Here is an 87,088-nt window from a genome sequence, read left to right as displayed (position 1 = left end):
ATCGCAAAATCTGCATGCACCGCAGATCCACTGTAGGAGCGAGCCTGCTCGCGAAGAGCCTGAGGGCGCCGCGCGCATTCAGGCAGTACGCGTCATCGTTCACGACCATCGCGAGCAGGCTCGCTCCTACAGTAGAACTGCGGGCAACCTGCCAGATCAGGCCGCCTCGGCGGCTTTTGATTTTGATTCACCGGCCCCATTACCGACGGCTGAGTGGAGGCATTCATCCAAGGGGAGCGCGTAGCGCGCTGCGGCGAAGCCGCAGACATCGAGAGGAGGTGCAGCGAAGCCAACCGGAGGTGATGACCCTGGGATGGATGCCGGAGCGAAGGTACCCCGAGCCTAAGCGAGGGGGCCGGACACTGAGGGGCTTGTAAAAAAGGGAGGCGCCGTAAGGGCGCAACCATAAGCGGCCGTTACCGCAGGAATGGATATGTACTCCGTTATGACGTCATCGCTGGCAAGCCAGCCCACAGTGAAGTATGTACACCGACAGGCGACCGCCACCCCCTTACAACTTCCCCGCACCATGTTTCTGCGCCCGCCACGTCGCCGGCGGCATCCCAAACTGAGTAATAAACCACCGCGTAAACGAACTCGCCATCGAATACCCCAGCATGTCGGCAATCCGCCCCAGCGAGTAATTCGGATTGTCCAGATACCGCAGCACCAGATCCCGGCGCACGTCATTGATCACGTCGTTGAACGCGCATCCATCATCCTTGAGGCGACGCTGCAAGGTGCGCACGTTCATGCCCTGACTCTGGGCGACCTGTTCGATGGTGGCGCGGCCCATGGGCAGCAGCAGATAGATGGCCTTGCGCACTTCGAACAGCATCGAAGCGCCTTCGTTGCTCTGCAACGAGTCGAGGTAGCTTTGGGCGTAGCGGGCCATGGCCGGGTCGGCGTTGGGGTTGGTCATGTCGAGGCTGGCGTCGGAGCAGACGATGCCGTTGAACTCGCTGCCGAACTCCAGGTTGCAGCCGAACAGGCGTCGGTGCAGTTGTAGATTGTCCGGTGCCTGGTGCATGAAATTGACGCTGTAGGGGTGCCAGTGCGCACCGAGCAGGGCAGAGCAGAGGCGGAACATTACCCCGATCGCCAGCTCCATGGCCTGGCGGCTGGGCATCGGCGACTCGGTGACCACCTCTTCACGAATGATCACCATCTTGCCGGCTTCTTCGATGAAAATCGCCAAAGAGTCATTCATCAGGTGACGGTAATGCACCACCACCTGCAGCGCGTCGCGCAGGGTTCGTTGATGGCTGAGCAGCAGGCTGACCACGCCAAAGTCCGAGAGCTGGCGCGACTCGGCCATGCTCAGGCCGAAGGTCTGGCAGCCGCTGGCGGCAGCGGAATCTTCCAGCAGGCGCACGGCGGCATCGATCGGGATGCGATGCTCCGGGGTTTGCAATTGAGCCCTGCTCAAGCCGACACCGGCCAACACATCGCGCGGATTGAATCCCAGGTACTGAGTGACCTCCAGGTAGTTGGTCAACACGGCGGCGCGGACAAGCTTGGGCATGCGTAATTTCTTCTTATTGGCCGATGGCAGATGGCAAGTGCGAGGCGACTATATCCAGCGTTTCGAGCGTTGAACAGTTGTCTGTTGGTCGATGAATGGCGTCGTCAGCAACGCTCGCTCATCCGGCCATTTCGCGTCATGCGTTGATTACAGTGAGCTCGCGGCGAGTCGTATGGATTCTAGACCAGCGGTCGGCCCTTGGCCTTGTCGGACAATTTGTCATCAAAAGAAAAGTGCCTGACGTCCAATGTAAAGCACCCCTGGCCGCCGCTCTTTAATGTCGACACAACAAAAAGAGTCTGGCGAAAGAGCCAGTCGAGTCATCGAGAAAGTGAAGGTGTTGACGTGGATAAACTGCAAACAGCCGCCACCGTGCTGATCGTCCCAGGCCTGCGCGAGCACGTTGCCGAACATTGGCAGACATTACTTGAAGCCAGGCTGGCCAAGGTCCGCAGCGTCCCACCGCTGGAAACCGACAAGCTCGACTGCAACGCCAGGGTCCGCGCCATCCAGCACCAGCTGGAACAGATCGACGGCCCGGTAATCCTCGTCGCCCACAGTGCCGGCGTGCTGATGGTCGCCCATTGGGCGGCGCAGCACAGCGCGCAGATCAAGGGCGCCCTGCTGGCCGCGCCGCCGGACCTCGACGCCGAATGGCCACCGGCCTATCCGTCTTCCACAACCCTTGCCAGCCACGGCTGGACACCACTGCCGCAAACAGCGCTGCCATTTCGCAGCATCGTCGCCGGCAGCCGCAACGATCACCTTGCCAGTTTTACTGCCGTGACCCGCATGGCCGAAAACTGGGGCGCCGAATTGCTCGATCTGGGCGATGTCGGCCATCTCAATCCGGCCGCAGGATTTGGCCATTGGCAGCAAGCCGAGGCACTCATCCTGCAGCTGGACAGCTAGTACAGGAGCCGGCCTGACAGCTCGTCAGCCGGTATTTGCCCTCACTCCTGAAACCGCAGCCCCGAAGAGGTCTGCGCGAGGGCGGCTGCGCTTAAAACAACTACAAAAAGGCGGAGAAACAACGCAATGCACAACAACAAAAGTCACGGGTTCACCACCTTCCACTACAGCCTGCTGGCCTCGGCCATCCTCGCGGCCACGGCGCCGATGGCCCATGGGGTCGAGATAGATACGGGCAACCCGGACTGGAACGTCCGCCTGGACAACACCGTCAAGTACAACTACGGCGTGCGCACCGAAAGTGCCGACACGCGCATGTTGGCGACGCCGAACAACAACGACGGCGACTACAACTTCCGCAAGGCCGGGACCAACATCACCAACCGCATCGACCTGTTGACCGAAATGGATGTGGTTTACAAGAACAACATGGGCTTTCGCGTCAGCGCCGCCAGTTGGTACGACAAGGCCTACGAGAACGCCGGCTCCAACTCCAACCCGTTCGTCAACGGCAACGATGCGCGCTCCGGGCTGGTGGCCAACGACCCACGCCTGGCCGGCGTCACCGGCGACAACGTTGGCAATGGCAGCCCGCACCTGAGCAACTATGCCCAGCGTTACTACACCGGTCCGTCCGGGGAAATCCTCGATGCTTTCGTGTTCTACAGCACCGAAGTCGGCGACGAGTCGATCCTCAGCCTCAAGGCCGGCCAGCACAACGTGTTCTGGGGCGAGACCATTCTCAACCCGGTGCACTCGATCAGCTACGGCCAGTCGGGCCTGGACCTGGCGAAGCTGGCGGCATCTCCTGGCACCGAGGCCAAGGAGCTGTTCGTCCCGCGTAACCAGCTGTCGATGACCTTCACCGTCAACCCGGAGCTGACCGTCGGCGCCCAGTACTTTCTCGACTGGAATGCTGCTCGCCTGCCTGAGGCCGGCACCTATTACGGCGGCTCCGACCTGGTCGGTTTCGGTGCGCAATCGTTCCTCCTTGGCAATACCAACGCTGTTGTGCCTGGCAGCCCTCTGGGTTGCGGCCTGGCACCGTGCAATGCACTGACCAACGTGCGTCGCGGGCATGACCTGACGCCGGACAAAAGCGGTGACTGGGGCGTCATGGCCAAGTGGTCGCCGGCGTGGCTGGACGGCACCCTTGGCGTCTACTACCGCGAAACCTCGGAAATCCTCCCGCAGGCGTACCTCGATGCGCGCGGCTTGACCTCGGCCAACCCCAACGGCACCCGTCCGGCCGGGCAAGTGCCGGCGGTGATCAACACCCTCAACTCCCTGAGCACCGCCACCTACCAGATGGCCTACGCGGACAACATCAAGATCGTCGGCCTGAGCCTGTCCAAGGAGATCGGCGGGGTCAGCGTCGGTTCCGATTTGAACGTGCGCCACAACATGCCGCTGGCGAGTATTCCGGCGATTGTCAGCACCAACAGCCCGCTGGGTCTGGGCCAGGGCCTAGGCCTGTTGCCAGCGCGCAGCGCGGCCTCCGGGGTGGTCTATGACACCCCGCAGAAGGGCGACAGCATGGCCGCCACCGGCGACACCCTGCACTGGACCCTCAACGGCCTGATGACCCTGGCCAAGACCCCGGTGTTCGACTCGGCGACCCTGCTCGGCGAGCTGTACTACAGCAACCTGCTCAAACTCGATAGCCATAACGAGGCGCTGTACAAGGGCAAGTCGACCTATCACGGGATCGACGCGCCGACCCGCGACAACTGGGGCGTGGCGGTCAACTTCACGCCGACCTGGTACCAGGTATTCCCCGGCGTCGACCTCAATGCGCCGATGTCGGTCAACGTCGGCCTCGACGGTGTGTCGCCGGTCTCCGGTGGCGGTGCCAAGGACACCGGCAACTACGCGGTCGGCGTCGGTGCGGTGGTTTACAACAAATACTTTGTCGACCTGAAGTACGTCGACTCTTTCGGCCAGACCGACAAGTGCAATGTCAGCGGAGTGAGTACCGGTGCGACCGGTGGTGACGGATCCACGCCAAATGCCTTCAGCGGCAACGAAAACTACGCCTGTTATGGCGGCGGCTATTCGTCCTTCTCCGGTGGCGGAGCCACGACCGAGGACCGTGGCGCGCTGTACCTGACGATGAAAACCACTTTCTGATTCAAACACTGATTTGCTCAACGCAAGCAGGAGAATAACCCCATGACTTTCATTAAAACCGTGTTGGCCGCATCCCTGGCCATGGTCCTCGCCGCCCAGGCGCAGGCCGCCGTTTCCCCCCAGGAAGCGGCCAAGCTGGGCAGCAGCCTGACCCAGGTCGGCGCCGAAAAAGCCGGCAACGCCGACGGCTCGATCCCTGCCTACAGCGGCGGCTTGACCACCCCGCCTGCCAGCTACAAGGCCGGCGACAGCATGCGTCCTGACCCGTTCGCCAACGAGAAGCCGCTGCTGGTAATCGACGGCAAGAACGTCGACCAATACAAGAACCTGCTCAGCGCCACCACCGTCGAACTGGCCAAGCGGTTCCCCAGCTTCCGGGTTGACGTCTACCCGACGCACCGCACCGTTTCCCTGCCGCAAGCCGTGCTCGATAACGGCGTGAAAAATGCCAGCGGCGCCAAGTCCCTGGAAGGTGGCCTGGCCATCGACAACGTGCTGCCGGGCGTGCCGTTTCCGATTCCGCAGTCGGGCAACGAAGCCATGTGGAACTTCCTGCTGCGCTACCAGGGCGTCAGCATCAATTCCAAGTACGACTCGTGGAACGTCGACTCGGCCGGCGTGGCGAGCCTGGCAACCACCGGGCAGGCCTTCATCTCTTACCCGATCTACGAGAACCTCACACAGCCGATCAGCAGCGCCGACGTCTACTACCAGATGAAACTGGCCTACACCGGTCCTGCACGTCGCGCCGGCGAGGCGATCATGCTCAAGGACGCGGCCAACCCGCTGCAGCAACCACGCCGCGCCTGGCAGTACCTGCCAGGTCAACGTCGAGTGAAACTGGCGCCGAGCCTGGCCTACGACACGCCAAACCCGGGTACCGCCGGTGCGGGTACCTACGATGACGTGTTCGTCTTCAACGGTGCGCTGGACCGCTACGACTGGAAGCTGGTGGGCAAGCAGGAAATGATCGTGCCCTACAACACCTACAAGCTGACCTACGTGCAGGATCCGAAGTCGATCACCACGCCTAACCACTTGGCTCCGGACTTCGTGCGCTGGGAAAAACACCGCGTGTGGGTCGTCGAAGGCACGCTTAAGGCGGGCGCTCGTCACATCTACCAGAAGCGTCGCTTCTACCTCGATGAAGACAGCTGGACCGCTCTGGCATCCGACCAGTACGACGCCCGTGGCCAACTCTACCGTGGTTCGTTCGCCTTCCTCAGCCAGAGCTACGACAAGCAGGTGCCGGATTCCACGCCGTTCATGATCTACGACCTGGTGGGGGGTTCCTACAACATCAACGGCGTCGTCGGCCCGTACGGCGGCATCAAGTACATCGACCCGCTCTCCAAGGCCCAATGGTCCTCGGAATCCCTGGCTGGCAGCGGCATTCGCTAAACCCACCGCAAAAAATCGTGGGCAGAAGAAACCCTGTAGGAGCGAGCCTGCTCGCGAAAAACGTCAACGATAACGCAGGCTGTCTGGATGCCCGCGTCATCGTTCACGACCATCGCGAGCAGGCTCGCTCCTACAGTGTGTTGAGAGGACGCGGTATGGGTTCGAACAAAAAATATCTGAATCTGGCACTCGGTGTCGTGCTCGGTCTGTCGCAAGGCATCAGCCTTGCGGCCGATTACGTCGACGTGCTGGACCTGCCCGCCCGGGTCAGTGCCCTGGCGAGCAACAGCCCGTTGTCCGGCATGACCCGCGCCGGTGAGCGCGTGGTGACCGTTGGCCAGCGTGGCCATATTCTGTTTTCCGACGACAACGGCCAGCACTGGCAACAGGCGAGTGTGCCGGTCAGTGCCGACCTTACGGCGGTGAATTTCCCGACCATCACCCAGGGCTGGGCGGTGGGCAATGACGGCGTGGTGCTGCACAGCAGCGACGCCGGCGCGACCTGGAGCAAGCAGCTTGACGGTCGGCAGATCGGCGCCTTGCTGGTCGAGCATTACGCGGCGTTGGCCAAGGCCGAGCCGGACAACGAACAGTGGGCGTTGCTGGCCGAAGAGGGCCAGCGCCTGGTGGAGCAGGGCGCCGACAAGCCGCTGCTGGATGTGTGGTTTGCCAATGAGCAGACCGGCTACGTGGTTGGCGTGTTCAACCTGATCCTGCGCACCGACGACGGCGGCCAGAGCTGGACGCCCATGCAGGACCGCACCGACAACCCCCAGGGCTTCCACCTCAACGCCATCGCCTCTACCGGTGACGCGCTGTACATCGCCGGCGAGCAGGGCCTGTTGCGCAAGTGGGACACCGCCAGCCAGCGGTTTGCCGCGCTGCAAACACCCTATCAGGGCAGCTTTTTCGGCGTGCTCGGCAAGCCCGGCGAAGTGCTGGTCTACGGCCTGCGCGGCAACGTCCTGCGCAGTACCGATGGCGGGCAGAGCTGGACTGCACTGGACAGTGGCCTGCACATCAGCCTCACCGCTGGCCTGATCGATGCCCAGGGCAATTACCGATTGTTCACCCAAGGCGGACAGATGCTGGTCAGCCAGGGCAGCGGCGCGCAACTTAAGCTAATGACGCAACCGGCACCGATTCCGGTGGCCGGCGCGACGCAATCCGCCACGGGCGCGCTTGTGGTCGCGGGCAGCCGTGGCGCGCGCACGTTGGCGATCGATCCAGCCCTCGAACCCTAAGAGCGAGAACCCAGACATGGGCACTATCAAACAAGACGCCATGCCGGTCATTCGCGACCTGCGTGACTTCGATCGTAACTCCGGCAACCGCCTGGAACGCCTGGTGTTCAACTACCGGCCGTTGTTCATGCTGCTGATGGCCGTGGCCACGGTGGTGTTCGCGTTCATGGCGGTGACCCGCCTGGAGCTGCGCCCCAGCTTCGAAAAAATGATCCCGCAGAGCCAGCCGTACATCCAGAATTTCCTGGAAAATCGCGCCTCCCTGCGCGGCCTGGGCAACTCGGTGCGGGTGGTGGTGGAGAACACCCAGGGCGATATTTTCGACCCCGGTTACCTCAACGTGCTCAAGCAGGTCAACGACCAGCTGTTCCTCACCGAAGGCGTCGACCGCGCCTGGATGAAGTCGCTGTGGAGCCCGGCGGTACGCTGGACCGAAGTCACCGAAGAGGGCTTCCAGGGTGGCCCGGTGATGCCCGACACCTACGAGGGCAAGCCGGAACAGATCGAACAACTGCGGCAGAACATTGCCCGCGCCGGCATCGTCGGCAGCCTGGTGGCCAGCGACTTCAAATCGAGCATGTTGATCATCCCGCTACTCGACAAGGCCGCCGCCGGTGGCCAGCCGATCAACTACCACGCCTTCTCGCGGATGCTTGAAGAAGAGCTACGGGACAAGATCGAATTCGCCGGCGACAGCGCCGCGCGCAAGGCCGGGGAGGAGGGCAAGGGGCCGTACAAGGTGCGGGTGATCGGTTTCGCCAAACTGATGGGCGACCTGATCGACGGGCTGATCCAGGTGATGATGTTCTTCGCCCTGGCGGTGGTCACTTCGCTGGTGATCATTTATGCCTACACCCGTTGCGTGCGCAGCACTTTGCTGGTGGTCGGCTGCTCGCTGATCGCGGTGGTCTGGCAGCTGGGCATCGTCGCCTGGCTCGGCTACGTGATCGACCCGTACTCGGTGCTGGTGCCGTTCCTGATCTTCGCCATCGGCGTGTCCCACGCCGCGCAGAAGATGAACGGCATCATGCAGGACATCGCCCGTGGCACCCACAAACTGATCGCCGCGCGCTACACCTTTCGCCGCCTGTTCATCGCCGGGGTCACCGCGCTGCTGGCCGACGCCGTGGGGTTCGCGGTGCTGATGCTGATCGATATCCCGGTGATCCAGGACCTGGCAATCAGCGCCAGCATCGGTGTCGCGGTGCTGATCTTCACCTCGCTGCTGCTGATGCCGGTGGCGCTGTCCTATGTCGGCGTCGGCGCCAAGGCTGCCGAGCGCGCGCTGAAAATCGACAGCCGCGCCGACCACCACAAGGGCTTCGGCAAACTCTGGGACCTGCTCGACCGCTTCACCACCCGCAAGTGGGCCACCGGTGCGGTGCTGGTCGGGCTGTTGATGGGCATCGGCGGCTTCATGGTCAGCCTGCACCTGAAGGTCGGCGACCTGGAAAGCGGTGCTCCCGAGTTGCGCGCCGACTCCCGCTATAACCGCGACAACGCCTACATCACCCAGCACTACGCGCTGTCCAGCGACCTGTTCGCGGTGATGATCAAGACCCCGCCGGAAGGCTGCCTCAACTACCAGACCCTGGTCCTCGCCGACCGCCTGGCCTGGGAACTGCAGCAGTATCCGGGGGTGCAGGCCAGTGCTTCGCTGGTTAACGCGGTACGGCAGATCACCGCCGGCACCTACGAAGGTAACCCCAAACTCAACAGCATCCAGCGCAACCAGGACGTGTTGAACTACGCCGCGCAGCAGGCCTCGGTCAACTCGCCGGAGCTGTTCAACAACAACTGCTCGCTGATGCCGGTGATCACCTTCCTCAAGGACCACAAGGCCGAAACCCTCGACGCCGTGGTCGCCATCGCCGACAAGTTCGCCAAGGAGAACAGCAGCCCGGACCGCCAGTTCCTGCTGGCCGCCGGCAGCGCCGGGATCGAAGCGGCGACCAACATCGTCGTGCGCGAGGCCAACCGCAGCATGCTGTTGTACGTGTATGCGGCGGTGACCCTGTTCTGCCTGATCACCTTCCGCAGCTGGCGCGCGACCCTGGTGGCGCTGCTGCCGCTGGTGCTGACCTCGATCCTCTGCGAAGCGCTGATGGTCGCCATGGGCATCGGCGTCAAAGTCGCCACATTGCCGGTGATCGCCCTGGGCGTCGGCATTGGCGTCGACTACGCGCTGTACCTGCTCAGCGTGCAACTGCACTTCCAGCGCCAGGGCCTGCCGTTGTCCGAGGCCTACCGCAATGCGGTGTCGTTCACCGGGCGGGTGGTCGGGCTGGTGGGCATCACCCTGGCCGCTGGCGTGGTGTGCTGGGTGTGGTCGCCGATCAAGTTCCAGGCCGACATGGGCATCCTGCTGACCTTCATGTTCCTGTGGAACATGCTCGGCGCGCTGATCCTGATTCCGGCGCTGTCGTACTTCCTGTTGCGCGAGCGCGTGCCTGCCGTGGCCCCCGTCACGCCCGCCGTCACCACCGAAACCACTGAACGTCCTGGCGTGCCCCATGCCATGACCACTTCCGAGTAAGCCAACAATGTCTGACTACAAAGCTCCCCTGCGCGACATGCGCTTCGTACTCAACGAGGTTTTCCAGGTGTCCCGGCTGTGGGCCGGTTTGCCCGGGCTGGCCGAGGTGATTGATGAAGAAACCGCTGCGGCGATTCTCGAAGAGGCCGGCAAGCTCAGTGCCGAAGTCATCGCCCCGCTGAACCGCGCCGGCGACGAACAGGGTTGCACCTGGAACAACGGCCAGGTGACCACCGCCGACGGTTACGTGGCGGCCTACCAGGCGTTCGCCGAGGGCGGCTGGGGCGGTGTCGGCGGTGATCCGCAATACGGCGGCATGGGCATGCCCAAGGCGATTTCGGCCCAGGTCGAAGAGATGGTCAATGGTGCGAGCCTGGCCTTCGGCCTGTTCCCGATGCTCACCGCCGGGGCCTGCCTGTCGCTCACTGCCCACGCCAGCGAAGCGCTGAAAGCCAAGTACCTGCCGAACATGTACGCCGGCACCTGGAGTGGTTCCATGTGCCTGACCGAGGCCCACGCCGGCACCGACCTGGGCATGATCCGCACGCGCGCCGAACCCCAGGCCGATGGCAGCTACAAGGTCAGCGGCAGCAAGATCTTCATCACCGGCGGCGAACACGACCTCAGCGAAAACATCATTCACCTGGTGCTGGCGCGCCTGCCGGATGCGCCGGCGGGGCCCAAGGGCATCTCGCTGTTCCTGGTGCCCAAGGTGCTGGTCAACGATGACGGCTCGCTGGGCGAACGCAACGCGCTATCCTGCGGCTCCCTCGAGCACAAGATGGGGATCAAGGCATCGCCCACCTGCGTGATGAACTTCGACGGCGCCACCGGCTGGATCGTCGACGCGCCGAACAAGGGCCTGGCGGCCATGTTCACCATGATGAACTACGAACGCCTGGGCGTCGGCATCCAGGGCCTGGCCCAGGGCGAGCGCTCCTATCAGAGTGCCGTCGAATACGCTCGCGAGCGCCTGCAAAGCCGTGCACCGACCGGCGCGCAGAACAAGGACAAGGCGGCCGACCCGATCATCGTCCACCCGGATGTGCGGCGCATGTTGCTGACCATGAAGGCCTTGAACGAAGGCGGTCGCGCGTTCTCCAGCTATGTCGCCCTGCAACTGGACATCGCCAAATTCAGCGAGGAGGTCGATATCCGCAGTCGCGCTCAGGATCTGGTGGCGCTGCTGACTCCGGTGGCCAAGGCATTTCTCACCGACATGGGCCTGGAAACCACCCTGCACGGGCAGATGATTTTCGGCGGCCACGGCTACATCCGCGAGTGGGGTCAGGAGCAACTGGTGCGTGATGTGCGCATCACCCAGATCTACGAGGGCACCAACGGCATCCAGTCGCTGGATCTGGTCGGGCGCAAAATCGTCGGCAGCGGCGGGGTGCTCTATCGCCGTTTCGCTGCGGAAATTCGCCACTTCAGCGCCACCGCCTGCGCCGACCTCAAGGAATTTACCCAGCCGTTGAATGCCGCGGTCGATACCCTCGACGAACTGACCGACTGGCTGCTGGACCGGGCGCAAAACGACCCGAACGAAATCGGCGCGGCCTCGGTCGAGTACCTGCAGGTCTTCGGCTACACCGCCTATGCCTACATGTGGGCGCGCATGGCCAAGGCGGCCCTGGGTGGCCCGATCGAGGACGATTTCTACAGCGCCAAACTGGCCACTGCGCGCTTCTATTTCGCCCGTCTGCTGCCGCGCATCCATTCGTTGAGTGCCTCGGCCAAGGCCGGCAGCCAGTGCCTGTTCGGTCTGGACGCAGCGCAGTTTTGAGTGCCAGGACAAGGAACCCCCGCATGATCACCACCAAAATCATTCCGCCGGCCGAGGGCGCCTACGCCTACCCGTTGCTGATCAAGCAATTGCTGCTGTCCGGCGTGCGCTACGAGCCGGGCCGCGAGATCGTCTACGCCGACAAACTGCGCTACAGCTACCAGACCCTCAACCAGCGCATCCGCAAACTGGCCAACGCCCTGACCGCCGCCGGGGTCAAGGCCGGCGACACCGTGGCCATGCTCGACTGGGACAGCCATCGTTATCTGGAGTGCTTCTTCGCCGTGCCGATGATCGGCGCGGTGCTGCACACGGTGAACATTCGCCTGTCAGCGGAGCAGGTGCTCTACACCATGAACCACGCCGAGGACGACCTGGTGCTGGTGCATGATGACTTCCTGCCGCTGATGGAGCAGATCCAGGACCGCCTGACCACGGTCAAAGGCTTCGTGCAACTGAGCGACGACCCGCAGCCGACCCGCACGGCGCTGCCGGTGCTCGGTGAGTACGAGCAACGGCTGGACGCCGCGGTCGACCAGTACGACTTCCCCGACTTCGACGAAAATTCGGTGGCGACTCTGTTCTACACCACCGGCACTACTGGCGACCCGAAGGGCGTGTACTTCAGCCATCGGCAACTGGTGCTGCACACCCTGAACGCCGTCGGCACCCTGGGTGCCTATCAGGGCCAGCCGCTGCTGCGCTCCGACGACGTGTACATGCCGATCACCCCGATGTTCCATGTGCACGCCTGGGGCGTGCCCTACGTCGCCACGCTGATGGGGCTGAAACAGGTCTATCCGGGCCGCTACGAACCCAACCGCCTGGTGCAGTTGTACCGCGAGGAAAAGGTCAGCTTCTCCCACTGCGTGCCGACCATCCTGCAGATGATCCTGCACTGCGACGAGGGCAAGCAGGCCCGTTTCGACGGCTGGAAAATGCTCCTCGGCGGCAGCGCCTTGCCCTTGGGCATCGCCAGCGAAGCCAGCGCCAAGGGCATACGGGTGCACGCCGGCTACGGCATGTCGGAGACCTGTCCGCTGCTGTGCCTGACCCACCTGCGCGACGCCGACCGGGCGTTGTCCATGGAGGAGCAACTGCCGACGCGGATCAAGACCGGCACCACGGTGCCCATGGTCGACCTGAAAATCATCGACGCCAATGGCAACGATGTGGTCCACGACGGTGAGTCACTCGGAGAAATCGTCGTCCGTGCCCCCTGGTTGACCCAGGGCTATTTGAAGGCGCCGGACAAGGGCGCCGAACTCTGGCAGGGCGGCTGGCTGCACACCGGCGACATGGCCTCGATCGATGCCTTGGGCGGGGTGGAAATCAAGGACCGGATCAAGGACGTGATCAAGACCGGCGGCGAATGGATCAGCTCCCTGGAACTGGAAAGCCTGATCAGCGAGCACGCAGCGGTGCTGTCGGTGGCGGTGGTGGGGATTGCCGACGATCAGTGGGGCGAACGGCCGATGGCCATGGTGGTGTGTGAACCCGGCCAGTACCTCGACCGCAAGATCCTCGAAACCCACTTGCAGGGCTTCGTCGAATGCGGGCGAATCAACAAGTGGGCGATTCCCAAGCAGTTCAAGTTCGTTGCCGAGATCCCCAAGACCAGTGTTGGCAAGATCAACAAAAAGTTGATTCGCGAAAGCGTGCTGGATTGACAGACCGTGTGGCGAGGTCATCCTCGCCACACGCCAGGTTTAAAAAACTACCCCCAGTTTGCCGCCAATTTCATCACGCACCTGTTTGTCGTAGTCGCTGTGAGTGAACTGCCCGTCAAGGTCATAGTTGAAGCGGTTGTAATACACCATGGCAATGATCGGCAGGTCGCCCTGTTGATTGAACAGCAGGCTGAGTTCGATGTAAGGGTCGGTACTGTCTTTCAAATCCTCTCGTTCATTGTCGACGCCATGGATATTCAGTTGCGCATCACCCTGGATCGACTGGCGAACACCGACTTCCACCCGAAAGGTCGCATCGCTGAACAGGTGGTTGTAACCCGCCGCCGCTTTAACGAAGGGCGTCCGACTGGTGAGATCAACGTCGTATTTGTTATAGCCCGGATCGAAGCGGTTCCACTTGTAACCCGCCCCCAGCAAACCATCGACAAAGTTGCTTGAATCCAGCGCCATTCGCCAGCCCACATCGAGGTCGACCTGACTGTCCTCAACCTTCTGTCCCTGCTTTTCCGAGTACTGCCCGGTGATCTCGGCCAGATAAAACAGCCCGTCGTGGGCGGTCATCTTGTTGCCGTAATTCAGAAATAACCCGCCTTCTGGCATGCGCTCGGTTTGCGTGCTGCGTTGCCCTTTGAACTCGAGTTCGCTGTAGCTGCCCAAGACGCCAAAGGACACTATCGGGTCTGCAGAAACTGCAGCATGGGAAGTTGCCGGTGCACTGACAACACTACAAGTGCAGACAACAACAATGGGAATGGCCTTGTTCACAAGAACACCATTGATGTGCCGCGGGTCCGAGATGGATTCGCTCTTAAGTCGAATGTAGTTGGTTTCTGTAAGTTGTTTATTCAGGGTAAGTAAATGGCGACGAACGGTGATGGTGTTCTGGATCCAAGTTGGGCGGGGTGCCTGTTTTTGTTGGGTATGGGGCGTTTATTTATTTTTTTGTGGGTTGGGTTAGTTGAGGTGGTACTGGGGAGGGGGCGGTTTTTTATTGACGCCAAAATGGGAAAGCATCTTGTTTTATGTAACGTGGGTGAGCGTAAGCGCTCAGCGACCAGCCCCTATGTCTCAAGCTAGGGCTTTCGTCAGTCCGATCCTTAGCCAACGGGAGGGGATTGCAGAGTTATTTCAGTATTCCAGATTTTCTGAGAAAAAATAGTGTAAACATTGCAGTGACTAGCGTGATCCCTGCCCATTGGAGGATGACTAGTTTTCGTTTGAGGTGCGCAGGGAAACTCCTTATGTCATCTGCATTAATGCCGCCATGCTTCATATGAAAGTTTGGAAATGTAATTACCCCTGAGATGCTGACGACTAGGATGAGTTTCCCCCATGGACCGGTTTGATCGTAAAAAGAAAATGTCGTGATCAGAGGGCTGTTCTTCAAATGCCTGAGCATTTCGTCCATCTTTGTATATGCCATATGTAAATTAACGCCCATCCAGATGAAAATGCCTCCGAAGTCCAGTAGTCCGGCGGTGAGAAATATTTTGTCGGCAAGGCTTATGCTCATCTGAATATCTCGCGAATTACCATAAATGCCGCAAGCCAGCTTGCTTGTGAACTTCTGAGTCGATCCGAAATGGGTTTTTAGATTTCGAATGCTTCTATAATTTCTGCTAAAACCACAAAAATCGACGTGGAGGTCAGTAATACAATTACGCTCCAGTGTAGCGCTACAAGTTTTTTCGTCATCGACTGCGGAAGTTTTGATAGATCTTCGGTGCTGAGACTACCTTGCTTGAGAAAAAAACCAGGGAAGGTAACGATCCCGGAAACTCCCCCAATCAATAGCAATTTCCCCCACGGGCCGGAATAGTTGAGAAACGCACGCTCCTTGATTGCAGAGCTGTTTTTCAGAAGCTCCAGAATTAGTTCCATTTTTGTGTAGGCCATATGCAGTGCGACAGCTATCCAAATCCAAATGCCAAGGACACCCAGACCACAAAGCAGGCTGATGATGGTCATGGAGGTTGTCATTTTGTACGCTCATAGAGGTTGGCGCCCTACAGTACACAGCAGAGCGGATTGGTTTCTAGAAGGTATGCAGTTATTTCAATATCCCTGATTTCCTGAGAAAAACTAGTACGAACATACCAATTAGTAGTGTGATACACACCCAGTGGATGAAGACTAGTTTTCGTTTCAGTTTCACAGGGAAGTTTCTTATGTCATCAGCGTTGACGGTGCCGTGCTTAATGTACAGATTTGGGAATGTGAGAACTCCAGAGATGCCACCAACCAGCAGAAACTTTCCCCAAGGCCCTCTTTCATTTAGTGGAGTCAATGTTTTGCTCAGTGAGCAGTTTTTCAGGTGGTCCAGCATATCCTCCATTTTGGTGTATGCCAGGTGTAGGCTAATACCTATCATTATGAAAATTCCTCCGAAGTCCAGTAGTCCTAAGGTGACGAATATTTTGTCGGCTGTGCTTATGGCCATGTTTTAACCTTGTAGAGTGTGAAGTGTTTCTCCATTGAGTCCGCGAAAGTGTTGAAGGAATTGGAGGGTTTGTGTAATTTCTGCGGTAAGAGTCAGAGGGTATGTGTGGCTGTTTTTTTCTGGTTGGCTGTCAGAGTTCATAGACTTCTATTATTTCTGCTAAAACTACGAAGGTTGTCAAAGAGGTTAAAAGAGTTAAAGCGCTCCAGTGCAATGCGACGAGTTTTTTCTTTATAGGACGTGGAAGGCGCTCTAAATCTTCGGTACGGATACCTCCGCGCTTAAGGTAAAAGCCCGGGAAGGTCACGATTCCTGAAACTCCTCCGATCAGCAGCAATCTTCCCCATGGGCCGCCGGAGTTGAGAAATGCTCGGTCCCTGATTGCTGAACTATCACTCAGAAGCTCCAGCAACAAGTCCATCTTGGTGTAAGCCATGCGCAGCGCCACTGCAATCCAAATCCACATTCCAAGAATAGCTAGCCCGCAGAGCAAACTGACAACAGTCATGGCGGTGGTCATATGATATGCTCATGGATTAGTTCGATCATGTATTTTCATTAGTTTCACTGAGAGTCTCCCTGCAATACTAAGTTATTTTCTGCAAAGGGTTAGGTCGTTAATAGGAAATGGCAAGCATCCAGGCTGCACTTACCATTAGCATCGTTATTTCGATCTTAAGCAGGCGTTTCAAGTGAGGGGGGAAGTTGGATACATCATCGCGGTCAAAATCCCCTAGGCGAATATAAGACTTCGGAAACATAATCATTCCTGCGATTTTATTGATCAGAAGCATGCCTCCGAACCAGCCTTGTTTTCGTAGAGTCTTCCCCCAGATGTAAATGTAGCGGCTGTTGGGGAGGGCGTTCATCATGGCGTCGAGGTGGCGGCGGATCAGGTATAAATTGAATAAGATTTTCATGGAGAACAATATAAAAGGTCCGGCCAATAACCAAAAGTTGCACCATGACGCACAAAAAATCTCCTCGTTCAAGGCCTTGTTAGCTCGTACAGCGTTGCACCGAATTTTTCACCGCCTTCTGCAACTTCCGTTGTACCCAACCAAGCGCCAACGCCTACGAGGCTTGCAACGCAAACAACGCCTCCTACTCCAGTTGAAATTCCAAGTGCAAGGCAGATCGGACCGCTGGCACGAAGTCCCAGCTCTCCACCAACCCATCCCCCAAATGTTGACCCAAGAAACTTCCCCCCCTGTTCAAATGCAACCCTCTCACAAGCCGTCCCGGAGTCTGCCCTACACACCTCCAACACCGCCAGCCCTGAAGAAATCCCTCCAATACCAATGCCGATGACACCCCCGGTCTTCATGTATTGAACAGCACGGCTGGTCGAACTCACATGAGTCGCATATCCCGGTATCTGCCCCGGGCCACCGGCTTTATCCCAGTGATGCACCAGGCTACGACTGGAAATGCCAAGAGCGGTCTTCAACTTTGGGTGATCGCCCAAGGTTGTCTGGCCGCGCAGGCGTGTGGAGTTCAACAGATGAGCATCCAGTTGGGTCATCAGACGCTTGCGTTCGTCGAAGAACGATTGCGACCTCAGGTGTCCATGCCGACGATAGGACTCCTGGTGCAGGAGCTCCATGTCCTGGAGGGTGTTGCGCATTTTGGTCAGGTGTTTTTCCATCACCACTGCACTGACACCGAGCCAGGTTGAGGTCTCACCGGTGTAGCTGACGATTTCGGCCGCGTGGCGAAACATGAAATTGGCATCTTCGGCACTCAGCGGCGCAAGCGCGTCATGGGTCTCAGCCGCCGCCTGCATCAATACTGCCTCTTCCCGACTGCACTGAAAGTTCCGCGGATCACTCAGCACAATCATCGACCCCGCCTTCACCTCTCCACGATGAGGATTGAGCGCCTGGAATTTGCGCATCACCACCGGGTCGCGGGTGGGGAAGAGGGTGGCTTCGAGGGCTTCGCGGGTGGTGCTTTTGGGCACGATGTAGAAGCCGGGTTCGGCGCCGGCGAATCCGCTGATGGGCGCGGCGGCGGGTTGGCTCGACAGGGTGAAGCTGGACGGCTGCGGCGTCGGTCGCGGAGCGGATGTCGGGGTGGCTTCGGCGGTGCGGCGCATCGGTTGCGCGGCTGAGGGTTGTTTGACGTATCGCGCGGTGTAGACCGAGGGCGTCAGCGTGGCTTTGCAGGGGCAATTGCTGCGGCTGTCGAGGGTGCCGGCCATCAGCCTGCCGTGGCTCTCCATGTGGGAAATACCGCCGACGATGCGGTAGGTTTTGCCGTTTATCCCGCAGGTCACCCGATCGCCTTCGCAGGCATGCAGCAAGCCGTACAGGTTGATTCGCGGATCACCGTCCAGTACTTCGCCGCCGCAACTGGTTTTATCGCCCAGGCCAATGAAAAATCCTTCACTCATGGATGTTGCTCCCTGTTAAGTGACCGAGTTCAAATTGATTGCGGTCGTGCTTCAAGTTCTATGCAACAGGCATCGATCGACCATTGGCTAGTTCTTGTAGCTACAGGTCGTTGCTGTCGCGGCGTCGGCAAGCAGGGCGCTAACATGGCGATGAATGTATTCGAAGTAAATAGGACGTTTCCGAGACTAATGTAGTCCGCAGGAAATAACTTGCGTAGTGGTGCCTCGGCAATACTTGATTGCGATCTGTCAGTGAAACTATGAGTTATCTGTAAGTTAAATGACGTAATTACTAATCAGAGAGAAAATTCCCACATCAACTATCCGCCGCAAACAAACTACTGATCAAATTGAATGCATTAACTTTCACCGCACTCTCCAACCCCATCCACGCCAACCCGGTGGTCGCCCGATAGTCCCCCAACTCCAGTGGCCGCGAGATGACGTTGGCGGGGAGGGCGCGGCCGGCGTTGGCGGGGAGCAGGCCGACGCCGAGTCCGGCGGAGACCAGGGCGAGCATGGTGGTGAATTCGCCGAGTTCGGCGCCGATTTGCAGTTGTGTGCCCTGGGCGGCCAGGGCCTGCATCAGGCCGTCGTGGAAGCCGGGGGCGTAGCGGCGGGCGAGGATCAGTAGCGGGATGTCGGCCAGATCGCTCGGATGCAGGGTTTCACGGGTGGCCAGGGGATGATCGCTGGGGAAGGCGACGAGGAAGGTTTCCCGCAGGACTTCCAGGGTCTGAATGCCGGGGATCACGGCGGGCAGGCGCATCAGGCCGAAGTCCAGTTGGCCGCTTTTCAACGCTGCCGCTTGCTCGGGGCCGGACATGTCCTTGAGTTGCAGTTCGATGCGTGGAAAGCGCTCATGCAGGGTGCGGATCAGGGTCGGCAGCAGTTGCGGCAGGACTGAGGAGACGAAGCCCAGGCGCACCCGACCGATTTCGCCGCGCCCCGACGCCCGGGCGATATCTGCTGCGTGAGCCGCTTGATGCAAAGTCGCCTGGGCTTCGGGGAGGAAGATCGCGCCGACCTCGGTTAGCGCCACCGAGTGCCGATTGCGCTCGAACAGGCTGACGCCCAGTTCCTCCTCCAGCAGCTTGATCTGCATGCTCAGGGCCGGCTGCACGATGGACAGGCGGCGCGCGGCGCGACCGAAATGCAACTCTTCGGCGAGGGTCACGAAGGAGCGCAGGTGTTTGATTTCCATGGGGCGGCACCGGGTCGGCAAGGGCTAAAAAACGGTGATCATAGATTTTGATCAGCAGATCAGCAATGACGATTGGACGCTGCGCAGCCGCTGCGGTGAACTGGCGCACAAGGCCGCTAAATGTTCAAAGGCCATTTGTGGAGAGCAGTATGTCATTCGATAACAATAGCTTCCGCCTCGACGGACGCAGGGCATTGATCACCGGTTCCGCCAAGGGCATTGGCCTGGAACTGGCCCGAGGGCTGGCGGCAGCGGGCGCCACGGTGGTGATCAATGATCGCAATCCTGAAAAAGCCGCGCACATCGCCAGCCAGTTAAGGGATGAAGGACTGAGTGCCGAGTCGGCGGCCTTCGATGTCACTGATCGCCATGCCTTGGGCGAGGCAATCGAACAGATCGAACGCCGCAGTGGTGCCATCGACATCCTCATCAACAACGCCGGGATCCAGCGCCGCGCGCCGCTGGAAGACTTTGACGCCAATGACTGGCACGAGCTGATGCGGGTCAACCTCGACGGGGTGTTCCATGTGTCCCAGGCGGTGGCCCGGCACATGATCGGTCGCGGTCGCGGCAAGATCATCAACATCTGCTCGGTGCAGAGCGAGCTGGCGCGGCCGACCATCGCGCCCTACGCCGCGTCCAAGGGCGCGGTGAAGATGCTGACCAAGGGCATGTGCGCCGAATGGGCGCGCCACGGCATTCAGGCCAACGGTCTGGCGCCGGGCTACTTCGCCACCGAGATGAATCGCGCGCTGGTGGCCGACCAGAATTTCTCCGACTGGCTATGCAAACGCACGCCAGCCGGGCGCTGGGGACGGGTCGAGGAGTTGTGCGGTGCTGCGGTGTTTCTCGCCTCACCTGCGTCGGACTTCATCAATGGCCAGACCCTGTTCGTCGACGGAGGCCTGACCAGCGTGGTTTGACCGAACACCGGTAGTCAAAACAAAAACAACAGGGGACACCCATGAGCACACTCAAGCAGCAAGCACTGCCGCTGGCTGACGACAGCCGTCCACGCAGTACGGTCAAGGGCTTCGCCAGCAAGCGCTGGTGGTACCTGATACCGCTGATTTTCATCACTTACAGCCTGGCCTATCTGGACCGCGCCAACTACGGTTTCGCCAGTGCCGCCGGGATCGAGCAGGACCTGGGCATCACCAAGAGCACCTCGTCGCTGATCGGCGCCTTGTTCTTCCTCGGCTACTTTTTCTTCCAGGTGCCGGGGGCGATCTACGCGCAGAAATACAGCGTGCGCAAGCTGGTGTTCTGCAGCCTGATCCTCTGGGGCATCTGCGCCATGGCCACCGGGCTGGTGACCAATATACCGATGCTGATGGTGATCCGCGTGTCGCTGGGCATTGTCGAAGCCGCGGTGATGCCGGCCATGCTGATCTTCATCAGTAACTGGTTCACCCGCAAGGAACGCTCGCGGGCCAACACCTTCCTGGTGCTCGGCAACCCGGTGACGGTGCTGTGGATGTCGGTGCTTTCGGGCTACCTGATCCAGGCCTGGGGCTGGCGCGAAATGTTTGTCATCGAGGGCGCGCCGGCGGTGCTCTGGGCGTTTGTCTGGTGGCGCATAGCGCGGGACAAACCGGAGCAGGTCGACTGGCTGACCCGCCAGGAAAAAGACCAGTTGGCCGAGACTCTGGCGCAAGAGCAGAAGGGCATGCAGGTGGTGCGCAATTATCGCCAGGCCTTTACCCGCCCTGTGGTGTTGCAACTGTGCGCCGTGCATGCGCTGTGGAGCATCGGTGTCTATGGTTTCATCATGTGGTTGCCGACCATCATCAAGCAGGCGGCTGCCGCCGATATCGTCACTGTCGGCTGGTTGAGCGCCGTGCCTTACGTGGCTGCGGTCGCCGCCATGCTCGCGGTGTCCTGGGCGTCGGATAAAACCCAGCAGCGTAAACACTTTGTCTGGCCGCTGCTGGCCCTGGGGGCGCTGGCGTTTTTCTGCTCTTACCTGCTGGGTTCCAGTCACTTCTGGCTGTCGTTTGCCTTGCTGACCATCGCCGGTGCCGCGTTGTACGCACCCTATGGGCCGTTCTTTGCGCTGATTCCCGAGCTGCTGCCGGCCAATGTGTTCGGCGGCGCGATTGGCCTGATCAATGCCTGCGGTGCACTGGGCGCCTTCATCGGCTCGTGGATTGTCGGCTACCTGATCGGCCTGACCGGCAACCCCGGCGGCGCCTATATCTTCATGACCGCCGGTGTGCTGTCGTCGGCGCTGCTGATGGCCTGGGTCAAGGTCCGCCGCTAAATACCCAACGGGCACTCCCTGGAGTGCCCGTTGTGTTATTGCCCTTCGGTGTTTACGCGCTGGCAGGTGCCAGGCGCCCGAGGCGCAGCCAGCCGATGATCACCGCGGCAATCAGCAGGAAGCCCAGGTAGCCGAATTGGATGAACGTGGTGGTGCTGAGTGCTTCGCTGGCCAGCTCCTACGGGCACAACACAGCATTGCAGGAGCGAGCCTGCTCGCGATGAATACCCAGGCACCTGTTCATGGCCGTCAAGCTGTCAGAAACGCTCATCCAACAGTGCCGGAAGGGTGATCTCCCTGACGTAGCTGGCCGCGGACAGGCTCAGTACCGTGCGCACCACCTGCACCACATCGTGCAGCGGAATCAGTTGGCCGTCGCCGCGCTGCTCGGCGATTTCACGTGGAGTACTCAGCGGGTCTTCGGTGTTGAGGTAGCCGAGGTTCAGGCACGTCACCGCCAGGCGCTGCTGCCGGTAGCCTTCGCGCAAGGCGTCGGCCATGCCGTGCAGGGCGAACTTGGAGGCGCCGAAGGCCACTTCCGGTCGACCGCTTTGCGCCAGGCCGGAGGTCGAGCCGGTGAGGATGATTCGCGGGTTGGCGCTGCGCAGCAGTGTCGGCAGCAGGCGTTTGATCAGCAGCAGCGGGGCGGTGATGTTGCAGTTGACGATGGCTTGCAACTGGTCGTCCTGGTCGGCGAGGAAGTTGTAGGCCGGATCGAAGGCGCGTTCTTCCCAGATGCCGAGGTTGTAGATCAGGGTGTCCAGGCCTTCATCTGCCACGGCTTGTTCGATGATCTGCGCGGCGGCGGCCGGTTCGCTGAGATCGGCGGCTACCCAGCGCAGTTCGACCCCCGGGCGCGGGTGCAGGTTTTGCGGGCAGCCGCGTGACACGCCGATCAGGCTGTCACCGGCTTCACCCAGGCCCTCGATCAAAGCCCTGCCCAGGCCCTGGCTGGCACCGACCACCATGGTTTTCATTGTTTGTCTCCTTGACTGAATGAACATGCAGCGCGGATGCAAACAGAGCGGGTGAGGGATGGCAATGGGGAGGTGTTTCTGGATGTGTACCTATTGTCCAGTAAATACCGATCCCTGTAGGAGCGAGCTGGCTCCGGGCGGCGGCCCGACAAGCCAGCTCCTACAAGGGGTACACCGCAGGCCGGCTACGCCGGACTTCTCCCCGGCATTTCAATCCCATGCTGACGCACCCTGCGGTACAGGGTGGCGCGCGAGATGCCGAGGGCCTGGGCGGTGGCGCTGGGTTTCCAGCGGTGGCGGATCAGCGCATCGATCAGGGTCTGGCGTTCCGGGCTGCTGCCTTGCTCCGCAATGTCGTCGGCCGGTGGGGCGAGCAGGCCGGGGCTGCGCAAGGCTTCTGGCAAATCAGCCAATTGAATCACCGGGCCTTCGCACACCGCGCAGGCGTAGCGCAGGACATGGCGCAGTTGCCGCACATTGCCCGGCCAGCGATAACCGAGCAGGCATTCCAGGGCGGCGTCGCCCAGTTGCAGCGGCGCTGTGCTGTGTGCCGATTCTTCTTCGACGATGCGGTTGATCAACGCCAGTCGGTCGCTGCGTTCGCGCAGCGGTGGTAAGGGGAAGCGCGCACCAGCGAGGCGAAAGTACAGGTCCTCGCGAAATGCTCCGGCGCTGACCAAGGTTTCCAGGTCGCGGTGGCTGGCGCAGATCACCTGGATGTCCACTGCCTTGCGCCGCGATCCACCCAGCGGCGCCACTTCACCTTCGGCCAGCACCCGCAGCAGCCGTGTTTGCAAACTCAGCGGCATGTCACCAATTTCATCGAGGAACAGCGTGCCGCCATCGGCCTGTTGCAGCAGGCCTTGCATGCCTTTGCTGGCGGCGCCGGTAAAGGCCCCGGCGACGTAGCCGAACAGTTCGCTCTCGATCAGGCCTTCCGGAATCGCCGCGCAGTTGATCGCCACAAAGGGCTGCTCGCGGCGTTGGCTGGCCTGGTGCAACTGACGGGCGAAGACTTCCTTGCCACTGCCGGTTTCGCCCTGGATCAGTACCGGCAGGTTGCGGTCCTTGACCCGCACCGCCAGGCGCAGACTTTCTGCCAAACGTGGGTCAAGTTCGGCAGGGGACAGCGCCAGGCGCGGGCGATTGCGCGGCAGGCGACGCGGCGCGCTGAGGCGTCCGTGCAGGACCTGGCCGAGGCCCGGGCTGGGCAACAGGCACAGGGCTTCGTCGCGGGCGGCGTGCAGGCGCTGCTGATCGAAGACCTGGCTGATGTGTTCGGGCAAGCGGCCAAAACCCTGCAGCAGCAGATGCCGCGCCGCCGGGTTGAGGGCCTGCAGGCGGCCGTCGTCATCCCAGGCCAGCAGATAGTCCGGCTGGCTGTCGACATAGCCCGGGCTGCTGTGGGCTCGGAGGATCCAGTACCCCTCGGCGCTGTTCATGAAAAACGCCTGTTCGATCTGCCGTGCGCTCTGCACCACCATTTGCCGGATCAGGTGCTGTGAACGGCGTTCATCGGGCGAACGCACCGCCGACACATCGAGCACCCCGAGCAGTTCGCCACGGGGATCGAACACCGGCGCGGCGGAGCAGGTCAGGCCGATAAAGGCGGCGCGAAAGTGATCGCGCTTGTGCACCGTCACCGGCGCCCGGGCGCTCAGCACCGCCGCCACCCCGCAGGTGCCTTCCTCGCCCTCGGACCAGCAGGTGCCGAGGTACAGGCCGGCCTTCTGGCAATCGTTGCGAATGGTGCTTTCGACCCGGTAATCGATGGTCTGGCCCTGGGCATCGGTGAGCAGCACGCAGTAGTCGGCATCGCGCACGCGGCCGTGCAGACGCGCGACTTCTTCGCTGGCGATGCGCAAAAACAGTTCCGAGCGTTCGCGGCATTCCTGCAGCACGTGCTGGGAGAGGATGCGCGGCCCTTGCAGCGAACCGGGGTCCAGATGGTGTTGCTCCATGGAGCGGCGCCAGGAATCGAGTATCAGGTCGGGCACCGGCAGTTGTGGCAGGTGGTCGGCGTTCTTCAGGACACGGCTGACGCAATCCACGTGCGCCCTTGAGTGTGCGGAAAGCATTAAGGCCTCCGAGTGCAGCTTCTTGTCGTTGTGCGGTCATTAAGCGCCGTTCCCCGGCCGCCGACAAGCGCCAGGCGGCGTACGGCGGCGCGTGAGACGCGACGTCTCAAGGTCGCGCCGACCCACCGTGCAGCCTGACATCCGACGTCTCAGTCGCGGCCGTCGCGGGCATCTGTTGCGCACGACGAAAGCGCTCTAAAACAGGCTTTTCCAGTGGGTTTTTGCGAACTGGCACCGGCCTTGCTCAAGCCACGGCAAGACCAATAATAATTCGAGGTGCCTGTATGTCCTGTCCCTGTGAGTGGCTGCCCGTTGCCCGGCGGAGCGCCCCATGAAGCACGCACCGCTGACCGTCGGCATCATTGCCAACCCGGCATCGGGCCGAGATGTACGGCGCCTGACCGCCAACGCCGGATTGTTCTCCAGCACCGACAAGGTCTCGGTGATCCAGCGCCTGCTCGCTGCCTTTGGCGCCACCGGGATCGAGCGGGTGCTGCTGCCCACCGACATGATTGGCATGGCGGCGGCGATCCTTAAGAACAGCCACAGTCGCCAGGCCCGCGACAGTCACTGGCCGGCCCTGGAGTTCCTCGATTTCACCCTGCGCCAGAACGTCAGCGATACCCGTCAGGCCGCGCGCTTGATGGCCGAACGCGAGGTGGCGCTGATCGCGGTGCTTGGCGGCGACGGCACTCATAAGGCGGTGGCCGCGGAAGTCGGCGATATCCCGCTGCTGACCCTGTCCACCGGCACCAACAATGCCTTCCCGGAACTGCGCGAAGCCACCAGTGCCGGCCTCGCGGGCGGGTTGTACGCCAGCGGGCGGATTCCACCGGAGATTGCGCTGCGGCGCAACAAGCGCCTGCTGGTGCGCGAGGCCCGCCGTGGCCTGTGTGAACTGGCGCTGGTGGACGTCGCAGTGTCGTCGCTGGCCTTTGTCGGCGCGCGGGCGATCAGTCGCGCGGCGGACCTGGCGGAAGTCTTCGTGACCTTCGCCGAGCCGCAGTCGATTGGGCTCTCGGCACTTTGCGGGCTCTGGCTGCCGGTGCCGCGCCAGGCACCGCACGGGGCCTGGATGCGCCTCGATCCTCAGTCGCCCGAAGCCTTGCTGGTGCCGCTGGCCCCCGGCTTGCTGCAAGGCTGCGGGGTGGCGGCGGCTGGTCGCCTGGAGCCCGGCGTCGCCCATGGTCTGGCGCTGGCCAGCGGCACCCTGGCCCTGGATGGCGAGCGGGAAATCGAATTCAACGTGCATGACCGCCCCACGGTCACCCTCGATGCCGGCGGCCCGCTGAGCATTGATGTCGAGGCGACCCTGGCCTGTGCCGCGCAGCAACGCCTCCTGGCCATCGGCCGCGAGCATCCGCAACACCTCATGAACCTTCAGTCCCAAGACACTCCTGGAGAATAAAAATGTCGACACCGCTGACTGCTGAGCAATTGCTGCATGCCTATCAGGTGATGCGCACCATTCGCGCCTTTGAAGAGCGCCTGCACGTGGAGTTCGCCACCGGCGAGATTCCCGGATTCGTCCACTTGTATGCCGGCGAAGAGGCGTCGGCCGCCGGGGTCATGGCGCACCTGCGCGATGACGATTGTATCGCCTCCAACCACCGTGGCCACGGCCATTGCATCGCCAAGGGCGTGGATGTGTTCGGCATGATGGCCGAGATCTACGGAAAGAAAACCGGGGTCTGCCAGGGCAAGGGCGGCTCCATGCACATCGCCGATTTCGAGAAGGGCATGCTCGGCGCCAACGGCATCGTCGGCGCCGGTGCGCCGCTGGTGGTGGGCGCGGCGCTGGCAGCCCGGCTCAAGGGCACCGACGCGGTGGCGGTGGTGTTCTTCGGTGACGGCGGCTCCAACGAAGGCGCGGTGTTCGAGGCGATGAACATGGCCTCGGTGTGGAACCTGCCGTGCCTGTTTATCGCTGAAAACAACGGTTACGCCGAGGCCACGGCGTCCAACTGGTCGGTGGCCTGCGACCACATCGCCGACCGCGCCGCCGGCTTCGGCATGCCCGGGGTCACGGTGGACGGTTTCGACTTCTTCGCCGTCCACGAAGCCGCCGCTGCCGCCGTCGAGCGGGCACGGGCCGGGGAGGGACCGTCGCTGATCGAGGTCAAGTTGACCCGTTACTACGGCCACTTCGAAGGCGACGCCCAGACCTACCGCGCGCCTGACGAGGTGCGACATTTCCGCGAGCACAACGACTGCCTGATGCAGTTCCGCGAGCGCACCACCCGCGCCGGCCTGCTCGAGGCCAGCCAACTCGACCGCATCGACCAGGAGGTCGAGACGCTGATCGAGAATGCCGTGCGCAAGGCCAAGTCCGACCCCAAGCCGAGCGCCGCCGACCTGCTGACCGATGTCTACGTCGCTTATCCCTGAACGCCCCCTATAACAAGAATCGAGAACTCAATCATGGCGAGAAAAATCAGTTATCAGCAGGCAATCAACGAAGCCCTGGCCCAGGAAATGCGCCGCGATCCAAGCGTGTTCATCATGGGTGAAGACGTCGCCGGCGGCGCCGGTGCGCCCGGGGACAACGACGCCTGGGGCGGTGTGCTGGGGGTGACCAAGGGCCTCTATCACCAGTTTCCCGGACGGGTGCTCGACACGCCCTTGTCGGAGATCGGTTATGTCGGCGCGGCGGTGGGGGCGGCTAGCTGCGGCGTGCGCCCGGTGTGCGAGTTGATGTTCGTCGACTTCGCCGGCTGCTGCCTGGACCAGATCCTCAACCAGGCCGCCAAGTTTCGCTACATGTTCGGCGGCAAGGCGACCACGCCGCTGGTGATCCGCACCATGGTCGGTGCCGGCCTGCGCGCCGCCGCCCAGCACTCGCAGATGCTCACCTCATTGTGGACCCACATTCCCGGGCTCAAGGTGGTCTGCCCGTCGTCGCCCTATGACGCCAAGGGCCTGCTGATCCAGGCGATTCGCGACAACGATCCGGTGATTTTCTGCGAGCACAAGATGCTCTACAGCATGCAGGGCGAAGTGCCGGAAGAGCTCTACAGCATACCTTTCGGCGAGGCCAACTTCCTGCGCGACGGCAAGGACGTGACCCTGGTGTCCTACGGGCGCACGGTCAATACCGCGATGGACGCCGCCCGCAGCCTGGCCGGGCGCGGCATCGACTGCGAGGTAATCGACCTGCGCACCACCAGCCCGATGGACGAAGACAGCATCCTTGAAAGCGTCGAGAAAACCGGGCGTCTGGTGGTGATCGACGAGGCCAACCCGCGCTGCTCGATGGCCACCGACATCTCGGCGCTGGTCGCGCAAAAAGCCTTCGGTGCGCTCAAGGCACCGATCGAGATGGTCACCGCGCCGCACACCCCGGTGCCGTTCTCCGACGCCCTGGAAGACCTGTATATCCCTGACGCGGCGAAGATCGAGAGCGCCGTGCTCAAGCTGATCGAGTGGAGCAAGCGCTGATGAGCCAGATCCATACCCTGACCATGCCCAAGTGGGGCTTGTCGATGACCGAGGGCCGGGTAGATGCCTGGCTCAAGGAAGAAGGCCAGGCCATCAGCAAGGGCGACGAAGTCATGGACGTCGAAACCGACAAGATCTCCAGCAGCGTCGAAGCGCCGTTCAGCGGCATGCTGCGTCGGCAGATCGCCCGTCAGGATGAGACCCTGGCGGTCGGTGCGCTGCTCGGCATCGTCGTCGAAGGCGAAGCCAGCGAGGCGGAGATAGACGCCGTGGTCGAGCAGTTCCAGGCCTCGTTCGTGCCCGGTGACGGGGCCGAGGAAGACCTCGGTCCGAAGCCGCAGAAGGTCGAACTCGATGGCCGCACGATCCGCTATTTCGAGCGCGGCAGCGGCGGCATTCCGCTGTTGCTGGTGCACGGCTTCGGCGGCGACTTGAACAATTGGCTGTTCAACCACGAAGTGCTGGCGGCGGGGCGCCGGGTGATCGCCCTCGACCTGCCCGGGCATGGCGAGTCGAGCAAAGCCTTGCAGCGTGGCGATCTGGATGAGTTGAGCGCGGTGCTGCTGGACCTGCTCGATCACCTGGACATTCCGCTGGCGCACTTGGTGGGGCATTCCATGGGCGGCGCGGTGTCGCTCAACGCCGCACGCCTGGCCCCGCGCCGCGTGTGCTCGCTGACCCTGATCGGCAGTGCCGGCCTCGGCCAGGAGATCAATGGCGATTACCTGCGAGGCTTTGTCGAGGCGAGCAATCGCAATGCGCTCAAGGCGCCGCTGATGCAACTGTTCTCCGACGCCGAGCTGGTCAACCGGCAGATGCTCGAAGACATGCTCAAGTACAAGCGCCTCGAAGGCGTGGATGACGCGCTGCGGCAATTGTCAGTGAGCTTGTTTACCGATGGCCGCCAGCAGGCCGATCTGCGCGCCGTGGTGCAGCAGGGCGAGCGTCCGGTGCTGGTGATCTGGGGTGATGCCGACGCGATCATTCCGGCGCGTCACAGCCAGGGCCTCAACGCTCGTGTCGAGATCCTCCCGGGCCAGGCGCACATGGTGCAGATGGAGGCGGCCGAGCAGGTCAACCGGCTGATCCTGGACTTCGTGCAGACCCTTTGAACCGTTGCCCGGTGAGCGGCAACGGTGACCGGGCCGATCCGATTTCATGGAGATGTGAAGATGAGTGCAATCAATCCTGTGCAAAGCATGCGTGCCGCCGTCTGGCATGGTCGCAACGATATCCGCGTCGAAGACGTGCCGCTGCCGATCGCGCCGCCCGCCGGTTGGGTGCAGATCCGTGTCGAGTGGTGCGGCATCTGTGGCTCCGACCTGCATGAGTACGTGGCCGGGCCGGTGTTCATTCCGGTCGAGGCGCCGCACCCGCTCACCGGGATCAAGGGCCAGTGCATCCTCGGCCACGAGTTCTGTGGCGAGATCGTCGCGCTCGGTGCCGGGGTCGAGGGCTTCAGCGTTGGCGAAGCGGTGGCCGCCGATGCCTGCCAGCACTGCGGTACCTGCTATTACTGCACCCACGGCCTGTACAACATCTGCGAGAACCTGGCCTTTACCGGGCTGATGAATAACGGCGCGTTCGCCGAGTGGGTCAACGTGCCGGCCAATCTGCTGTACAAGCTGCCGGCCAACTTTCCCGCCGAGGCCGGGGCCTTGATCGAGCCGCTGGCGGTGGGCATGCATGCGGTGAAAAAGGCCGGCAGCCTGCTGGGGCAGAATGTGGTGGTGGTCGGTGCCGGGACCATCGGCCTGTGCACCATCATGTGCGCCAAGGCCGCCGGCGCGGCCCAGGTGATCGCCCTGGAAATGTCCGGCGCACGCAAGGCCAAGGCGCTTGAAGTCGGCGCCAGTCATGTGCTCGACCCCAAGGAGTGCGACGCCCTGGCCGAGGTCCGGCGCCTGACCGGCGGGCTAGGGGCCGATGTCAGCTTCGAGTGCATCGGCAACAAGCACACCGCCAAGCTGGCCATCGACCTGATCCGCAAGGCCGGCAAGTGCGTGTTGGTGGGAATCTTCGAAGAGCCCAGCGAGTTCAACTTCTTCGAACTGGTGGCCACCGAGAAACAGGTGCTCGGTGCCCTGGCCTACAACGGTGAATTCGCCGATGTGATCGCCTTCATTGCCGACGGCCGCCTGGACATCACGCCGCTGGTGACCGGGCGCATCCAGCTTGAGCAGATTGTCGGCCAGGGCTTCGAAGAGCTGGTCAACAACAAGGAACACAACGTCAAGATCATTGTTTCACCGAGCCGTACGTTCAGCGCCTGAAGCGGGCGACTTGGCGATGGCCGGCAGCGGCCATCGCATTTTTTATTGCTCAGCGCTGGCCTGGCTGCGCGTCGATCAGCCGGCACAGCGTCTGTACCGCGCCGCGCATCGACCCCGCCGGCGTGTTGCCAAAGCCCAGCAACAGTCCTTGTTGCACCCGGGAATGATGGCCGACGTATAACCTGGACAAGGCCCCGGCGCCGATCTGCCGGTGGCGTGCGGCGTGGGTCAGGGCCTGGTCGTCGCAGCTGTCCGCCAGGTGCCCGAGCAGATGCAAGCCGGTGCTGGCGTTGCTGACCGTCAGCAGGCCGTGAGCCTCGCTGGCCAGTGCCGCGAGCAAGGCGTCGCGACGTTCGCTGTAGAGGGCCTTGGCACGGCGGATGTGGCGGCCCAGATGACCCTGGCTGATGAACTCGGCGGCGGTGGCTTGCAGGGCTTTCGGCACGCGGTATCCACTGCCGTTGCGCACCCGCTGCAGCACGTCGATCCAGGCGTCCGGCGCCACCAGGAAGCCCAGGCGCAGGCCGGGTATCAGCAGCTTGCTCAGGGTGCCGATGTAGATCACCCGGCCATGATTAGCGTCCAGCGCCTTGAGCGCCGGGGTTGGGGCGCAGGCGTAGCGGAATTCGCTGTCGTAGTCGTCTTCGAGAATCATTGCGTCGGCCTGGTCCGCCCACTTCAGCAGGGCCAGGCGGCGTTCCAGGCTCATGGTCACGCCGCTCGGGTATTGGTGAGAAGGCGAGACCAGCGCCAGCCGGGCCTCGGGCGCCAGCCGGCGGCCGGCCTCGACGTCCAGGCCCTGGGCGTCCACCGGCACTCCCACACTGTCGAGCCCGGCCAACGCCAGGCTGCGGTGAGTGGCGTCATAGCCGGGGCTTTCGACCCAGGCCTGCTGCCCGTGATCGGCAATCGCCAACGCGGCGATCGACACCGCTGCCTGGGCACCGGGGGTAATGATGATGTTGTCGGCACGGCAGGCGATGGCCCGTGACGCGCCCAGGTAATCGGCCAGGGCCTCGCCCAGGGAGAGCAGGCCCTGGGGATCGCCGTAGGCGGAGTGGGCCGCTGCCTGGTTGCGCCAGAAACGTCCCTCGAGCTTGCCCCATACGGCATGGGGAAAGGCATCCAGCGCCGGCAGACCGGGGGTCAGCGGCCAGTCGGGAAGAGCCAGCGACATCGAGTCCAGTCCCGTCAGCAGGCGGCCGCGCTGAGAGCCGCGCAGGGCGGCGTGTGCGCTGGGCAGATCAGCAGGTACGGGAGCATCGATGCGTGCCGCGATATAGGTGCCAGCGCCTTGGCGCGCCTCGAGGAAGCCTTCGCCGATCAACTGCTCGTAGACCCCGGTCACGGTCATGCGCGACACGCCCAGTTCGTCCGCCAGCAGGCGCGAGGCGGGCAGGCGGACGCCGGCTGCCAGGCTGCCCTCGGCGACCCCCTTGCGCAGGAAGCGCAGCAGTTGTTCGCGCAATGGCAACGGGCTGTCGGGGGCGGGGAGAAAGGCGTTCCAGACCGGGTAGGCGGTGGCGCGGGTTTTCATAGGGGCCGTCCTGGCAATTGAAAGTGGTCTAATTCAATGAGCGAAAGTGGATATTTTAAGTAAGCCATTTTGACTCAATACTCGCGCCCTTGGTAACCCGTCATGCGCAACAGAAGGCCCTGCATTCATGAAAACCACCGCGCTCACCCTGCCCATCAAATCCAGCGACCTGCTGCACCCGATTGTCGCCGCGCTGATCTCGGTGATCGTCAACTACGGCGGCACTTTCATTCTGGTGTTCCAGGGCGCGAAAGCCGCCGGACTCAGTCCCGAACAGACGGCGTCGTGGATCTGGTCGATCTCGATTGGCGTGGGTGTGACCGGGGCGTGGCTGAGCTACCGCTATCGCGCGCCGATCATCACCGCCTGGTCGACACCCGGTGCGGCGTTCCTGATCACCGTGCTGCCGGATGTGCCCTATGGCGAAGTCATCGGCGCCTACCTGCTGTCGGCGCTGGGTTTTGTCCTGCTGGGGTTGTCGGGCTGCTTCGAGCGGGTGGTGCGCCTGATTCCGCCAGGCATCGCGGCGGGCTTGCTCGCGGGCATCCTGTTGCGTTTTGGTGTGGACGCCTTTGGCGGGGCGAGTGTCGATCCGCTGCTGGTCGGCGTGCTGGTGCTCGGCTATGGGCTGCTGCGCCGGTTCACCGCGCGCTACGCGATCGTCGGCGTGTTGCTGATGGGCATCCTGTTGCTGCTCGGGCTGGGGCAGGTGAGTTTTGCCGGCGTCGCGTTGAGCCTGGCCGAGCCGCTGTGGACCACCCCGCAGTTTTCCGTCAAGGCGCTGCTCAGCGTCGCCATCCCGTTGTTTGTGATCACCCTCACCGGGCAATACATGCCGGGCATGCTGGTGCTGCGCAACGACGGTTACGGCACCAGTGCCAATCCGATTCTCACCGCGACGGGGCTGGGCTCACTGCTGATGGCGCCATTCGGCTCCCATGCGTTTAACGTGGCGGCAATCACCGCTGCGATCTGCACCGGTCCGCAAGCCCATGAAGAACCAGGCAAGCGCTACATCGCGGGCCTGGCCTGTGGTGTGTTCTATGTGCTGGTGGGGATTTTTGGCAGCACCCTGGCGACCTTGTTTGTGATCTTGCCGGCGACCTTTATCAGCACCCTGGCTGGGTTGGCGTTGCTGGGGGCGATTGGCGGCAGTTTGGCGACGGCGTTGGGCGATGTGCGTGGACGTGAAACGGCGTTGATTACCTTTCTGGCGACCGCGGCGAATGTCACGCTGTGGGGATTGGGTGGGGCGTTTTGGGGGCTGGTGCTGGGGCTGCTGATGCATGGATTGATCCATGCTCGGCGCGGCAGTTCAGGGGGTTGAGACACCTCTGGGAGCGGGCTCGCTCGCGAATAACTAGAGCCCGCCGCGTGCATTACGGCAGTGCGCGTTATCGTTCACGCTCTTCGCTAGCAAGCTCGCTCCCACAGTGACCGATCAAGCCTCAGTGATGCTTGTGCTTGTTTTTATGTTTGTGCTTGCCGTTATGGCTGTTGTGGCTGGAGTGGTTGTCGTCATCGGCCAGGTTGTTGCCGACGGCGCCACCCGCTGCGCCGCCGAGGCCGGCGCCGATGGTCGAACCGGTCGAGCCACCCAGCGAATTACCGACCACCGAGCCACCCGCGGCACCCAGGCCACCGCCGATGGCGGCTTCGTTGCGGTTGCCTTTGGGCGCGGCGATCGCGCCACCCGCCGCACCGCCGACGCCGGCACCAATAGCCGCGCCGGTGCTGCCGCCGAGCTGGCCGCCCACCACGTTACCCAGCGCACCACCCAGCCCGCCGCCGACCGCCGCGCTACCGTCGCCGGCAGCCAGCGCGCCTTGGGAGATCAGGATGCCCATGACCAAAGCAGAGAATGTCAGACGCATGATGAGGTTTTCCGTGTGTGAGGGTGTTGCAGATGTAGAGTGTGGCGGCGTGGCAAAGTTCGATTCGAGGCTTGACGCCGATCACTGGATATCTCTAAACACCGCGCCCACTGTCGGAGCGAGCCTGCTCGCGATGAGGCCGTCAGTAACACCGCATCAGCCTCATCGCCGGCAAGTCGGCTCCCACAGGGACAAGTGGGAGCACGCTCAAGCGCGTATCAGCTGTCATACCCCAGGTTCGGCGCCAGCCAGCGTTCGGTCACGCTCAGTTCCTGGCCCTTGCGCGCGGTGTAGCTCTGCACTTGGTCCTTGTCGACCTTGCCGACGGCGAAGTACTGCGCTTGCGGGTGGGCGAAGTACCAGCCGCTGACGGCCGCCGCCGGGAACATTGCGTAGTGCTCGGTGAGGAACACGCCGCTGCGTCCAGCCTTGAGCTCGTGGGCCTCGGGGTCGAGCAGCTTGAACAGCGTGGCCTTTTCGGTGTGGTCTGGGCAGGCTGGGTAGCCGGGTGCCGGGCGAATGCCGCTGTACTGCTCCTTGATCAGCGCTTCGTTGTCCAGCGCCTCATCCTTGGCATAACCCCAATGCTCTTTACGCACCTGCTGGTGCAGCCATTCGGCACAGGCCTCGGCCAGGCGGTCGGCGAGGGCCTTGACCATGATCGAGTTGTAGTCGTCGCCCGCGTCCTGATAGGCCTTGGCCACTTCTTCGGCACCGATGCCGGCGGTGGTGATAAAACCGCCGACGTAGTCAGTCACCCCGCTGTCCTTGGGCGCGACGAAGTCGGCCAGGGAGAAGTTCGGCTTGCCGTCGGTCTTGATGATCTGCTGGCGCAGGTGATGCAGGCGGGCGAGGGGCTTGCCGTCGTCGCCATAAACTTCCAGATCGTCGTCATGCACCTGGTTGGCCGGCCAGAAACCGAACACCGCCCGAGCGCTGATCAGCTTTTCGTCGATCAGCTTGGCGAGCATCTCTTGGGCATCGGCATAGAGCGCAGTGGCAGCTTCACCGACCACCTCATCCTCGAGGATGCGCGGGAATTTGCCGGCCAAGTCCCAGGAAATAAAGAACGGCGTCCAGTCGATGTACTCGGCCAGGACCTTGAGGTCGATATTGTCCAGCACCTTGGCACCGGTAAAGGTCGGCACCACCGGCTGGTAGCTGTCCCAGTCGAACTGAGGTTTCTTGGCGATCGCCGCCGGGTAGCTCAGGCGTTCGGTACGGGCGCTGCGGTTGGCGGTGCGCTCACGGACCTCGATGTATTCCTGGCGGGTTTTCTCGACGAAACCGGCCTTCAGTTCCTTGGACAGCAACTGGGTGGCCACGCCGACGGCGCGCGAGGCGTCGGTGACGTAGACCACCGCGTCATTGCTGTACTTGGGCTCGATCTTCACCGCAGTGTGCGCCTTGGACGTGGTCGCGCCGCCGATCATCAACGGCAGGTGGAAATCCTGGCGTTGCATTTCGCGGGCGACGTGGACCATTTCGTCCAGCGACGGGGTGATCAGCCCGGACAGGCCAATGATGTCGCACTTCTGCTCCTTGGCCACCTGGAGGATCTTCTCCGCCGGGACCATCACCCCGAGGTCGACGATGTCATAGCCGTTACAGCCCAGCACCACGCCGACGATGTTCTTGCCGATGTCGTGCACGTCGCCCTTGACCGTGGCCATCAGGATCTTGCCCTTGGCCTCCGGCTTGTCGCCTTTTTCCAGCTCGATGAACGGGATCAAGTGGGCCACTGCCTGTTTCATCACACGGGCGGATTTCACCACTTGCGGCAGGAACATTTTGCCGGCGCCGAACAGGTCGCCGACGATGTTCATGCCCGACATCAGCGGGCCTTCAATAACCTCGATTGGCCGCGCGAACGACAGGCGCGACTCTTCGGTGTCTTCAACGATATGGGTGGTGATGCCCTTGACCAGCGCGTGTTCCAGGCGCTTGTTGACGTCCCAGTTGCGCCACTCTTCGGTCTCGGCTTCCTTGACGCTGCCGTCGCCCTTGTACTTGTCGGCGATGGCGAGGAGGGCGTCGGTGCCTTCCGGGGTGCGGTTGAGGATCACGTCCTCGACCGCGTCGCGCAACTCCAGCGGAATCTGGTCGTAGATTTCCAACTGGCCGGCGTTGACGATACCCATGCTCAGGCCGCTGCGGATCGCATACAGCAGGAACACCGAGTGGATCGCCTCGCGCACCGGGTTGTTGCCACGGAACGAGAAAGACACGTTGGACACGCCGCCGGAGGTCAGGGCGTACGGCAGCTCGTCACGGATGTAGGCGCAGGCGTTGATGAAGTCGACCGCGTAGTTATTGTGCTCCTCGATACCGGTGGCCACGGCAAAGATGTTCGGGTCGAAGATGATGTCTTCCGGCGGGAAGTCGACTTCGTTGACCAGGATGTCGTAGGAGCGTTTGCAGATTTCTTTCTTGCGCGCTTCGGTGTCGGCCTGGCCGGCTTCGTCGAAGGCCATCACCACCACCGCAGCGCCGTAGCGCTTGCACAGCTTGGCGTGGTGGATGAACTGCTCGACGCCTTCTTTCATGCTGATCGAGTTGACGATGCCCTTGCCCTGGATGCACTTGAGGCCGGCTTCGATCACGTCCCACTTCGAGGAGTCGATCATGATCGGCACGCGGGAGATGTCCGGCTCGCCGGCAATCAGATTGAGGAAGGTGACCATCGCCTTCTTCGAATCGAGCATGCCCTCGTCCATGTTGATGTCGATCACCTGGGCGCCGGCCTCGACCTGCTGCAGGGCAACTTCCAGGGCTTCGGTGTAGTTGTCCTCGCGGATCAGCCGGGCGAACTTGGCGGAACCGGTGATATTGGTGCGCTCGCCGACGTTGACGAACAGCGAGCTGCGGTCAATGGTGAACGGCTCGAGGCCGGACAGGCGGCAGGCCTTGGGAATGTCCGGAATCTGCCGTGGTGCGTAGCCGGCGACCGCCTTGGCGATGGCTTCGATGTGCCCCGGGGTGGTGCCGCAGCAACCGCCGACAATGTTCAGGAAACCGCTCTGGGCGAATTCTTCGATGACCCGCGCAGTTTCCGCCGGCAACTCGTCGTACTCGCCGAATTCGTTGGGCAGGCCGGCGTTAGGGTGCGCCGAAACGTGGGTGCTGGCCTTGTTCGACAGCTCTTCGAGGTACGGCCGCAGCTCGCTGGCGCCGAGGGCGCAGTTCAGGCCGACGGAAATCGGCTTGGCGTGGGCGATGGAGTTCCAGAACGCTTCGGTGGTCTGGCCCGACAGGGTGCGGCCGGAGGCGTCGGTGATGGTCCCGGAAATCATGATCGGCAGCTCGAAGCCGAGCTCCTCGAACACGCCCTGCACGGCGAAAATCGCTGCCTTGGCGTTGAGGGTGTCGAAAATGGTCTCGATCAGGATCAGGTCCGAGCCGCCTTCGATCAGGCCCTTGGCGGCCTCGGTGTAGTTTTCCACCAGTTCATCGAAGGTGACGTTGCGGTAGCCCGGGTTGTTGACGTCCGGCGACAGCGAGCAGGTGCGGCTGGTCGGACCGATAACGCCGGCGACGAAACGCGGCTTGTCCGGGGTTTCCAGAGTCTTGGCATCGGCCACTTTGCGCGCCAGGCGTGCGCCTTCTACGTTTAACTCGTACGCCAGGCCCTGCATGCCGTAGTCGGCCAGGGACACTTGGGTGGCGTTGAAGGTGTTGGTCTCGAGAATGTCGGCACCGGCGTCGAGGTAGGCTTTTTCAATCGAGCCGATCACGTCCGGGCGGGTCAGCACCAGCAGGTCGTTGTTGCCCTTGACGTCGCTCGGCCAATCGGCGAAGCGTTTGCCACGGTAGTCCTGTTCCTCCAGCTTGTAGCTCTGGATCATCGTGCCCATGCCGCCATCGAGAATCAGGATGCGCTCTTTGAGGGCTTGCTTGAGAACGTGGAGGCGAGCGCTGCGATCGGACATGAAGGACTACCTGGTAAGCCTATTACGAAGGGCGGGAATCATAGCAAACCTGTGCGCTATTGGAGCATAAGGCGCTTTTGCATGAATATCGCTCATGTTGGGCAGGGTGCTGGCCCGGTAGAATCGCGACGATTTTTCACGATCGGGACCCGGGACATGTCGTATCGCATTTTCACCAGCCTTTTTGCGCTGCTTATCAGCAGTTTCGCGGCAGCGCAGGACAGCGCCCCGGCGATCTCCTATACCCGCGATATCCAGCCGATCTTCACTGAAAAGTGCGTGGCCTGCCACGCCTGCAACGACGCCGCCTGTCAGCTCAACCTGGGCAGTGGCGAAGGCGCGGCGCGCGGGGCGAGCAAGGTCCCGGTTTATGACGGTGATCGCAGTACGGCGTCGAGCCCGACGCGGATTTTTTACGACGCCTTTGGCAAGCAAGCCTGGCAGAACAAGGGCTTCTACCCGGTGGTCGAGACCCAGGGCAGCCAGGCCGCGTTGATGGCGCGGATGCTCGAGCTGGGGCACCAGACCCCATTGCAACCCAATGCCAAGCTGCCGGACGAAATCGTCCTGGGGCTCAACCGCAATAACATGTGCCCGCAGCCGGCGGAATTCGACGGCTATGCCAGCCAGCACCCGAAAGAAGGCATGCCGCTGGCGGTCACCGGGCTGACCGACGCGCAATACCAGACCCTGCAACGCTGGCTCGCCTCGGGCGCGCCCATCGATGAACAGGCCCTCGCGCCGAGCGCGCAAGAAGCCGCGCAGGTGGTGCAATGGGAAAACCTGCTGAATGCCCCAGGCGCCCGGGAAAGCCTGGTGGCGCGCTGGCTGTACGAGCACTTGTTTCTCGCCCATGTCTACTTCAAGGGTGGCGAGCCCGGGCACTTCTTCCAGTGGGTGCGTTCGCGCACCCCGACCGGCCAGCCGATCGACCTGATCGCCAGTCGCCGCCCCAACGATGATCCGGGCACCCAGGTGTACTACCGGCTGTGGCCGGTGCAGGGGGTGATTGTGCACAAGACCCACATCAGTTATCCGCTGAGCCCGGCCAAGCTGGCCCGGGTCAAGAGTCTGTTCTACAGCGGCAACTGGCAAGTCGACGCCTTGCCCGGCTACGGCCCTGAGCGCCGCGCCAACCCGTTCGAGACCTTCCAGGCGATTCCGGCTCAGGCGCGTTACCAGTTCATGCTGGATAACGCCGAATACTTCGTGCGCACCTTTATTCGCGGTCCGGTGTGCCGTGGGCAGATCGCGACCGATGTGATCCGCGATAACTTTTGGGCGCTGTTCCAGGCGCCCGAGCATGACCTGTACATCGTCGACCCGAACTACCGGCGCCAGGCCACGCCGCTGCTGGCGATGCCTGGGCAGAACGATGATGTCGGCAGCGTTCTGAGCCTGTGGCACACCTACCGCGACAAACGTAACGATTACGAAGCCCTGCGCCGCGACAGCTACGCCGACGCGCCGGCGCCGAGTTGGTCGACCCTGTGGGCGGGCAACGACAACTCGTTGCTGAGCATTTTCCGCCACTTCGACAGTGCCTCGGTGACCAAGGGCCTGATCGGCGATGTGCCGCAGACCATGTGGCTGTTCGACTACCCGCTGCTGGAGCGCACCTACTACCAATTGGCGGTGAACTTCGACGTTTACGGCAACGTCTCGCACCAGGCGCAGACGCGGCTGTATTTCGACCTGATCCGCAACGGCGCCGAGCTGAACTTCCTGCGCCTGATGCCGGCCGACTCGCGGGATGCCTACCTCGACGACTGGTACCAGAACAGCGGCAAGCTGAAGATGTGGATGGACTATGAAAACATCGACGATGACACCCCGACCGCGCTGAGCCTGGATGCCAAGGACCCGATGCGCGACTTCACCCACCAGTTGCTGGCACGCTACGGCGACCTGAATGCCCGGCCGGATCCGATCAACCGCTGCGACGGCGCCTATTGCTCGCGGGCCAATATCGACCCGGCCCTGCAGGGCGCCGAGCAGGTCCTGAGTCGTCTGGTGTCGCGCCCGGCGGCAGGCTTGAAGGTGATTGACCAATTGCCGGAAGCGACCATGCTGCGCATCGAAATCCCTGGCGGCAAGCGCGAGATCTACAGCCTGCTGCGCAACCGCGCCCACAGTAACGTGGCGTTCATGCTCGGCGAATCGCTGCGCTATCAGCCGGGGCTCGACACCCTGACGCTGTATCCCGGCGTGCTCAGCAGCTACCCGAATTTCATGTTCAATATTCCGGTGGCCGATGTGCCGGAATTCGTCGAGGACATGGAAAACGCCAAGGACGCCAACCGTTTCGAGCGCATTGTCGAGCGTTGGGGCATTCGTCGCAGCCATCCGCTGTTCTGGGTGTATTTCCACGATTTGAGCCGCTATATCCACGAAACCGACCCGGTGGAAGAGGGCGTGCTGGACATGAATCGCTACGAGAACCTGTGATTGAGCGCGGATTAAGGTCCGCGCTTTAACCCGACAAAAATACTGGGACTTTGTCCGGCGCCACGTTTGGCGTAAACTGCGCCCAAGCCTGCGAGGAAATTCCATGACTGCTATTACCATCACCGACGCCGCCCACGATTACCTGGCTGATCTGCTGTCCAAGCAGAACACCCCGGGCATCGGCATCCGCGTTTTCATCACCCAGCCTGGCACCCAGTACGCCGAGACCTGCATTGCCTACTGCAAGCCGGGCGAGGAAAAGCCGGAAGACACCGCGCTGGGGCTGAAAAGCTTCACCGCCTACATCGATCACTTCAGCGAAGCTTTCCTGGACGATGCAGTCGTCGACTACGCCACCGACCGCATGGGCGGCCAGTTGACCATCAAGGCGCCGAACGCCAAAGTGCCGATGGTCAACGCCGACAGCCCGGTCAACGAGCGCATCAACTACTACCTGCAAACCGAAATTAACCCGGGGCTGGCCAGCCACGGCGGCCAGGTCAGCCTGATCGATGTGGTTGAAGACGGCATCGCCGTGTTGCAGTTCGGCGGCGGCTGCCAGGGCTGCGGCCAGGCGGACGTAACCCTGAAGGAAGGCATCGAGCGCACCCTGCTCGAGCGCATTCCGGAGCTCAAGGGCGTGCGCGACGTGACCGATCACACGCAGAAAGAAAACGCCTACTACTAAGGCGTTCGCTGCGACTAAAAAAACGGCGTCCGTGAGCGCCGTTTTTTTATGCCCTGTAGGAGCATCTGGCTTTACGCGTCATCGTTGACGATTTTCGCTGGCAAGCCAGCTCCGACAATGGCCGTGGTAGAGCAGAAACATTACGGCCTATACAAATGCGCATGCCCCGCCCGATACAGCGATGACTCGCTGAAACTGTCACTGGCCAACACCCGGCCCACCAGAATCAGTGCCGTACGCCGGAACCCCTTGGCCTGCACTTTCTCGGCGATATCGGCGAGGGTTCCCAGCACCCAGTCCTGATCCGGCCAACTGGCCCGGTGTACCACGGCGATCGGGCAATCCGCGCCGTAATGGGGCAGCAGTTCGGCGACGATTTTCTCCAGGTGATTGACCCCCAGATGAATGGCCATGGTGGTGCCGTGGGCGGCCAGGCTGCTGAACGACTCGCCGGCGGGCATGCTGGTCTTGTCGGCGTAGCGGGTGAGGATCACGCTCTGGGCGATGTCCGGCAGGGTCAGTTCAGCCTCCAGCAACGCCGCGCAGGCGGCGGTGGCGGTGACGCCGGGGATGATTTCGAAGGGGATGCCCAGCGCCCGCAAGTGGCGGATCTGCTCGCCGATGGCGCCGTACAGGCTCGGGTCGCCGGAATGCACGCGGGCCACATCCTGGCCCTGGACGTGAGCCACGCGGATCAGCTCGATGATCTGTTCCAGGTGCAGTTCGGCGCTGTTGATCACGTGTTCGGCCTGGTGGCCTTCAAGCGCGGCAGCCGGCACCAGCGAGCCGGCGTAGATGATCACCGGGCAACTGCGGATCAGCCGCTGGCCCTTGACGGTGATCAGTTCCGGATCGCCGGGGCCGGCGCCGATGAAGTAGACGGTCATGGCCGGCTCCTGAGGGTTCTAGGGAAGGGGCAGATGAGCGATGCTCATGATGAAAAGGGAATTATCGCAAGAATTGAAGGGGGCTAACGCAGGAACTCGCTCGCTCCTACAGGTGTGCGGGGTATTGCCCATTATCCGGCACACGCCAACGCAAAGGTCGCTTGCGCATACTTCTGTCGGGAAATCAGCAAGGTCGCTGGCGCCTGGGCCAGTGCTTCGGCAAGGGCGAGGGCAGCGCTTTCGGCGACGCCGTAACAACCCGTGCGCTCGAAAGCGATCTGGGACTGGTGGCTAAGCCGTGCTTCGTAAGCGGACAATTGCTCGCTGCTGAACACGGTCAGGGGCAAGCCCAGTTGCTCAGCCAGTTCGATAAGCCCGGGTTCATCACGTTTCAGGTCGATGCTCGCCAGCGCCGTGATCGATTGCAGATCGATCCGCTGTGCCTGCAAGGCCTGGTCGAGTAACGCGCGCAGCGTGCTGGCCGGGCAGCCGCGTTGGCAGCCCAGGCCGACCACCAGGGTCGGCGCTGCGCGCGTTTCACTCATGCCTGATAGTGGCCTGCGCTTTTGCGCCGGAACAACCAGGCACTGATCAGCCCAAGGGCCAGCCAGAACGCCACGTTGGTCAGCTGCGAAGCGATCTTGAACTGCGCTTCGAGGGCCTCGGGGGCGAGCATCGAATGCACTTCCGGTTGCGGCGCGCCGACGATGTGCGGCACCGCTAAGATGGCCACGCCGAGTGCCTTCAGCAGCCAGTTCTTGCCGAAGGCGATCAGGGCGATACCGGCAGCAGTAGACGCGGCAGTACCGATCCACCACATCTGCCGCTGCGCCAGATCCGCGGCGGCGGTGCCCGGCAACTCCGGCGGCAGGCCGAGGGTCGGCGCGAGGACGAAGGTGGCGTAACCGGCCAGGCCCCAGAGCAGGCCCTGGGACGTGCGGGTCGGGGTGCGCAGGGTGTAGAGTCCGGCGAGCATCAGCGCGAAACCGACCGCCACCACCAGGTTGCCGCCGGTGGTCGACAGCACGCGCTGCCAGCCGTCTTCCGGCTCCCAGGCCTCGGCGTCGTGGCTGTGGGCAGCCATCGCCGAGTCGGCATGTTCATGCACTTGCTCGACGGCGGGCTCGGATTTCTCGTAGGTCTCGGCCTGCAAAATCAGCGGCGAGACCCAGAAGCTTTGCAGCAGGGTCAGCAGAAGGGCGGCCAACAGCCCGCTGAAACCTGCGGTTTGAGCAATACGCTTGATCATCTGGGCAGGTCTCAGTGGCACGGGAAAGCGGCGCTGTGCCGGGTGTCGTGAGCGGCGTTGTGCACGGCTTCGATGTGCGAGAAGCCGGCGAAGTACACCAGGCACGCACCGAGGATCGAGGCGCTGAGGGCGGCGACCAGGCGTTGGCCCAGTGTGGTGGTGCCGGCGGCGGTGGCGTGGCGAGTGCTGCTGATGGTCGACATGGCGCTTACCTCTGGTCAGTCAGGGGTGATCCGTGCGCATGCAAGCCTCCGCGAGCAGGCCGCGGAAACTGAAACAGCGCCCGCCCACCGCGGGTTTGTTATTCAAGTATTGCGGGCCGGTCTCCGGGCTCACGAGGGGCTGGCGTTGGCCAAACCTTCAAGAATCGCCTTCCCATGCTGTACATCAGGCACAGTGGCTGTGATTCTTCACTCGCTTACCGTTGCGGGGGCAGCACCGGACTGACATGGGCTTGAAGTAAAGCTCATGATTCACCGGTTTCCCGTTTCACCCTGTGAAGGGCACCCGTAACAAGGTGTGTAGGAGAGCATGGGCGGGTGCTGGCGTCAATCTTGATACCGAGTTGACCCCTTCGCGAGCAGGCTCGCTCCCACAATGGATTTGCGGTCACCAGAACCATTGACCGAGCCCAGTACGATGCGTAGCCTTGCACCTTCGAGGTTCTTCGGCCCCTGCGCCGAAGCTAAGAAGGGAACGCGGTCGATGCCGCGGCTGCCCCCGCAACTGTGAACGGTGTCGTTGCTGCCAGGCCACTGCACGCTCTTCCGAGCGGCGGGAAGGCGCAGTAATCGCCAGTCGAAAGACCGGCCCACCGTCAGCCAGGAGACCTGCCTCGATCCAGATTCTCACTACAACCGGGCGGGGTGATCCGGTGGCGAACTGCTCCCGCGCGCGTCTGCGTCGCTGGTTCTCGTCCCGTATGCCCGCCACCTTGCCAAAGGGCATCCGATGAAAACACTGGCCAAACTCCCCGTCACCATCGTTACCGGCTTCCTTGGCTCGGGCAAAACCACCTTGCTGCGGCACATGCTCGACAACGCCCAGGGCCGGCGCATCGCGGTGATCGTCAACGAATTTGGCGAGCTGGGCATCGACGGCGAAATCCTCAAGCAGTGCTCCATCGGCTGCACCGAAGAAGAAGCCAGCGGCCGGGTCTACGAGTTGGCCAACGGTTGCCTGTGCTGCACCGTCCAGGAAGAATTCTTCCCGGTGATGCGCGAGCTGGTGGCGCGCCGTGGCGACCTCGACCACATCCTCATCGAAACCTCTGGCCTGGCCCTGCCCAAGCCGCTGGTCCAGGCTTTCCAGTGGCCGGAAATCCGCAGCGCCTGCACGGTTGACGCGGTTATTACCGTGGTCGACAGCCCGGCCGTCGCCGCCGGCACCTTCGCCGCCTTCCCTGACCAGGTTGACGCCCAGCGCAAGCTCGACCCGAACCTTGACCACGAGTCGCCGCTGCACGAACTGTTCGCTGACCAACTGGCCAGCGCCGACTTGGTGATCCTCAACAAGACCGACCTGATCAACCCCGAAGACCTGGCCCGAGTGCGCCTGGAAGTCGCCGAGGAACTGCCGCCGGCGGTGAAAATCATCGAGGCCAGCAGCGGTCGCGTGCCGCTGGACGTGCTGATCGGCCTGGGTGCCGGCTCCGAAGAACACATCGACAGCCGCCACAGCCACCACGATCACCACCATGACGGCGACGATCATGAAGACCACGATCACGACGCCTTCGATTCGATCTCCATCGAACTGCCGCAAGCCGATGAAAGCCTGCTGCTCGATGCCCTGACCCAACTGGTGGTGCAGCACGGCATCCTGCGGGTCAAGGGTTTCGCGGCGATCCCGAACAAACCGATGCGCCTGCTGATCCAGGGCGTGGGCACTCGTTTCGACAAGCACTTCGACCGTCAGTGGGGCGCCGAAGAAGCGCGCATCACGCGCCTGGTGCTGATCGGCCAGGAACTGGACGCGGCCTTGCTCGAAGCGCAACTGCGCGCCGCCCTCAGCGTCTGATCCATGCACCTGCTCAGGACCCAGCCCGGCGGATTCGTCTCCGAGGACAACATTGCCGATCTCGGGCAAACCCCCGCCGAGCTGGTGATCCTGTGCAGCGGTGACTCCAGCCTGGCGCTGCTGGCCGAGGCGGCGCAGCAACTGCCCGGGGACTACCCGAGCCTACGCCTGGCCAACCCGATGCAGGTGCAGAATCACGCCTCGGTCGACCTGTATGTCGATCAGGTGCTGCGCCACGCCAAGGTGATCCTGATCTCGCTGCATGGCGGGATCGCCTATTGGCGCTACGGCGTCGAGCGCCTGATCGAACTGGCGCAGCGCGGTGTGCAACTGATTCTGGTGCCGGGCGACGACCGTCCCGACCCGGAGCTCAGCGACTTGAGCACCGTGCCGGCGGAAGACCGCGAGCGGCTCTGGCACTTCCTGCGTCAGGGCGGCAAGCACAATGCTCTGGAGCTGTATCGCTGCCTGGCCAGTCGCTGGCTTGGCCGCGACTATGCCTGGGGCGAGCCGCAAGTGCTGCCACGCACGGCGATCTATCATCCGCATCACGCCCATCCTAACCTGACCGATTGGCAAGCCGACTGGCGGCCCGGTCAGCCAGTGGCGGCGCTGCTGTTCTACCGCTCGCACTTGCAGGCGGCCAACACCGCGTTCGTCGATGTGTTCTGCCAGCGCTTGCAGGTGGCCGGACTCAATCCCTTGCCAATCGCCGTCGCCAGCCTCAAGGAGCCCGGCTGCCTGACGGTCGTCGAAGACTGGCTGGACGAGGTGCAGGCCGCGCTGATTCTCAACACCACCGGCTTTGCCCAGTCCAGCCCCGAGGCGCCGCACCTGCGGCCGTTCCGCCGCGATATCCCGGTGATCCAGGCGATCTGTGCCCAAGACAACGAGCCGGGCTGGAGTGCCAGCGAACAGGGGCTCGGCCCGCGTGACCTGGCGATGCACATCGCCTTGCCGGAACTGGATGGGCGGATCATCAGTCGGCCCATCAGCTTCAAGGACCTGGCCTGGCGCAGCGAGCGCAGCCAGTGCGATGTGGTCTGTTACCGGGCGCACCCCGAACGCATGGATTTCGTCGCCGAACTGGCCCGGCGCTGGGCCGAGTTGGCGCGCGTGCCGAACGGCGAGAAACGGGTGGCGCTGATTCTTGCCAACTATCCGACTCGCGATGGACGCATTGGCAACGGTGTCGGCCTGGACACCCCGGCAGCGGCCTTGAATATTCTGCGAGCGCTGCAGGAGCAAGGCTATCCGCTGCCGGTCGAACTGCCCGTCAGCGGCACCGCGTTGATCCAGCAACTGCTCGGCGGGGTCAGTAACGATCTCGACAGCATCGACCTGCGCCCCTGCCAGCAAAGCCTGGCGCTGGAGGATTACCGGGCGATGTTCGAGGCCTTGCCGGAAGCTAACCGCAGCGCGGTGCTGCAACGCTGGGGCGAGCCGAGCGCGGACCCGATGTACCGCGACGGGCGGCTGATGATCGCCGGCCTGCGCTTCGGCCTGACCTTTGTCGGCATCCAGCCGGCGCGCGGTTATCAGGTCGATCCGAGCGCGGTCTACCACGACCCGGACCTGGTGCCGCCCCACGCCTACCTGGCGTTCTACTTCTGGCTGCGCAAGGTCTACGGCGCCCATGCGCTGATCCATGTCGGCAAACACGGCAACCTAGAATGGCTGCCGGGCAAGGGTGTTGGCCTGTCCGAGCAGTGCTGGCCGGATGCGCTGCTCGGGCCGCTGCCGAACATCTACCCGTTTATCGTCAACGACCCGGGCGAGGGCGCCCAGGCCAAACGCCGCACCCAAGCGGTGATCATCGACCACCTGATGCCACCCCTGACCCGCGCCGAAACCTACGGCCCGCTGCGCAATCTGGAGTTGCTGGCCGACGAATATTACGAAGCGCAACTGCTCGACCCACGGCGGGCTCGCGAACTGCAGCGCGACATTCTGGCGCTGGTGCGTGAGACCCACATTGACCGTGAGCTGCAACTCGATAGCGACGCCGACGCGGCGATCTGGCTGCCGCGCCTGGACACCTACCTCTGCGACCTCAAGGAATCGCAGATTCGCGATGGGCTGCATGTATTCGGCGAGTCGCCGAGTGGGCGTTTGCGCATCGACACCTTGCTCGCGTTGTTGCGCATTCCCCGGGGGGATGGTCGGGGGGCGCAATCGAGCTTGTTGCGGGCGTTGAGCAAAGCCTTTGCGCTGGGGTTTGATCCGCTGGATTGTGCCCTGGCCGAACCCTGGAGCGGACCGCGCCCGGAGGTGTTGGCCGCGATTACCGACGAGCCCTGGCGCACTGCGGGGGATAGCCGTGAGCGGTTGGAGTTGTTTGCCAGCCAACTCATCTCCCAGACATTGAGCCCTGATACCTGTAGGAGCGAGCCTGCTCGCGATGGTGTATCAGACACATCGCAGTCGCCTGACACTCCATCGCGAGCAGGCTCGCTCCTGCAATGGTCTGCATCGGTAGAAGTCGAAGCCATCCTCGACCACCTGCGCGAAGTCGTCGCCCCGCGCCTGGACGCCTGCGGCCCGGCGGAAATGCACGGTTTGCTCAGCGCCCTCGCCGGACGTTTCGTCCCCGCCGGCCCCAGTGGTGCGCCAAGTCGTGGGCGCCTCGATGTGTTGCCCACCGGGCGTAATTTCTACTCGGTGGACGTGCGCAACCTACCGACCACCACCGCCTGGCGCATCGGTTTTCAATCGGCCAACCTGATTCTCGAACGGCACCTGCAGGACCACGGCGATCACTTGCGCCAGCTCGGCCTGTCAGTGTGGGGCACGGCGACCATGCGCACCGGCGGCGACGACATTGCCCAGGCCATGGCGCTGATGGGCGTGCGTCCGGTGTGGGCCACGGGCAGCCAGCGGGTCGATGACTTCGAAATCCTGCCGCTGAGCCTGCTCGACCGGCCACGGGTCGACGTGACCTTGCGCGTGTCCGGATTCTTCCGCGATGCCTTCGCCAACCTGATCCGCCTGTTCGACGCCGCCGTGCAAGCGGTGGCCGCGCTGGACGAGCCGGATGACCTCAACCCGCTGGCGGCCAAGGTGCGTCAGGAGCGCGAGACGCTGCTGCAGTCCGGACTCGATGCCGATGCGGCGGCGCGCCAGGCCGGCTGGCGGATTTTCGGTGCCAAGCCCGGTGCCTACGGTGCTGGCGTGCAGGGCGCGATCGACGGGCGTCTGTGGCAAAGCCGCGACGACCTGGCCGAGGTCTACCTGAACTGGGGCGGCTACGCCTATGGCGGCGCCGACGAAGGTACGGCGGCGCGCACACAGTTTGCTCAGCGCCTGAGCCAGGTGCAGGCGGTGGTGCAGAACCAGGACAACCGCGAGCACGACCTGCTCGATTCCAACGACTACTACCAATTCCAGGGTGGCATGCTCGCCGCCGTGGAAAGCCTCAGCGGTGCAGCGGCGGCCAGTTATCACGGCGATCACAGCCAGCCGGACCTGCCGAAGATCCGCACCCTCAAGGAAGAACTGAACCGGGTGATTCGCTCGCGGGCTGCCAATCCGAAGTGGATTGAGGGGGTTAAGCGCCACGGCTATAAAGGTGCGTTCGAGCTGGCGGCGACCGTCGACAACCTGTTCGCCTTCGACGCCACCACGCAGCTGATCGACGATCACCAGTACGCCTTGCTGGCGGATGCCTACCTGCTCGATCCATCGACCCGAGCGTTCGTCCAGCAGCATAATCCCCATGCCCTGCGCGACATGACCGAGCGCCTGCTGGAAGCCCAGCAGCGCGGCTTGTGGCAGGAGCCAGGGGCCTACCGCGAAGCGCTGGAACACCTGCTGCTGGATATCGAGGAAGAGAGTTGAACCCAAGTACGAGAGCCGAGATGACTGACGTCCCGCATTTTCCGCTGTCCGCCGTGGTCGGCGCCGATGCCTTGAAACTGGCGCTGTGCCTGAGCGCAATCGACCCGAAAATCGGCGGTGTGCTGATCGAGGGACCGCGGGGCATGGCCAAGTCGACCCTGGCCCGGGGCCTGGCCGATCTGCTGGCCAGCGGGCAGTTCGTCACCTTGCCGTTGGGCGCTACCGAAGAGCGGCTGGTCGGCACCCTCGACCTCGACGCGGCGCTGGGCGAGGGTCGTGCGCAGTTTTCCCCGGGCGTCTTGGCCAAGGCTGACGGTGGCGTGCTGTACGTCGATGAAGTCAACCTGCTGCCCGATCACCTGGTGGACCTGCTGCTCGATGTCGCCGCCAGCGGTACCAACCTGGTGGAGCGCGACGGCATTTCCCATCGGCATCCAGCGCGCTTCGTGCTAATCGGCACCATGAACCCGGAGGAGGGCGAGTTGCGTCCGCAACTGCTCGACCGCTTCGGCCTCAACGTCGCCCTCGACGGTCACACTGAACCGCTGGAGCGTGGGCAGATTATCCGTCGCCGCCTGGACTTCGACAGCGATCCGCAAGGCTTCTGCGAACAATGGCAAGAAGCGCAACAGCAACTGCGCGAGCGCTGCCAGCGTGCCCGTGAGGGGCTGGCGGCGATACCCCTGGACGACACGGCCCTGGCGCAGATTACCGAACGCTGCTTTGCCGCCGGAGTCGATGGCCTGCGCGCCGACCTGGTCTGGCTGCGTGCCGCGCGCGCCCATGCCGCCTGGCGCCGTGCTGCAGCCATCAGCGAGGAAGATATCGACGCGGTGGCCGAGTTTGCCCTGCGTCATCGTCGACGCAACCCATCTGCGCAAAACCACAGCCAGCCACCGGCCACCCAAGCCTCGCCCAACCAATCATCACGGCCCGACGAAGGCCAGGGCCAGTGGGGCGAGTTGCCGGCCCAGGCACTGCCCACCGGCGCTCGCCGTGAGGTGCCGAGCTGGCCAAAAAAGCCCTAGGCATTCGCCCTCGTGCAACGGTGGGGGCGAATGCCAGGCCCCGCGCCGGGCACTTGAAACATGGCCGCCAGGGGCAACGTCAGGCCGCCAGCAGCGGCACGGTGAACTGGCCAGGGACCTTGCTCAATGGCCGTCCCCGGCAGCGCGACGACCTGTTGTTTCACCTGCGTACACGCAGTCCTCATGAGTTGTGGCTGGTGATTGTCGACGCCTCGGCCTCGACCCGCCGCCATCACGCTTTGAGCGATGCCAAAGGCTTGTTGGCGCAGTTGTTCGACGACGCCTACCGCCAGCGCGCGCGGCTGGCCTTGCTCACTGCCAGCGGCAGCGCACCGCGTTGGCAAGTGCAAGGCCTGAAAGCCTCGGCCAGCTTGCGCGAATGGCTCGATGCGCTGGGGGCGGCGGGCGGGACGCCGTTATCGGCGGCATTGGCTGAGGCCGAGACCTGGCTGGCGCGCCGGCAAAAGCGTTATCCGGCCGAACAGCAGCGCATCCTGCTCTTGACCGATGGCCGGCTGAAATCGATGCCCGAGGTGCCGGCCTTCGCCTGCCCGAGCCTGCTGGTGGACATCGAGCGCGGGCCGATCCGCCTCGGTCGGGCGCAAACTCTGGCTCGCGCGTTGAACGCCGAATATCGGCATATCGACGACTGATTCGGCCTCAACGGCTAGCTGCCCTGATCGATGCAACCATCGCCATAAGCCTGATAGCGCAGGGTGTGCACCACGCCCTGGGAGTCAGCGTACGTCAGTTCCCGCGTGCCGATCCCGCAGTACCCGTAGTCGGAGGTCGAGATCACCCGGGCGATATCCAGGTGCATCCCCCGGTGATAGTCCTCTGCAGCAGGTGCCGGGGCGGTGGCGGCTGAGACCAGGGGGCTCAGGCTGAGCAGGGCCAGGCCAAGCAAGGCGGTTTTCATGATGGGGTTCCTGTCTAGGCGTTTGAAGGATTTCAACGCCAGTACGACGTACCCCGAGGAGGTTTATTCCCGGATTGAGCAAGCAAATGCATCGGGATTTATGGCAGACTTTCTCGATTAATTCCGTTAACGCGAACACGATTCCGCTATAGCGGAATCTACAGCCAGGAGAAAGCCCCATGAGCATCACCCGATACGGTACCGGCAGCACCGCTGGTGGCGGCCAGCCACGTCCTTTCGCCCGCGCCGTCGAAGCCGACGGCTGGCTGCATGTGTCGGGCCAGGTGCCGGCGCTGGATGGCGAGATCATTGCCGGCGGCATCGTCGAGCAGACCCACCAGACCCTGCGCAATCTGATCGCGATCCTCGAAGAAGCCGGTTATGGCCTGGAAGACGTGGTGCGCACCGGCGTCTGGCTCGACGATCCGCGAGATTTCTGGAGTTTCAACAAGGTCTTCGCCGAGTACTTCAGCCCCGAGCACGCGCCGGCCCGCGCCTGTGTGCAGGCGAGCATGATGGTCGACTGCAAGGTCGAGATCGATTGCATCGCCTACAAGAAAAAGGCCTGAGCCGGCCATGAGCGAAGACCCGATCAAGCGCCGGGCCCGTGGCCTGGACCGGGCGTTCGATATCCTCGATTTCCTCAAGGAAATCGGCCAGCCGCTGCGGCCCAACGACATTGCCAACGCTATCGGCAGCCCCAAGTCCACGGTCTATGAGCTGGTGGCGTCACTGCTTGAGCGACGCATCCTCGAGCCGGTGGGCAAGGACGGTCACGTCTACCTCGGACGCCAGCTGTATTTCCTCGGCCAGGCGCACCTGCGTCATTTCGACCTCAGCCGCGAGGCGGACCAGGCCCTGCAGGAGATCGTCCGGCAGACCCGCGAAACTGCGCAGATGTGCCTGCTCAATGGCCGCAAGTACACCGTGGCGCTGATGAAAGAGGGCGAGCGGCATTTCCGCATCTCCTCGAATATCGGCGAGAGCGCGCCGATTCCCTGGACCGCCTCCGGTCGCCTGCTGCTGGCGCATCTGAGCGACCAGCAGATTGCCGAGCTGATCGACGACGAGGATTTCATTCTGCCCGACGGCCAGCGTCTGCCGCTGGAGCAGTTCCTTGCACAGATCCGCCAGGCCGGCGCCGAAGGATTTTTCTCCTTCGACAGTGTCGCTGACACCTTCACCCATTGTTTTGCCGCCCCGGTCAAAGATCCCGGCGGCGTGGCGATTGCCACGCTGTGCATCGTCGCCCCAAGGGCCGACGCCGAACGCAACCATGATGACTACCGCCGGGTGCTGATCGACAGCGCCAACCGCCTGGCACGTCGCATCAACGAATAACCCTGCCGAGCAAGGAGTTAACCCATGTCTTCAACAGTGAATACGGTCGTGGAAAAAGGCGCGGCACCAGCGGGTGCCCATTTGGTGCGCGACGTCAGTCTGCCGGCATTGGTGCTGCACCGCGAGGCGCTGGAGCACAACATTCGCTGGATGCAGCAATTCGTCACGGCCAGCGGCGCCGAGCTGGCGCCCCACGGCAAGACCAGCATGATCCCGGCTTTGTTCCGCCACCAACTCGACGCGGGCGCCTGGGGCATCACCCTTGCCACTGCCGTGCAGACCCGCGCCGCCTATGCCCATGGCGTGCGCCGGGTGTTGTTGGCTAATCAGTTGGTCGGCGCGCCGAACATGGCCTTGATCAGCGAGCTGTTGAGCGACCCAGACTTCGAGTTTCATTGCATGGTCGATCACCCGGACAACGTCGCCGAGCTCGGGGCGTTTTTCGCCGGGCGCGGTCAGCGCTTGAACGTAATGATTGAGTACGGCGTGGTCGGCGGGCGCTGCGGCTGCCGCACTGAGGCCGAGGTGCTGGCCCTGGTGGCGGCGATCAAGGCGCAACCGGCGCTGGCACTCACCGGCATCGAGGGCTATGAAGGGGTGATTCACGGCGAGCAGGCGGTCAGCGGGATTCGCCAGTTTGCCCATTCGCTGGTGCGCCTTGCGGTGCAACTGCAGGACAGCGGCGCCTTTGCCAGCGAGCGGCCGATCATCACCGCCTCGGGCTCGGCCTGGTATGACCTGATCGCCGAATCCTTCGCAGCGCAGAACGCCAGCGGGCGCTTCCTTAGCGTGTTGCGTCCCGGCAGTTACGTGGCCCACGACCACGGCATCTACAAGGAGGCGCAATGCTGCGTGCTGGATCGACGCAGCGATCTGCACGAAGGCCTGCGCCCGGCGCTGGAAGTCTGGGCCCATGTGCAGTCGCTGCCGGAGCCGGGCTTAGCCGTCGTCGCACTGGGCAAGCGCGACGTCGCGTATGACGCCGGGTTGCCGGTGCCGTTGCTGCGTTACAGGGCTGGTGTTTTACCGGCATCAGGGGATGACGTCAGCGCCTGTCAGGTCACCAAGGTGATGGACCAGCATGCGTTCATGACCGTTGCGCCGGGAGTCGAGTTGCGGATCGGCGACATCATCGCCTTCGGTGCTTCCCACCCCTGCCTGACCTTCGACAAATGGCGCAGCGTCTTGTTGGTGGATGAGCAGTTGCAGGTGATCGAGAGCCTGGACACCTGCTTCTAGTCGGCATGCTTCAGTCGCGGAAAAACACCTGCACCAGGTGGTAGCCGAACTTGCTCTTGATCGGCCCGTGCACCACCCGCAACGGCTTCTTGAAGATCACCGCATCGATGGCGCCGACCATCTGCCCCGGGCGCACTTCGCCGAGGTCGCCACCGCGCTTGCCGGAGGGGCAGATGGAGAACTTCTTGGCCAGCACGTCAAAGGCTTCGCCCTTGGCGATGCGCTGTTTGAGCTGTTCGGCCTCGTCAGAGGTCTTCACCAGAATGTGGCGGGCTTGGGCTTTCATGGGGCAAATACCTTGCAGCGGTGGTGACGGCGGGGCGCGATTATGCCTGATCTCAGTCGTTGTGGCTGATCATCTGACGAATCTTGCCGGCCAGTTGCTCAATGGTAAATGGCTTGACCAGCAGGTCCATGCCCTCCTCGAGAAAGCCCTGGCGCTCGGCGGCCTTTTCCGCGTAGCCGGTCATGAGCAGCACCTTGAGCCCGGGGCGATGCTGGCGGGCGATCTCGGCCAACTGCCGGCCATTCATGCCCGGCAGGCCAACATCGGTGACCAGCAAATCGATGCGCGTCGGCGATTCCAGCAGCGGCAGGGCACTGTTGGCGTTTTGCGCTTCATGGGTGGCGTAGCCCAGTTCGTGCAGTACATTGAGCACCAGCAGGCGCACCGCCGGGTCGTCCTCGACCAGCACCACGCATTCGCCGGCGGCGGCAAAATGGCTGTCGAGCTTCAGTGAGTCGTCCGAGATCGGCTGCGTCGGGTTGTGCAGGCGTGGCAGGTACAGGCGCACGCAGGTGCCCTTGCCGGGTTCGCTGTCGAGGGTCACGTGGCCGCCAGACTGCTGGGCAAAACCGTAGATCATCGACAGCCCGAGGCCGGTGCCCTGGCCAATGGGCTTGGTGGTGAAGAACGGATCGAAGGCCTTGGCCAGCACCCGCGCGGTCATGCCGGAGCCGTTGTCGCGCACGCCGAGCATCACATAGTCGCCGGCCTTGACCGGTTCCAGGGTGCTGATGTCGCTGCCGTCGAGGTAGCTGTTGGCGGTTTCGATCAGCAACTCGCCGCCGTCGGGCATGGCGTCGCGGGCGTTGATCACCAGGTTGAGCAGGGCGTTCTCCAGTTGCCCGGCGTCGGTGTTGACCGGCCACACGTCCGGCGCCAGTTCGAACGTGAGCTCGATGTGTTCGCCCTTGGTGCGGCGGATCAGTTCTTCCAGCGAGCGCACCAGGGTGTTCGGGTCCAGTGGCCGGCGGTCCAGCGACTGGCGCCGGGAGAACGCCAGCAGGCGGTGGGTCAGCGCCGCGGCACGGTTGGCCGAGGACACGGCTGCGTCGGCAAAGCGGCCGATGTCCTCGATGCGACCTTCGCCGATGTAGCGCTGGATCATGTCGAGGCTGCCGATGATCCCGGTGAGCATGTTGTTGAAGTCGTGGGCGATACCGCCGGTGAGTTGCCCCACAGCTTCCATTTTTTGCGCATGGCGCAGGGCGTCTTCGGCCCGTTCGCGCTCGAACATTTCGTTCTGCAGGCGATGGTTGAGCTCGGCCAACGCCTCGGTGCGGGTGGCGACCCGTTCTTCCAGGGTTTCATTGAGATTGCGCAGGGCTTCCTCGGTCTGTTTGCGCTCGGTCTCGTCGATCACGAAGATGTAGAAACCGTTGACCGCGCCGTCGGGACCGAAACGCGGCAAGTATTTCATCAGTGCATAGCGTGGCCGGCCATCGCGGTGCGGCGAGTAGGCTTCAAAGCTGCACGGCTTACCGGCCAGCGCGGCGCGTATGTGTTCGACGCGGGTGGCATAGATCTCCGGCCCGAGCACTTCGAGAATGGTCTTGCCGTACAGCTCCTGCGGGGTCTTGCCGTACCAGTCGAGGTAGGCACTGTTGTTCAGGCGAAAGCGTTGCTCGTGGTCGACATAGCTGATCAGCACCGGCATGGCGTTAATGATCAGTTGCAGTTCGGTCTGGCTCTGGCGCAGTGCCTGTTCGGTGTGCTTGCGTTCGGTGAGGTCGAGGGCCGCGCCAAGAAAGCGCATTGGCCGGCCATGGTGATCCTTGTAGCAACGGCCCCGAGCGAACACCCAACGGACCTCGCCATCGGCTTGTTGCAGGCGGTATTCCTCGGCGTATTCGGTGCCTTGGCTGATGCAGTGCTTGATGCTGCGCGCGACGATAGCGCGGTCTTCCGGGTGGACGCCGTGCAGGTACTCGCTGATCGGTAGTTGATTGGCCAGCGTCGGGTCGACGCCGTGCAGCTGGGCGAAGTGCGCGTCGGCGATGAAGCGGTCGCTGCCGATATCCCAGTCCCAGGTGCCCACCGCTTCGGTGGCGGCGAGGGCCAGTTGCAGGCGCTGCTCGCTGTCCTGCTGGGCGCGCAGGCTGGCTTCGGAACGCTGCTTGAGTTCGAGGGCGATGCGTCGGCGTTCGTTGGTCTCGATAGCGGTGACCAGGATCCCGGCGACCTCGCCGAGTTCGTCGCGGATCGGGCTGTAGGTCAGGTCGAGGAAGAATTCCTGCTCGTGCTGTTCGCGTTGCAGGACGAAGCGCTGCTCGCTAAAGAAACGCACCTGGCCTTGTAGTACGGCATCGTAGATCGGCGTGGTGAACTCGCGAAGCTCCGGCCAGGTGTCGTGGATCGGCTGACCGAAGGCATGCGGGTGCTTGTTGCCGGCCAGCAGGGCAAAGCCGTCGTTGTAGATCTGCGACAGCTGCGGGCCCCAGAGCAGAAGCATCGGCATCGGCGAGTGGATCACGATGTCGACGGCGGTGCGCAGGCTCTGCGGCCAGTGACTGGCGTCGCCCAACGGGCTGCGTGTGCCATCGAGTCGGGCAATCAGGGCCTGGGCGTCGCCGGTAGGGGATCGGTTCATCGAGGTTCCTGAGTCCTTCATCCAGTGCGTGTTGAGGATGTAGACGTCGGCGGGCGGGAAAAGTCTCGTTGGATGTGTATTTGAGTGTTGGGCGCGGCTCAGTTCCTTTGTAGGAGCCAGCCTGCTGGCGATGAAGTTGATGCGGTGTGGCTGATGGCCTCATCGCGAGCAGGCTCGCTCCTACAGGGGGGGTGTGTTCAATCCCGCAATTCCGGGCGATCGCGGTATTGCTCCAGCGCCTCGGGATTGGCCAGGGCGTCGGTGTTTTTTACCTGCCGGCCATGCACCACATTCTTCACCGCCAGCTCGACGACTTTGCCGCTGATGGTGCGCGGGATGTCGGAGACTGCGACTATCTTCGCTGGCACGTGGCGGGGGGTGGTGTTGGCGCGGATCACCTGGCGAATCTGCTGCTGCAACTCGTCGTCGAGCACCACGCCATCCTGTAAGCGCACGAACAGCACCACGCGTACGTCGTCCTGCCATTGCTGGCCGATGGCGACGCTGTCGAGCACCTGCGTGACTTTCTCGACCTGGCGATAGATCTCGGCCGTGCCGATTCTCACCCCACCCGGATTGAGCACCGCATCGGAGCGCCCGTGGATCATCCAGCCTCCGTGGGCCAATTCCTCGGCATAGTCGCCTTGGGCCCAGACTCCCGGGAACTGGCTGAAATACGAGGCGCGCAGCTTTTCCCCGTCCGGGTCATTCCACAAGCCAATCGGCATGGCCGGGAAGTGGCGGGTGCAGACCAGTTCGCCTTTCTCGCCGATCACCGGCTGCCCGGCGTCGTTCCACACTTCGATGGCCATGCCCAGGCTCTTGCCCTGCATCTCGCTGCGGCGCACCGAGGTCAGCGGGTTGCCGTTGACGAAGCAGGAGACAATGTCGGTGCCGCCGGACATAGAGGCCAGGCACAGGTCAGCCTTGATCTCGCGATAGACGTAGTCGTAGCTCTGCGGCGACAGCGCCGAGCCGGTGCAGAGCAGGGTTTTCAGGCTGCTCAGGTTGTGGCTCAGGCGTGGTTGCAGGCCCTGGCTTTCCAGGGTGGCGAGGTACTTGGGACTGGTGCCGAAGACGGTGATCGACTCGCGGTCGATGAGGTCGAGCAGGCGCTGCGGCCCGGGCTCGAACGGCGAGCCGTCATACAGCACGACGCTGCTGCCCACCGCCAGGGCCGAGACCAGCCAGTTCCACATCATCCAGCCACAGGTGGTGTAGTAGAACAGTCGATCGTCATGGCCGAGGTCGGTGTGCAGGCCGTGCTCCTTGACGTGTTGCAGGAGCACGCCACCGGTGCCGTGGATGATGCACTTCGGCACCCCGGTGGTGCCGCTGGAATAGAGGATGTACAGAGGATGGGCGAAGGGCACCGGGACAAATTCCGGTTCGCCGCCGGCCTCGTAGAACGCGTCCCACAACGCCACTTGGGCCTCGGTGTGATAGTCCGTTGGCTGCGCCTCGGGGCGGGCGTAAGGGACGATCAGCAGTTGCCGCAGCGACGGCAGGCGGGCAAGGATTTCGTTGACCTTGGCGGTCTGGTTGAGGGTCTTGCCGGCATAGCGATAACCGGCGCAGGTCATCAATACCTTGGGTTCGATCTGGCCGAAACGGTCGATCACCCCCTGGGTGCCAAAGTCCGGCGAGGAGCACGACCAGACGGCGCCGAGGCTGGTGGTCGCGAGCATGCCGACCAGGGTCTGCCAGGTGTTGGGCATGCACGCCGCGACCCGGTCGCCGACGCCAACACCGGCGGCTTGCAGGCTCTTTTGCAGACCGGCGACGTGGGATGCCAGTTCGGAAAAGGTCAGTTGTTCGCGCTGGCCGTCCTCACCGATTGCCACCACCGCCACGCCGTCGTCGCGGCGGCGCAGCAGGTGTTCGGCAAAGTTCAGGGTCGCTCCGGGAAACCACTCGGCGCTGGGCATCTGTGGGCCTTCGCGCAAGACCGTAGCGGGCGGTTCGACGAAGCGCACATCGAGGAAATCAACGATCGCCTGCCAGAAGTCTTCGCGATGCTCGATGCTCCATCGATGCAAGGCCGGATAGTCGTCGAGGTCCAGCCCGAGGCGCTGGTTGCACAGGCGCCGGAACCCATCCATGCGTGTGTTGGCGATGCGCTCGGCGCTGGGTTGCCACAAGATCTCTGACATTGGATTTCCCTGATTTTTATTGTTGTCGGGTGTCGCTGTTTACTGCGCCAACCAACCACCGTCGATGTTCCAGGCTGCGCCACGCACCTGGCTGCCGGCCTCGCTGCAAAGGAACAGTACCAGCTCGCCGAGTTGCGGCGGGGTGACGAATTCCAGTGACGGCTGCTTCTCGGCCAGCAGGTCGTGTTGTGCCTGTTGCGGGTCGATGCCACTGGCGATGCGGTCGTCGATCTGCTTCTGTACCAGCGGCGTCAGCACCCAGCCGGGGCAGATCGCATTGCAGGTGACATTGCTGGTGGCGGTCTCCAGGCCAACCACCTTGGTCAGGCCGATCACCCCGTGCTTGGCGGCGACGTACGCGGACTTGCCCAGCGAACCGACCTGGCCATGCACCGAGGCAATGTTGACGATCCGCCCCCAGCCCTTGGCGCGCATGCCCGGCAAGGCCAGACGAGTGCTGTGGAACACCGACGACAGGTTGATCGCGATGATCGAATCCCAGCGCTCCACCGGGAATTCTTCCACCGCCGCGACGTGCTGGATGCCGGCGTTGTTGACCAGAATGTCGACACCGCCGAACTCGCGTTCGGCGTAGGCGAGCATGTCGGCGATCTGAGTCGGGTCGCTGACGTCGGCCGGGTGATGGCCGACTTTTCCGCCAAATTGTGCGACCTCGGCAATCACCTTCGAGGCGTCGCCGAAGCCGTTGAGAATCAGGTTGGCGCCAGCCTTGGCCAGGCTCAGGGCGATGCCCAGGCCGATGCCGCTGGTGGAGCCGGTGACCAGTGCGGTCTTGCCATTCAGGGTGGTCATGGTTGCCTCACACAATGCCGGTGGCATAGAAGGTTGCGATTACGACGAAGACCGCCAGCGTCTTGATCAGCGTAATACAGAAAATGTCTTTATAGGCTTCGCGGTGGGTCAGCCCGGTGACCGCCAGCAGGGTGATCACCGCGCCGTTGTGCGGCAGGGTGTCCATGCCGCCGCTGGCCATGGCGGCGACCCGGTGCAGCACTTCCAGCGGAATGTTCGCGGCGTGGGCGGCGGCGATGAAGTCATTGGCCATGGCGGCCAGGGCGATGCTCATGCCGCCGGACGCGGAACCGGTGATACCGGCCAGCAGGGTCACGGTGATCGCTTCGTTGACCAGCGGGTTGGGGATGCTTTTCAGCCAGTCGGCCAGTACCAGGAAGCCTGGCAACGAAGCGATGACCGCGCCGAAACCGTATTCCGAGGCGGTATTCATCGCCGCCAGCAAGGCGCCGCTGACCGCGCTTTTGCTGCCTTCGGCGAGCTTGCTGCGAATCGCCTGGAAGCCAAACACCAAGACCATCAGGATGCCCACCAGCAACGCCGCCTGAACCGCCCAGATCGCGGTGAGCTTGGCGATTTCGGTGGTCACCGGTGCGCTCATGCCCGGCAGGCTGAGGCTGTGGGTCTTGCCATACCACTGGGGAATCCAGTGGGTGAACAGCAGGTTCATGACGCCCACCGCCAGCAGCGGCGAGATCGCCAGCCAGGGGTTCGGCAGTTTCAGGTCTTCAGCGGTTTCCGGCTCGTTGCGCAGTTCAGTGCCGTAGCCTTCGCCGTTGCGCAGCGCCTTGTTGCGCTGGCGCTGGAGGAACAGCATGCCGGCGCAGAACACGAAAATCGTGCCGATCAGGCCCAGCCACGGTGCGGCCCAGGCGGTGGTGTTGAAGAAGGTGCTGGGGATGATGTTCTGAATCTGCGGGGTGCCGGGCAGGGCGTCCATGGTGAACGAAAACGCACCGAGGGCGATGGTCGCCGGGATCAGCCGCTTGGGGATATTGCTCTGACGGAACATCTCGGCGGCAAACGGGTACACCGCGAACACCACCACGAACAGCGACACGCCGCCGTAGGTGAGCAGGGCGCAGACCAGCACGATCACCAGCATCGCCTGGCGGGTGCCGAGCACGCGGATGGCGGCGGCGACGATCGAGCGCGAGAAGCCGGACAGCTCAATCAGCTTGCCGAACACCGCACCGAGCAGGAATACCGGGAAATACAGTTTGATGAAGCCGACCATTTTCTCCATGAACACGCCGGTGAAGGCGGGCGCAACGGCGGAAGGGTCGGTGAGCAGGACGGCGCCAAGGGCGGCAATGGGGGCGAAGAGGATAACGCTGTAGCCACGGTAAGCGGCGAGCATCAACAGCGCGAGGGCTGCCAAAGCGATGATCACACTCATGGTGTGTCTCCTGGATTGTTATTTTTTTGAGGTGAAGCGTGTGGGAGAGTGCTATAGCGGGATTTGTGCCAGGTTTCTAAGCTGTTGATTTATAACAATTAGTTTCTATTTTTGTGATGTTTTCTCAAGATTTGTCTCTGTTTTGAGATGTTTGTTGGCTGTTCCGGCCCTTTCGCTGCGATGCGTCGACCCGACAAACCAGCCAAGGGCGCGCGCGGCCCCCTGTAGGAGCTGGCTTGCCAGTGAAACGCGTAAAGCGCATCTCTAAAGGAAGAATTGGGTCTCTCTATTGAGACTCGCCAATCCCCAACGCCACCATCTTCTTGTACAAGGTCGATCTGCCCAGCCCCAACCGCGCCGCCGCCTCGATCACCTTGCCGCCACATTGCGCCAAAGCCTGCTCAATCAACTGCCGGTCAAAACGCTCGCGGGCGGCGCTGAAGGTCTCGTTCGCCAGCGGTAGAATGGCGGTCGAGGCGCTGTGCGACACCGGGACCAGGCTGCCAATCGCCGCACGAATTTCCCCGGCGTCAAGCACCAGGTCATCACTCAGCAGCGCCGCCCGCTCCAGCACATTACGCAACTCACGAATATTCCCCGGCCAGGCATGCTGGCCCAGCAACGTCAGCGCTTCGCCATTGAGTTCATGTTGGCTGCGCAACTCTTCAAGAATCGCTTCACTGAGTGCGGGCAAATCATCGAGACGTTCGCGCAGCGGTGGCACCTGGATCGGCAGGACATTGAGCCGGTAGTAGAGGTCGGCGCGGAACTCGCCACGGCGGATCGCCGCTTCGAGGTCGATGGAGGTGGCGGCGATGATCCGCACATCGCTCTGCAGCATTTCATTGGAGCCCACCGGTTCGAATTCCTTCTCCTGCAACACCCGCAGCAACTTGCTTTGCAGTGGCAGGGGCATGTCGCCGATTTCATCGAGAAACAGCGTGCCGCCCTGGGCGATCTGCAGTTTTCCTGGGCGGCCCTTGCGGTCGGCGCCGGTAAAGGCGCCGGGGGCGGTGCCGAAGAACTCGGCTTCCAGCAAGGCCTCGGGGATCGCCGCGCTGTTGATGCTGACGAAGGCCTTGTGCGCCCGTGGCGACGCACCGTGGATCGCCTGGGCAAGCAATTCCTTGCCGGTGCCGGTTTCGCCCAGCAGCAACACCGGTGATTCGGTGCTGGCGCTACGTCGTGCGCGGCGCTTGACCTCGAGGCTGGCGGCACTGGTGCCGATGAAGTGGGCAAAGGTGTACTTGGCCTGGCGCGCCCGCAGCAGTGACCGGGTCGAGGCCAGTTCCTGTTGCATGCTCAGGTAGCGCTTGAGCATGGGCGACAGGCTGTGCAGCTCGTCGAACAAGGCAAAACCAATGGCGCCGATCACCGCGCCGGCGTCGTCGTGAATCGGCAGACGCATCACCACCAGCGGCTCTTTGGGGGTGTCCTGCATGTCCAGCAGGATCGGCCGTCCGGTGCGCACCACCTGGCGCAACAGGCTGCCGGGGATCACGCTTTCACAGGGCTTGCCGATCGCCACGTCGGCCGACTCGAGGCCAAAGCGCCGGGCGTAGCGCTCGTTGATCCAGACGATATTGGCGTCACGGTCGACCATCACCGTGCCCTCGCTGGACTGCTCGATGATCTCGAACAACGAGCGGATCGCCAGGCTGCGGACTCGTTCGTAGTCGGGGAGGGCGTCGGGGGTGGTCATGGGGGTGTCCAAAGGTTAATTGTGCTCAAGATCAGGCGCCAGGATGCGCCGCCGCCAGCAATTCCCGGGTGTACGGATGCTGGGGCTTTTCAAACACATCATGACTGGCACCGCTCTCCACCACTTTGCCATCCTTGATCACGATCATGTCATGGGCCAGGGCGCGGACGACCGAGAGGTCGTGGCTGATGAACAGGTAGGTCAGGCCGTGTTTGTCCTGGAGCTGGCGGAGCAGGGCGACCACCTGTTTCTGCACGGTGCGGTCGAGGGCCGAGGTCGGTTCGTCGAGCAGGATCAGTGCCGGCTTGAGCACCAGGGCGCGGGCGATGGCGATGCGTTGGCGCTGGCCACCGGAGAACTCGTGGGGGTAGCGGTGGCGGCTTTGCGGGTCGAGGCCGACTTCCTTGAGCGCCTGGATCACCTGCGCATCGCACTGCTCGGCGCTGGAGTGGCTATGCACTTCCAGGCCTTCGCTGATGATTTGCGCCACTGACATGCGCGGGCTGAGGCTGCCGAACGGGTCCTGGAAGACCACCTGCATTTTCTTGCGCCACGGCCGCAGTTGCTTCTGATTGAGGCGGTCGAGGGCCTCACCCTGGAAACGGATACTGCCCTCGGAGTCGAGCAGGCGCAGGATCGCCTGGCCGAGAGTGGATTTGCCCGATCCCGACTCGCCGACGATGCCCAGGGTCTTGCCGCGCTGCAGGCTCAGGCTGATGCCGTCCACCGCCTGCAGCCACTGCTTGCGCTGGAACAAGCCGCCACCCAGCGGGAAACGCACGCTGAGGTTGTCGACTTCCAGTACCACCTCGCGCTCGTCGCGGGCCAGGGCTTCACCTTCCGGCTCGGCGTTGAGCAGCACGCAGCTGTAAGGGTGCTGCGGCGTGCTGAACAAAGTCTCGCAGGGCGCTTGCTCGACGATCTCGCCGGCGCGCATCACGCAGACGCGCTGGGCGATGCTGCGCACCAGGTTGAGGTCGTGGCTGATCAACAGCAACGACATGCCCAGGCGCTGCTGCAGCGACTTGAGCAGCAGCAGGATCTTGCGCTGCACCGTAACGTCCAGCGCGGTGGTCGGCTCATCGGCAATCAACAACTCCGGCTCGCAAGCCAGGGCCATGGCGATCATCACCCGTTGCCGCTGGCCGCCGGACAGTTGGTGCGGGTAGGCCTTGAGGCGCTCAACAGGTTTCTTGATGCCCACCAACTCGAGCAGTTCGAGGATGCGTTGTTGCGCCGCCTTGCCGCCCAGGCCCTTGTGCACCAGCAGGGTTTCGCCGATCTGCTTTTCGATGCTGTGCAACGGATTGAGTGAGGTCATCGGCTCCTGGAAGATCATCGCAATACGATTGCCGCGCAACGAGCGCAGCACGCTCGGATCGGCGCCGAGCAATTGCTGGCCGCGATAGCGAATGCTGCCGGACGATTTGGTGCCGGTTTCGGGCAGCAGTTGCAGGATCGAGTGGGCCGTCACCGACTTGCCCGACCCCGATTCGCCCACCAGCGCCAGGCACTCGCCGGGACGGATATCCAGGCACAGGTTGCGCACCGCCACCTGGCCGTTGAAGGCGACGCTGAGGTCACGGATTTCGATCAGGTTGTCGCTCATGGCTAAAGTCCGCCTCAAGACCTGGGATCATAGGCGTCGCGCAAGGCTTCGCCGATAAACACCAATAAAGAAAGTATCAGCGCCAGGGTAAAAAACGCCGTCAGGCCGAGCCACGGCGCTTGCAGGTTCTGCTTGCCCTGGCCGATCAATTCGCCCAGCGACGCGCTGCCGGCGGGCATACCGAAGCCAAGGAAATCGAGGGCGGTGAGGGTGGAGATCGCCCCCGTGAGAATGAACGGCAGGTAGCTCAGGGTGGCGTTCATCGCGTTCGGCAGGATGTGCCGCACGATCACTTTGCGGTCGCTCAGGCCCAAGGCGCGGGCAGCCGTGACGTACTCCAGGTTGCGCCCACGGAGGAACTCGGCGCGCACCACGTCCACCAGCGCCAGCCAGGAAAACAGCGCCATGATCCCCAGTAGCCACCAGAAATTCGGTTCGACGAAACCCGACAGAATGATCAGCAGGTACAGCACCGGCAACCCCGACCAGACCTCAAGCAGACGCTGGCCGATCAGGTCGACCCAGCCGCCGTAATAACCCTGCAGGGCGCCGGCGGCGATGCCGATCAGGGCGCTGATTAAGGTCAGCGCCAGGGCAAACAAGATCGACACCCGCGCGCCAAAGATCACCCGCGCCAGCACGTCACGCGCCTGGTCGTCGGTGCCCAGCCAATTGACCTTGGACGGCGGACTCGGTGCGGGCTGGTTGAGGTCGTAGTTGGGTGTGTCGTCGCTGAACGGGATCGGCGGGAACAGCATCCAGCCGCCGTCCTGCTTGATCAGCTTCTGCACATATTCACTGCGGTAGTCGGCCTGGAACGGCAGTTGCCCACCAAACTCCTGCTCGGTGTAGCGCTTGAAGGCCGGGAAATACAGGCTGTTCTGGTAGCTCAGCACCAGGGGTTTGTCGTTGGCGATCATCTCGCCGCCGAGGGTCAGCAGGAACAGGCCGATAAACAGCCACAGCGACCACCAGCCACGGCGGTTTTTCTTGAAGCGTTCGAAGCGGCGGCGCGCCAGGGGCGAGAGCGTGAGCATCAGGCGTTCCTCGCGGCGAAGTCGATACGCGGGTCGACCAGGGTATAGCACAGGTCGCCCACCAGCTTTATCAGCAGGCCGAACAGGGTGAAGATGAACAGCGAACCGAACACCACCGGATAGTCCCGCGACACCGCCGCCTCATAGCTCATGCGCCCGAGGCCATCGAGGGAGAAGATCACCTCGATCAGCAGCGAGCCGGCAAAGAACACGCTGATGAATGCCTGGGGAATCCCCGAGACCACCAGCAGCATCGCATTGCGGAACACGTGGCCATACAGCACCCGGCGCTCGCTCAAACCCTTGGCGCGAGCGGTGACCACGTACTGGCGGGTGATTTCGTTGAGGAACGAGTTCTTGGTGAGGATGGTCAGGGTGGCGAAGCCGCCGACCACCAGCGCGGTCACCGGCAGCACCAGGTGCCAGAAGTAGTCGGTGATCTTGCCCAGGGTCGACAGCTGTTCGAAGTTTTCCGAGACCAGGCCGCGCACCGGGAACCAGTTGAGCGAGGTGCCGCCGGCGAACACCACGATCAGGAACATGGCGAACAGGAAAGCCGGCATCGCGTAGCCGAGAATGATCGCGGTGCTGCTCCAGACGTCGAACGAGCTGCCGTGATGCACCGCCTTGCGGATGCCCAGCGGGATCGACACCAGGTAGGTGATCAGGGTCGCCCATAAGCCGAGGGAAATGGTCACCGGCATTTTTTCGAGGATCAGATCGGTGACCGTGGCGCCGCGAAAGAAGCTCTTGCCGAAGTCCAGTTGCGCGTAGCTCTTGAGCATCAGCCACAGGCGTTCGTGGGCTGGCTTGTCGAAGCCGTACTGTTTCTCGATGTCCTTGATCAGTTGCGGGTCGAGGCCACGACTGGCCCGCGACCCTCGGCTCAGGCCATCCCCGGAACTGCCGACGACACTGGCGCCGCTTCCGATCCCCTGAAGGTGGGCGATGGCTTGTTCCACCGGGCCGCCGGGTGCGGCCTGGACGATGATGAAGTTGACCAGCAGGATGATCACCAGCGTTGGAATGATCAGCAGCAGGCGCCGCAGGACGTAGGCCAGCATCAGTGAGGTCCTCCGGGTTGGCCGCGCTTGATGCGCTCGGCGGCCATCTGCTCATTGGTCAGCGCGGTGCTGCTCATTTCCCACCAGGTCTCGATGGCTTCGTCGTTGCTCGCCGGAATCGCCGGCATGCCGAAGCGATTCCACCACACGGTGGAAGTGCCTGGCGGGTAGTAATTGGGGATCCAGTAGTAGTTCCATTGCAGCACCCGATCGAGGGCATGGGCATGGCGGAGCATGTCGGTCTGAGTGGTGGCCCGAACCAGGCCGCTGATCAATCGATCGACCGCAGGATTTTGCAGCGCCATGTAGTTGTTCGAGCCAGGGTCGTTGGCCGCCGCCGAACCAAAATAGTTGAATAGCTCGCCGCCCGGCGAGGTGGTGACCGGGTAGCCGGTGACGATCATGTCGTAGTCGCGGCTCATCAGGCGGTTGACGTATTGCGAGGCGTCGATCAGGCGAATGTTGAGGTTGATGCCGATCTGCGCCAGGTTGCGTTTCCACGGCAGCAGCAGGCGGTCCATGCCGTTCTGGCTGATCAGGAAAGTGAATGCCAGCGGCTCGCCCCGGGCATTTACCAGGCGATCGCCGTCGGGTTTCCAGCCGGCTTCCTCGAGCAGGGCCAGGGCTTGCAGTTGCTTGTCGCGGATCAGCCCGCTGCCATCGGTTTTCGGTGCTTCGAAGACCTGGCTGAAGACCTCGTCGGGAATCTGCCCGCGCAGCGGTTCGAGAATCGCCAGTTCGGCGGCATCCGGTAACTGGCGGGCGGCCAGTTCGGTGTTGGAGAAGAAGCTCTGCTGGCGGATGTACAGGTTGCGCATCATCTGCCGGTTGCTCCACTCGAAATCCCAGAGCATCGCCAGCGCCTGGCGCACGCGGCGGTCGTGGAAGATCGGATTCTGCAGGTTGAACACAAAACCCTGGGATGGCTGCGGACCCTGTTTGGCCAGATGGGCTTTCTGCAGGCGGCCATCGCTCAGGGCCGGGCTGTCGTAGCCGATGGAGTAGGCGGTAGCGGAGAACTCGCGGTTGTAGTCATAGGCACCGCCGCGCAGCACCTGGCGGGCGACGTCGGTGTCGCCGAAGTACTCGATGCTGAAGCGGTCAAAGTTGTACAGGCCGCGGCTCACTGGCAGGTCCTTGCCCCACCAGTCAGGGTTGCGCTGGAAGCTGATGCTGCGCCCCGAATCGACCTTGCTCACCCGATACGGACCGCTGCCCAGCGGGGCTTCGTAGCCGCCGCCGTTGGCGAAGTCGCGGGTCTTCCACCAATGCTCGGGAAACACCGGCAGGGTCGCAATGTCCAGCGCCAGGGTACGGTTTTCATTGTTCTTGAAATCAAAGCGAACGACGCGCGGCGATTCGACTTCGACGCCTTTGACGTCGGCGAATTGTGCCCGGTAGCGCAGGCTGCCCTGGGTCATCAGCAGGTCGAAGGTGTAACGCACATCCTCGGCGGTGATCGGGGTGCCATCGGCGAAGCGCGCCTTGGGATTGAGGTAGAAACGCAGCCACAAACCGTCTTCGGCGCGCTCCATTTTTTCCGCCACCAGGCCGTACACGGTGTAGGGCTCATCGAGGGAGCGCTGGGCCAGCGGCGAATAGACCATGCCGTCGAGCTGACTGACGCCGATGCCTTTGTCGATGTAGGGCGAGACATGGTCGAAACGACCGATTTCAATCGCCGAGCGACGCAGGCTGCCGCCCTTGGGTGCGAGGGGGTTGGCGTAGGCGAAGTGGCTGAAATTGGCGGGGTATTTGGCCGGTTCGCCGTACACGGTCAGGGCGTGCTGGGGACTTGCGTTCACGGCTGCGGCGTTCAGCAGCAAGGCCAGGGCGGTGAATATGAAGGAGGAGAAAGCCAGTCGCATTGTCAGCCTTAAGAGCCGGGTGATCGATGGTCCTATACAAACACAACGGCCCACCAAAAGGTGGGCCGTTGTTCAACTCAGGCGCGAGGGATCAATCCTGGCGGCTGGTCACTTCCAGCAGGTGGTAGCCGAACTGGGTCTTGACCGGGCCCTGTACGGTGTTGACCGGTGCGCTGAACACCACTGTGTCGAATTCCTTGACCATCTGGCCAGGACCGAACGAACCCAGGTCACCGCCCTGGCGGCTCGATGGGCAAGTGGAGTTGGCTTTGGCAACTTCGGCGAAATCAGCGCCGCCTTCGATCTGGGCCTTGAGTTCGTTGCACTTGGCTTCGCTGGCAACCAGGATGTGACGGGCAGTGGCTTTGGCCATGGGAAGAATCTCCTTTCAATGTTCGGTAAAGATGCTGAGCCTACCGGATTCAGTGGGCTATTTCTTGTCAATCTAACGCCTGATCCGCCAGCAACCGGCCGCTGGTCGAAAAAAAAACCGCAACAGGCGGATCAAAGCCCCTGCTTTATCAAGCGCTCGGCGTGTTCAAGGTACAGGTCGACGGGGTCGATGCCGCTGCGTACCAAGCCGGCCGTCTGGTTGATGCTGTCCATGTGGTCCATGGGGTAGTCGGAGCGCAGCACGGTGCCCAGGTGCGAGCTGAAGCGTCCGACCATGCCGTCGTTCTGCCCGGCTTCGCGATCGAAGAACTGCGAAAACCCACGACAGAATGTGTGAAGCGGGTCGAGGGCATTGAGGCCTTCCTTCCATATCGGTCCCTGCAGCGTTCCGCTCCAGGAATAGTAGTGAACCTCGTTGACGATTTGCGCGCCCTGGCCACCCCAGGTGCTCGGCAGCCCTTGGGGGTACTGTTCGTTGAACAGGGCAACGCCTTCGGTGGTCAGGGCGTTGAGGGCGGCGATGGCATTGTGCGGGATCTGTTGCCGGCCACTGAGGTAGCCGAGGAATTCGACAAACAGCGTCGAGGCGGCGACGGCGATGTACTCGGGCAGCTCCCCGGGCTTGAGTGCCTTGCGCAGACAATCGGCCAGTTCCGAGCCGTGGTTGGGACCGCTCACCGAAGTGACCGAAGCCACCTTGTCTGGCGCCACCGCCCCGGCATAACGCGCCGCGAGAGCGCCCTGGCTGTGGCCGATCAGGTTGACTTTGCGTGCTCCTGTACCGGCCAGGACCCGGTCGATCTGCTCGAGCAATTGTTGCCCGCGCATTTCATTGCTATGGGTGGCCGAAAGGAACGGGATGAACACCTGGGCGCCGGCATTTCTCAGGGCCTGGCGGATTCCATGGAAGAGATCGAATTTGCCGATGCTGTCGAAGCCGAAAAGGCCATGCACCAGCAGGATGGGATAGAGCGTGCTTGCATTCCGTTGCATAGGCGTGCCTGTTTGTGAGTGCTGAGGGGGTGTCACCGCCTAACTCTAATCCAGGCCCGCCAGGGGCGGCTGTGTGAAAAAGCCGCTGTCAATAGTCGAAGACGTAGCAGTGATAGTAGGAGCAATCGCCGAGGACGCCTGCCCAAGCCTGCTAACAGAGGCGAAAGCGGCATCCGTCGGTCGGCGTTGGACTCAGGCGTTCGCCACCCTGGCGCATGCCCGCAATTGCTCGCTTGCGCCCCGCAGCATACGCTCGGTCGCCTCCCAGCCCAGGCAGCCGTCGGTCACCGAGACGCCGTAGCGCAAGTGTGCGCCGAGCGGCTGGCAGCCTTCGAACAGGTGGCTCTCGATCATCATGCCGATCAGCGACCGATTGCCGCCCAAACGCTGGGCCAGCACGTTGGCGAAGACCTCGGGTTGGCGCAGCGGGTCTTTGCCGCTGTTGGCGTGGCTGCAATCGACCATGATCCGCGACGTGATGTTCAAGCGCTGCAGGTCGCCCTCGATCTGCGCCACGCTCTGCGCGTCGTAGTTGGGGCCGCGATGTCCGCCGCGCAGCACCAGATGGGTGTCGGGGTTGCCCGGGGTCTGGATGATTGCCGGGTGTCCCTGGCTGTCGACGCCGAAGTGGCGGTGCGGATGGGCGGCCGAGCGCATGGCATCGGTGGCCACGCCGACACCACCGTCGGTGCCGTTCTTGAAGCCCACGGGCATGCCCAGGCCGCTGGCCATTTCCCGGTGAATCTGTGACTCGGTGGTGCGCGCGCCAATCGCCACCCAGCTCAGCAGGTCGTCGAAGTAGCTGGCGGCCATCGGTTGCAGTAGTTCGGTGGCAATCGGCAGACCGAGCCGCAGCATTTCACGCATCAGTTCGCGGGACAGGGTCAGGCCGCCGACCATGTCGTCGCTACCATCCAGGTGCGGGTCGTAGGCCAGTCCTTTCCAGCCCACGGTGGTGCGTGGTTTTTCGACGTAGGCGCGCATCACGATCAGCATTTCATCGCTGACGTCGGTGGCCAGGCGAGCCAGGTTGGCGGCGTATTCGAGGGCTGATTGCGGATCGTGAATCGAGCAGGGACCGACTACGACCAGCAGGCGCGGGTCCGTGCCGTCGAGGATGGCGCGTACGGCCTGGCGATGGGCGGCGACCTGTTGGCTCAGGGCCAGGGTCAGGGGCAGTTGTTGCTTGAGCTGCAATGAGCTGGGCAGACGCTGGGTCAGGGCTTCATTTGCCGAATTCAGGGTGGTCAGTGGCAACGCGCAGATGGACGAGTTCATTTTCAGGCTTCCTCGGCTGGCGGCGGGTTCATGCCCGCGCGCTCGGCCCTACAGGGGTGTTCGACAATTGGCCGTATTGGCCGGATGTGAGTGCGTGCCACCGATAGGCGACCGATCGGAGGCGGCAGGCTGTCCCGAACGGAGCTTGCTAAATCGCCAGGCGCTGAAGTCGTAACGGTAATAAGTGGCGTAGTTCATGTCGTTGTTCCTTGAAGTCAGTGATGTCGCGAAAAGTTGAGGGGCTGAAAAAACAAAACCCCCGGTCGGGGAGCCGACCGGGGGTTGAGAATTCTCTGGCAGGCGACCCCTTGAGTAGTGGCCGCCGTGTGGGTATCAGGCGCGCCAGTGGCTAAACCAATACCCAAAATAAAACGCTGCCGGAGCGCAGATACCGTTCGCCCGCGCAGCCGCAACCGAGCGCAGGGCGCTGACGGTGGATAGCTGGGAAGGGCAATGCAACATGGGGTCTGTCTCCGTTCAATTCGTCGAGCTTACTAGAGGCAGGTGCAGGGTTTCAATGGGAAATTGCTATCGCGGTGAATGACTGAAGTCGAGCAGCGCTTTATGCCAGACTCGGCGATTGCTTCACGCACCCCATCAAGGAAAAGCACTGATGAGCACGTTGACGATCGCCGCGGCCCAATCGTTCTCCATCGCCGGCGACCTGCCGGCCAACATCCTCCGGCACCAGCGCTTCATCCAGGCCGCCGTGGAGCAGGGCGTGCAGTTGCTGGTGTTTCCCGAATTGTCGCTGACCGGTTACGAGCCTGACCTGGCCGCAGACCTGGCAATCGCCCCGGACGCCGCAGTGTTGCAGCCGTTGCGCGAACTGGCGCGGGAAATGGCTGTCACGGCGGTGGTTGGCATGCCGATTCGCCTCAACCCCGAGGGACCGGTGCTGATTGGCGCGCTGGTGCTGGCTGCAGATGGCTCATTGGCGGTCTACAGCAAACAGCATCTGCACCCGGGCGAGGAGCGGGCGTTTGCCGCGGGCAACGGTGGTGCGCCCTTGACCCTGGATGACACCCGGGTGGCGCTGGCGGTGTGCGCGGACTTCTGCCATGCCAGTCATCCCGCTGCGGCGGCGGCCGACGGCGCCCAGGTGTATGCCGCTGGCGTGCTGATCAGCCCTGCGGGCTACGGGGTGGACAGCGCACTTCTGCAAGGCTACGCCGCCACGCACTCGATGCTGGTGTTGATGGCCAACCACGGCGGTGCGACCGGTGGCTGGGAGTCGGCGGGACGCAGTGCGGTCTGGACGGCGGACGGCGCGTTGCTCGCTGCCGCTCCCAGCGTCGGCGATGGGCTGTTGATCGCCCGGCGTGAAGTGCAAGGCTGGGGCGCTGAGTGGCGCTCGTTGGCGGACGCTTGAAGATCGGTATCCAGGACTGTGACGAAACGTCTGTAAGGCGTTTGCCACAAGCGCTGCAAGTTGTGTCGAAAGCTTTTTTTATCGCGCCTGCCGCTAGGTCTGCCGGATGCTTTTTGCTAAGGTGTCCGGCAACCAACAAAAGACTATATCGCGGGGTGTCTGCTTGATTAGGGTGCTAGTAGTCGATGACCATGATCTCGTTCGTACAGGTATCACGCGAATGCTGGCGGACATCGATGGCCTGCAAGTAGTCGGCCAGGCCGAGTCAGGTGAAGAATCCCTGCTCAAGGCGCGCGAACTGAAACCCGATGTCGTGCTGATGGACGTCAAGATGCCTGGCATCGGCGGCCTCGAAGCCACCCGCAAACTGCTGCGCAGCCACCCGGACATTAAGGTCGTGGCGGTCACCGTCTGCGAAGAGGACCCATTCCCCACGCGCCTGCTGCAAGCAGGCGCCGCCGGCTATCTGACCAAGGGCGCCGGGCTCAACGAAATGGTCCAGGCGATCCGTCTGGTGTTTGCCGGCCAGCGCTACATCAGCCCGCAAATCGCCCAGCAACTGGCGATCAAGTCGGTGCAGCCGAGCAACGACTCGCCGTTCGACAGCCTCTCCGAGCGCGAGATCCAGATTGCCCTGATGATTGTCGGCTGCCAGAAGGTGCAGATCATTTCCGACAAACTCTGCCTGTCGCCAAAAACCGTTAACACCTACCGCTACCGCATTTTCGAAAAGCTTTCGATCAGCAGTGACGTCGAGTTGACGCTGTTGGCGGTGCGTCATGGCATGGTCGATGCCAGCCTCTGACAATGACTGATCCGTTCGATTCTGCTGCCTTCCTCTCGACCTGCAGTGGCCGCCCCGGTGTGTATCGCATGTTCGACAGCGATGCGCGCCTGCTCTACGTGGGCAAAGCCAAAAACCTGAAAAAACGCCTGGCGAGCTACTTTCGCAAGACCGGTCTCGCGCCGAAAACCGCCGCCCTGGTGGGGCGTATCGCCCAGGTCGAAACCACCATCACCGCCAACGAGACCGAGGCGCTGCTGCTCGAGCAGACGCTGATCAAGGAATGGCGGCCGCCCTACAACATCCTGCTGCGTGACGATAAGTCCTATCCGTACGTGTTCCTCTCGGATGGCGCGTTCCCGCGCCTGAGCATTCATCGCGGCGCGAAAAAGGCCAAGGGCAAATACTTCGGCCCGTACCCCAGCGCCGGTGCGATCCGCGAAAGCCTGAGCCTGCTGCAGAAGACCTTTTTCGTCCGCCAGTGCGAAGACAGTTACTACAAGAACCGTACCCGGCCGTGCCTGCAATACCAGATCAAGCGCTGCAAGGCTCCCTGTGTCGGCCTGGTGGAGCCCGAGGTGTATGCCGAGGATGTGCGGCACTCGGTGATGTTCCTCGAAGGCCGCAGCAATGCCCTGACCGACGAGCTGTCGGCGAGCATGGAGCAGGCGGCCAGCACCCTGGACTTCGAGCGCGCGGCGGAATTTCGCGACCAGATTTCCCTGCTGCGCCGGGTCCAGGACCAGCAGAGCATGGAAGGCGGCACTGGCGATGTCGACGTGGTCGCCGCGTTCGTCAATCCGGGTGGCGCCTGCGTACACCTGATCAGCGTGCGCGGTGGACGGGTGCTGGGCAGCAAGAACTTTTTCCCGCAGGTGGGTATCGAGGAGGAAGTCGCCGAGGTCATGGCGGCATTTCTCGGACAGTATTTCATCAGCAGTCCGGAACGCGACTTGCCCAGCGAGCTGATCGTCAACGTGGTCCACGAGGACTTCCCGGCACTGATCGAAGCCATTCACGAGTTGCGTGGTCGCGAGTTGACCATCAGCCACAGGGTGCGCGGCACGCGGGCGCGCTGGCAGCAGCTGGCGGTGACCAATGCCGAACAGGCGCTCAGCGCGCGCCTGGCCAATCGTCAGCACGTCGCCGCACGCTTCGACGCCCTGGCCGAAGTGCTCAAGCTGGATGAGCCACCGCAGCGCCTGGAGTGCTATGACATCAGTCACTCCAGCGGCGAAGCCACGGTGGCGTCCTGCGTGGTGTTCGGGCCGGAAGGGCCGCTGAAGTCCGACTACCGACGCTACAACATTGAAGGCGTGACCCCGGGCGATGACTACGCGGCGATGCACCAGGCCCTGACCCGGCGCTTCAGCAAACTCAAGGACGGCGAGGGCAAGTTGCCGGACATCCTGCTGGTGGACGGCGGCAAGGGCCAGTTGTCGATGGCCCGCGATGTGCTCAATGAATTGGCGGTGCCCGACCTGATTCTGTTGGGCGTGGCCAAGGGCGCGACGCGCAAGGCCGGCTTCGAAACCCTCTACCTGAATGACGCCGCCCACGAATTCACCCTGCGCGGCGACTCGCCGGCGCTGCACCTGATTCAGCAGATCCGTGATGAAGCCCACCGTTTTGCGATTACCGGTCACCGTGCCCGTCGTGGTAAAACCCGTCGCACCTCGACGCTCGAAGGCGTGGCTGGGGTAGGGCCGACCCGTCGTCGCGACCTGTTGAAACATTTTGGTGGATTGCAGGAGCTGTCTCGTGCAAGCATCGAAGAGATCGCCAAAGCACCAGGGATCAGTAAAAAGCTCGCAGAGTTGATTTATGCAAACCTGCACAGCGAGTAGAATGCCCCCTCACCTCGTAGCCAGTTGTGCCGATGAATATCCCTAATCTGATCACCGTTCTACGCGTCCTGCTTATCCCGATCTTTATTTTGCTGTTCTACATGCCATACCACTGGAGCTATATGGCTGCCAGTTCGGTCTTTGCCTTCGCCGCGGCGACGGACTGGCTGGATGGTTACCTGGCGCGCCGGCTGGAACAGAGCACACCGTTCGGGGCGTTTCTCGACCCGGTGGCCGACAAGCTGATGGTCGCCGTGGCCCTGGTGTTGCTGGTCCAGGAACACGCCAACCTGTGGCTGACTTTGCCAGCGGCGGTGATCATTGGTCGCGAAATCGTCATCTCCGCCTTGCGCGAGTGGATGGCCGAAATCGGCGCACGGGCCCAGGTGGCCGTGTCCAACCTCGGCAAATGGAAAACCGCTGCGCAAATGCTGGCGCTGGTGATCCTGCTGGCCAATCCGTCGGACTTCAGCTTTTGGGTGTTGGTGGGCTACGTCCTGCTGATGCTTTCCGCCGGCCTGACCCTGTGGTCGATGGTGCACTACCTGCGCGCCGCCTGGCCGCACCTGAAAACCGATCTGGACAAAAAATAAAACTATTTTGAATCAAGGGCTTGACGCGTATTCGAATTTCGCTAGAATACGCCCACCAAGACGCGGGAATAGCTCAGTTGGTAGAGCACGACCTTGCCAAGGTCGGGGTCGCGAGTTCGAGTCTCGTTTCCCGCTCCAAATATCGATCTACAGAGTTTCATTGAATTCTGTGAATCATTGAAAATAGACGCTTAGGCGTCTTTTTTCGTTCCAGTGCGATCCACCGAAATCCGCCTCCAGCCACGTTTTTTAAGTACATTTTTAAGTACAAAGAATCCGGGTGGCAGGCAAAGCGGTTTTTGAGTGGAGCGTCCCGGTCCGGCATCGATATACATCTCCTCGATCCTACGAGACGGGAGATGTACTCATGGCCTTGACCGATACCGCCGTTCGCCAGGCGAAGCCTTCCGGTAAAAACTACACCCTCAGAGACTCGGGCGGGCTTGCGCTGTTCGTGGGGCCCAAGGGTGCCAAGCAATGGCACTTCCGCTGCTATTGGCTGGGCAAGCAGGCGCGCATTTCACTGGGCGTTTACCCGGCAGTCAGCCTTAAATAGGCGCGCACGGCGCGGTGGAGTGATGGCGGTCGAGTTCGAAGTAGTTGAACCCGGCATGGAACGGCAGGTGCCGTGGCGCCACCGGCAAAGGCAGCAGCGGGATACCTGGCAATTGCAGGCTGGTCCAGCTTTCCTATGGCGTGGACTCCTCAATTTGACCCCATTGGAAAAAGGAAGGTGAGCGCCATCAGGGTGCCGTTTTGGATTCCAGGTCGATATCGGCGGGCCACTGAACTTTGGGTGCCAGGCGGCGGACGAGGTTGAAGGTCACGTCTTCGTTGTTCCAGTCGCGAGGTGGGCGCGGGAAGGTGGGCAGGGCGTGCGGGCCTTGTTGCATGAAGAGTTGGGCCATGGCCCAGAACATTTCGCCCTGTTGAATTTCGTGGGCGAAATGAAAGCGATCAATCACGTGGTGGGTACCGGGTTTCACCACGGCAAGGGTGACGGTTTCGATGAGGCCGCCGCTGCCCATGGGGCCGTACACGCTGCAGGCTTCGGCGCGCAGATCATCCCAGTCATAGACTTCAGCGCGTACGCCCCAGGCGGTGCGGCTGAAGGGTCTGAGGCCGTCGTGGTTGAAACGATAGACATAGACTTTGCGTCGCAACCGGTTGAAGCGGATGGGTTCGTCGCGGGGGGCTTCGACGTCCATTCGCCAGGCATGAATACCGAACCAAAACAGGACAATGGATAAACCGAGGCAGACAAGAATGAAGCCCCAATCAACAGATTCCAACGGCGCAGGAGGGAGGATTAGGGGAGCTGTAAGCAGGAGAAAGGACAAACCTAGAATAGCTATCGCCAACCAGGCGCCTAGCCCTCGTATTCTCAGTGCCGAGCGTGGTAGTTCCAGGTAAATGGTGTCCACATGATTAGGCGGACTTGGCAGCGCCGGCGGATAGGGGACGGTGCTGGGAGCTTGATCCGGCTTTGGCAGATCGCGTTTCCAGGCAGGCGCTGGTGGATCGAGTAACGGTTCGGTGAATACCATTAAGGCGCCGTCCTTGATTGCAGATCAATGTCTGCGGGCCATTGCACTTTCGGGGCGAGGCGGCGGGCAAGATTGAAGCGCACGTCTTCGTTGTTCCAGTCGCGTGGTGGTCTGGGGAAAGTGGGCAGGGCTTGCGGGCCTTGCTGCATGAACAGTTGGGCCATGGCCCAGTACATTTCGCCCTGCATGGTGCCGTGGGCGAAATGGAAGCGCTCGCGAACCTGACAGGTGCCGGGCTTTACCACGGCGATGCTGACCGATTCGATCAGCCCGCCAGTGCCCATGGGGCCATATACGCTGCTCACCTCGGCGCGCAGATCATCCCAATCGTAAACCTCCGTACGTACGCCCCATGCAGTTCGGCTAAGGGGGCGTAGCCCGTTGTGGTGGAAGCGATAGACGTAGACTTTACGGCGCAGGCGGTTGAAGCGGATGGGCTCGTCGCGGGGAGATTCTACGTCCATCCGCCAAGCGTACACACCACCCCATATTCCGATAATGAACAATATTAGGATGGTAAGAGTGACGATTAATGAGGAAGAATCCCATGTTTCAAGAGGCAGGATGATCGGGAACGGAGCAAAGGCCAGTGCGAAAAATAATGCTGCAAGCCATGGTCCGGCACCTCGTGTTCTGACTGTAGAGCGCCGCAACTCAAGGTAAGTTTCGTCAACATGATTGGGCGAATTTGACAGTACTGGTGGATAAGGCTCAATGCTCGGTACCTCGGTTGGTTTTGGCAGATCGCGCTTCCAGCCGGGGGCCGGTGGGTCGAGCAAAGGTTCTGTGAAGAACATGAGAGAACTCCGGAGGGAATAAAGATTGGAGTAGGCAGTCAGGGTTAGCGCTGCATACCCATCGGGTACGGTGCGATCGGGCCAGTAGGTGAGCGACAGAATGGCCCCTTCGATTTTCTGGTGGGGTCTTAGTCATCTTTCTCACTCCTGATCGCCCAGAACTGCAGCTCCAGCTCCGGGAATTCGTCGGCAATATGGAAACCGAATCCGCTGCCGCTGCTCAGGCTTTGCCAGGTGGGGTGATGGCGGTCGAGTTCGAAGTAGCTGAACCCGGCATGGAACGGCAGGTGCCGTGGCGCCACCGGCAACGGCAACAGAGGAATGCCCGGCAGTTGCAGGCTGACCAGTTGTTCCAAACCTTCGGTGGAGCTGATCTTGATCTGCTTGGGCAACTGCTGGCGCAGGGTCTCAGCGGGCAGTTCGGCGCGCACGGCGAGGATGAATTCGGCGTTGTCCAGCAGGCGTTTGTCGTTCAAGGCAGCGGTGCGTACGCCGTATTGCTGCACGACAATCGGCAGCGACACCGCACGCGGTTGCAGCACGGTGCCCAAGGCGCGGCGCAGGGTGTGTTCCAGGAGCTGGAAGGACTCGCGCAGGTTCTCGTGCTGGTAGGCCGGGTATTCCTGGGGCAGGTGACCTTCATCGGTAAAGGTCACCAGTTCGCCGCAGGCCTGAGCCAGTGCGATGTACAGCCGTTCCGGGTGGACCTGGCGCTGGCGAGCCAGGTGCTGGAACAACGGGAACAAGCGGTTGAGGGTTTGCAGCAGGTTGAAGTCGGTGACATCGGCCACGCCTGACTGCCCCGGCGAGCCAATGCGTTGGGCCAGGTTCTGAGCGCGTGCGCGCATCAACCCGGCCACTTCACCCAGGTAGCGGTGCAAAGCCGGCACGGCATGCACGGACAGGCTGGTGGGGTAGAAGTGCTCGTCCATCACCAGGCTGCCATCCGGACGCTTGTCTTTGATCCTGCCCCGGACGGTGTCGGTGGAGGCGTTGCGGTAATCATGTTTCAGTTGCGACGCACGCTTGAGATAAGAAAAATTCCAACAGGAACTATTGCTCCGCCTGTTGCGATGACCAGCATATAGTTGGCGTCAAAGATAATAGCTATGAGAAGTAAGCTGATATAGCCGGCGAGTAGTGCTCCTCCTAATAATTGTGCCTTGAATGAACCATAGAAATAGGTTTGCATGGGGGGGCTTCTTTAAGCTTTATCTGTTTTTGCTGCCATAGTTTCATGGCATATTCAAAGTCTTTATAAAATATCTTGTAGTGTTCGATGTTTTTTCTGTCTCCTTGTAAAAGTAAAGTGATACTTCCTGCTCTTCTTATTTTTATATAGTCGTCCAGGTTGAATTGTAGAATTTGTGAGAAGTATATGGTTTTGCATTTTGAGAATTGGATGTGGTCCTCGTGAACTATTCCATGTTCTTTTATAGGGGGGAATACAATCATTGAAAAAAATATTGGCAATGCTAGTACTGTCGTTGCACTTACTAGGGTTTCAGTTGTAGTCAAGTGCTCTCCTAGTGTGATGAGTATGATTAAAGGTCCGATGAGCGAAATTATGAGGCTCGCTTGGTGAAGGTGGGTGGCTATTGTAACGTTGGATTTCGTATTGTTTGTATTCGTGTGATGCATAAATTTCTCTTCTGGATGCTCCTGTATAGAGCGGCTTGTATTGCGCGCTATATTTTTTAGGAGGTTGGATGTTATTTTGGGGGGGTTACAGGTGCTATTTGTCTGTCATCTATTGTTTCGCTGAACCACCCGTCGGCGGTGAAAATCAGAGGGGCGGGGGCTGTCAGTACTAGCGTTGGTTGTTCAAGGGGGCTGGGCTGATATAGATACTCCAATGCAACGTGTGCGTCCTCATGCATTGAGAGTGACCATTCTCTTTCTGGCCCTAGTTCATGATCGTTTCTAATTAGGTACTGATGCTCATAGTTGAAGGGTTGGCTTCCGGTGGCGTATATGATAGGGGCTTTAATGTCGGTAAGCCTTCGCCCGTTTAGTGTCACATTTATATACCAGGCAAAGCGCTCCCCCCCCTTTGAACTAGGAAAGATACAACGGATCGTTAGGGTGCCAGTATTGCTCAGGCGATGCTGATCCCATTTTGCACTTAGGCGAGGGCGGTAGATTAGGCTGTGAAATGCTTCCAGTTCTTGATGTTGAGTAAAGTGTTTGGAGTGTGATCCCCAAGCGCTATGTTTGAGCCAAATATCAATTGGGCCGTGTTCAGCCTCTCCAGCTTTTAGAGAGAAATAGATTACCGCACCCAGAGATACCAATCCGATTACAGCCCACCCGAAAGGTCCTGCCCACCATACAGTTACGGTGGTGCCAGTTGCTACTGTAGCGGCTGTTGCAATACCCCCGGTGTATGTAGCGACTGTTAGAAAAATACCAGCGAGGGCTGCGTACAAATACGATTCAGCTTGCTCTGGATTCCGGTTACTTACAGAGTTTACAGCTTTGATCCCGTCTGATATGGCGAATAACGCAGCCGCACCGGCACCCAAAAGGGCTACCCCATATTTGGCGGATAGGTATCTTGCACCGGTAGCTAATTCTAGGTGTCCACTTTGGGTGGCTCTAAAGGCTACATACGCGGCAGTTACTTCTATTCCCGTTCCGATGAGTGTGCCTGCCCCTCCTAGTAAAGCCGCGAGACTTGCGCTGTCGAAATCGCTTTTCTTGGCAGCTTGTACGGTTTGCCACATTCCTACAATGGCCAATACTCCACCTATCCCTACAAATAAATGCCCCGTCGGTTCTTTCAGTCGTTTCAATCCGTTGATCAGCGGATTTCCTTCCGGCAGGACCGACTGCGTCGGTGGCAAAGCTGGACGTTCAATATGAGTTCCGTTTGCAACGTGATATTCAAACTCGCCGATTTTGACCCATTCATACAAGTTGACCCGCACTCCGATGGCGTTTGAAGTGACGGTGGTATCGAAGATCCCATTCCAACGCTTGAGCACGTCCGAGCCAAGTACCTGATAGTTTTGAAGTTCCTGGATGAACTGCAAGTATTGGGTGGCGCTGATCTCGTGTAGGATCAGCGTGGCATCAAACCGCATCTCCATCACATGGCGTAGCCGTCGGATCAAAATATCGCCTTTATTCGCCGAAGGAACTGCTTGTAGCAGACTAATCATCTCGTTAGTCGTTGAGGTGCCCTTATGGCGATCTAAATATGTATCCAGCACCTCGAAGAGACCCTTAGAAATTTTGGCGGGATTCACTAGTCGCGTCAAAAGGTCTGGATTTCCTTGCGTTATTGCCAGCCAGTAAAGGCTGTTCTTGATGGGTGTATTTATATGTACGCTCAGCTCAGCAACGCCTTCATCACTATGTACTAATGCTCCGAGGCACTGGAGTACGGTATATTCGAAGGCCTTAGCATTGGCTATGACACTCAAGTCAAAGAGTTCGAGAGCGAGCCGAAGTAAATGGTCTGGATGGGCAAGTTTTGCCCAAGATGTTACATCTTCAACGGCCCGTGTAATGGGCACCTCATAGGCAGCAATTTGTTTGGCATAGGTCACTGGAAAACACTGGGCTTCAGCTAAATTCACCAATTGCTTTTGCCGGTCGAATACGTCTTTCAATTCCGGAGGATGAGCTTGCTGAAAGTACCCGTTGATACATTTAGCACTACTGAGTTTATGGGAATTGTCACTAGCAAATTTTGTTTTCGCCTGCACGGCGCGGGCAGCGAGGTGATTGAGTTCACTGGCGATACCAATTGGGTCATGAAGAACCAAGGCCATCGGCTGGATGTCAATGCGGGCCATCAGCGCCTTGAGCATTTCGTCATTAATCCTGCTTCCGTTGATTGGCCTGGATTGAATCTCACTCCAGGGCATCGGATGGCCGCTGGCAATCGACGATAGGTTTTTCCATGCGAGCGCGGGTACAAGCTCTGGAACCAGTTCCTTGAGTTGGCTACTGGGAAATACATGGGACTGTTTTGCACCTTGGGCTGGTTTTACTTGGGTTGCAAGACGACTACGTAATTGATGTGTGTCCTGCTCAATCTTCCAAAGCGTGCAATGGCTAAGCATGATTTCACTGACCATTATCCAAACTGTATCGGCGGTGCGGGATTCTGGTGCGGGGATGTAGGCGGTAGCGCCAAATAGATCTGGACGGGCGTGGTTGCCAGGTATTGGGTCGTTTTGATCCTTTTCACTCCACCAAAGGGATGCAAAACGTCCGTCGTCGGTGACCAAGTAGTGTTGGGTCCACATACGCCCGTTCTCGAAATAGAAAAGGTAGGCATAGTTGCCGGGGCGTAGCACCCGCAAACCGTAATGCTTTCCTCCCTTAAGTTTTGGGTATCCAGCTGTACTCAGATTCCCGAATATTTTACCTAGAGGGGTATCGGAAATTGCATAGCGCAATGGATAGACCGGTATGCAGCGTTGGCAGGGCAGGTTATTGATGAATTTACCAACCACTGCTTCGCTGGGATGAGGAGGTTGCAGTGCTTTTTTATGAGATGTACACATAGTCCGTCCTTAAGCCGACTCGGATACTAGTTGTTTAAGGCGTGCTTCGCTTTCAGCCAGGCGCTGGCGAGCGTCGATAGCCCTGTTGCTAAGCACGGTTCTTAGCTGGCCATCGTTGAGAAAATACTGCTGTGGGTGGGTCAATCGGAGATATAAGTAGTGAAAAGCATCGCGCTCTCGAATCAGGCCTAGCCCGGTGGCTTCTTGGATAAATATATTCAGCCGTTGGGAAAGCTCATTTTTTCCCAGTGATTGAGCTAAATCTGGGTTTATCTGGTTGGCACGTTTGGCCGCAGAACGCATGAACCATTCATGGTTCGCTCGATTGAGAGCCGCTTCTTCATCGGGCGTCAGGATGAACTCACCCGACTCTTTAAGGGCAGGACCGGGGTAAGGATTTCGTGCTTGTAGCCATTCGTTATTTATGCCTTCAAGGCATGTCCAAATCAAAGAGTGGATAGGGCCAGAGAGTTGTGCCCAGCGAGAGGAGGACAAAGCTTCGGCCAGCTCCTCCAACTGTCGTGGCATTGCGATATTAAACAACAACTGATTTCCATCCGGTGCTGTCAATACTCGAAGGTTGCGTAAATGGCTGAGCAGTGTTTCTTCGTCTGCGTTGGTCACAATGATCAGTCCTCCTGAGTCTTGTGCCCATCTTTCTGAGAAGACCTGCAGGAGTTTATCGTCAAGTGGTACTAATAACGGTCCTTCACGGTACCCAGGGGCGTTGTACTCCCACTCTGTTCCGCGCCAAAGCCAATGGTGCTGTAATCGTCCTGAGATGGCCGCTACATCGCTATCAAGCGTTGGGCTATTAGTACCATTAAGCCAAAGCCAAGGATGGCCTTGCTGCATCAGTGTTGACAGGGTGGGTTTACTGACCGGTTGCAGAGTTTTCTGGGACCAAGGCTGCATTTCAATAACGGCCATTTATTGTGACCTCTCTGTGCAGTTGCAAGGGATGCGCAGGCATCTACCGTCGGCGCGGAGACCGCAAAATTGGTCTATGACCTTCCCGGTGTTGACGGAACTTGGTACAGTCAAAGTGTTGCCGCCCCCGGCCGCTACCAGCTCCGTTGGGCCTTTTATATGAATCATTACCCCATTTAGCGTGATGCCATTTGCATCTATACAGATGCTTCCTCCTGGGCCTTCTATAAAAAGACTTTGGCTGGCCTGCAAAATAAAACGGGTGGTCTTTTGTTCGATTGCTTTTCCTACCTCAAGTCGATGGTGTCCTTGGATCGTGTGCTCAACATTTCCTCCAGTTTCTATTGTGTGATTGACGGTCGTCTGGTCATAGCGGCTGTTGCCTACCTTTTCTTTGCGATCTTTTCCGATGTTTATCGTTTGGTTACGACCAATTGAGAAAAAACCATCCTGCGTGATTTTTACCTCCTCATCGTTACCAACTATCTCGGTTCGATCATTGCCGATCTCTATTTTCTCGTCGTGAACAATCTTTTCGTGGCGGTCATTGCCGACGAAGATGCCGTTGTTGTTTTTGATATGAACGTTCTTGTCTTTTTCGGCGTGGATAAAGACTTCCTGTTGCCCCAACTCATCCTCAAAACGCAGCTCATTGAAACCTTCACCCTTATGTGTTCGGCTTTTGATGGTCATCCGCGTCTTGTGCTTGGGCAGCTCATACGGCGGCAGGTTGGTCTCGCGGTAGGTGCGGCCCGTGGCGATGGGTTGGTCAGGATCGCCGTCGAGGTAGCCAATGATCAGCTCTTGGCCGATTCGCGGCACGGCCATGGCGCCCCAGGTTGCCCCGGCCCAGCCCTGCGCCACACGGATCCAGCACGAACTCTGATCGTTGTTTTTATCCGTGCGATCCCACGGAAATTGCACCTTGACCCGGCCCCATTCATCGCAATAGATCTCTTCACCTGGCGGGCCGACCACCGTGGCGATCTGCGGACCGTCGATGCAGGGCTTGTCACGCAGCGGGGCTTTCCAGTCGGAGGTCCAGCGGATGGCACTGGCGGTCATTTCATAGGATGTGCCGTGGTCGCTGCCGAACGCTTCTTCCTGCAGGCTGGTGTGCTGCTTGCCTTCGTGGATGAGGGCGATGGTGCGCCAGCGGTCGTTGAAGTCTTCGCGCGGGTGGTCGCTGAGGTCGAACGCCAACCCCGGTTGCAGGCGCGCATCGTCGCCTTTGAGGTGAGCGAGTTTGGCGTCGTTGCGCAACGCAGCCAAGCGTGTCTTGGTAAAGGGCTTGCCGGCGATGTCGCGCTTGTAGCGGCCGGGGTAGTCGTAGCGTTCGTAATCCTTGTGCTGGTTGTTCAGGTCCTGGTCGCCGCTGGCGGTGTGCTGCTGGTTGTAGCGCGGGTGGGTGAAGGTGTAGTCGCGCTGCACCTGCACGGCGGTGCGCACCTGTTCGGTGTAGTGGAAACGATTCAACGCCGGTTCTGTTGCATCGCCGCCAGCCATCGGCTGGTAGATCACCGGGCAGTCGGTGTGGGTGCCGATGGTGCCCAGGCCGCCGACGCGGTCGGTGAGGACGAGGGTATGGCCGTCGGCGCGGTGTTCGAAGGTGTAGAGCAGGCCTTCTTCGGCGGCCAGGCGCGCGATGAAGTCGAGGTCGGTTTCGCCGGCCTGTACGCAGTATTCGCGGGGTTGGTGCTCGAAGCAGATGTCGCTGCGCAGGTCGGTCAGATTTTGTTCGGCCAGCACGCTGGTGATGATGTCGGGCACGGTCTGGCCCTGGAAGATGCGCCAGTTGGAGCGCAGGCCGAAACGCGCCAGGGTCGGTTCGACTACGGCGGTGTAGCGGGTGCGGCGAAAGCCGGTGTCGCCTTGCTGGAACAGGCTGACCAGACCGTGCACGTAACGCACTGGAGTCTCGCCACGCCAGAGAGTGAACAGCCCCGCCAGATCGAGTACCCGATTGAAGTCGATGGCGGCGTTGTGACTGACCAGCTCCAGTTCAAGCTTGAAGGGCTGGGATAGGCCCTCTTCAAGGGTGAACGAGACCACTTCGAAGGGATCGCCCTTCAAGGGCTCAAAGGTGAAACGCAGATCGCTTTGGCCGGGCATGAGGCCTCCTTATCAAGGTATGGGGGTCAGTCGATCAACCAGCTGCCATCACCGTTTTCCAACTCGCCATCGTGGTCGGTGGTATCGCCGACTCGGGCTACTGGTTGTCCGTTGACGATCATCGAGGGCGAGCCGCTGGTGATCACGGCACCGCAGCCGAGGGTGTCGCCAACACGGGCGATGGCTCGCCCGTTGACTTTGAAACTCTCCGATCCACTCTCCACAGTGGTGGGTCCGCACAATGGGCAATCATGGTCGTGACCGACCAGAACGACGGCAGGCATAGGGCCTCCTTGTAAATATTGATTCAGCGAACATTCCGCCGCCTGGGCGGCGGAACGTACCGGTTGGCGGTTAAGCCGGCTTGCGCCAGTCATCCGAAGCTTCAGTACCCGCCACCACATGGCTCCAGCTGACCTTGCGGTAGGCCAGGCTGGTCTTGATTAGCTGGGTGTAGTTGGCGTTGTCGGTGTCCTGTGCGTGGGGCAGTACGGTGTGGATCTCGACGACGGTGGCGTCTTCCAGTTTGGTGGTGAAGAAGTGCTGTTGTTTGCCCTCAGAGCAGGTGCGGAACCACTTGACCTCAACGGTCGGCAGCATTTCGCCGGTGGCCAGTGCCTGGTAGAGCATGGGCGAGGCTTTGCTCAGGGCGCTGGTGAAGATCAGCGGTTTATGCACGCGCTGCCCGGCCGGCTGGCCACTTTGCGGGTCGGTAGGCGTGGTGATCTGATGGTCGATCTCCTGTGCAAGGATTTCGTCCTCGTGGCCTTCCACATAAACGTTGCCCACCGAATCAGCGGTGAAGGCACCCTTGGTGATATGGCCCTGATTTTTACCGTGGATACTGATGTACGCGGGTGTTGGCATGACATGCTCCTTGTCGCGATTAATGAACGACCGTGGGGTCGCGGGTATTGGCCGATGCGGCCATGGCTTTGCAGGCGCTCGACATGAGCGCGCTGAAAATTGGTTAAAGGGTGAGAATCCGTTCCAGGGAAACCAGCACTTGCTGACTGATTGTGTTCAGGCGGATCGAATAGATCGTGTAGGCGACGGTCAGCACGACGGTGGCCAAAGCCCACGGTGTCCACAGCGGCCACGCGCGCTTGATCCGATAGTTGCGCGGTGCGACGTTAGTCAGTGGGTCGGTCAGGCGTTTGGGTGTTTCTCCGCGCAGGGGGCGCAGCAGGCTGTGCAACTGGTTGATGATCTTCTGTATGTCGTCATCGCCCTTGGTATGGGCGCCGTATTTGCCTTTGAGGCCGGAGATCAGGCACTGGTACATGAACTCCAGCACATGCTGGTATCTCGCCGCTTCGGGGATCATGTTGTTCATGACGGTGAAGAATTTTTCGCCGCCTCGGGTTTCGCCGTGGAATTGGCTGAGCAACGAGCGTGCGCTCCAACTGGAGAGCCTGCCCCAGGTGGTGCTCATGACCACCTCGTCCAGCAACAGGCACAGGCTGTAGGAGTAGGCCTTGAGCGTGCCCGAGTCGTAGTCGAGCTGGCTGACCTCTTCCATGATCGTGGTGATCTGGTTGCTGACGCTTTGGTAGAGCGCGGGCACGTCATCGTGCTGGTCCAGACGGCGCAGGCGGATCACCAGGCCGATCAGCGGCGTGGCGGCATCGCATAGCGGGTTCCAGGCCAGGCCGCGCATGTCGAATTCAGGGTCAGCCAAGTGTGTTTGGCTGCTGACAGTAATCGTTTGGCCGTCAAAGTCGATGGCGCCGGAGACTTCCTCGTGATGCCATGAATCTGGTGTGGTCTTAGTCATCTTTCTCACTCCTGATCGCCCAGAACTGCAACTCCAACTCCGGGAATTCGCCGGCAATATGGAAACCGAATCCGCTGCCGCTGCTCAGGCCTTGCCAGGTGGGGTGATGGCGGTCGAGTTCGAAGTAGCTGAACCCGGCATGGAACGGCAGGTGACGTGGCGCCACCGGCAACGGCAACAGAGGAATGCCCGGCAGTTGCAGGCTGACCAGTTGTTCCAAACCTTCGGTGGAGCTGATCTTGACCTGCTTGGGCAACTGCTGGCGCAGGGTCTCAGCGGGCAGTTCGGCCCGCACAGCGAGGATGAATTCGGCGTTGTCCAGCAGGCGTTTTTCATTCA

69 protein-coding genes, 1 tRNA gene, 3 pseudogenes and 2 riboswitches are annotated in these 87,088 nt (G+C 61.7%); of the genes and pseudogenes, 30 read left to right on the top strand and 43 right to left on the bottom strand.

Annotation, left to right across the window (positions count from 1 at the left end; genetic code table 11):
* Positions 1–511 precede the first annotated feature (511 nt).
* Positions 512–1,525 carry an AraC family transcriptional regulator gene (locus NR126_RS25085; protein WP_027620379.1) on the bottom strand — a complete coding sequence of 338 codons (1,014 nt, stop codon included), beginning with the start codon at positions 1,523–1,525 and terminating at the stop codon, positions 512–514.
* A gap of 345 nt (positions 1,526–1,870) precedes the next feature.
* Between NR126_RS25085 and NR126_RS25080 the strand changes: the two genes are divergently transcribed.
* The 7 genes from NR126_RS25080 (at position 1,871) to NR126_RS25050 (ending at position 13,204) form a co-directional block, all read left to right on the top strand.
* The gene (locus NR126_RS25080; RefSeq protein ID WP_256832191.1) at positions 1,871–2,437 is read left to right on the top strand and encodes an alpha/beta hydrolase; all 567 of its coding nucleotides are present in this window, start codon (positions 1,871–1,873) and stop codon (positions 2,435–2,437) included.
* A 126-nt stretch (positions 2,438–2,563) separates the two neighbouring features.
* Positions 2,564–4,567 carry a DUF1302 domain-containing protein gene (locus NR126_RS25075; RefSeq protein WP_027620377.1) on the top strand — a complete coding sequence of 668 codons (2,004 nt, stop codon included), beginning with the start codon at positions 2,564–2,566 and terminating at the stop codon, positions 4,565–4,567.
* 42 nt (positions 4,568–4,609) lie between these two features.
* On the top strand, positions 4,610–5,968 hold the full coding sequence (locus NR126_RS25070; RefSeq protein WP_027620376.1) for a DUF1329 domain-containing protein: 1,359 nt from the start codon (positions 4,610–4,612) through the stop codon (positions 5,966–5,968).
* Between the two features lie 155 nt (positions 5,969–6,123).
* Entirely contained in the window at positions 6,124–7,212 is a 1,089-nt protein-coding gene (locus NR126_RS25065) for a YCF48-related protein (RefSeq protein WP_027620375.1), read from the top strand.
* Between the two features lie 16 nt (positions 7,213–7,228).
* The gene (locus NR126_RS25060; protein WP_256832190.1) at positions 7,229–9,748 is read left to right on the top strand and encodes an RND family transporter; all 2,520 of its coding nucleotides are present in this window, start codon (positions 7,229–7,231) and stop codon (positions 9,746–9,748) included.
* Between the two features lie 7 nt (positions 9,749–9,755).
* Positions 9,756–11,534, top strand: coding sequence for an acyl-CoA dehydrogenase C-terminal domain-containing protein (locus tag NR126_RS25055; protein WP_256832189.1), 1,779 nt, complete (start codon positions 9,756–9,758; stop codon positions 11,532–11,534).
* A 23-nt stretch (positions 11,535–11,557) separates the two neighbouring features.
* Positions 11,558–13,204, top strand: a complete 1,647-nt coding sequence (locus NR126_RS25050; protein WP_105755619.1) for a fatty acid--CoA ligase — start codon at positions 11,558–11,560, stop codon at positions 13,202–13,204.
* Between the two features lie 39 nt (positions 13,205–13,243).
* Here the strand turns inward: NR126_RS25050 and NR126_RS25045 are convergent, their stop codons facing one another.
* The 7 genes from NR126_RS25045 to NR126_RS25015 all read right to left on the bottom strand — a co-directional run bounded on the left by NR126_RS25045 (position 13,244) and on the right by NR126_RS25015 (position 19,264).
* Positions 13,244–13,897 carry a hypothetical protein gene (locus NR126_RS25045; RefSeq protein ID WP_256832188.1) on the bottom strand — a complete coding sequence of 218 codons (654 nt, stop codon included), beginning with the start codon at positions 13,895–13,897 and terminating at the stop codon, positions 13,244–13,246.
* Positions 13,898–14,348: 451 nt separating this feature from the next.
* A complete protein-coding gene (locus NR126_RS25040; RefSeq protein WP_256832187.1) occupies positions 14,349–14,738 on the bottom strand; it encodes a hypothetical protein in 390 nt (129 codons plus the stop codon).
* Between the two features lie 77 nt (positions 14,739–14,815).
* Positions 14,816–15,193 carry a hypothetical protein gene (locus NR126_RS25035; protein WP_256832186.1) on the bottom strand — a complete coding sequence of 126 codons (378 nt, stop codon included), beginning with the start codon at positions 15,191–15,193 and terminating at the stop codon, positions 14,816–14,818.
* 602 nt (positions 15,194–15,795) lie between these two features.
* A complete protein-coding gene (locus NR126_RS25030) occupies positions 15,796–16,185 on the bottom strand; it encodes a hypothetical protein (protein WP_256832185.1) in 390 nt (129 codons plus the stop codon).
* Between the two features lie 97 nt (positions 16,186–16,282).
* Positions 16,283–16,657, bottom strand: coding sequence for a hypothetical protein (locus NR126_RS25025; RefSeq protein ID WP_256832184.1), 375 nt, complete (start codon positions 16,655–16,657; stop codon positions 16,283–16,285).
* Positions 16,654–18,060 (bottom strand): PAAR domain-containing protein, encoded by a 1,407-nt coding sequence (locus NR126_RS25020; protein ID WP_256832183.1) that lies wholly within the window; start codon positions 18,058–18,060, stop codon positions 16,654–16,656. The genes NR126_RS25025 and NR126_RS25020 overlap by 4 nt, the downstream gene beginning before the upstream one ends.
* 316 nt (positions 18,061–18,376) lie before the next feature.
* A complete protein-coding gene (locus NR126_RS25015) occupies positions 18,377–19,264 on the bottom strand; it encodes a LysR family transcriptional regulator (RefSeq protein ID WP_027620365.1) in 888 nt (295 codons plus the stop codon).
* A 149-nt stretch (positions 19,265–19,413) separates the two neighbouring features.
* Between NR126_RS25015 and NR126_RS25010 the strand changes: the two genes are divergently transcribed.
* Positions 19,414–20,187, top strand: a complete 774-nt coding sequence (locus tag NR126_RS25010) for a glucose 1-dehydrogenase (protein WP_027620364.1) — start codon at positions 19,414–19,416, stop codon at positions 20,185–20,187.
* Between the two features lie 41 nt (positions 20,188–20,228).
* Positions 20,229–21,527 (top strand): MFS transporter, encoded by a 1,299-nt coding sequence (locus NR126_RS25005; RefSeq protein WP_256832182.1) that lies wholly within the window; start codon positions 20,229–20,231, stop codon positions 21,525–21,527.
* A gap of 257 nt (positions 21,528–21,784) precedes the next feature.
* On the opposite strand, the gene NR126_RS25000 is transcribed toward NR126_RS25005, so the two are convergent.
* On the bottom strand, positions 21,785–22,504 hold the full coding sequence (locus tag NR126_RS25000) for an SDR family oxidoreductase (RefSeq protein ID WP_256832181.1): 720 nt from the start codon (positions 22,502–22,504) through the stop codon (positions 21,785–21,787).
* A 185-nt stretch (positions 22,505–22,689) separates the two neighbouring features.
* Positions 22,690–24,582, bottom strand: a complete 1,893-nt coding sequence (locus tag NR126_RS24995) for a sigma-54-dependent Fis family transcriptional regulator (RefSeq protein ID WP_256832180.1) — start codon at positions 24,580–24,582, stop codon at positions 22,690–22,692.
* Positions 24,583–24,913: 331 nt separating this feature from the next.
* On the opposite strand from NR126_RS24995, the gene NR126_RS24990 reads away from it, so the two are divergent.
* From NR126_RS24990 to NR126_RS24970, 5 genes are all read left to right on the top strand, one after another.
* Complete coding sequence (locus NR126_RS24990) at positions 24,914–25,990, top strand: ATP-NAD kinase family protein (protein ID WP_256832179.1); 1,077 nt, start codon at positions 24,914–24,916, stop codon at positions 25,988–25,990.
* 2 nt (positions 25,991–25,992) lie between these two features.
* The gene (locus tag NR126_RS24985; RefSeq protein ID WP_027620359.1) at positions 25,993–26,970 is read left to right on the top strand and encodes a thiamine pyrophosphate-dependent dehydrogenase E1 component subunit alpha; all 978 of its coding nucleotides are present in this window, start codon (positions 25,993–25,995) and stop codon (positions 26,968–26,970) included.
* Between the two features lie 33 nt (positions 26,971–27,003).
* Positions 27,004–28,020, top strand: a complete 1,017-nt coding sequence (locus NR126_RS24980) for an alpha-ketoacid dehydrogenase subunit beta (protein WP_027620358.1) — start codon at positions 27,004–27,006, stop codon at positions 28,018–28,020.
* Positions 28,020–29,132 (top strand): acetoin dehydrogenase dihydrolipoyllysine-residue acetyltransferase subunit, encoded by a 1,113-nt coding sequence (locus tag NR126_RS24975; RefSeq protein ID WP_027620357.1) that lies wholly within the window; start codon positions 28,020–28,022, stop codon positions 29,130–29,132. Before NR126_RS24980 ends, NR126_RS24975 begins: the two co-directional genes overlap by 1 nt.
* An 87-nt stretch (positions 29,133–29,219) precedes the next feature.
* On the top strand, positions 29,220–30,293 hold the full coding sequence (locus NR126_RS24970; protein WP_256351120.1) for a 2,3-butanediol dehydrogenase: 1,074 nt from the start codon (positions 29,220–29,222) through the stop codon (positions 30,291–30,293).
* A 49-nt stretch (positions 30,294–30,342) separates the two neighbouring features.
* On the opposite strand, the gene NR126_RS24965 is transcribed toward NR126_RS24970, so the two are convergent.
* Positions 30,343–31,830, bottom strand: a complete 1,488-nt coding sequence (locus tag NR126_RS24965) for a PLP-dependent aminotransferase family protein (protein WP_256832178.1) — start codon at positions 31,828–31,830, stop codon at positions 30,343–30,345.
* A gap of 127 nt (positions 31,831–31,957) precedes the next feature.
* Here NR126_RS24965 and NR126_RS24960 point away from each other — a divergent pair, with 127 nt between their 5' ends.
* Complete coding sequence (locus NR126_RS24960) at positions 31,958–33,157, top strand: benzoate/H(+) symporter BenE family transporter (RefSeq protein WP_256832177.1); 1,200 nt, start codon at positions 31,958–31,960, stop codon at positions 33,155–33,157.
* Positions 33,158–33,278: 121 nt separating this feature from the next.
* On the opposite strand, the gene NR126_RS24955 is transcribed toward NR126_RS24960, so the two are convergent.
* Together NR126_RS24955 and metH are read right to left on the bottom strand one after the other, a co-directional pair.
* Positions 33,279–33,704, bottom strand: coding sequence for a glycine zipper domain-containing protein (locus NR126_RS24955; protein ID WP_027620353.1), 426 nt, complete (start codon positions 33,702–33,704; stop codon positions 33,279–33,281).
* A gap of 218 nt (positions 33,705–33,922) precedes the next feature.
* Positions 33,923–37,633, bottom strand: a complete 3,711-nt coding sequence (metH, locus tag NR126_RS24950) for a methionine synthase (RefSeq protein WP_105755720.1) — start codon at positions 37,631–37,633, stop codon at positions 33,923–33,925.
* Between the two features lie 156 nt (positions 37,634–37,789).
* On the opposite strand from metH, the gene NR126_RS24945 reads away from it, so the two are divergent.
* Positions 37,790–40,081, top strand: a complete 2,292-nt coding sequence (locus NR126_RS24945; protein WP_027620351.1) for a fatty acid cis/trans isomerase — start codon at positions 37,790–37,792, stop codon at positions 40,079–40,081.
* Between the two features lie 103 nt (positions 40,082–40,184).
* Positions 40,185–40,769: a Fe-S biogenesis protein NfuA gene (gene nfuA / locus NR126_RS24940; RefSeq protein ID WP_007912592.1), complete on the top strand. Its 585-nt coding sequence runs from the start codon at positions 40,185–40,187 to the stop codon at positions 40,767–40,769.
* Positions 40,770–40,909: 140 nt separating this feature from the next.
* Here nfuA and cobM read toward each other — a convergent pair whose 3' ends face one another.
* The 4 genes from cobM to NR126_RS24920 form a co-directional block, all read right to left on the bottom strand.
* A complete protein-coding gene (cobM, locus tag NR126_RS24935; RefSeq protein WP_027620350.1) occupies positions 40,910–41,656 on the bottom strand; it encodes a precorrin-4 C(11)-methyltransferase in 747 nt (248 codons plus the stop codon).
* 131 nt (positions 41,657–41,787) lie between these two features.
* Positions 41,788–42,201 carry a cobalamin biosynthesis protein gene (locus tag NR126_RS24930; protein ID WP_027620349.1) on the bottom strand — a complete coding sequence of 138 codons (414 nt, stop codon included), beginning with the start codon at positions 42,199–42,201 and terminating at the stop codon, positions 41,788–41,790.
* Positions 42,198–42,905: a CbtA family protein gene (locus tag NR126_RS24925; RefSeq protein ID WP_256832176.1), complete on the bottom strand. Its 708-nt coding sequence runs from the start codon at positions 42,903–42,905 to the stop codon at positions 42,198–42,200. The genes NR126_RS24930 and NR126_RS24925 overlap by 4 nt, the downstream gene beginning before the upstream one ends.
* Before the next feature lie 11 nt (positions 42,906–42,916).
* A complete protein-coding gene (locus NR126_RS24920; RefSeq protein WP_027620347.1) occupies positions 42,917–43,108 on the bottom strand; it encodes a CbtB-domain containing protein in 192 nt (63 codons plus the stop codon).
* A gap of 96 nt (positions 43,109–43,204) precedes the next feature.
* Positions 43,205–43,431, bottom strand: a riboswitch (cobalamin riboswitch).
* Between the two features lie 117 nt (positions 43,432–43,548).
* Positions 43,549–43,758, top strand: a riboswitch (cobalamin riboswitch).
* A gap of 98 nt (positions 43,759–43,856) precedes the next feature.
* Between NR126_RS24920 and cobW the strand changes: the two genes are divergently transcribed.
* Genes cobW through NR126_RS24900 form a run of 4 tightly spaced genes read left to right on the top strand, consistent with a single transcriptional unit; the run spans position 43,857 to position 50,442 of the window.
* Complete coding sequence (cobW, locus tag NR126_RS24915) at positions 43,857–44,924, top strand: cobalamin biosynthesis protein CobW (RefSeq protein ID WP_306219014.1); 1,068 nt, start codon at positions 43,857–43,859, stop codon at positions 44,922–44,924.
* 3 nt (positions 44,925–44,927) lie between these two features.
* On the top strand, positions 44,928–48,761 hold the full coding sequence (cobN, locus tag NR126_RS24910) for a cobaltochelatase subunit CobN (RefSeq protein WP_256832175.1): 3,834 nt from the start codon (positions 44,928–44,930) through the stop codon (positions 48,759–48,761).
* 20 nt (positions 48,762–48,781) lie between these two features.
* On the top strand, positions 48,782–49,789 hold the full coding sequence (locus NR126_RS24905; RefSeq protein WP_256832174.1) for an ATP-binding protein: 1,008 nt from the start codon (positions 48,782–48,784) through the stop codon (positions 49,787–49,789).
* A 53-nt stretch (positions 49,790–49,842) separates the two neighbouring features.
* Positions 49,843–50,442 (top strand): VWA domain-containing protein, encoded by a 600-nt coding sequence (locus NR126_RS24900; protein WP_256832173.1) that lies wholly within the window; start codon positions 49,843–49,845, stop codon positions 50,440–50,442.
* Positions 50,443–50,456: 14 nt separating this feature from the next.
* On the opposite strand, the gene NR126_RS24895 is transcribed toward NR126_RS24900, so the two are convergent.
* Positions 50,457–50,708 carry a DUF2790 domain-containing protein gene (locus NR126_RS24895; protein ID WP_256832172.1) on the bottom strand — a complete coding sequence of 84 codons (252 nt, stop codon included), beginning with the start codon at positions 50,706–50,708 and terminating at the stop codon, positions 50,457–50,459.
* Positions 50,709–50,887: 179 nt separating this feature from the next.
* Here NR126_RS24895 and NR126_RS24890 point away from each other — a divergent pair, with 179 nt between their 5' ends.
* The 3 genes from NR126_RS24890 to NR126_RS24880 are packed head-to-tail and all read left to right on the top strand — an operon-like array spanning position 50,888 to position 53,288.
* Positions 50,888–51,277: a RidA family protein gene (locus NR126_RS24890; protein WP_027620341.1), complete on the top strand. Its 390-nt coding sequence runs from the start codon at positions 50,888–50,890 to the stop codon at positions 51,275–51,277.
* Between the two features lie 7 nt (positions 51,278–51,284).
* The gene (locus NR126_RS24885) at positions 51,285–52,049 is read left to right on the top strand and encodes an IclR family transcriptional regulator (protein WP_027620340.1); all 765 of its coding nucleotides are present in this window, start codon (positions 51,285–51,287) and stop codon (positions 52,047–52,049) included.
* 24 nt (positions 52,050–52,073) lie between these two features.
* A complete protein-coding gene (locus tag NR126_RS24880; RefSeq protein WP_256832171.1) occupies positions 52,074–53,288 on the top strand; it encodes an amino acid deaminase in 1,215 nt (404 codons plus the stop codon).
* A 10-nt stretch (positions 53,289–53,298) separates the two neighbouring features.
* Here the strand turns inward: NR126_RS24880 and NR126_RS24875 are convergent, their stop codons facing one another.
* From NR126_RS24875 to NR126_RS24815, 13 genes are all read right to left on the bottom strand, one after another.
* Positions 53,299–53,574 (bottom strand): peptidylprolyl isomerase, encoded by a 276-nt coding sequence (locus tag NR126_RS24875; RefSeq protein WP_027620338.1) that lies wholly within the window; start codon positions 53,572–53,574, stop codon positions 53,299–53,301.
* Between the two features lie 52 nt (positions 53,575–53,626).
* Positions 53,627–56,161 carry a PAS domain-containing protein gene (locus NR126_RS24870; RefSeq protein ID WP_027620337.1) on the bottom strand — a complete coding sequence of 845 codons (2,535 nt, stop codon included), beginning with the start codon at positions 56,159–56,161 and terminating at the stop codon, positions 53,627–53,629.
* Between the two features lie 197 nt (positions 56,162–56,358).
* Positions 56,359–58,314 carry an acetoacetate--CoA ligase gene (locus NR126_RS24865; RefSeq protein WP_256832170.1) on the bottom strand — a complete coding sequence of 652 codons (1,956 nt, stop codon included), beginning with the start codon at positions 58,312–58,314 and terminating at the stop codon, positions 56,359–56,361.
* 39 nt (positions 58,315–58,353) lie between these two features.
* Complete coding sequence (gene hbdH, locus NR126_RS24860) at positions 58,354–59,127, bottom strand: 3-hydroxybutyrate dehydrogenase (protein ID WP_256832169.1); 774 nt, start codon at positions 59,125–59,127, stop codon at positions 58,354–58,356.
* Positions 59,128–59,134: 7 nt separating this feature from the next.
* A complete protein-coding gene (locus tag NR126_RS24855) occupies positions 59,135–60,526 on the bottom strand; it encodes a GntP family permease (RefSeq protein WP_027620334.1) in 1,392 nt (463 codons plus the stop codon).
* A gap of 286 nt (positions 60,527–60,812) precedes the next feature.
* On the bottom strand, positions 60,813–62,228 hold the full coding sequence (locus NR126_RS24850) for a sigma-54-dependent Fis family transcriptional regulator (RefSeq protein ID WP_105755728.1): 1,416 nt from the start codon (positions 62,226–62,228) through the stop codon (positions 60,813–60,815).
* Between the two features lie 31 nt (positions 62,229–62,259).
* The gene (locus tag NR126_RS24845; protein WP_256832168.1) at positions 62,260–63,837 is read right to left on the bottom strand and encodes an ABC transporter ATP-binding protein; all 1,578 of its coding nucleotides are present in this window, start codon (positions 63,835–63,837) and stop codon (positions 62,260–62,262) included.
* A gap of 14 nt (positions 63,838–63,851) precedes the next feature.
* Positions 63,852–64,874, bottom strand: coding sequence for an ABC transporter permease (locus NR126_RS24840; RefSeq protein WP_256832167.1), 1,023 nt, complete (start codon positions 64,872–64,874; stop codon positions 63,852–63,854).
* Positions 64,874–65,938 carry a microcin C ABC transporter permease YejB gene (locus NR126_RS24835; RefSeq protein ID WP_027620330.1) on the bottom strand — a complete coding sequence of 355 codons (1,065 nt, stop codon included), beginning with the start codon at positions 65,936–65,938 and terminating at the stop codon, positions 64,874–64,876. Before NR126_RS24835 ends, NR126_RS24840 begins: the two co-directional genes overlap by 1 nt.
* Positions 65,938–67,806 (bottom strand): extracellular solute-binding protein, encoded by a 1,869-nt coding sequence (locus tag NR126_RS24830; RefSeq protein WP_256832166.1) that lies wholly within the window; start codon positions 67,804–67,806, stop codon positions 65,938–65,940. Before NR126_RS24830 ends, NR126_RS24835 begins: the two co-directional genes overlap by 1 nt.
* Positions 67,807–67,897: 91 nt before the next feature.
* On the bottom strand, positions 67,898–68,179 hold the full coding sequence (locus tag NR126_RS24825; RefSeq protein ID WP_008369704.1) for a peptidylprolyl isomerase: 282 nt from the start codon (positions 68,177–68,179) through the stop codon (positions 67,898–67,900).
* A 131-nt stretch (positions 68,180–68,310) separates the two neighbouring features.
* The gene (locus NR126_RS24820) at positions 68,311–69,192 is read right to left on the bottom strand and encodes a triacylglycerol lipase (protein ID WP_256832165.1); all 882 of its coding nucleotides are present in this window, start codon (positions 69,190–69,192) and stop codon (positions 68,311–68,313) included.
* Between the two features lie 192 nt (positions 69,193–69,384).
* Positions 69,385–70,470 carry a 3-deoxy-7-phosphoheptulonate synthase gene (locus NR126_RS24815; protein ID WP_027620327.1) on the bottom strand — a complete coding sequence of 362 codons (1,086 nt, stop codon included), beginning with the start codon at positions 70,468–70,470 and terminating at the stop codon, positions 69,385–69,387.
* 613 nt (positions 70,471–71,083) lie between these two features.
* Here NR126_RS24815 and NR126_RS24810 point away from each other — a divergent pair.
* The 6 genes and pseudogenes from NR126_RS24810 to NR126_RS24785 all read left to right on the top strand — a co-directional run.
* Complete coding sequence (locus NR126_RS24810; RefSeq protein ID WP_256832164.1) at positions 71,084–71,842, top strand: carbon-nitrogen hydrolase family protein; 759 nt, start codon at positions 71,084–71,086, stop codon at positions 71,840–71,842.
* A 163-nt stretch (positions 71,843–72,005) separates the two neighbouring features.
* Positions 72,006–72,647, top strand: coding sequence for a UvrY/SirA/GacA family response regulator transcription factor (gene uvrY, locus NR126_RS24805; protein WP_027620325.1), 642 nt, complete (start codon positions 72,006–72,008; stop codon positions 72,645–72,647).
* 2 nt (positions 72,648–72,649) lie between these two features.
* Positions 72,650–74,473 (top strand): excinuclease ABC subunit UvrC, encoded by a 1,824-nt coding sequence (gene uvrC / locus NR126_RS24800; protein WP_027620324.1) that lies wholly within the window; start codon positions 72,650–72,652, stop codon positions 74,471–74,473.
* Positions 74,474–74,505: 32 nt separating this feature from the next.
* On the top strand, positions 74,506–75,066 hold the full coding sequence (gene pgsA, locus NR126_RS24795) for a CDP-diacylglycerol--glycerol-3-phosphate 3-phosphatidyltransferase (RefSeq protein WP_027620323.1): 561 nt from the start codon (positions 74,506–74,508) through the stop codon (positions 75,064–75,066).
* Positions 75,067–75,128: 62 nt separating this feature from the next.
* Positions 75,129–75,204 (top strand) — tRNA-Gly (locus tag NR126_RS24790).
* Positions 75,205–75,433: 229 nt separating this feature from the next.
* A pseudogene (locus NR126_RS24785) lies at positions 75,434–75,619 on the top strand (Arm DNA-binding domain-containing protein); the annotation flags it as partial.
* Between the two features lie 28 nt (positions 75,620–75,647).
* Here NR126_RS24785 and tssK (NR126_RS24780) read toward each other — a convergent pair.
* From tssK (NR126_RS24780) to tssK (NR126_RS24725), 12 genes and pseudogenes are all read right to left on the bottom strand, one after another.
* Positions 75,648–75,743 (bottom strand): annotated as a pseudogene (gene tssK, locus NR126_RS24780) (type VI secretion system baseplate subunit TssK); the annotation flags it as partial.
* 66 nt (positions 75,744–75,809) lie between these two features.
* Positions 75,810–76,613: a DUF6708 domain-containing protein gene (locus NR126_RS24775; RefSeq protein WP_256832163.1), complete on the bottom strand. Its 804-nt coding sequence runs from the start codon at positions 76,611–76,613 to the stop codon at positions 75,810–75,812.
* Complete coding sequence (locus NR126_RS24770) at positions 76,613–77,410, bottom strand: DUF6708 domain-containing protein (RefSeq protein ID WP_256832162.1); 798 nt, start codon at positions 77,408–77,410, stop codon at positions 76,613–76,615. The genes NR126_RS24775 and NR126_RS24770 overlap by 1 nt, the downstream gene beginning before the upstream one ends.
* Positions 77,411–77,538: 128 nt before the next feature.
* Positions 77,539–78,405 (bottom strand): annotated as a pseudogene (gene tssK, locus NR126_RS24765) (type VI secretion system baseplate subunit TssK); the annotation flags it as partial.
* A 14-nt stretch (positions 78,406–78,419) separates the two neighbouring features.
* Positions 78,420–78,602 (bottom strand): hypothetical protein, encoded by a 183-nt coding sequence (locus tag NR126_RS24760; protein WP_256832161.1) that lies wholly within the window; start codon positions 78,600–78,602, stop codon positions 78,420–78,422.
* A gap of 520 nt (positions 78,603–79,122) precedes the next feature.
* On the bottom strand, positions 79,123–81,930 hold the full coding sequence (locus NR126_RS24755; protein ID WP_256832159.1) for a toxin VasX: 2,808 nt from the start codon (positions 81,928–81,930) through the stop codon (positions 79,123–79,125).
* 9 nt (positions 81,931–81,939) lie between these two features.
* Complete coding sequence (locus tag NR126_RS24750; protein WP_256832158.1) at positions 81,940–82,860, bottom strand: DUF4123 domain-containing protein; 921 nt, start codon at positions 82,858–82,860, stop codon at positions 81,940–81,942.
* A complete protein-coding gene (locus tag NR126_RS24745; protein ID WP_256832157.1) occupies positions 82,861–84,972 on the bottom strand; it encodes a type VI secretion system Vgr family protein in 2,112 nt (703 codons plus the stop codon).
* Between the two features lie 26 nt (positions 84,973–84,998).
* On the bottom strand, positions 84,999–85,256 hold the full coding sequence (locus NR126_RS24740; protein ID WP_256832156.1) for a PAAR domain-containing protein: 258 nt from the start codon (positions 85,254–85,256) through the stop codon (positions 84,999–85,001).
* 70 nt (positions 85,257–85,326) lie between these two features.
* Positions 85,327–85,839 (bottom strand): Hcp family type VI secretion system effector, encoded by a 513-nt coding sequence (locus tag NR126_RS24735; RefSeq protein WP_256832155.1) that lies wholly within the window; start codon positions 85,837–85,839, stop codon positions 85,327–85,329.
* A 103-nt stretch (positions 85,840–85,942) separates the two neighbouring features.
* Complete coding sequence (gene icmH, locus NR126_RS24730) at positions 85,943–86,749, bottom strand: type IVB secretion system protein IcmH/DotU (protein WP_256832154.1); 807 nt, start codon at positions 86,747–86,749, stop codon at positions 85,943–85,945.
* Positions 86,742–87,088 (bottom strand): type VI secretion system baseplate subunit TssK (gene tssK, locus NR126_RS24725; RefSeq protein WP_256832143.1); only part of this gene is annotated, 347 nt, incomplete at its 5' end. The genes tssK (NR126_RS24725) and icmH, both read right to left, overlap by 8 nt.

Source organism: Pseudomonas sp. Pse1 (assembly GCF_024519635.1).
Classification (GTDB): Bacteria; Pseudomonadota; Gammaproteobacteria; order Pseudomonadales; family Pseudomonadaceae; genus Aquipseudomonas.
This window is presented reverse-complemented; position numbering and strand designations above follow the sequence as displayed.

Coding starts and splice junctions, on each gene's coding strand:
- NR126_RS24865 (WP_256832170.1), bottom strand. CDS start 58,314: ATGTCAGAGATCTTGTGGCAACCCAGCGCCGAGCGCATCGCCAACACA.
- NR126_RS24815 (WP_027620327.1), bottom strand. CDS start 70,470: ATGAACTCGTCCATCTGCGCGTTGCCACTGACCACCCTGAATTCGGCA.
- NR126_RS24895 (WP_256832172.1), bottom strand. CDS start 50,708: ATGAAAACCGCCTTGCTTGGCCTGGCCCTGCTCAGCCTGAGCCCCCTG.
- NR126_RS24945 (WP_027620351.1), top strand. CDS start 37,790: ATGTCGTATCGCATTTTCACCAGCCTTTTTGCGCTGCTTATCAGCAGT.
- NR126_RS24770 (WP_256832162.1), bottom strand. CDS start 77,410: ATGTTCTTCACAGAACCTTTGCTCGACCCACCGGCCCCCGGCTGGAAG.
- NR126_RS24850 (WP_105755728.1), bottom strand. CDS start 62,228: ATGACCACCCCCGACGCCCTCCCCGACTACGAACGAGTCCGCAGCCTG.
- NR126_RS24855 (WP_027620334.1), bottom strand. CDS start 60,526: ATGAGTGTGATCATCGCTTTGGCAGCCCTCGCGCTGTTGATGCTCGCC.
- NR126_RS24870 (WP_027620337.1), bottom strand. CDS start 56,161: ATGAACCGATCCCCTACCGGCGACGCCCAGGCCCTGATTGCCCGACTC.
- NR126_RS24840 (WP_256832167.1), bottom strand. CDS start 64,874: ATGCTCACGCTCTCGCCCCTGGCGCGCCGCCGCTTCGAACGCTTCAAG.
- cobW (WP_306219014.1), top strand. CDS start 43,857: ATGAAAACACTGGCCAAACTCCCCGTCACCATCGTTACCGGCTTCCTT.
- cobN (WP_256832175.1), top strand. CDS start 44,928: ATGCACCTGCTCAGGACCCAGCCCGGCGGATTCGTCTCCGAGGACAAC.
- NR126_RS25020 (WP_256832183.1), bottom strand. CDS start 18,060: ATGAGTGAAGGATTTTTCATTGGCCTGGGCGATAAAACCAGTTGCGGC.
- NR126_RS25000 (WP_256832181.1), bottom strand. CDS start 22,504: ATGAAAACCATGGTGGTCGGTGCCAGCCAGGGCCTGGGCAGGGCTTTG.
- NR126_RS25005 (WP_256832182.1), top strand. CDS start 20,229: ATGAGCACACTCAAGCAGCAAGCACTGCCGCTGGCTGACGACAGCCGT.
- NR126_RS25035 (WP_256832186.1), bottom strand. CDS start 15,193: ATGACCATCATCAGCCTGCTTTGTGGTCTGGGTGTCCTTGGCATTTGG.
- NR126_RS24985 (WP_027620359.1), top strand. CDS start 25,993: ATGTCGACACCGCTGACTGCTGAGCAATTGCTGCATGCCTATCAGGTG.
- NR126_RS24980 (WP_027620358.1), top strand. CDS start 27,004: ATGGCGAGAAAAATCAGTTATCAGCAGGCAATCAACGAAGCCCTGGCC.
- NR126_RS24745 (WP_256832157.1), bottom strand. CDS start 84,972: ATGCCCGGCCAAAGCGATCTGCGTTTCACCTTTGAGCCCTTGAAGGGC.
- cobM (WP_027620350.1), bottom strand. CDS start 41,656: ATGACCGTCTACTTCATCGGCGCCGGCCCCGGCGATCCGGAACTGATC.
- NR126_RS25015 (WP_027620365.1), bottom strand. CDS start 19,264: ATGGAAATCAAACACCTGCGCTCCTTCGTGACCCTCGCCGAAGAGTTG.
- NR126_RS24955 (WP_027620353.1), bottom strand. CDS start 33,704: ATGCGTCTGACATTCTCTGCTTTGGTCATGGGCATCCTGATCTCCCAA.
- NR126_RS24755 (WP_256832159.1), bottom strand. CDS start 81,930: ATGTGTACATCTCATAAAAAAGCACTGCAACCTCCTCATCCCAGCGAA.
- NR126_RS24810 (WP_256832164.1), top strand. CDS start 71,084: ATGAGCACGTTGACGATCGCCGCGGCCCAATCGTTCTCCATCGCCGGC.
- NR126_RS24825 (WP_008369704.1), bottom strand. CDS start 68,179: ATGGCCAAAGCCACTGCCCGTCACATCCTGGTTGCCAGCGAAGCCAAG.
- icmH (WP_256832154.1), bottom strand. CDS start 86,749: ATGACTAAGACCACACCAGATTCATGGCATCACGAGGAAGTCTCCGGC.
- hbdH (WP_256832169.1), bottom strand. CDS start 59,127: ATGACCACCCTGAATGGCAAGACCGCACTGGTCACCGGCTCCACCAGC.
- NR126_RS25040 (WP_256832187.1), bottom strand. CDS start 14,738: ATGAGCATAAGCCTTGCCGACAAAATATTTCTCACCGCCGGACTACTG.
- NR126_RS24885 (WP_027620340.1), top strand. CDS start 51,285: ATGAGCGAAGACCCGATCAAGCGCCGGGCCCGTGGCCTGGACCGGGCG.
- NR126_RS25065 (WP_027620375.1), top strand. CDS start 6,124: ATGGGTTCGAACAAAAAATATCTGAATCTGGCACTCGGTGTCGTGCTC.
- NR126_RS25055 (WP_256832189.1), top strand. CDS start 9,756: ATGTCTGACTACAAAGCTCCCCTGCGCGACATGCGCTTCGTACTCAAC.
- NR126_RS24880 (WP_256832171.1), top strand. CDS start 52,074: ATGTCTTCAACAGTGAATACGGTCGTGGAAAAAGGCGCGGCACCAGCG.
- NR126_RS24775 (WP_256832163.1), bottom strand. CDS start 76,613: ATGGTATTCACCGAACCGTTACTCGATCCACCAGCGCCTGCCTGGAAA.
- NR126_RS24735 (WP_256832155.1), bottom strand. CDS start 85,839: ATGCCAACACCCGCGTACATCAGTATCCACGGTAAAAATCAGGGCCAT.
- nfuA (WP_007912592.1), top strand. CDS start 40,185: ATGACTGCTATTACCATCACCGACGCCGCCCACGATTACCTGGCTGAT.
- NR126_RS24925 (WP_256832176.1), bottom strand. CDS start 42,905: ATGATCAAGCGTATTGCTCAAACCGCAGGTTTCAGCGGGCTGTTGGCC.
- NR126_RS24905 (WP_256832174.1), top strand. CDS start 48,782: ATGACTGACGTCCCGCATTTTCCGCTGTCCGCCGTGGTCGGCGCCGAT.
- NR126_RS25010 (WP_027620364.1), top strand. CDS start 19,414: ATGTCATTCGATAACAATAGCTTCCGCCTCGACGGACGCAGGGCATTG.
- NR126_RS24875 (WP_027620338.1), bottom strand. CDS start 53,574: ATGAAAGCCCAAGCCCGCCACATTCTGGTGAAGACCTCTGACGAGGCC.
- NR126_RS24760 (WP_256832161.1), bottom strand. CDS start 78,602: ATGCAAACCTATTTCTATGGTTCATTCAAGGCACAATTATTAGGAGGA.
- NR126_RS24740 (WP_256832156.1), bottom strand. CDS start 85,256: ATGCCTGCCGTCGTTCTGGTCGGTCACGACCATGATTGCCCATTGTGC.
- NR126_RS25030 (WP_256832185.1), bottom strand. CDS start 16,185: ATGACCACCGCCATGACTGTTGTCAGTTTGCTCTGCGGGCTAGCTATT.
- NR126_RS24995 (WP_256832180.1), bottom strand. CDS start 24,582: ATGCTTTCCGCACACTCAAGGGCGCACGTGGATTGCGTCAGCCGTGTC.
- NR126_RS25075 (WP_027620377.1), top strand. CDS start 2,564: ATGCACAACAACAAAAGTCACGGGTTCACCACCTTCCACTACAGCCTG.
- NR126_RS25050 (WP_105755619.1), top strand. CDS start 11,558: ATGATCACCACCAAAATCATTCCGCCGGCCGAGGGCGCCTACGCCTAC.
- NR126_RS24920 (WP_027620347.1), bottom strand. CDS start 43,108: ATGTCGACCATCAGCAGCACTCGCCACGCCACCGCCGCCGGCACCACC.
- uvrC (WP_027620324.1), top strand. CDS start 72,650: ATGACTGATCCGTTCGATTCTGCTGCCTTCCTCTCGACCTGCAGTGGC.
- NR126_RS24835 (WP_027620330.1), bottom strand. CDS start 65,938: ATGCTGGCCTACGTCCTGCGGCGCCTGCTGCTGATCATTCCAACGCTG.
- NR126_RS24820 (WP_256832165.1), bottom strand. CDS start 69,192: ATGCAACGGAATGCAAGCACGCTCTATCCCATCCTGCTGGTGCATGGC.
- NR126_RS25070 (WP_027620376.1), top strand. CDS start 4,610: ATGACTTTCATTAAAACCGTGTTGGCCGCATCCCTGGCCATGGTCCTC.
- NR126_RS24845 (WP_256832168.1), bottom strand. CDS start 63,837: ATGAGCGACAACCTGATCGAAATCCGTGACCTCAGCGTCGCCTTCAAC.
- NR126_RS24750 (WP_256832158.1), bottom strand. CDS start 82,860: ATGGCCGTTATTGAAATGCAGCCTTGGTCCCAGAAAACTCTGCAACCG.
- NR126_RS24990 (WP_256832179.1), top strand. CDS start 24,914: ATGAAGCACGCACCGCTGACCGTCGGCATCATTGCCAACCCGGCATCG.
- NR126_RS24930 (WP_027620349.1), bottom strand. CDS start 42,201: ATGAGTGAAACGCGCGCAGCGCCGACCCTGGTGGTCGGCCTGGGCTGC.
- NR126_RS24890 (WP_027620341.1), top strand. CDS start 50,888: ATGAGCATCACCCGATACGGTACCGGCAGCACCGCTGGTGGCGGCCAG.
- NR126_RS24965 (WP_256832178.1), bottom strand. CDS start 31,830: ATGAAAACCCGCGCCACCGCCTACCCGGTCTGGAACGCCTTTCTCCCC.
- NR126_RS24970 (WP_256351120.1), top strand. CDS start 29,220: ATGCGTGCCGCCGTCTGGCATGGTCGCAACGATATCCGCGTCGAAGAC.
- NR126_RS24975 (WP_027620357.1), top strand. CDS start 28,020: ATGAGCCAGATCCATACCCTGACCATGCCCAAGTGGGGCTTGTCGATG.
- NR126_RS24830 (WP_256832166.1), bottom strand. CDS start 67,806: ATGCGACTGGCTTTCTCCTCCTTCATATTCACCGCCCTGGCCTTGCTG.
- NR126_RS25085 (WP_027620379.1), bottom strand. CDS start 1,525: ATGCCCAAGCTTGTCCGCGCCGCCGTGTTGACCAACTACCTGGAGGTC.
- metH (WP_105755720.1), bottom strand. CDS start 37,633: ATGTCCGATCGCAGCGCTCGCCTCCACGTTCTCAAGCAAGCCCTCAAA.
- NR126_RS25060 (WP_256832190.1), top strand. CDS start 7,229: ATGGGCACTATCAAACAAGACGCCATGCCGGTCATTCGCGACCTGCGT.
- pgsA (WP_027620323.1), top strand. CDS start 74,506: ATGAATATCCCTAATCTGATCACCGTTCTACGCGTCCTGCTTATCCCG.
- NR126_RS24960 (WP_256832177.1), top strand. CDS start 31,958: ATGAAAACCACCGCGCTCACCCTGCCCATCAAATCCAGCGACCTGCTG.